Genomic DNA, 86779 nt, shown 5'->3' with positions numbered 1-86779 from the left:
ATCAGGATTATCAATAAATGTGTAAATTCATTCCAGTATTAACAATCAATAGTGTAAACTTTTTTTAGGACGGGTCAATCAAAAAACTGTAACATGATCGCCAAAACTGTAACATGTTGCAACATATAATTTTTATAAACAACTAATTACCTGAGAGTTGATGAAAAATAGACATTTTCAAGTGTATCAGGTGTAACACCTTCTCTTGTTACAGTGCAGCTTATATTGGCTTACCGGTAAACTTTTGCAACTTTACGGCATTATAAACATATGAGCACTTACGCCACCTTTGAAACCGAGCACCGGGTACGGCCGGATGATATAGACATGTTTCAGCATGTACACAATAGCAAGTACTTTGATTATGTTTTGGCAGCGCGCTACGAGCAAATGGAAACCTGCTATGGCATGGCCATGGAGAAGTTTATGGAACGTGGTTACGGCTGGGTAGTGCGTACCGTGAACATGGACTTTAAGCGCCCCTTAAAGATGGGCGACTATTTCATGGTACGCACCGGTATAGAAAGCATTAACGACAAAGGATGCCGCGTAAACTTTGTAATAACCAACAAGGCAACCCAAAAGATATGCTGCGACGGCTACTTCGACTACGTAATGATAGACATAGCCACCGGGCGTGGTATGAAGGTACCGGAAGATGTGATAACGCATTACGCCATTTAGCGTAAGTACTTTAAAGAGTGTTATGCGGCAAGAAAGCCTTTAGTGCAGATGGCGTCTGTCACTAACAACCCCTTGGCACCGTTAATGGCTTCTATAGTGTGGATGTACTTGTAGCTATTGGTCAGCTGGTCATACTCCTGCCCTATCACCTCTATGTTAAGGTCCTCTGCGGCAAAGTCAAGGCTGTCCTGCAGGCAAAGGAAATGCTGGTTGTGCATTGGCAGGAAATCGTTAGTGTAACCTTTATCATGCAGGTCGATAACGCTCATTGTTAACGCGTTGTTTACTTTACGGGCGGTGTTTCTTAGTGAGTTCATTGTTGTGCAGTTTGTTAGAGGTTAATAGACGCAATAATGTTTTACCTAGTTACTGACCACGTAAATAAATCAGCACGTTGGTGTTAACAATTGCTATACCATTGCGCGGCCTTAATTAAACCTGGTTATAATGCACAGAAGCTGCTTAAGCTGCAACGACCTAATTTAAGGCAACCACAACATAAATCATTAGTTAATACATTTTCACAAATGTTAATAACAAATGTGAATTAAGAAAATGTCTCGAATAGTAGTAATTCTGTATACAGCAGTGCCCTAAATATGCAACGCACTATCTATCAACTCGCTGTAGAAGTCTGGCAGGTGCATGCCGGCTGCCCTAACCTGCTGCGGTATCAGGCTTGCGGACGATTGCCCCGGCGTAGTATTAATTTCTATGAAATAAAACTCTTGTGTGTCCTCTAACAGAATAAAGTCTACCCGAACCATACCCCGGCAGTTAAGTCGGAGATATACCTGTGTAACTATCTCGGCTATCTCATGATTCTTTTCAGGTGAAAGATCCGCAGGCGTTATCTCCTGGGTTATGCCAGGGGTGTATTTTGCTTCATAGTCAAAGAATTCTTTGGTGGTTTTAAGTTCCGTTGCGGGAAGTACCGTTACTTTACCTTTAAGCCTTGCGATACCGATACTAAATTCACGCCCTTTGATGAACTCTTCTATCAATATCTGGTTGTCTTCGGCAAAGGCTTTGTCCAACGCAGGCTGGAGGCCCGCAATGTTGTGCACCTTGCTCATGCCCACGCTGCTGCCACCGTTATTGGGTTTAATAAACAGTGGGAACTTGAGATTAGCAGCAATGGTTGCTGTGTCGTGTATATCGCGGCTGTGCAACTGCATCGATTTGGCGGTATGCAGCCCGTGTATACCATTCACAATTGCTTTGGTGTAAGCCTTGTTCATGGTAATTGCCGATGTTGTGGCATCGCAGGTATTATAAGGCACGTCAAGCATATCCAGGTAACCCTGCAGTTTGCCGTCCTCGCCTGGAGTGCCGTGTACTGTTATGAACGCAAAGTCAAACTTTATACGTTCACCATTAAGTGTTATGCTGAAGTCGTTCTTGTCGACATTTACAACAGCATCATCAGCTTCAAACACCCAGCTATCCTTGTTGATAAGTATCGTATAAACTTTGTACTTGTCGCCATTAAGGTTTGCCGCTATGTTGCGGGCACTGTTTATAGATACTTCGTACTCACCAGAGTAACCGCCGGCCAAAAGGGCAACATTTATAGCTTTCATGCAGCCAAATATAAGGCTGACGATGGAAATCAGGTAAAACGAATGCATTTATTTTAAGGCTATTCAAGGTTCTGAAGTGCTTAATCAACGAAGGCTGCAGCTTTACTCCGTAGTGCAAACGCATTGTACATTTCCCACTTTCCGCACCGGTTTTCATTTTTTTCATGTATGTTTGAACTTAAATATCCGCTTACAAGGCATGAGTAAATTCGGTCAGTATATTAAGTCCAGACAATTCAGGAATACCATTTTACTGGTAATATCCACCATTATCGGGATTGTGTTGATTGCATTTTTCAGCCTGGGTTATTATACCCGTCACGGTAGCGGCATACCTGTCCCTCAGCTTAAAGGCTTAAGTGTAGACCGGGCAATGGCCGCCTTGAAAGAACAAGGCTTTAGCTACAAAATAGATTCTGTTTATGTAGCCGATCAGGAACCCGGTACCATTGTAGAGCAAGACCCCGATGCCGGCACCAACGTTAAACAGGGCCGTACCATTTACCTTACTATGATTACGCAGCAGGCGCCGAATGTATCGCTGCCCGATTTAATTACAGAACAAAGTATTTACCGCGAAGCTGTTGCAACGCTCTCTAACTATGGTTTAAAGGTTGGAGATACTATTTACCGTTCTGATATAGCACGCGACCGGGTTTTAGAAGTGCATTTTAACGGTCAGGTGATAAAGCCAGGCACCAAATTACCAAAAGGCTCACGGCTGGACCTTGTTTTAGGCAATGGTGAAGGCGCAAGCGAGGTTGATATACCCGAACTTGTTAATCTCGACTTAGACGCTGCCAAATTCGCTATAAAAGGTGCAGGACTTACTGTGGGAACTATTACTTACGAGGGCAGTATATCCGATTCTACAAACGTTATAGTGGTGTCGCAATCGCCTATGAAAACGGATTCCACCGCGCAAACCAGCATCGGGACAAGAATAAACATGACGGTCTCTCAGGGTCAGAAAACCAATGAGCCAAATTAACGCAGCCCAGTTAAAGCAACGATTGCAGGAAGAACAGTTAAACCTGCTTGATGTACGGGAAAAGATGGAATATTATACCTTCAACATTGGCGGGTTGAATGTACCTGTATCCCAGCTCGAAAAAAGCTTACCAACCCTCCCCTACAACAAAACGGATGAAATAATCGTTATCTGCAGCAAAGGCCTCAGGAGCGAACACGCGTGCTCTATATTGGCCGCTGAGGGCTATCAAAACGTTGTAAACTTAAAAGGCGGATTGATAGCTTTGCAGAAGTTAAACAATCAATAGTTACATCTATCTCCATATATGTCAACCGAACAAAAATCATCAGGCGGAACTGCAAAGAAGTTCGTAATTGCTTTGGTGAGTATTATATTTATTGCGCTTGCAGGTACAGGCATTTTCTACTACCTGCGTTATTTCGGCCCGAACGTAAATGATAATGAGGAGTATCTTTATATAAAAACGGGCTCCAACTTCAATGATGTTTACAAGACTATAACCGAGCAAAGACTTGTGAACGATACCACAACCTTCTTGTGGGCGGCGCACAATATGAAGTATGTTAACCGCGTTAAACCGGGCAAATACCGCCTAAAGCCGGGCATGAGCAATCGTGCATTTATAAACATGCTTAAGGCAGGAAACCAGGAACCGGTAACCCTTGCTTTTCACAACTTGAGGCTTAAAGAGCAGTTTGCCGGGTTTATCTCAAAGAAACTGGAACCCGATTCCGTATCTATCTTACGTTTGCTGGACTCATCAAAATTTGCTGAGGAGCATGGCTTTACAACCGATAACATATATACTGTTTTCATCCCCAACTCGTATCAGTTTTACTGGAATACTACTCCCGAAAAGTTTTTTGACAGGATGTATGCCAACTATCAAAAATTTTGGACACCTGAGAGGAAATCGAAAGCTCAGGCGCTTGATCTTAGCCCTGTGCAAGTATCAGTACTTGCGTCCATTGTAGACGCTGAAGCGCTACATGACGATGAGATGCCATCTATCGCCGGCTTGTATCTTAACAGACTAAATAAAGGCATGAAGCTGCAGGCTGACCCCACTGTTATATTCGCCATGAACGACTTTACTATCAAGCGTGTACTAAACCGTTACCTCACCAAAGACTCGCCTTACAATACTTACATGTATAAAGGTCTCCCTCCCGGTCCGGTAATGATGCCTTCTGTAAACGCTATCAATGCAGTACTAGATTATAAAAAGAGTGATTACTTGTACATGTGTGCAAAGGAAGATTTTTCAGGCTACCATAATTTTGCCACCAATGAGGCTGAACACAAAATAAACGCCCGCAAATTTCAGCAGGCGCTTAACGACAGGAACATTAAACGCTGATGCTTAAGCACACTACACAAGTAAGGGTACGCTACGGCGAAACCGACCAGATGGGTTACATGTACTACGGCAACTACGCTGAGTTTTTTGAGGTTGGCCGTGTGGAAATGCTGCGTAGTCTGGGTATGACCTACAGTTGGATGGAGGCGTCCGGGGTAATGATGCCAGTTTTAGAAATGCATTCCAAATACCTCAAGCCAGCTTTGTATGATGAACTGATAACCGTAAGCGTTACACTAGAGAAAATGCCGGGTGTGAAGATTCACTTTAAATACGAGTTGTTTAACGAGAAAGAACAACTGATACATGTTGGAGACACGCTACTGGCTTTTGTAAACATGAAAACAAATCGCCCCTGCCTGCCGCCACAAGATTTTCTGGATAAAGTAAAGCCATTTTTTAGCTAGATTTAGATTGATGAAATGGGCGCACCGCTTTTTAAGCCGTTTTAAGTTCTATCAGTACTTTACGGATTGGATGAAATCCGTTTACATTCCCGGCTTTCGCCCATTGCCGCTTTATACCGTTGTGGTATTCTTTATAGAGGAAATACAAAAAACATCATTAACCAACCGCGCCGCAGCACTGGCCTACAACTTTATGTTGGCTCTGTTTCCTGCAATCATATTTTTATTTACGCTAATCCCTTATATCCCAGTCCGTAATTTCCAGGACGACCTGCTGAGTGTTTTTGCACAGATAATGCCTACAAACGCTTACCTGGCCTTCCAGAACACAATTGTAGAGATCATTAAAAACCAAAACGGTAAATTACTTTCTTTAGGTTTTGCTACAGCGCTGTACTTCGCTACAAACGGTGTTAGCAACCTTATGCAGGCATTCAATAAATCATCACTGATACTGGAAACGCGCACGTGGTTAAAACGTCGGCTGGTAGCTCTTTTGCTTACCATTGTAATAAGTATATCGCTGCTTGTGGCTATTGTAATAATGATTGCTGGCCAAGCAGTGATAAATTTTGTTAAAGACAAGTTTCACGGGGAGTCAGATCTTTGGTCATATCCAATTGCTCTGTTAAAGTGGATTATTGTACTCGTGATCTTCTTTGTTAGCGTCAGCCTTTTATACAGGTATGGTCCCTCCAACAAACGTAAATGGAATTTCATTAATCCAGGATCCATTTTGGCTACAGCGTTAGCTATACTTACTTCCATTGGATTTACTTACTACACAAACAATTTTTCCTCGTATAACAAGGTATATGGTTCAATCGGAACCCTTATTGTTGTAATGATCTATCTCTATCTAAACTCACTAATTTTATTGATAGGGTTCGAATTAAACGCCAGTGTTGATCTTTCCAAGCGTACCATTCGCATTGTGAAACCTCGATTTAATACCTTCCGTAGCCAAAAAGCTATCGAAAATCAAAAGCAAAACATTGCTAAACAGTAGTTTACACACTATTAAAAAAAAGTTAACATCGAATTTGCCAAATCGCCCGGGATTTGTACTTTTGTCCCCGGAGAGTTGGCAGAGTGGTCGATTGCGGCAGTCTTGAAAACTGTTGACTGTAACAGGTCCTGGGGTTCGAATCCCTAACTCTCCGCATATTATATCTTAAGTAACAAAAACGCCTTAAATGCATAATTTAAGGCGTTTTTTGTTTTGCGACCTATCCAAATTGTACAGAAGTTGAGACTATGTAGTATACATAGCAACTCAGGCCCGGTTTCAGGCGGGCGCAAACTCCATCTCTGATCTGATCACCGCCTTCTACAGCGCCGCAAAGCGGAATACCGCAGCGTGCAACGCTGCGGTTCTGGCAGCTGAAGCTTCTTCAGGTTATAGCTGAGCGCGCCCATAAAGTTTTTGCCAATCTTCTGTATGGCGATCATTTCACCAGGCGAGTGATAATCTCCTGCTGTTGGTGTAGCAGGGGATCCAGCGTTGCGGATATGCCTCGTGGCCATTTCCCCGAGTTCACCCGTTTTGCCAGCTGGTTAATGTTCACGCCGATCTTCCTGAGCTCCAAGTAGACCTGCACGTCGAGTTTCGCCAGCGTGGGCTCGGGGTATTTACCGCTGAGCAGCCGCTGACGGATCAGCAGGTACACTGGCAAGCCGCAGGCTTCTGCTTCCTGGTTGATCTTCTCCTGTTCTTCCCTCGTCAGCCGGATCAAGTTCCTGTAACTGCGTTTGTGCCCCTCCTCTACTTCGGCCTGCTCATCCTGGTTCTCGTAAGCAGCAAAGGTGCTGGGCAACAAGGGCAAACTTGCATGAGCTCTTCGGTAGTGGTCTAGTTTATTTTCTTTATTCAGGAATTGGTTGGCTCTCTGTGCCGGTCTTGAACAAAGTGAAAGGCTGCCCTGACTAAGCACATCAGCAAGCGTTTGGACGCACTCCAAACATGGCTTGCTTTATGGTAAAAAGGATGTTTCATCGAGAAACTTCAAGATGTAGAAAATGAAGAAGTAAAGGAAAATGAGGCAAATGAATATTCGGGAAATATGCTATTACCCAAGTCAGCAATTGAAGGGTTACCAGAAACAATTACTGAGTTAAATATAAAAGGGTTAGCTAGATAACACCCCCCCGCAATTGTAGTAAGCAGATTACAGAAGCTGAATTTGGTATCTTACACTTTAAGAATAGATTTAAAATGACTGTTAATTTAGATGAAGCTGAACTAAATCAGAATGAAATAATTACTAAATTTTTGAATCATGTACGAAAAGTATAAGTATATGCCAGTTTTAAGGTCAAAGGTGAGAAAAAAAGCTACTAGCCAGTTTCAATTTCGGAAATGCAGTTAATGCATTATTGCCGCGGCCATCGGCCTAATCAAATACTCAAAATTTGTGACGGGTTTAGTGTATTTGTTAGTTAAGCCCCACTTACATGTCCTGGTAGATCTTTTCAAGCTTTTTAGTACTCTCGCAAATACTATGGTGCTTGGTAACGTATTCCCTGCCTGCCATGCCTATCTTTCTGCGTAAGTCAACATCGTTAACTAACATTTCTATTTTATCGCAAAAAGCTTCCAGGTTAAGGCAGGAGAAGCCGTTTTCGTTATTATTGATCACATCTGTATTACCATCAACCTTTGAAACCACACAAGGTATCCCCTGCGACATGGCTTCCAACAGTGCAAACGGTAATCCCTCAAAAACCGAAGGCATCACAAAAATGTCGGTTTCCGTCAGGAATTTGGCACTTGTGGCGGCATCCCCCCAGTGCAAAATATTAACTTTCTTTTTTAAATTATTGATGGTCAAAAAGTCGTCTATCTCTTCGGCTAATTCGTCATGAATGCCCGCACCTAACACAGAAAAAGAAAGATCGGGGTATTTTTTTAGCAATATGTTAGCAATCTCTAAAAATAGAAAATGATTTTTTTGATTTGTTAACCTGCCGATCATCCTGATATTAAGTGCCTTTTTATCGCGGTATTCAATGCAATTCTCGGCAGGCGGTATGGCATTTAGTATTGTTTTAACCTGTTTTTTTTTATAGCCAAGTTCATGTATGGCTCTGTTAGCCTCAGAATGTGAAATAGCTAGAAGTTTGCTAGTCCATTTTCGCGCCATTAACTCAAGCGAATAAAAGATAGTACGCTTAAGGCCTGTAAACGGTAAATAAGAAAACGCATGCGGTGTGTAAAGTACTTTGCTTTTTGTGATTCTTGCCGCGGCTCTGCCTAAAAAACCACCTTTAGCGCTATGTGCATGAATAATATCCGGGCGCTCTTTTTTTAATACCGACAAGATCTTGTAAAGGGCGCTCAGGTTATTGATAGGGTTGATATTACGGTGCAGGTCCACATCGTAATAGCTTATCCCTCGTTCCTCGCAGAACCGCCTGAAAAATTCATTTTCGGGAGCTATAACAACAAATTTAAAATTGTTAACGTCGGCATGGGTTAATATATGAGACACATATGTTTTTACACCACCCGTAGATTGTGATATGTGCAGAATCTTTTTCATATTGATTTCGACGTTATTAAATTAACCAACTGCAGGGCGCTTTTTTGCCATGAATACTTTTTTACCCGATCATACCCAAGCAACCGCAAACGGTCCTGCTCTTGCGGGTTATTGATCAGGTAGTTTATTTGCTTTGCGATATTATCTATATTTAGCGGGTCGAAATAAATGCTCGCCTCTCCAAGTACTTCCGGCATGGACGATGTATTTGAGGCCACTACAGGGCACCCAAGCATCATGGCCTCCAACGGTGGGATGCCAAAGCCCTCGTATATAGACGGGAATATAAATAATGCCGCATTGGCGTATAAATACTTCAATTCTTCGTCTGAAACATAACCCAGATAGGTTGCTGCATCATCCGGTGCCACATGCTGTAGGGTGTTCATGGCGCCCCCTGCAATAAGCATGTGGTAGTTTTTAAAATCTATCTGATTTATAGCTTCGCTTAAACGCCTGAAATTTTTATTTGCTGCCAGGTTACTAACCGCCAGGCAATATGGTTTAAGCGCGTTTATCTTTTCAATAAAGGCGCTGCCGGGTTCCGTTGCCCTTAAAATATGTTCGGCAGAGTTTGGTATAACACATATCTTACCGGGGATGATGTGTGCGTGTTCTATCAACTCGTTTTTTGAAAACAAGGATACAGTTACTATATGCCTGGCTATTTTGCCTAAAAACGGTATGGCAAATGAATACCACAACCTAAAACCTTTAGAAAAGAACTGCTTATTTACCAGAAAAGATGCGTCATGAATGATCACAACCTGATCTCGTTTAAAAAGCGTTGATATGGAGCACATGCTCAAAAGCGTGCTTCCGGCAGCTAATAGGGGCAGTTCAAGTTGCTCCCAAAGGTTCCCGGTTAAAAATCCTTTTTTTACCAGCCGGATATGCTTTAACCGAATAGCATTTACAATATTTCCCGAGTAGAAGATCCTAAACTCATAAGCTTTGGGATCCAGCTGGCTACTATCCAACAATTGATCTATTGCCAGTACCATTTCAAAAGCGGTACGCTGAACACCGGATAAAGGACGAGTCAAGAACCTGCCATTAATGGTGATTTTTTTCATAAATAAATTGGTGCTTACGCTTGCAAGAAAGTGGGCGCGATACGCCTATGATAACTTAAACCGGTAGAGATAAAACAGGCACACAATTGCAGGAGGTACCGCATACATACTGAGCTCTGTAAAATTCGCAAAAATCCTGACCACCGTACTAAAGGCAACCAAACCGATGGTTAGTATAATGATAGAATTATACCGGTAAAACATTTCTTTCAAAATTTTTAAAAAGAACCCGCCTAAATAACCCGTAAAAAAGGTAAAGGTAATCACCCCTACCCATCCGAACGAAACATATCCCCATAACGGCACCGGTAGCCTTAAACCGCCCGAGCCAATTTCGTTGATATCTGCGCCGGGATTAACCATGATAAGTGTGTATACAGCCGGGTTCCATGGATAATGGCCGGGTATTAATCCTCCGTAGATCGTGCGCCCGTAAGTTGGCACAGGAGCATCAACGTAATGTGTCAGGAAATCAAGGTGATCGGGAATATCGGGGGTTCCTGCAGTGATGATCTTCCAGATATTGGTATCATCGCTCATTTTATTGATGCCCACCACATAATAGAAAAACGAGCTGAATACAAATATGCCTATCAGTATAGCCATTAGCAATGCAAAGTGCCACCGGCTTTTGAAAGACATTACGATAGCAAAACCCAGCACTACGCCCATAAAGGCACCGCTCCTGATAAGGGACACGGCCATTAAACCAAGCGCAGCTAATATCAGGAACAATATTGTACGCTTGCGGGTTTTATACCACACAACGCAGGCTATGGGCATAATCGTACTGCCAATAGTGAACGCTGATCTAAAGATGATAGACACACGTGAGTAAGGTGCCTGATACGGCCCTCTAAAGAGCTTTGCTGCAATCGGGTTTTCGGCAAACATCGGTACAAAGCCCATGCCCAGGTAGCTGATAATTAAACCGCCCACACAAAGCGCCATTAAGGTTTGCGTAACACTTATAACTCTTGCCTCGTAATCAGGCACGCTCATTACATCGTAAGTAAAATTTGTTTTGAACCCTTTACCGTGCATAAAACCCAGTACGGCACCAAGCAAATAAAAGAAGGCGCCTGTAACGATAATAGATATATACAGATCAACTACATTTTGCGGATATTCATCCTGCACATGCAATATAACGGAGGGAACTACTATAGACACAAAACTGCCACCCACGGCAAGGTGCGGAAGCACATTGTATCTGCTTGGCCATAAAACGTAGCCAAGCATCCCCAGCATCAGCAGTGCTATGCAAATCAATATACCGTCCAATGTCTTTTGAGTTTTGATATTTTAAATTACACGTGTAAGGTTTCAATAATTGCCTGATAACTTTTGGCCATCGCTTTGATATCAAATCTTTTCAATACTTTTTGCCGCGCCTGTAATCGGATTTGATCCAGTTTATCAAAATCGTCAATAGCATATGCCAGTTTAGCTTCCAGACCGGCAATATCTTCAGTTTCAAATAACAAACCATTTAGGTTGTCGTCAATAATTTCGGGAGTGCCGCCGGTGGCAGAAGCTATAACAATTTTTTCGCAGGCCATGGCCTCGTAGATTGTTGTACCTAACGATTCGCTCCGGGTGTTATTGCTGTTATTGACCACAATGTCGCAGCCGTTAAATAGCGCTGCAGTATCCGTAATAAAACCAACAAACTGAATGTTGGCCTGCTGATCAATTGCTTCCTTAACCTCGATAATATACTCCGGAAAATGGGTGGCGTAAAAACCGGCCAGTATAAGTTTTATGTTGGGCCTTGTACTTGCAAGGCGCTTAAATATCTCAATTAAGTGCAACTGTCCTTTGTCCGGGTTGATACTCCCGGCAATGGCTATTACAATGTCTTCCTCGTTAAAGTTCCACTTTTTTCTAAACAGATATCTAGAGGTGTGATCCCGTTTAAACTGGTTTACATCCAATCCGTTATAAAGTACGGCTATCTTGTTTGACCCTGCCCCGTATTTACGTTTCAACGCGTTTGAAACAATAAGGGTTTTATCGTACAGCTTTAAACAGGCGCTGCCGAGGCTAAGCTCCGGTTTCGAAAAAAACGCAAGGTCGTGATCACTCCAAATCCACTTAACGTTACGGCGGGTTAATTTTGACCAGATCACGGCCGGGATAACATAGGCTGATGGCACAAGTGTATTACTATGTACCATTCGGATATCGTTAGCTTTTATATAGCTATATATATATCTGGATACAGCGAAATAATTTTTAACCGCTTTAGTGTAATATTGAAACTTTGATGTAAATGCCCTGTTAAGTTTTTGCAGATTAGCCAACAACTTTATTTTATATGGCTTATCTAGGGCAATCAGTTCGTCAGCAAAACTACCGGGAGATAAAATTAAGTGAATGCTATAGTCGTTAGCAACATGGGCCATTAGCCGCTCAATTACAATTTCTGCCCCCTGTGCTTTTTCACCACCAAACAGGTATAAAATCTCTAACTTTTCGGGTTGGTTATCTGGTTGTAATTGCATTTTCCACTTTGTATAGTGCTTCTCTAAAAAAAACGCCTGCAATAACTTTTTGACGGATGCCGGCAAGGTTGGTGCGCATCACTGCTAATTCGGCATCTGTAACGTTTATATGCTTTAGATCTCTTAAACTGTCTACCAATACTCCTATACCATGCTGGGTTATAAATGATGCAATGGCAGACATCCGTGGTGCAATCACCGGCATCCCGGCTGCGATGTAAAGAGAAAACTTATGCGGGTTATTGTACTTAAGGTAATTTCCTAGGATATCATCGCACTTATCAATATCGGTACCATCCCATATCAGGCCAAAACTGCCCGACAAGCGGTTGGGGATTTCATCCGGACCAAACTGACCAAGCCATCGCAGGTTGCTATTATCATTTAGCAATTCCTTTTTAAAGCCCGGCCCGTAAATGTTAAAACCCACACCATTTAGTTGCTGTAACCCATAAACAAAGGTGCTTTTAATGATATTCCCTGCATATGCTATTCTGCCCTGATCTTCGGGGCGTGTTGCCGGGTTAACCGTAGATAAATAATCAAACAGCTCCAAAGAGATCATTGGTGTGGTTAAGCCGTTTGTTCTTAGCCAGCCCATCATAAACTCGTTATGTACAATAAGCTGATCATACTGGTTTAACCGATCAATATCTTTTTTAATCGCATCTGCATCTTTACCACCGGTACGTAATGATTCCACATCGTGTACAATGCAAAAGAAACGCGCGCCTTTTAACCGGGCTATTTTGATGAAATATTTAAATATGGTGTTAACACTTAGCAGCGGATACTGAATACCTACTAAAGCTTTTGGTTTGATGGAGAAGTAGAACTTCAGCATTTGCCAAAGTAGGGAAATGTAATACGCAAACTTTTTAGTATTGTCGGCTACTGTAAAAGTATAATCAAGGTAACCTGCCTCCCTGAATATTTGGTTACAATCGAGCACCGCTTTTGACGCAGCCGAATGCGCGTCTACGTTATCAAAACGTATGCAAAACTGGTACTTCATGCATATTTTATTTGAGGGTCAAAAAAGATCGATCGCCAGCCTGATCTCAGTATCACGCCGATGAACTTAAGGCGATTTTGTTTACGGATCCTGATGATATTTAAGGATGTGTACGCCAGTTTAATAATGAGCCAAAAAATGAAGTATAAGAACCCTTTACGCTTTTTAATCATAAAAAACTCATTCCTGAAACCATAGCTATGTTTCCAGATATTTGCTGGGGTGTCCTTGTAAAAATCAGGAAAGTAGTTTACCGGTGTTTTATGCAACACAACACTTTCTATACAGTAAAAGCCCAGGTAACCAGCCTTTGTTACACGTTTGGTATATTCCTGGTCGTCTCCCCAGATAAAAAATTCTTTATAAGGAAGGCCTACCTCCTTTACAGCTTTTACGTTAATCAGCAGCGATACAAAAGAACAGGTCTCTATCAATAACAAGCCCTTACTATCGTAAAAATTAAACGGGATAGAAAGGTTAAATGATGGCAGAATCGCCGGCAAGTTCATCAGATGGGGATTACCGTCTGTCCATACGCACTTGCTCCCGATAAAGCCAACTTCTTCGTTTACGGTTTGTAGTTTCTCAACAAGGATTGTTAAGCTATCATGTCCGCAAATGGTATCGTCATCCATTACCCAGATAAAATCGGCACCTGTTTGTACGGCCGCTTTCATACCGGTAAAGAATCCCCCCGAGCCGCCTAAGTTTTCCTGGTGAATCACCGTTAAACCTTCCTGTTTATCCAGCCAGTCAGCGGTACCATCGGTACTACGGTTATCTACTACAATTATATCAACTAATGGGTATGCCTGGGTTTTAACGGCCGCAACTGCCTCCTGTAACAGGCGCAGCCGGTTATTAGTAACAATTATCGCCGTTACTTTCATTATTTCCTAAAAATTTGTGTGTTATTTAAGCCGGAAGGATTAGATCTTTCGGCTTATAGTTATAATAGCTCGGGCGTATTAAAGTGGACTGATACTTTTTTCAATGCTGATCCAATGATCTGGTGCATATCGTAATAGCGGTATTCGGCAAGCCTGCCGCCAAATATCACGTTCTGCTCGTTGGCGGCCAACTGTTGATATTGTTTAAATATCGCATTGTTTTTAGCATCGTTAATAGGATAGTATGGCTCCTTTTCAGCTGTCCATTCCTGCGGGTACTCTTTTGTCACAACCGATTTTGGTTGCGTTCCAAACTCAAAATGTTTGTGTTCGATGGTGCGGGTATACGGTACTTCGCCCTCTGCATAGTTAATTAAGGCGTTGCCCTGTACGTTATCATCATCGTGCGTTTCGTGCTCAAAACGCAAACTGCGGTACTGCAGCTGGCCAAACTGGTAATTATAATACTCATCTATCTTACCGGTAAACACAACGTTTGTAGCTATGTTATCCCAATACTCCCTATCATCAAAATAGTTTGTATTAAGTTTTACTTCAACGCCGGCCAGCAAACCATCAGCAAGCTTGTTGTAGCCACCAATTGGGATGCCCTGGTATTTATCGTAAAAATAGTTGTTATCAAAAGTGAACCTTACTGGTAGCCTTTTAATGATAAAAGCAGGTAGCTCCGTAGCCTTTCTGCCCCATTGCTTTTCTGTATACCCCTTTATCAGTTTATAATAAATGTCAGATCCCACTAGTGAAAGGGCCTGCTCCTCCAGATTGGCAGGCTCGGCTATATTAAGTTCATCAACCTGCGATTTGATTTTATCCTTCGCCTCTTTTGGAGTTTTAGCCCCCCAAAGTTGATAAAAGGTATTCATGTTGAACGGAAGGTTATAATACCTGCCGTCATGCAGTGTAACCGGAGAGTTGACGAAGTGATTAAACGCAACAAATTTGTTTACATAATCCCATATGTACTTATCGTTGGTATGGAAAATATGTGGCCCGTAGGTATGGATATTGATGCCTTCAACCTGATCGTTGTATATATTACCCCCGCTATGATGGCGCTTATCTATCACCAGGCATGTTTTTCCGCGTTGAGTGGCTTCGTAGGCAAACACTGTCCCAAACAAACCGCTTCCAACAATTAAATAGTCGTAAGTTTTCTGAGTATTGGTCATAGTAGTTAGTTTTTAATGCGGCGTTGCCACAAAAATCCATGGATTTAACTGGCAGGGCAGTGTACAGTTGGAGTATGTTAAATTAAAGTTTCTTTTTAAGGTTAGTCCACACGGGTTTTGTAGACCAAAACCTTTCTGCATAATAATCCTGCACTTGTTGGCTTACCGGCGTAGGCTGAATCTTCTTTTTTAAAGCCAGGTATTCCATGTACCCTTTAAGTACGTAGTAACCAGCAGACAAGCCTTCCCTTTTGATGAATTTTAGATTATTAAGTAAGGTCCTGTTAATGTACTTTGATTTACTTCTTTTCGAGAAGTACTTATAAACAATAGCCATTTCGTTACGAGTTCCGAATACCCTGAGGCGTTTGTTTGAGCGGTTGATGCTGCTAACGCGATGCACAACGATGCCCTGCGAGAAAAACTTAACCTGATACCCTGCATTAAGGCAGCGGATAGCATACTCAAACTCGTGGGTGTACACAAACAGCCATTCTGCAAAGCCGCCTATTCTTTCGTAAACCTCTTTCCTTATGATTGCTCCGCAACCTATAAAGCCGGCGATGTCCTCGCCGGCTTTCCAGGCTTCCTCCGGATCCAGAAACTCATCCATCTGCAACCGTTCGTCTACTACTTGCAGGCCGAGGATGCCTACCTGTTGATTTTGGTCCATATAGGCAACCGCCTCGTTTAGCCCCGAATGCACGTGGCTATCATCATCCAACACCAACAGATATTTAAACCGGGCAACTACAAAACCGTCATTCCAACCGGCAATACCGTTGTTTATCGTTCTGGTTATCAGCCTAACCTCAGGGTACTTATTTTGGATCTCTTGTGAAGTACCGTCGGAGGATGCGTTATCTACTACAATTATCTCTGTTTCAAAATTAAAGGTTGAGGCGGCACTTTGCATTAAAGTTATTGTCTTGAGCACTTCGGCACGCCTGTTAAAGGCAAGTATTACTATCGAGACCATATCTTTATTCTAATTCTCTGCCAAAGCTCTTTCCGGTAATTCCGAATAATACATTGCGCAGTACGGTTTTCATAGGGTAAAATAAATTGTAATAATTCATGTACTTTAAAGCCAGGTGATAATACTTGCTCACCAGCGCCGGATTGGGAGCGGGTTTTTTTATTTCAAAACATAAGGACTGGTAGGCCCTGTTTGCGTATAAAACCTCCAGCAGCTTCTGATACTCGGCAAGCAGCGGTTCTTTTAAAAATTGTTCGAACAAGTCTAAAAAAACCAAGTTCTTTTTTTCCAAGGTACCCGGCGAAAAAATCCCGCCGTCATGGATCCGGTAGGCAGCAGTTGGCCTGTCAATATAAATAGCATCACCCTTAAGCATTAAAAACACCGACAGGGACACATCGCCTGTAGGATATTTGGTGGGATCGTACGGTAAAAACGGATACGGATATACGTTCCTGAACAATAAAGAACAGGTAACAATATTAAAAGTGGTTAAGATATCTTCTACACTATAACGGCTTTGCCTTCGGTTGTACTTGGTTGACCAATGTTGCTCAAAGTTGTTTTCACCATCCGTAAGTACTTTAACCTGGGTAAAGCACATTACCGCCTTTTGGTCTTTCTCCAGGACGTCTACCTGTAGCTGTAGTTTTTGATCGTCGATCCAAAAGTCATCAGCTTCCAGGCAGGCTATATATTTGCCCCTAAGCCGGGAATAGCAAAATTCGTAAGCATTGCGGGTGGCACCAACATTTTTTTCATGATAAATGGGCTTAATAATGTCGGGATATTGCGCTTCAAATTTTTGTATGATAGCCCTCGTTCCATCAGTTGAAGCATCTTCACCTATAATGATCTCATAGTCGAAATTCACCTTTTGCATGAGCACACTTTCAAGGCATTGGGTTATAAATCGCTCATGGTTATAAGCTACGATCCATACCGAAACCATCGGCCTTTCGTTACCTGTGTTCATGATTAATATAATCCTCCGTTCAGATCGATACTTGCTCCGTTTAAATAGGGCGTGTTGATAATGTAATTGACAGTAGACAGTAACTCGTCGGGATGCCCTAAGCGGCCTGCTGGGATACGTTGTACAATTGACTCCAACATAGCTACCGGCACCTCATCTATCATACCGATATTGAAGTAGCCCGAAGTGATATTATTGATCGTTATATTTTTGTTCCCATTTTCTACTGCAATAGCTTTAGACATTCCCCATAGCGCAGATTTTGACGCAGCGTAAGCACTGGTGCCCATAACGCCGGCCTGTGCTACTACAGAAGAAAAATTGATGATCCTGCCGTATTTTTGCTCCCTCATTTGAGGTAAAAACTTACTGATCATATTAAATAAGCCGGTTACATTCACATCAATAACTTCCCTCCATTTTTGAAATTCGGTTTTATGGGCAAAAGCGTTATATGATATGCCTGCAGCATTGATCAGCACCACGTGATGTAACCTCAATTTCACTAATTCATAAAAATCGGTTATAGCTTGTTCGCTGGCAATATCAAGCTGATAGTAATGCTCCTGGTTTTCGGCAGGTTGAGTTTTGTTATATAGGCCAATTACTTCTTCGCCATTTTTTAAATAACTCTCAAGTAAAAACTTTCCTATGCCCCTTGAGGCCCCGGTAATTATGATCATAATCTTAAATCCATTTCATTAAGGCTGCACCCCATGTCCAACCAGAGCCCACAGCAGCAAACACGATATTATCACCTCTTTTAATTTTACCTGCGCAGATAGTTTCGTCTAATATGATAGGGATGGTACCGCCTGATGTATTGGCATACTTTTGCAAATTTACCATCACTTTTTCAAACGGCATGTTGAGCCTTCGCGCTGTTTCTTTCAAAATATTAATATTAGGCTGATGCGGGATAAGCAGTGCAACATCATCAATTGTTAAACCGGCGTCATCCAATACCTGGTTGATCGCACTTGGTAAAACCTCAATTGCGGTGTTGAATACCGCTTTACCATCCATTTGAAAGTAACGCTTGTTGTCAGCCAGGCTTTCTGCGCTTATAGGATATTCGCACCCGCCGCCGGGGATGGTAAAGTTGAACTTACCTCTCCCGTCAGAAAAAAGCCTGAAATTTAGCCGACCATTATTGTCTTCGTTTTTTGCAAGTATCACAGCACCTGCGCCATCGCCAAAAAATACACAATCGCGCCTGTCCCAGTCAACTATCTTCGAGAAGGTGTCTGCGCCTATAACTAATATGTGCCGGTAAATATCATTTGAAATAAACTGCGCAGCAGTTGAGTATGCAAACAAAAAACCCGAACAAACAGCGGCAAGGTCAAATGCGACTGCGTTATAGGCTTTGATCTTGTCTTGAACAATGCAGGCCGTAGACGGTGCTAACCTGTCGGGCGTTGATGTTGCAACAATTATCAGGTCTATAGCATTTGCAGATAAACCCGCAGCCTCTAAAGCATGCAGCGCCGCCTGCGCTGCCAGATCACTTGTAAGTTCATCTGTTACTATCCGCCTTTCTTCTACACCAATATGTTTTTTTACCCATTCATCGCTGGTATCTACACGTTTTGCAATGTCATTATTAGTGACAATGGTTGGCGGCACGTATGAGCCCGATCCAATGATCTTTACATTGGTGATATGCTGTTTCATAAGTCAAACTTGCTCTTCGTTGCCTGGTATTCATCATCCGTTTGGCTAAGCAACCACTGATTGTTATGAATGCCGTTTTTAAAAACCGATTTTCTCATCAGGCCTTCTTTAACATAGCCAACTTTTAGCATCATGTTTAGTGCTGCTGCATGATGCTCCAAACACTCGCCGACGATCCGGACCATTCGCAGTTCCTCAAAAACATGTTTAAGTACCTTAAGTGCAACCTGGGTGCCATAGCCCTTTTTTGCCCTGTTTTGGTCTATCTTAATACCGCTCCAAAAACAGGTACCGTTACGATAATCGATTTGAGAGACTGAAGTATATCCAATGATATCGTCACTACCTAATTCGGTTACGGCGTAATAAATGATGGATTGGTTATCATTAAGCATTAAACCTTCTACCCATTTTACATCACGTTCGTAAGATACCGGGCGTATTGAACCGCCAAGCATAGCTTCCATTTGCTCGTCCCGGCGCAGGTTGTTTATAAAAAGGGCGTCATTCAGCCTTAAAGGCCGAAACTTTATATCAAATTTCATGATCTGCTACGTTAATAATGTTAGCACCTTGTTAAGATCAGCTGGTGTGTACCGATGATCTACCGGGATAGGAATAAGGTTTTTGCTGAGCAGAACCTCAGTTGGAAATTGCTCTGCACCTTCGCGGTTAATGCAATCAGCCCAAAAGTTTGGAATGAAAATATCTCTTTCCCAAAAACTCTTCTTTTCCAAATAACTGTCAGGCAAGTACGGGTAAAAGCTTGGTGCCGGAGAAAAAGGGTCCTTTATAGCCAGATTATTGTGCTGCCCAAGCCGCTGATGAAGAAACCTAAAATTACGCTGCCGGCTTTCGCATGCCTTCTTAAAGTTGACATGAGAAAGCAATCGTGCAGACATTGCGGAAATTTTATCGATCCCCTCCCCATTCATCCTTTCGTTTTGGCAAAAAGCATCATACCCTCCCTGTGTGTCTCCGTTAAACCGGGCCACCAAATGGCTCGTCAGGAAATTTACATTTGGACTATGCCTTTCGTATTCTTCGTTAAGATCATACCCATCGGGCACATACAGATCTGACCCGTCAGGCACGCCAAAAAATTTGCGTGTTGAATTAAAAAACCACGAAAGCCCGTTGCATCTCATGAAGTACGATTGTGTACAGTCGACTATCAGTTTATCGCGGTAAAAGTTAGATAACCTCTCTACATAGTCGCGCATGATATCGTAGTAGTTTACGTAAATAACGTACTCGCCATCATTTACATTAGGAAGATTTTCTAACTCAAACGCGCTGTTAATAGTATAGAACTGATAGTTGATGCCAAACGTTTTTAACGGCTCCAAAAGGGCATCACAGGTATAAAACGGTACGAATAATTTTGTAGGCTTTAAGTAAGTAATCATTAAGCTCAACGCTGCCCGACCGCTTTTAAGTTGATAAGGCGTATCATGAAACTTCCTGTTTCCGCCGCTTAGCTCCAAACCAAAGTAGCCTCCAATTTCCATATTATATCAGTTGATAATTATCAATCATCTCGTTTATTCGCTCGGGGCTGTTAAACATCATTACATCCAAAATTGACATGCCGGGCTCAAATGTTTGTCGCCGTTGCGGATAAGCTTCGAGTTCAATTTTTAAAAACTTAAGGTCGATGCCTGCATTTTCAAACTTTTGGCGATCAAAAATTTCCATACCGCCCGGCGGATTTATGTAGGTGTGGGCACCCAGCGCTTTTGAGATATTTAATGCCCATTCACCCGCATCATTCACAATCTCTATTTCTAATTGCATCTCACTAAAAATGCTGTAATTAAAATCTATCCCGATGTACTTGCAAGTATGCTTAAGCACATGAGCGTTTAGCTTGGTGATGCTTTCAGTCTCTATATCAAATGCATCTTTCAGCACGCGGATGGTATGCACAAAGAATGGTGCCTTTTTGTAATGATCTATCTGCCTGAAAATCTTATCACGCCAGTCATCCTGTTTGATCACTACATCTTTGATAAGGGTATCCCTGTTATGTTTTTGAAGCGGTACGGCAATGTATTGCCAACCTTCGCCCGGTTTTAAAATTCGGTTACGTTCTATCCAGCCGTGGCGAATGTACTGTACTTCATCAAAAACTATCCAGCGGTCAGTATTTTTTATCAGGCTGTAATAGCCCAGGTACGGCAACAGGTAAGGTTGCATTATTCCTAATTTCATTGGGCAACTGCTTGAACATCTGTTAATAAACCTTCTACCACTTGGTGCTGCACTTCGTCCGTTAAATCATGATAAAGCGGGAGGCAAAGCACCCTTTTCGCAATTGACTCGGCAACCGGGCAGCTTTGGTATTCTACATAGTTCAGCGTGTTTAATGCCGGGTGAAAATACCTCCTGGGTACAATATCCCGCACTTTCAAATCTGCAATGGCTTTTAGCAATTGATCTTCTGATGCAAATACCACCGGGAAGTAAGCGTAGTTATACCCGTTACCCTCTTCAGTTTCCAGCAGTTGCAAGCCGGTATTTTTTAACAACGAGTAGTAATTAAGCCATTTTTCTTTCCGTTGAGATAAAATGTTGTCTATGTATTTTAGGTTACACAAGCCCATAGCAGAATGGAACTCAGAATTTTTGCCGTTAATGCCCATCGTAAAGTACTGTTCGCCAATATGCCCGAACGACCTGTACAAGGATAGTTTATGTGCAAGTTCGCTGTTATTAGTAACCAGGCAGCCGCCCTCGCCTGTATGGAAAACTTTCGTTGCATGGAAACTGCAGGTACTAACGTCGCCGTAGCTTAGTACAGACTTACCTTTATATGTTGTGCCAAAAGCATGCGCAGCATCATATATCACCTTTAGGTTATAATGTTTGGCTATTTTTTCAATAGCATCGATGTCGCACGGATAACCATATACGTGGGTGGCCAATATGGCCTGCGTTTTAGGGGTAATTGCGGCCTCTATCAAAGTTTCGTCAATACAAAAATCATCTTTCCGTATATCAACAAAAACCGGTTTGCAATTTTCCCATAACAGTGCTGTGGTGGTTGCCACGTATGAGAATGGTGTGGTAATTACTTCGCCATCAATTTCCAGGGCCTTTAAAGCCATTTGTAAAACAATGGTACCGTTAGATGCAAACAACAAATGCTCTACGCCCAGGTAGTTTTTTAGTTTATTCTCAAGTTCCAGTAAAAGCTCTCCGTTGTTCGTGATCCATTTGTTATCCCACGCACGTTTTAATATCGCCGTATATTCCTCAAAGGGTGGTAGGAAGGTTTTTGTGACGTTTATCATAAAGGTATTGCCTAAATTTTAAATAAAGTTGATTGATGGTGCTAAGGGCATCAAGGTGCAGCACGTAACCGGCCGCCAGGTACACAGCATTGAATACAGCAGAAAGAATGATAATATTCCACCAGTTATTTAGCTGGCTAACATAGTTTTGCACAAGCCAGCTTATGCCAACTGCTAATGCTGCAATGGCCAGGTATTGTAAAACTATTTTAAGCTGCGCAACAACGGTAATACTTAGCTCGCGGCTTAAGTACCAGGCGTTAATTACAAGGGCTATAAGATTTGCGGCTATAAAACAAATTAAAAATCCCTTTAACCCAAACAAAAAGCCCAGCAGGTATACCGGTAAAAAAAGGATTTTTTTTACTACCTCAAGCCTAAAAAATGCGATTGAATTACCTACACCCGCTATAACATTGCACATAATGCTGCTTACCGGCCACACAAAGCCGATTATCGACATCAGCCTGAACAAGTCGGCAGCGTACAACCATCTGGGCGTAAACAAGATCAAAAAGATATGCCTGGCCGACAAAAACAGGGTGCCGCTTAAAGCAATAGACACAAACAGAATAATGTGGAGGTACTTTTTATAAAGCACCATCAGGTAAGGCCTATCATCCTGATGCTTTGCAATGTAGGGGAATAACGCCCCCATGATGCTGTTGACAGAGATCTGCCTCACAAAGTTGTCCATGCTTTGCGCCCGGGTATAAAAGCCTAAGGTGCTTATGGTAAAGATCTTCCCGATAATGAAAATATCCAGCCGGGTATAAAAGTTATCCAACAGCCCTGCTGCAAACAGCTTGCTTCCATAACTCCACAATGGTTTTATGGATAAGAAGCTGAACTTAAATTGCGGCCACCAGCGTGCAAACCAAAAGTTAGATAGCATCAGCAGTAGCGCACTCAATATAGATTGGGTAACCAAGCTCCAGATGCCAAACCCGTTGTAGGCCATCAATATACCTGCTATGCCGGATGTCAATGATGCTATTAGCGTAAGGATACTGTTTAGCTTTAGTTGCAGGCGCTTGTACAATAAAGCCGCCGGTACCAGGTTTAAACCGTTTATCAAAAACAAAAACGCCATGGCCCTGAACACCGGCGCTATTAACGGCACTTTGTAAAAAATTGACAGGGGGCCGGCAACCAGGTAGCATAAACCTGTTAAAAATGCAGCTACACCCGTGTTAAGGAAAAAGATAGTAGAGTATTGTTCTTCTGATACTATCTTTGATTGGATAATTGCCCTGTTGAAACCCAGGTCAAGAAAAATATGTGCGAAAACGATAATGGCCATAGCCATACCCATTACGCCAAATTCTGCAGGGGACAATAATCTGGTTAATACGATGGAGATACCGAAACTGATGATCTGTACAGAAAATTTGCCCGCAAAATCCCAGATCACATTTTTAAACATGTATCAGTTTTAACAAAAATTAATATTGATTGTAAGAATCCTGATCAGGCCATAACATTCCGGTACATCTGCTGCACAAACAGCGCCAGCACAGCTAGCATAAAGGCAACTAAAGCACCTGTGGAAACTGCCTTAAATTTCCCCAGCCTATCGTTTGGCAGGGGTAAAACCGGCTCGTCAATAACCTGTATCAATGGTGTTTCGCGCTGCAGTGCAGCCCTCGCTATTTCGAGGTTACGTACTACTTCGCCATAGATTGTGGTTGCAGCCTGTACATCCACCTGCCTGCGTTGCGATGGTGCTCTTAAGGTTTGTGACATAGCCGGATCCGGGTTAGGATTGGCATCATAGGCCGAAGCAGCGCGGCCGATAGACTGGTTTACGATCCGGTGAACGCTATCAACCTGCCTTTGCAGCAAAGCCATATTTTGCTGTGCCTTTTTAGTTTTAGTTTGAATGTAAAAGCTGTTTACATTAGCTACAATAGTTTGTGTAAACGCTTTAGCAAAGCGCTGATCTTTAGCCCGTACCTTAACGCTTACCAAGGTTAATTTTTTGTCGGGCTTATCAACAGACAAGTAATTTTTATTGATATCCGTCACCATCAAATTCATGATGCTGTCATGTAGCATCGAAAACTTTTCTTTTGGTATGTGGAAACTAAGATCTTTTAGTTTGGCATTATCTTTCCAAGCCTCATCCAGTTTGTTCATGTGGATGTAACGGTCTACCAACAGTTCGTTACCATCGGTACCGGCTTTACTAAGCAGGGTTTTCTCTATCATCAACCGCGACTTATATAACTGGGTGATGTTATCGCTTTGGAATAATCCAGAGCTACCGCCAACATCTATCCCTGCCATAGCGGCGAGCGACGAGTACTGGCCTAAACTACTCCCTCCTTTATCGCCTTCTTCCAGTACAAAGGTACACTCCGCAATGTAAACGGCTTTTGTAAGCAGGGAGGTGATCAAGCCGATTGTAGCCCCGATAACAACTGCAACAAACAAAAATTTCCAGCGGCTAACTATGTGCTTGCGGTGCTCACCAAACTTTATTATAAACGTTTTTAGCGAAACCTCATCAGCCGGAGATAGCAATCCTTTATTAACCGTATTGTCAGACATGTGCTAATCTTTAAATAAATTAAGCTGTTATTTTCTGAGGGTTACAATACCTAAAATTACGGTAGTACCTATAGCCGTTAAAATCCCGGCCAGTTCGGCAAAGTTGAAACCTCTTCTTGGCGGCTTTTGCGGTACAATGATCTCGCTGCCCGGTTTTACCTTGGGGTAGTTGTTAAAGAACAAAAACTTGCTGGTTCCTTTAACTGTACCATTTGCATACATAATATATGAGCCGCTCCGCTTGGCATCGCTTGAAAAACCGCCGGCATTTACAATGTAATCCTTAAAGCTTTTTCGCGGCGAGTACACCACGCCACTTGGTACATGTACCTCGCCGCTAACCTGTACTACCTGCAACTGCTGAGGGATGGTGATAATATCGCCGTCCTTCAAGATCAAATCTGTTTCTGATCCGGGTTTGTCGATTATCTTTTTCAGATTGATGCCTATCATACTGTTTCGCACCTGGCCATTCGCAGTTACCGAATCGTTAAAGCTTTGCTGAACCTGGCTCAGCCTGGTCAGCCTGTCTCGTTTAAACTGAGCGGTATCTGCTTTGGTTGCATTTATGCCTAACAGCGCGATGTACTTGCGCTTTAAGGTGCTACCGTCTGCATCGGCAGAATTGGTAAGGCCACCGGCTCGGGTAATCACATCAGATATTCGCTCCCCTTTATGGCTTATTACGTAATTACCCGGGTAAAGTGCTTCGCCGTTAACGGTGATCATACCTTGCCTTTCAAAACCCGGCAATGGGTAAACCGTTACAATATCAAATGGCTTTAATGTAAAATCACTACGGTTGGGGCTTAGTTCATCGCCTATATCCACAGTAAAAACTTTGGCTGTTGAACTGTTTTTTGAAGTTGGGTCGCCATTGTATACCCTGCGGGCAACCTCAACACGCACGCGGCTGGCACCTTCCGCAAAACCGCCGGCTATCAGTACCAGGTTTTGCACCTTCATACTATCGGCATAAGCATAATCGCCGGGGTTACGCACTTGGCCGCTGATACTTACATTATAACGGTCGCGCAGGTCAAATATCGATTGGATGCTCACCACATCTTCGCGCTGAAGGGTAATATCGTTTCTGCCGCTTATAATATCCCTTACATCAAATGATAACAGTTGCGTGGAGTTATCCTCGTTAAGACGCGTAATGCTTCCGCGCTGTGTAAACGCATCTTCCTTTAAACCCGCTGCCTTTTTGATAAGCTGCGATAGGGTCATGTTTTTCTGTAACTCAAATTCGCCCGGGCGTATCACAGCACCATTTATGGTTACCCTATTTTCATAGCGGTCAATGATCCTGTCAACCGTGTAAATATCACCCGGCAGTGGCATGTAGCTTTTGAAGTTTACTTCGGTAACGTCAGACAGCCGCCTTTGCTTATCACTTATTTGCGATACTTTAATATTGCCACGATAGGCCTGGTTGGTAAACCCACCGGCAAACTTGATAACATCCTGCAGCGTTTCGCCGGCAACAACCTCAAATGTGGCGGGTGTTTTTATTTCGCCGCGCATTTCAACAATTGTGCTGTAGGTTGGCACCAGGATGATATCCTGGTCCTGAAGTGAAATGTTATCTCTTTGGCTTCCACCTACTAAAAAATCATAAACATCCAGCCGACGGATGACGCGGTTGTTACGTATGATCTGTATTTTACGGAACGAGCCGTTTATACTTGGCCCCCCTGCGGCATATAAAGCGTTAAAAGCCGTGGCTAATGACGGGAGTGTGTAAGTGCCCGGTTTAGCAACTTCCCCTGCCAAGATCACATTGATACTGCGGATATTACCAAGGGTAACCTTTAAACTTGATCCACTACCAATAGCGTAGTTTTTAGACAAAAGCCTGCTGCGGATAAGTGCCGTTGCCTGCTCAATTGTTTTACCTGCTACGTTTATAATACCACCGCTTGGCAAATTGATATTTCCCTCAGGCGATACATTTAGTTTCCAGTTAACAACGGAATTGCCATATACGCTAATATCCACCTGATCGTCAGGCCCTAATATGTAGTTTACCGGTGTAGCCAGTTTCAAATTCGGCTGGAAGGAACTGTTACTATTTTTAAACAGATCGCTACCGAAAATTCTTAACGATGAGTTACCTGCTGCACGCCCGTTATTATTTGCTTCAACCGTATCTGCCTGGTAATTCAACGAGCGGCCTGCAGGCTGGTTGGCTATTGTGCTTGTGTTTGCTGATGCCGATGCATTGTTTCGGATATTACTTATCCTTGCCCTTAGTTTGGATACCTGGCTGGTTGCAAGCCCCCTGTCTACAGCAGTGCTGATGATCTGCTCGTCGTTTAAACCGGCAGCCTCGCCCTGTTGGATCATCTGCCTTATCTGTGCATCATTTAAATTATCTACATTAATCACAGACAGGTCTCGGGGAATGGTTTGCGCTTGCACAAAAGTAGTGGCCGATAAAACGGCTACCGTAAATAACATCACCAGGATCCTTAATTTGGGTAACTTCATGATAATAAACTGCTGTGGCTGGATGAATGGAGATTTACAGGGCTTGTGTAAAGCCTGTTATATCTTTCGAGTTCTATTAGCTTTCGAGGTTTTCCTCTCGTCAGATAGCATACGCATGCTATTAGCTAATATTTTGCTGGGCAACATTGCTGAGGCTTACAGTTACTCGATCCCCCTGTTTCGGGTTCACGCAGGTTCATGCGGTTTTCCTGACCGTTAAGTTTTTGGTATCACTTACAACCATGTAGCAACGTAGTACTACTGTACGTCAATCATTATTGATCAATACATGGCAAGCCATGTTTCGGCTCATAAAGCCTCATCAGTTGATCTTAATCAGGAATTGTGTTAATCGGGTTTAAACAATAGTGTACCAGCGCGCTTAATAAAGGTGCGGCTTATAGCACCATACGATGATATTTAGGGTTTACCAACGTATGTATATGTCAAAAAAATAGAAGGGTATCGGCTGAGACTAGTAACTGGTTTATTGTAGAGTGTTGAAGGCAATACTTACAGGATCATTATGGTAGAAGATAGTACTTGTTTTCATAGGCATTTTTAACACCGCAAAATTATAAAATCGGAATTTTACTCAGCAAGTATTTTTACTACAATTATTTGCGGATTTTACTCAATTCACTCCTAATTTATTTAATTAACATATAACTAAACAAAAACTCCTGATATTAGTTAGCTAAATCAAGGATATGATCCGGTGTTATATTTTTCCGATCAGTTACAGATTACCAATTTTAATAAAGCCGTTTTAAGCCCTCCCGACCGCGTTACATAACCCATGTTCAAATAGCTTAAATCCAATGAGATCGGAGAGTATCAAGATTATTTTAACTGAAGATTATTTAGTGCGGGAAGGGATCAAATCGCTTTTGTCTCCCGAGAAATCTTTTCATATCAGCGGCGAGGCCACCACCGGCGAAGACGTGTTGAAATTACTGAAGCAAGGCACAGCAGCAGATGTTATTTTAACTGACTTTAGGCTGCCGGATATGGATTGCCTTAAACTTAACGAATTGATCAGAGCGGGTGGATATAATACAAAATTGGTGGTGCTTAGTTCTTTTGCCAGTGATAGCCAGGTGGTGCGAACCTTGCAAGGCGGTATAAGCGGCTTTTTGCTGAAAAGCATTGACATTAGTGAGGTGGTATTTGCCATTAAACATATCTGTATGGACAACGGCCCATATGTTTGCACCAAGTTGATGGCAGGGTTTATCAGCCGGGTATCCATTGTTAATGAGAAGGCTGAGGATAAAAAAACTATTGGCCCCAACTTTACCAACCGTGAAATTGATATATTGACCATGGTTAGCCAGGGCTTAACAAATGACCAAATTGCCGACAAGCTGTTCACCAGCAGGCGCACTATTGAAAACTACCGCCAAAACCTTATTGAAAAAACCGGCTCACGCAATATTGTATCATTGGTAAGGTTTGCCCTTGTGAATGGGTTAATAAGCTAATGTATACTCCTCAAAACTTTCTCAAGACGATATTGCTATTGGTTGCGGAGGTTTGTTCCACCCAGTTAATTAATGGGCAAACCCTATACCCTGCCCCTAAAGGCGAGTTGCTAAACAAAACCTACACGGTTAATGTTAACCGCAAGCCCTTGGCTATATATGATGCCAGAATCGGTTCGGGTGATGATAATAAAAGATTTAAGGCCGTAGACGACCTCTTGCATTCCGACCAATATTACGATACTGCTGCATTTGGCTACTTCGACCTGGCAGGTAAAGCATCGGTTTCCATTTCTGTAAAAAGCCCTATCCGTTCTGTTAAAGTTCTGCCTTCGTCAAATAAAATCAAAGCGGTTATAAAAGGCAACAAGGTTACTTTCAGCGTTGATAAGCCGCAAAACTTGACTGTCGAGATCAACGGCGAGTATGTAAAATCATTACATTTATTTATCAATCCCAAAAATGCAGAGCCGGTAAATAAAAGGGATACAAACCTGATATACTTTGGTCCCGGCATCCACCGTATATCCAACTTAATTATCGGCGATAACAAAACGCTATACGTGGCGGGCGGCGCAATTTTACGGGCGGTAATAGGCAAAAACGAAACCTTTGGCGTAGAGCCGAGCGGGCTTAAAAATTATCTACCCAGGATATTTGTCAACGGAAAACACGTCCGTATATGCGGCCGCGGCATTATTGATGCGTCGCTAAGCCCTATCCATGCGGGTAATATGATCATGTTAAGGGGGCAGGACATTCAACTTGAGGGTGTGATATTAAGAAACTCCTGTGGTTGGACAGTCCCTGTCAGAGAATCGGATAATGTAACAATAGATAATATCAAAATTTTAGGTTACCGGGCTAATAGCGACGGTATAGATATTTGTAATAGCAGGAATGTTACCGTTAAAAATTGCTTTATTCGTACCAACGACGACCTTATTGTAGTGAAGACCTTTAAGGGAGAAGGCCTGGCGGGCAACATTGTTGTAAAAAAATGTGTACTGTGGAACCAGCTTGCACACCCTTTAAGTGTAGGCGCAGAGGTTAGGGAACCAATTAATAACGTACTATTTACAGATTGTGATATTATCCATGATAAGGGCCGGGAATGGTCATTAAGGATATTTCAAAGTGATGCCAGCCTGGTAAGCCATATTACTTTTGATAACATCCGCATCGAGGAGTCGCACAACCTTATCTCCTGCTGGATCGGGAAGAATGCAAATTCTGCCGACAAATTATTAGGAAGCATCCGGGATATTACCTTCAAAAATATTTGTGCATCCGGGTACCCGCTTGCCATTGAATTATCTGCTACAGATGGGGAGCCAAAAATAGCTGACATCAATTTTCTGAACGTCTGGTTAAACGGCAAACCACTTAAAACAGAGCAGATCCGACGCGCGGGCGCTTCGAAAAATGTAATTATCAAATCAACGTTTTATTCTCAATGAAAAAAATTATAGTTACAGGTGGGTTAGGCTACATTGGCTCTCATACGGTTGTAGAACTTATCAACGTGGGATATGAGCCTGTGATCGTAGATGATCAATCTAACTCGTCGCCTAAAATATTAGAGCAGATAAAATTGATAACCGGCAAAAAACCCAACTTTTACCAGGTAGATCTAAGCTCTGCAGAACAGGTTGCCCAACTGTTAGATCAGGAATCAGCTATTGACGGTTTGATCCATTTTGCTGCTTTTAAAGCCGTAAGCGAATCTGTTAAAAGCCCGCTTAAATATTACAAGAACAACTTGTACTCCATCATCAACCTGCTGGATAAATTAGGTAAAGAGACACCATTTGTATTTTCTTCGAGCTGCACGGTTTACGGGGAACCGGATGTGTTACCCGTAAGTGAGGCCGAACCGGTAAAAGCCGCAGAATCTCCATACGGCAACACCAAGCAAATAGCCGAGGAGATATTGCAGGAGGTTGTTGCCGCCGAACCCGGGCGCAAAGTTATTGCCTTAAGATATTTTAACCCGGTGGGTGCACACCCTACCGCTTTAATAGGCGAACTGCCAAAGGGTGTTCCGCAAAATCTGGTACCTTTTATTACACAAACGGCCATAGGTAAGCGCGAAAAACTAACCGTTTTCGGCAACGACTATAACACCAAAGATGGGAGTTGCGTTAGGGATTACATCCATGTTGTAGACTTGGCGAAGGCACACATAGCGGCGTTAGAATACATGGAAGCGCCAGGCTTTGACGGCTATGATGTGTTTAATATCGGAACCGGCAATGGCAACACCGTTTTAGAGGTAATTGAAACATTTGAAAAGGTAACGCAAACAAAGGTGAATTACACCATTGGTGAGCGGCGTGCAGGTGATATAGAAAAGATATGGGGGAATGTAGATAAATCTGCACTGAAGATGAACTGGAAGGCTGAACTCGGCCTTGAAACGATGATGTCCTCTGCCTGGAAATGGGAATGCTACCTTAATGAAAACAACTTTCTGCATTAACAAAACCCCTTTTACTCAATAAAAGTCAAAAAATGACTGCGAAAATTATCTTTAAGAAATGAGCTTCCAAAGTTAAAGCTTCTCATTTACTGTTTAAACCAACTTTGCCGTACGTGCAGCAAGGTCTTCCTAGGAAATGGCAAAGTTGACCTTATTGTTGCCGGCATGATAAGACGCAAAAGTGCCCTAGGCATTTTTTCTGACGAATATGACGTGTCACGTTTAAATATTAGTAGCAAAGCCGCGAAAAAGCGAATATAATCAATTTAATCATGGTATAAATAGCCGCGAAAGTTTGCAAATCAATTATAAAATGGTTCGACTATAGTCCCGCTACCGCTACCTAAAAATCTACTTACGAAAGTACTCGCTAGCCCGATCAGGACTCGAATTGTTATTTAACTTGTTTTACATAAAGCTAAACGCTTCAAATTTTCAATGAAAGAATTTGAAAGGTTCTATCGTTGACGACCATGAATGTTATGAGCAAGTATTGTAAGACAACACGAATCTATAATCGGGGTTCTGCAGTAAGTCATGTTTTCGCTAAGCTCAAAGATGTGAGTAGGTGCGTGGCGCCCCTTATTCGGTATTCTCAATTAGTTCTAGAGATAGCATTTAAGACACATGTTTATCGTTTGCTGAAGCTTTGATTACCAACGTGCCGTTGCATTGTTGCACACAACTAAGAACTCACCACTTTGTAATGAATGATGAGCAATTCCTGCGGGGCTGCCAATTTCTTTTCCAGTATATAGTCTACTCTTCCGGATATACCTACTCATTTATACAAAAAGTTCAAGCTTGCTAAAAAATTATTTTGTAATACCAATTTTCAATCGCTACTGCTGGAATGATCACCACGTTAGCCCGGCTAAACCGGGCTATGTTAATACCTACAAAGTTACCTTCGATGTCATATACGGGTCCGCCGCATTGAGACGGCGTTAAAATTGCGTCTTGTGTAAATACTTTTTTAAAGCCATCTCTTCGCAAGGTTTTGCCCCCGCTAAAATGTTCTGCCGGATGATTTAAAATCTTCTGCGGTGGGTACTGTAGCACCACCATTTTCTCCATCTCCTTATCGTTTCTTTTAATGGTGATCAAAACCGTATCACCAGCCATGTATTTACCAAATGACTTAACAAAGTCAAGCTCATCATTAACCAGATGGTCACCAATTGATTCTATACTGTCCCCAATATTTAAACCGGCAAGTGCTGCCGCACTATTAGGTTGTATAAAGGTAAACTTAAGACCATTGCTATCTAAACCGGTAGCGACACCTATATAGCCATAGCTTGATTTTGGAGGCAGATCTATTATGGCACTTCCCAACACCGCAACGGCAGGGGTTGAGTCTGGCATGGGCGATATTAACAAGCTACCAACTCTATTGATGTGAGTAGCGGAACGCTCAAGTTCGTTGAGCTTTACTCCGCCGGGCAATTTTTCATCTATTGATAACATCACCAAGTCATTGAGCCGATCTCTTCTTAACACTGTTGCCCTAGCAATCTTATGATTCAGAATAATTACAGGGTTCTGCCCCACCATTGAACTTTTGCTTATCAATAAGCCAGCGAAAAGCCTTTTCCCTGTTGAAATTTTACTTAACACTATGGTGCCCAAGATCAACTGTTCCCGGCCTTCAATCAAGCTTTTGATTTGAACGCAGCTTTTCCTTTGGTCATGCCCGATATTTGTGAATTTCTTTAGTACATCACCTTTTAGCGGCGACAGTTCGACGGTTTTAAGCAAGATGTCTTTGTCCGATTCGTTAGTGTCTGGCAGCTTTTGGTAATCAACAGGCTTTGTTAGCGCAGAGTAGTATTTGCGATAAATATCAATTGGCACCTCATAATTAATCTGTTCTGATACTTCAATACCGCTGTGTATTCCTATTACCCGTCCCATCAAATCAAACAGTGGACCACCGGAATCGCCTGGTTCCATTTTGCAGGTAGATTGAATAAAACCATACTTGTTTTTTAAAACGGCAAGCTGTCCAAAACGAACGGTTGGTTGCCGTTGCTCCAGACTCTCGGGGTAAGCTATACTTACACAGGGTGATCCTACGCTCATGGATGATGACCAGCCCATTTCTGCAAAAGGCCAGGGGCCTTTATCGATAATCTTTAACATAGCCGCATCCGGAAGCATTCGCTCTGGCGCTATGGAAATAGTGCCCAAGCCCTTTGCTACACATTCGCGACCATCCGGAAACATAACCTTGTAGCTTCCCCCCGGTTTCACTACATGGGCTGCACTTAATATTGTTCCGTCACTGGACACGACTACTCCGCTGAATTGGGCACTTTGCCTTGCTCCTGTTTGCTCATCAATGGACCACATAAGTACAGATGAAGAAGCCACTTTAGCAACGACAGCCAACAAATTCCTTTGAAGTTTTCCAGGTAAATCGTTTTTGATCGACGTATCTGGCTGCGCAGCTGAATGTGCGATAATACATATCAGCTGTATAATTACCAATAGTGAAGCTTTGTATCGTTTCATTTATTTATTTATAAAAGAAGCCGGACTTGCCGGCTTCAGTAATTAACTATAAAGAACTCGCTATATTTACTATGATAAGGTTTAGGATATAATTAATGCGGCACTGTTATCTTCTTTCGTTGTAAACTTGAAACTCTGCTATTGAAACCTGGTGATCGGCTTTATCAATCCTTATTCGAACCTTGCTGCCTTTCACAGTATTAAAACGATGCACCTTTACCCTACTTTTATTCTGCCCTGTTAATAGTTTCTTCCAAACGCCATTACTTAAGTACTCCAGCGTATAATCAGTAATGTTCGGCTTCTGTTCGGCAATTACAATAGTGTTAAACGGATGTTCAGGCTTTAACGCAACCTCGTACCAAGGCTTTGTCACAGTTGGGTTAGATACCCATGAAGTGCTGAAATCATCATCGTTAGCAAAGTCCATTATAGACGAATCATCGCTCCAACTAGAGTTTGAATACACCCTTTTCGCAAGGTTGTGAGATATAATGGGTGCATCGAGAGCAGGTAGCTTGCCTACCGCTCCCTCGTTTTTCCATAATCTACCAATTTCTTTTAAGGCCGCCAGTGCATTATCATCAAAAAGCCCGTCGCGATTTGGCGCTACGTTCAGTATAAAATTGCAATTTACCTTATTCAAGGGTATCAAAATATCATTTACAATTTTCGAGGGGGCTTTTACCGGATCGGTCGGGTGATTGGTTTCCCAAAACCAATTATACTGCAACGGCAGGCATGCAAGCGCTGGCATGGTATTCTTGTCGGTAGCAACCCGTTGCCCTGCTCCCATCTCATAAGTTTTGATATCAGTGTAGTACATGCCTTCTGCCGGGTACTTTGCACCATTGAGGTCCATCACAAGACAATTCGGCTGCTTGGATTTAATCAATGTGTATATTTCCTGAAACGGCACATCATCGTAAGATATTCTAGACCATGGCGCATCCCAACCGTCTATGATCAAAGCATCAATTTTACCATACTTAGTCATAAGTTCGGTTATTTGTGCTTTCACCATTGCTATGTGCTTAGGTGTAATAGCATTAGGGCGTAATTGATGATGTGTATCTAATATAGAATAGTACAAAAAAACCTTCAACCCATTTGCTCTGAACGCATCAACATACTCCTTAACAACATCTCTTTTTAACGGGCTGTTCATCACATTATAGTTGGTTGTCTTGGTATCCCATATGCAAAAACCACTATGGTGCTTAGTAGTAATGCAGCCATAGCTCATATTGGCAGATTTTGCTGCCTTTGCCCATTGAGCGCAGTTGAGCTTTGTAGGGTTAAACAGAGAAGCCGGAGCTTCCGGGTCTGCCCAGTCCTGGTTCATGTAAGTTGGAATATTGAAGTGGATAAACATTCCAAAACGCAGGTCAACGAATTCTTGCTGCAGTTGAGCAAGCGGCCGCGGCGATGCATTCTCTAAAGTTTGCGATTTAACCTTTGTGAAAAGTACAACAAGAAAAAACAAGCCTATGGCTTTATACTTAGTCATCTTAATATTTGATTATTGTTTTGAAAACAGCTCTTTAAGCTTTGCATTTAATGATTCGCCTCTGACATCGGTAGCGATAATCTTACCGTTTGCATCAACAAGAAAGCAAGCAGGTACCGCTCTTATTCCATATAGGCGGCCTACATTATTGTTCCAGCCTTTTAAATCTGACACGTGTTTCCACGGCATACCGTCATGATCTATCGCAGTTTCCCAGCTTTTTTTATCGCTATCTAACGAAACCGAAAGTATTTCAAACCCTTTGTCTTTGTAAAGCTGGTACTGTTTAGACAAATTCGGATTTTCTGCACGGCATGGGCTACACCAGCTTGCCCAAAAATCAATCAATACCACTTTGCCTTTTAAGGATGCTAGAGACAGGGGTTTACCATTCAGGTCTGTTTGGGTAAACAGCGGAGCCTGATTTCCAATCACTATGGTGCTGGCGGCCTTAATACGCTGAGCCAATTCTATACCCACATCTGTTTGCTTAAACTTTGGATTTATTGCCTTGTAAATCGGTTCTATTTTAGCTAAGTCAACTTTAGTGCCGGCAGCTTCAGAAAGTGCTACCAGCCCGAAATAAGAGTTTGGGTGTTCTTTAGCAAATTGCAGCTGTTTATCAGATCTTGCCGCTATGGCCCTGCGGAAGCGCGCATCAACTGCTTTTATAAAACTTGTATCTTTCTGCTGCTCTGGTGTGCCGCTTGCAAAATCCTGGTTAACGGCTTTGGTAAGAGCCATCATTGATCCACCGATAGTTTTGTTATAAGCGGTAAATTCTTCATAAACTTTAGACCCGTTTACAGCAGCGTTAGTAAGCGAATCTTTAGAGGTCATGGTAATATTTTCTGTCCCGAAGTAGAAATAGATAACATCACCACCACGATAAATTGCAAATTGCTTTCCCCCTCCGCCATGAGCAACGGACATACGTGCAGTAGCAATGTCCTGAATACGTCCGGTAAACTTAAACTTGCCATTAACAAGCTCTGTAGAATCCTCATGGCTTTTACCATTGTCCATGTAATCTAAATAGACCATAGATGGTTTGCTGAGATCACCAATATTTCCCGAGAGGGTGAAGTTTGCAGTCTGCCCACTGCTTACCGCCGGAAGCGCTAATACCAGGCAAGCAAGTCCAGCAAACTTTTTTATTAACTTTTTCATAGATGTTATAGGGCCTTAATAAGCTTTTTAATATATGATTTGTGGAAAAGCCTTTTGTGCTGCCACAAACTGGGCTTCGGTTTTGTTGTTCCATCCAAAGGCTACAGTGGCTTGTTCTTTTAAATTAACGCCGGCAGCACCGCTCCAAAAATGTACAAACTCGCCCCAATTAAGATCGTGGTCAAATTCATTCCCGTCCTTCTTTGGATAGTATTTGGCAAGCAATTCAAAGTATTTGTTCAGTACAGCGGCTTTACCGTGTTGATTGTAAATAGGGTAAAACCAGTTTTTAAACCACTGAGTGTTTGCTCGCGGGAACGTGTCGTATTTACTTTGCATTTCCTGGAACACTTTTGCGGCTTCTGATTCGTAGCCTATGTGCAAGTAAACATCATAGATGAATATTTCCATGAACTTGCTGTCTCCCCATAATGCGTCAGATGGAGACCCTTTTACTCCATGGCTTGCGCCGCATATAATATGGCCTATCTCATGTATTGGCATACCGATTTGCTGCCCTGACGGATTAGTCCAGTCAGCAAGGCCACAATCGATAACATTCCGATAGTCATGACTCTCGTCGAAGTACGATGCCGGGTGCCCACCGCCAAGTTTGCCATTTACCACTTTGTGAAAAATGACATACAGCCTGGTAGAATCACCAAAGTTGCCATATGTACTTTTCACGTAAGCCCACGCATCAGAGATAACCTTGTTTGGCCAGACTACATCTCGCGACATGTTATCATCATAGTAAACAGCAGCGTTGTTATCATAAAATGTACGGGTAACTGTTAAATCATGCTCAAACCAGTGCTCTTTCCATTTAAAAGGTGGTGCACCCACCTTTGTATTGGCGGTTTTTGTTGCTTTACTCGGATTTGCAAAGTGCGTTTCTCTGCATGAGGTTCCCATCAGCGCAGCTAAAGCAATTGCGCCAGTTATTAATTTGATCCTAGAAATCATAGGGATAAGTTAACCTGCTTTAAATAGCTGCAGGCAATTAGTAGATTTTTTTAAAGGGGCATCGTACAATGCCCCTTCAGTAATGAATTATTTACCAGCCGGTATTTTGAACTAACTGCTTATCACTGTCCACATCCTTTTGCGGGATGGGATACAGGTAATGTCTTTTAGTAAATACGCGATTTTCAAAGGTTACCAAGTTATAAAACTCTGGAAGGTTAGCGCTTATATTTAATGCTTTAAACGGCCCGTTATCTGTGGTTTCCGCAATTTTCCAGCGGCGTACATCAAAAAAGCGGCTGTTCTCAAATGCAAGTTCAACCCTGCGTTCTTTCCTGATCGCTTCCCTCATGGCAGTCTGTCCTGCAGGAACAGGCAGGTCTCCTGTACCATATTCCGGCACGCCAGCCCTGTTCCTTATCAGATTAACGTACTTTAAAACATCGGCATTGCCTGGGTCACTTTCGTTTAGCGCTTCGGCATAGTTAAGGTAGATCTCTGCAAGCCTGAGCATCACCCACGATCTTCCGCCTTGCCTCCAGTCACCAGTTACAATATTCTTACGAACAATATAGCCGGTTGGCGAATAGTCGTTCCCACCAGTTTGCTTACCTGAATTACCTGTATTGTAGGTTTGAGTAATTACTTCGCCACTATTGGTATTCAGCCACCTGCTGCCGTTGTAAGTTATCCCTACATAAAAACGGGGTTCCCTGTTTGTCCATTGATTGTAGGTACTGCGGGCCTTGTCATCATAGGGTGCCTGGAAATCAGAAAAACCTGTTTTTACATAGCCTGATTTACTATCGTCTATAGAACGCCCGTTAGCCATAAAGTAAGCATCAACCATGGTTTGGGTTGCTCCCAAACCGCCGCTACCTCTAACCTCATCGGCGTAACCAGAGTGATAAGGCGCCAGTTCATAAGCCCGGTTGGTAACGCCCGCACTAATTCTAGCGTATATAATTTCCTTGTTCCAATCCACCAGCATTACGTCGCGACAAGATAGATACGGACTGAAGTTGCCGCTAGCATCGTTTACGCGGTAAAGATCAAATTGAGATGGAACGAACTGATCAATAAACGCCTTTGCTGCATCAGCGGCTTTCTTCCACTTAGTAGCGTCATACTGATCATTAATTAATTTTTTCCCGTCAGCATTAACCATAGAACTATAGTCGGAGTTACCGTTGAATAACGGGCTGGCTGCATATAACAAAACCTGGGACTTTACAGCCATAGCAAAAGCTTTGTTAATACGACCATAGTTATTATCGTTCGACGCTTTTAAAGGTAAATTGACCATTGCAGCATCCAACTCTGATGTCACGTACTCAACACATTCGTCAAACGAACTCCGTGGCAGCTGCACATCAGCAAACGATGCATCAGGAGCGATGGTCTTGTCGCCGGTGATTACGACTGGTCCATAAATGCGCATCAACCAGAAATAGTAAATAGCTCGCAATGCCCTGGCCTCCGCTTTGTATTGAATTTTTAAAGAGGTAGGTAAATCAGCAACTTTGTCGACATTATCCATAAATATTCCTGCAGAACGAATCCCGCGGTAATAGGTAGTCCAAAAACCGCCTATAAAATCGCTTGATGCATCATAGTTACCATTATTTATATTTTGAGTAGCAACAAACCCCCAGTCGTATTCAGCTTCATCTGAACCACCTGTCCACTCACCTATACTGTTGTCACCACCAGGAAAGCGTTGCGAAGCCTCATCAGGTATTGCGGAGTAAACGTTTGCTAAGAACTTTTCAGCTGTATTCCGGTTTCTGAATGTTTCATCGAGCGTAAGACGGTCGTCAGGTACCTGGTCTAAGAACCCTTTTTTACATGAAAGACTGAACGTGCATATTGCAATGACTGTTATTAAAATTCGTTTCATATTATCTTTTTAATAATGTTGTCCGTTAATTAAACTGAGCACTAATACCGAAAGAGATTGTTTTCACATTGGGATACGCAGTACCATTGCCGGTGTTCAGCTCAGGGTCCCAAAGCTTAAATTTGCTGATGGTGAAAACATTGTAACCCATAACGTAAATGCGGGCACTGCTCATCCCTATTTTGCGGAACGCAGATTTCGGAAGCATGTACCCTATATCAAGCGTTTTTAAACGGATGAACTGTACATCCTTTACCCACCACGAGCTGTGCTGCGTATTGTTGGTGTTGTCGCCATCTCCGTAAGCCAAACGTGGGTAAAACACATCTTGGCTCGGATTTTCTTCAGTCCACCTGTCGGTAATGTTAGAATAGGCATTGCTGATGCCTCCGTTGGTAGCGAAAGGTTGTATAGCGTTACCAGAGATGTATCTGGAAGCATGGCCTGTGCCCTGGAAAAATGCACCAAGATTAAAACCTTTATAAGCAACGTTAAAACCAATGCCGTATATTAAAGATGGTACATCTCCTCTGCTAATCTCTGTACGGTCGTAAGCATTAATGATGCCGTCGCCATTCAGGTCACGATACTTGATATCGCCCGGGCGAATGCTTTGCTTCGAACCTGGTACCGCACTGTTATCAATCTCTTCCTGGCTGGTAAATAATCCTTCAGCTATATAACCAAAGTCAGCAAGTATATTATGGCCTCTCTGGTCATTCCAAGGATACTTTGGTGAAGGTTGATCGTTCTCAACAACGTTATCTCTGTTGTAAGTTATATTCCCACGCAGGTTTACTACAGTGGCACCTATGTTAAGGCGCTGCTCAACAGTGGCATCAAAGCCTTTATTGTCTACAATACCCAGGTTAGCGTACGGCGATGATGTTAAACCGACATAGCCCGGTACTGCTGCCCTTTGCAGGAATATTCCTGTTCGGTGTTCTTTAAACAAGTCGAATGTTAGCGAGAAGGAATCGTTAAAAGCTCTTATGTCAATACCAAGGTCTTGTTTGTGCGACTTAGACCAGGTAACATCTACTCCGTAGTCTGTAATGTTAATACCGCCTATAGAATTGGTATTATTCAGGCCATAAGTGTAACCATCTGCCTGGTCTGATAACAGTGTTAAATAGCCAAATCGGCGACCTAGCCCAATATCGGCACTTCCCACAATCCCGTTACTGTACCTGAACTTTAAAAATGAAATGGTCTTCTTGATAGATTCAAAAAACTTTTCCTCTGACACCAGCCAACCTAAGCCAAATGCGGGAAAATATCCGTACCTGTTCTCCGGAGCAAAGTTCTCAGAACCGTTGTAACCCATGTTAAACTCGGCAAAGTAACGGTCAGCATACGAGTAGGTTGCCCTACCTGCCAAACTCCTTAAACGGTATGGTATCGAAGTAGTAAAATCACCCGCCGGGAATCTTGTCTCATCCTCCTGGTTAAATAAGATCAGCCCGCCGATACGGTGCTTACCGAAGGTGCGGTCATAGTTGAAAGACGACTCGGTATATACCTTATTTCTACCACTACTTGACGCACTAAAGTTTAGATAATTACCATTACCGGTGTAAGTTCTTACCAGGTTTAAGGTACCGTCAACATTGTACGGTGTATTTTGGTCGGGATACCAGGTATCTTCTCTCTTTTGACGTAGAACGCCGTTGACATTGTTCGCATCAAAGGCGAAAAGTGTAGTAAATGTAAGCCCCTTTACAATTGAGTTTAGATCCTGTGTGATTCTTATATTTGAATATAATTGATTTTGAAAATTGGTTCTGTAACCCCTTCTTGTCAGGTCAGCATATGGGTTACGCTGATCACCATTTGGATTTACCCCAGGGACAAACCCGCCGGGGTATTCTATAGGAAATACCACCGGGGAAACAATCATGGCCTGACCAAAAATATCGCCTGAAGAAACAGAAGGATAGTTCCCTTTGCCTACATAACCCTGTACACCTAAAGCAACTTTGGTGCTTTTAGTAACATCCAAATCAACGTTGCTGGTAAAGTTGTAACGTGTGTAGTCGATATTGGAATCGAAGGTGGATAGTTTGTCCGTCTTTAATAGACCACCTTCATTGTAATAACTTGCCGAAACATAATATTTTGCATTGGGTGCACCGCCGTTAATGTTGACGTTGGCACGCCTGTTACGGCTTGTGTTTTTAAATACAGCAGCCAACCAGTCAATGTTGGGGTACAATAATGGATCGACATTATTTTGTGTGTTTCTGATGTATTGCTGTGAGTACTTCGGCACCCCGCCGCGTGTGGTGTTTGCCTCATTAACGGCATTCATGTAAGTTATGCCATCGGCCATTTCGGGCCTGCGGGTAAATGAAGATAAACCCTCATAATAATCAGCATCGATTTTCGGTTTACCAGATTTCCCCCTTTTGGTTTGCACTAGTATAACACCATTGGCACCTCTTACACCGTAAACTGCTGTGGCTGATGCATCTTTTAGGATGGTAAAAGATTGGATGTCCTGCGGATCAAGATTGTCTATCGAACGCGTAACACCATCTACCAATACCAAGGGTCCTGTGCTATTATTAGTAAAGGTTGATATACCGCGTATCCATATGTTGGCGCTGTTAGAACCCGGCTCACCGGAACGTTGTACACCAACTATACCAGACAACCTTCCTGCAAGTAAAGTGGAAAGGTTGGCTACTGGCTGTTTCAATTCGTCTACATCAACGGTAGATTGCGCACCTACAAGGCTAACTTTCCGCTGAGTTCCGTAAGCAACAACTGCCACCTCCTTTAACTCATTTTGCGGCTGCGGCGCAAGCTTAACATCAATAACCTTTTGATCATTAACTGCTATTTCCTGGGTTATGTACCCAATAAACCCAAAAACCAAAACCTCTGTTTCGTCGTTTACCTGAACTTGATATTTTCCCGCAACATCGGTAATGCCGCCCCTTGTGGTGCCCTTCACACGTACAGTTACTCCTGGCAAAGCTTCTCCTTTTTCGTCGACAACTTTACCGGTGACAATTCGCTGGGCTTGCTTCGGCTTGCTTATAACCGGAGCTTTCTGCTGGTATTTTATCAATATCTCATCTTCAAGTACCGAAAATGTAAAAGGTGTTTTATCAAGAGCATAAATTAACACTGTGCCAAGCTCCTTGTCAACTACCTTAACGGACACGCGGGCATTGCTGTTAGCCACCGATCCGTTATAGGTAAATTTTACCCCGGAAGCAGCAGAAATATTTTCAAGCGCTTCACTTAACAGGATATTTTTAAATTCAACGGTAACATGCTTCTTGAGTACATCCTGCCCGTTAGCGTCAGTTGCGGCTACAATAATACCTGAACTACATAAAATGATCAGAACAATGGTGCTTATCTTCATAAAAAGCATGTACTTGCGTCCCATATAGCGGGATACATTATTTTTCATATATTCACTCGATAAAACGTTAAAAATTAGCAAGTACCCTGGGTTGCACGCCATGGAGGTATAGCTGTTTGTTGGATGTTTTTTTGATTCAGTAAGCGCCCCCTCGCACGGGGCGACTACTGATCTTTTGATGAGAGTATATCGTTATTTCAAATTACACCCTCCTCCTTTGATCGTCCATACACTATCTTTTTGAGTCATTTTGGCATTAACCACGAATGCCATTTTCTTCAGGAATTTTTCAGGACTTTCACCTGGTTTTATCCGGCCAAAAAACGTACAATCTTTTACTCCACCTTGCACCTTCACCTGGAGATTATACAATCTGGTGATATCTTCCACTACCTCCTTAGCTGGTACATTTTTGTACTCATAATATCCATTATGCCGGCCTAAAATGGCGCTAACATCAGGTATGGGCAGTACCTTAGCAAGGTTTGTCTTTTTGTTATAAACAATTTGATTGTTCGGTAATAAAGTCACATCTTTCTTGTCGCCGGCAAAGGAAACCTTGCCGGTGAATAACGCAATAACTACATCCTCGTGCTCTGTGAAAGATTTAATGTTAAAGCTTGTTCCTAGTACTCTGGTGCTGGTGTTAGCTGTATGAACAATAAAAGGATGTTCTTTATCTTTAGCTATATCGAAGAACGCTTCACCAGTAAACGTTACTTCTCTGGTGTGTCCGTTGAAAGCCACCGGGTAAATAAGAGAGCTTTTTGCGCTCAGCCAAATTTTTGAGCCATCCGTTAATTCAATAATTTTTCTTTCGCCCGCTTTAGTGGTAACAGTAGCTAACTCAACAGTAGAATCTCCCTTATTAGTACCCCAAAAGATAGCAAGACAAACAATTACTATTACTGATGCAGCTATAGCTAACCTGGACAAGGTAAGTGACTTACTTCGCCTTGTGGCTTTTACTTGCTGCTGTATGTTATTAAAAATTCTTTTTTTTGCTTCATTCTCTTCGGATTCGCTTTGATATGGAGATAAGTGAGCTTGATTGCCTTGTGCCCTATACCAGGATAATAGCTCATCCCTTTCTGAAGGCGTGGCAGTTCCCTCAATATATCCTTTTACTAAATACTCTTTTCTCGACTCTTCCATTCTAACGGCAATTAATATGAAGTACCATAAGCCCGCGCCTACCCTTAGTGGCGGGACATTTATTTTTAATAATAAAGCTACTTTATGGATTAGGCAATATGAGGTATCGCCTTAGTGCTGGTTTAGCAAAATTATCAGGATCATCATCTCTTTAAGATTAAGACGAAGGACCTTGAGTGCTTTTGTCAAATGAGCTTCAACTGTTTTTTTAGCAATGTTCATCTCATCTGCAATTTCCTGCGGCGACAATCCTTTCTGGCGACTGTATTGATAAACCAAACGGCACTTTTCTGGTAGTTGCTCCACAAGGCCGTTAACATACTCCTCCAAAAATTTTGCGTGTAATAAATCCTCCGGGAGATCTGCCGACGGGGAACCGGGCATTTTTTCAAGCAATTTCTCGTGCCGGTTTTTAGTGTATATGCCTTTAAATACGGCAAACTTAATTGAGGTTGCCAGATAAGAATTAAGCGTTTCTATTTTCACATGCCCTCTTCTATTCCACAAGCTAACGAAAACCTCCTGTACTATTTCTTCTGCAGCAAACTTCTCCTTTGTATAGCTATAAGCTAGTGCAACAAGCCTTTTCCAGTACCTGTTATATATATCTGCAAAAGCATTATCATTGCCGTTGGCAAACAGATCAAGTAACTCGCTATCAGTAAGCTTCACATCAGACTTCATCAGGAATGGCAATGTTTTCACTAAAATATTAATATTTTTTTAACATTAGATACTTTTTGTTGCATTAGCCGTCACTTAGACATTTTGTGGGATTGCGGGGATCAAAATCACACAAATGAAAAAAGCCGCTTCATCATTATGAAGCGGCTTATGCAAAATTTAAATTTAATTTAGCATTATCTTTTCCGTTATAATTCTGTCGCCAGTACCTCCTACATACTTGTAGTGAAGATCAAAAGTTTTAGTTGCAGGGTCATACGTGCAACTTCCGTTTGTTTGTATGGAGGGATTTGCCGAACCCGGCGCAGAAATTACAGTAACGGAGTTATCAGGATTAACAATCAACCACATGTAATAGTTGCTACCTCCCAAATCAGCTGCTTCAACACGTATAATATTGCCATTTACAGTTGTTAATGTTTTGTCCCGGTTTGTCCAAGAGCGGTTTATAGATGGATCCGGAAACTCTATCGTTCCGGTTGCTTTTGCTTCGCCCTCATAAGCACTTTTTATTCCAACTATGTAGTACACTGATTTGTAATAGTTTATCTGCTGTCCTTGAGCGTCGGTAATGGATATAGGGAGCATGTACTTAACACCAAGTGTAAGTTTGGATGTGTTTATATTAACAATATAGTCTGCTGTGGTTTGCCTGGCCGGTATCACCACCGTTGAGGTTGGTGCACTGTAAGCATCAGCAGGTAAACTCTCGTAGAGCTCATATTTGAAGTCTGATGAGTTTGGCAAATCGTTACCATCTTTTACCGCAGCTAAGCTATCAGCTACGTAAAGTTTGCGATGCTCAGCATTCAATGAGGTTAACGCTGCTGCATCTATGCTCAAAGTAACAGTAATATCTTTGTTGAGGGGCTTTGTGCCCGACAAGAGAACAGTAGTAGCTAAAGGCTGCGGAGTAGAGCTTATACTTTTAGACACTGCATATTTAAACCCTCCATTATCAAACATTGCAGGGCCGGCATGAGCAGCAATGGGTAATTCCACAGAAGTAGGGGCATTTTTGTAGTTGTAATTCTTGTCGGATTCCTTAGAACATGATAGCGCAAGACAAGCCATTAATGTTACAAGTGACAGATAAAGTTTAGTAGATCTTTTTTTCATTTGATTATAGCTAGTTATTAAATTTTGATTTGGCGCTGATCATTCGGGATTACAATAATCCCGGCTACAAAGAAGAGTATATCAAAAGCCGTAACACCCTTACTGCTTTTAGAACTTTTATAAAAATAGAGTCTCATTACTTGCCCCTGCAAACTCCGGCAGTCTACATTATGGGTATATGCCGAAATATAAGAGGCCCTTTTACTTCAAAAACCTTTACATAATCAACTTATTTCTTATCATATAGCCAAGGTTAATTGAGCACGCCACTTTTGTACTGTTCGCCAACGATGCTAAATGAGTACTTAAAGAACATTTTGCATAATGTTATAAGATTTGCCATCAATTATAAATCGATTGCGTCCCTATTGTCAAGACAAAAATAATTTGCGCACATCTGCTAACCTATTAGTGACTGTAATAATCAACCGCCACAGGTCACCGGAAGTCTTATAAGTAGTTTTTATACAGATGTTTAAAGGTTATAATCTTGCATTCCAGCATCAGAATGAATTAATTTTATCCAAAGGCTCCTTTAGATTTACATAGTTACTTTAGTGGGATAAAGATCGAGAAGAGGCAGGGTGAACTATGACTTAGGCTCTGAGTTAATGGCTCATATGCTGAAGAAGACCCTGCCCCTTTTCATCAACAAAAAACTCAAATAGAAATTCGGGCTGGAGACCCATTATTAAGGAGTCGAGTATGTTGATGATCCCGATCAATAAAACTTCATCATGTAAAATTTAATGCTGATAAGCATACAACTGAGCTGTTAATATTTTAAACTTCAATAACGAAGATATTTGGTCAATAGAGACCTAAACAACCTTTATGTTTTACAAAGCAAGCTGAGTAATTCACATCAGAGGTTCCCGATAATTTAGTAAAAGCCAAATCCCGAAAAACTCTTATGTAAGGTGTGAGTAATTGTTAAGATTTATTTAGCAAGACGTTTTTCGTCGCTATCTACGTAGTAGAAGATTGATCCAAAGAGCAGCATTACACCGCCAAAAAATACTGGTATCTTAACTGACCAGCTGCCGTTTATTGTTGTGACATTTGCTGAACCTCCGCTGTCGTCGGCATTTAAATGGTGTTTGTAAAAAATGTTCCCGAAAATGATTAGAGCTATACCAATCACAATTAAAAAAATGCTGAACTTTTTCATAATGTTATATTAGCCTACTGGGGAAACGCTGCTATACATACGGGCGTTTAGAGAGAGGTACTAATATTACATCAGTTACTTTATAAATGTTTTAACTGAACTGATCTATGTAATTTTCTTGCTTATAACAATTTCCCGCGTTTGACATACCTTCACGACATCAGCAACTGCCCAAAAAGTTTTATCAGCATATAAAAAACGGCGCCCTTACCAGGGGCGCCGTACGATAAACCAACTTCAACCAATCTCAATAACCCGGATTTTGTTTCAATTGCGGGTTTACATTGAGAATATCTTTACCTATAGGGAATATTTCTGTATGCTTATCGCCATCAGGCTGTTTGTCCCACCATGTTCCGGTGCTGAAAACACCCCAGCGGATAAGGTCAGTTCTGCGCCTGTTCTCGCCAATAAATTCCCTGCCCCACTCGTCAAGCATTTCCTGATCTGTTAACTGGCTGCCATCTAACTTGTATAAGCTTGGAGATCCATCCGGGTAATTACGGCGCCTTACCTGATTTAGTTGTGCTGCCGCACCGGATTTGTCGCCTTTGCGGTAAAGGCACTCGGCCAGTGTATAGTAAATTTCAGACAAACGTACTTCAGCATATGCGGAGGTGATCCGATTAGGGTCTGGCGTAGGATAAAGCGGGTATTTAAGTAAGAACACACCCGAATTGTGATCAGCATGGTTCATGTTCGATTCTTTGTCAGATATTTTTGTACCCGGCTTAGCATTCAGAAACATCCCCACCTGATCACGGATAAACAGCGGATAAGGGCCTTTATTGCCTCTTACGGTGTCGGCACGTTCAGAGCCGTTCACTGTACGTTTAAAAGGCAGATATCCATAAAGAAACATGCCCTCGCGCTTGCTATCACCCAGGTTGCGATACTTTTTCAGGCGCAGGTCATCCGGGTACCTCTGAAATTTAACGAATGGCTTTCCTAATTGGAAGCTGTACTCCACGCTATCAACATCACGTCCGGGTTGAAGCGCAAAACGTGGGTTAGCTTGCCCGAAGTCTGTAAAACCACAATATAACGGAGCGGCATCATACGTCATAGCGTTAAAGAACATGCCGCCATCATATTGCCAGTGTGTACGCGCCAGGGTGCCTGGAAAGCCATAGATCACTTCTGAACTTGTAGAGGTGTTAGTATAATCAAATGGCGCATCCCAGCGTGTATCAAGCGCGTAGCTGCCATATTTACCACCAATAATGTCCCTGCATACTGCTTCGCATTCGGTGAACTTCTCTACGCCGGTATAAACCTTAGCGTTCAAATAGAGCCTGGCAAGCAATGCAGCAGCGCCAGCTTTTGTCCAACGGCCGATACCTTTAGCGCCTAGCTGGTCGCGGGTAGGTAAACCCGGAATAGCCTCCGTCAGTTCCTTTTCAATAAAGGCGAATGTTTCTTGCGGAGTAGACTGTGGGTTACCTTGAGTTGAATTTTTTACATCGGTTACAATTTCGATATTGCGATAGAAATCAAATGCTCTTAGGTAGAACCAGGCCCTTAGCGTACGCAACTCCGACTTAAAGTCTGCCAGTTCCTCTGGTGTTACGCTTAGCTTAGCCGGATCCTGAATACCTTCCATATCCTGTAATGAGTTGGTAGAAAGTACAATACCCTGGTAGAGGTTTGTCCATACACCGCTGGTAAAAAAGTCGTTTGTGGTCCAGGTGTGGTAATGCATGCGCTGGTAATAACCGCCATCCTGCCAGTCCCCCTGGCGGTTGTACGTTCCGTACTCATCGGTACAATCCTCGTTTGCGGCGTAGTAATCATTACCTTGTATGCTCCAGTAACCATGTTCGAACGGACGAAGAAAATCTCTAATCACATCGTCTCGCCTGGTTAAAAACCCAGATGCATCCACCCGGTCGTATACATGTTCGTCCAGCTTGGTGCAGCTGCCGGCTAAAACTGCCGTCAGGAACAAACTGCTTATATATAGTTGATATTTTTTCATGCTGTTAAATGTTAAAATGTGGCCTGCAGACCAAGAATCAATTGTAACGTTGATGGATAATAGTTTAACGACGTATTTACGCCCGGCGTCAGTCCGTTACTGTTTATCAGGTCAGGATCACCTCCGGTATAAGAAGTAAACGTGTGCAGGTTTCTGCCAGCAGCGTAAAACCGTACAGATTTTAAGTACTTGGTATTTAAAGGCTGTGTATAACCCATTGCTACGTTATCAATTTTCACGAAAGAGCCCGATTCCAGGAAATAATCAGACGCGATGGTAGTTGTAGCTGAATTTTTTAGCTTGGAGTACTTGCTATTGCTGTCGTAAGCAGATTTAAGCACATTAGCGTCAGCCTGGGTTGACGGCGTGCCCAAATAGAATGCCGGTGTGTTAAACACTTTGTATCCAAAAGCACCGCGCAGGAATATGTTTAAATCAAAGCGTTTGTACCGGAAGTTATTGCTTAAAGAAGCGATGAACTTGGGCAGACCGTTACCAACATATTGCTTGTCATCTCTGGAAGCCTGGTTGGCCGGAACTATGCTGCCGTCTTTTCTGTAAACCAGCAGCGCTCCGGAGTCATCTACACCGGCAGACTTTAACATGTAAAACTCACCGATGCTGTGCCCTTCTTCGATACGCTGAATTTCGCCAGGTGACCCCGGTGCAGACAAACCTGCAACATCCTGGAAAGTTGCTCCCTTGTATAAAGTGTTTGAAAAAGAAATAAACTTGTTGCGGTTGTATGAAAAAGCAGTGCTGATGTTATAACTAAAATCGCGCTGTTTGACCACTGCTGCACTCAAAGTAGCCTCAATACCGGTGTTTTTCATGGTACCAACGTTTGTAAACGTTTGCGATTGAGGGTTAGGCGGAAGCGGCACGTTATAATAGCCTAGTAGATCTTTGTTCTTGCGTACGTAGAAATCTAACGAACCGCTAATCCGGCTATCAAATAAGGAGAAGTCTACACCAGCGTTGAAATTGATAGAACGCTCCCAGCTTAGGTCGGGATTTACGTTAGATGAAGGGCCATACACCTGGTATTGTACACCGTTAAATGGAAAATAACCAGCGCCACCATACAGTAGCAATGACAGGTAGTTGCCAAAATCCTGGTTACCGGTTATACCGTAGTCTGCCCTAACTTTTAAATCGCTGATCCATGGGGCCGAAGTTTTAAGGAAATCCTCTTCAGATACCCTCCAGGCAACTGATACAGCCGGGAAATTCCCCCACTTGTTATTGGCCCCAAACTTAGAGGATCCTTCGTGACGCAAGCTTCCGGTCAGGATGTACTTGTTATCAAAATCATAATTGAGTCTTCCAAAGAAAGCAATAAGGGTAGAACCATTTTGGGTTGATCCGACAGCGGATTGCCCCTGCCCTGCTGCACCGCCATTATACAAGCCGGAACCCAAGTTGTTCCACTGATAGATGTCAAATGGGAAGTCGTAGTTCTGAGCATAGAATTGCTTGTAATTGTACAGGGAATAAGAGTAACCACCAAGTAATTTAAAGTGATTACGGTTCACATCCAGCGAGTAATTACCTATCCATTCTAAATTTTTCTGATCGTTTTCCTGCTGTTCCTGCGATGCAAAATTGGTTTGAGTGGTTTTGTTAGCATGTACGATGCTGGAAAGAGTAGACGGTGTGAAGTTCATGTTCCGACCAGAACGGCTTATTTCAGAGATCGTAACAGTAGTGCTCAGGTTCTTCAGAATATTAGCCCTTAATGAGGCGTTGACATCAATCTCTTTAATTTCCGCGTCAGACTTGATCAGCTTGCCGTTTTCTACGGGATTGTTGGAGAAGAAACCAGTATTGATGTAGTTATAACCACCCGTTTCATCGAAAATAGGGTAAGTCGGGTTTAGTGTCAAAGCATTATTAAAGTTACCCTGATCTGAATTGCTGGTATTCATGTACCGTGGTGCAATGCTAAGCGTACCTACAAAGATATTGTCGTCTGTAGTGTGGCTTATGTTTATCCTTGCACCGTATTCCTTTTTGCGTGCCCTAAGGTCAATACCATCTGCATTGCGGTAATCTGCCGATGCAAAGTAGTTGGTTTTAGCAGTGCCGCCAGAAAGTTGCATGGTGTGCTTTTGGCTGAAAGCCGGCGAATTGGTTACCGCACCAAGCCAATTGGTACGTGCACCATAATCCTGTCCTTGCTTGTTCTGAACACGATTTTGTAAAAATTCCTCTGGTGACAGGTTTTCAAGGCGGTTAGTTACATAATCAAAACTCGCATAGCCGTCATAAAACATACGGGACTGTGAAGTTCCTTTTTTTGTGGTAATAATGATAACACCGTTGCTTCCGCGCGTACCGTAAATAGCTGACGCTGCACCACCTTTTAACACATCAATACTTTCTATGTCATTTTGATTGATGTTATCAATGTTACCGCCGGGAATGCCGTTTACCACGTAAAGCGGACTAAGTCCTCCGTTACGTGATGATACGCCTCGCAACTGTATGCTTGGTGATGAATTTGGGTCGCCGCTTGAAGTGTTGGTAATGTTAAGACCAGCCACTTTGCCCTGTAAAGACATTAAAGGGTTATTGGCAGATACAGGCAGCAGGTCTCTGCCCGATACATGCGTAATGGCGCTTGACACCTCACGCTTATCCAGCGTGCCGTAACCAACGCTTACCACTACCACTTCGTTTAGTGTATTGGCAGCCTGTGAAAGGCCAACGCTTAGCGTTGCTGATTCTGTTAAGGGTACCTCACGGGTGGCATACCCTATAAAAGTGAAAGTAAGGCTCTTTGCCGTTGGAGGGACATTTAAGCTATAAGCACCATTCACATCTGATGTGGTGCCGATTGATGAGCCTGTTACAACGATACTTACACCCGGCATTGGCGTGCCATCGGCAGCATCGGTAACCTTGCCGGTGATGGTTCTGTTTTGAGCCATTACAATGCTGCTAAGCATCATAAAAAGCATAAACGTACTTATACGAAGTAGAAATTTCTTTTGCATAAAATGGTTTTATTGGTTTATAAATTGGGGACTAGCCGATTGCATACGACCCGGCGAAACACGGCGCTTTAAGGCGGCGCCTTTCCACAGTTGGCGTTTTTCATTTAAAGATTTTTGAGGTAGATAACACCAGATCGCTCCGGCGCAGTTGGTTTACAGTGCAAGTAAGCTCGCCTGCGTGGCAATTACAAGACACCAAGAGGCCATCAGAGGAAAATCTAAAACAATAAAAAATTAACTGTTTATTAAACAGTTGTTTACAAAGAAAAATAAGGAGAAAAATCCAGAGGCATGCAGGCTAATCAGCAGCAAGTTTAATACCCATAATGCGTTGTTCAAACTCGTCTGCGGGTATTAAGGCCTTTGAGCGAAGGCGAAACCGGTAGGTATAAACCGTACTAACGGTATATTCCAGTATTGCAGCAATCATTTCGTTATTGCTGATCCCTAAACGCATTAACGCGAATATGCGCAGTTGGGTAGTAAGGGTTCCGGCTGTTTTTGGTTTAAGCTGGTCCTCTTCGGGCAGCATAGCGTTGAAAGCCTCTACAAAGTCCGGGAAGAGTTTTAAAAAGATCTGGTCAAACGTATGGAACAGCTCCCGGCGTTCTGCATGGATGTCTACCTTGTCTAATTGCCGTAGTGCTTCGTCAACGCTGCCCGATTTCACCTTTCGTTGTAAATTGTTCTTCAGCTTGTCCAACTTTACAATATGCCTGGAGAGCTCGCCGAAAAAGAACCCAATGTATTCTTCTTTTATCCGGCCTTCCTCCCAAAGCTTGGTATTTTGTTGAGCCAAAAGCCGGTTGTTCTCACGGATAACCAATTCGCCGGCGCGTACTTTCTTCAGCTGTACAAAAACAATAAATCCAACTAAACTGATAATTATAGTGATGACGATTACCGACGATAGAACTATTAAGAAGCGTTGCCTTTCACGCTGCGCCATCATGTCGCGTTCGGCAGATACAACCGATAGCAAACGGGCAACCTGGTAACGCTGCATACGGGCACCAAACTTATTGGCTTGCTCCATTGCCAGTTGCAAAAATGTATAAGCGTCATTTACCTTACCCTGCTCCAACAATGTGTTGCCAAGGTCCAGCATGGCCTGCGCCCGGTAAGTTGAAGTCCGTATATCATTGATAGCTGCAACAGCCAGAAGGCTTACCTTTTCGTCTCCCTTACGATAACGGCTTAGCCCCGTAACTACCATTGCTTTCTCATGCTCTGATAGCTTACGATTCATCAGTTCGATGTAATAACGCGATGGATGTGGCCCTTCCCCGGGATCTTGTTGCGCTTTTAATATAAGTTGCTCAAACGAGCCTTTATCTGTTAATGCAATAGCCGAATCGAGGTAGCGAAACTTTTTACCGCGATCTTCGGGGGCGTAAAAGCGATCTGCGTTGTACTTAGAAAGGTCTGACCAGGCCCAGGAGTAAAGGATATAATAGGATTTTTTAAGCTCCCGGTCCAGTACCGCCGGGTTAATCTCGCGGAGGCAATCAAAAGTTTCCTTGAACATGCCAGAGCTGATAAGTGTCCGGCCCAGGCGCAGGCGGTTCTCTGCGAGGCGTCTGCTATCGTTTAATTGGCGGCTTATTGATACGAGTTGCTGCGCGTAATAGAAAGTGGAGTCGAAGCGATAATCTTTAAAAGCTTCAAATAAGCCTAGTACAGCGTTGTACCTGTCTTCTAGTCCACTTGATTTATGGCTGTTGAGCTTTAACCTGAGTGCGGCTATTTCCTTATCCTTTTGCCCGTCGTATGTTTTTATTTTGGCAACCTCTGATCTGAGTACCTTAAGCAAACTGTCCCGGCTTGTGGCTGATGCATTAACGCTTAAAAGGGCTACTCCAATCAAGGTAAACAACAATAACTTTCTCATGAATTAAGCTTCGTAGGTAGACGATGCAAAGCTACGTCAATATGAATTGGTTTGCCGTCACTGCGTAAATTTTATAAAATTATAGCACGGCTATTCCGTCGCCGCGGCAAACAAGTGGCATATTATTGAACAAAAACAAGTGTAATTTACTGCCATGTTGTTAGCGGTCGGTCTTGTTATCGCCACCCTAAATTTCACATTGCAGCCGATCGGCAATCAGGGGTAATGCTAAACTTCTGAATCATAACCGGCGTTACAGGCGCATCATGCTTATTTCCTTTTAAGGCAAAGATGCCGATATAACGGGGTACAAAATCAAGTGTTTTACTAGCTACTTCCTTGAAAGGTCCATTGGTTCGGTCGCTGCCAGAAAACAAGAACCGATACAGCTTTTCATGCGCAACTATACGAATTGCAGTGTGCTTCAAATTGTTCAAAACATTATTGGCTTTACTGCTGTCCGGATAAACCACCACGTGGTGGGCAAATTCTTCGGGCTTGCTGCCAGACGATGATAAAGATATTGCCTGAATTATAATTTCGCTAGGCCTTTTGTAGCCTCCAAACAAATCGTTAAATGCTAATGATATTCTAACGCTTGATGCTCCGGATAATGTATCTTCCATTAAAAGCAAACCGGCTTGCTGCCACTCTGCCTGTGGTATAAAGTTTTCTATTTGCAGTTCTGCAATATATGAGGGCGAATTAATTTCCCGGTATAATAAATTGTCAACATGCGGCTTGGTAGCGCTATCCGGCCAATTATCGCCCTGCAGCGTGAATAATGTAAGCATGTTAGGATTTACTCCCCGTTTGTCCCAGTATTCATTATTGTTATTGAGTAACCGCCATCCGCGTTGTTTTAGTGCACTGCTGCTTACATTAGAAAAAGAGTCGGTAAACGGACGTTGAGTGCATCGCGACGCTGCAAAAAAATAAACTGCTAAAAGAATAACAACCAGCCCTGCTGCGTAAACCAATTTTAAAAAAGGTGTTTTGCTTTCACCCGATGATGAGCTAATTGTAGAAGTCTCCCTGTATTTGTACCAGTAGGGGTGATGACTTTCATTACTTTTTCTTGCAATTTCGTTCGTGTACGGGGCAGAGAGTACAAAGCGCGCTATTGTGTCGAGCGTTGCAATTGAGGGGTTTTCTTTCCTATCTGTTTCCTTGCTGAAGATTGCGATAGAATAATTTTTTAAACTGCGCCACCCTATTGCCAGCCCGGTAACATCAAGCATACGGGTAGCTAACAGCTTACTTTCCGCCTCGCTTAAAGGCCCACTCATTGGATGCCCAAAGCATTTCGCATACGCGTCACGGAATAGCGAAGAAAATATCAGCTCGTCTTGTTCTTTCATCCTTTAATTTCCGTTTAAAGTTACAATTCCTTAGAATTTCCGTGCTGCTACCGCTACTAAATACCAGTCGACGCGATGTTTGTCTCATCAAAAATCGACATGAAAATAAAACTTTACTTTCTAATCTACAGCCTGGCGTTAATCCCGCTCTTAAACAATGCACAATCATTGCAGCTTCACTATGATTTAAGACATGAGTTTAACGCGAAATTAAACCCGAAAAATTATCCAACATTATATTTTGAGTACTACAGGCAACTTGATTCGGGTAAAACTTTCATCAAACCTGGTTCATTTCTACTAAAAACGCAGGCAGACTTTGCTGGTGATCAAACCAATATCGGAAAGTATTTTATGCAGGTATCCCAGGAAGTGAGGTTTTGGCATCCTAAAATATTTATGACCTTGCAATATGCCGGCGGATTAGGTGTAACAACGCCGAAGGAATATAGCTACTACATAATAAACACTTATGAAATAGGTGCCAGCTACCATTTTAAGATTGCCAATGCATTCATAAGCAGCGTGCTGTTTTATAAATATGTCCCGTATGCTAAAGCAAGCCACGATTTCCTGTATACAATGTATTTCTACAAAGGCTTATGGAATTACAGAGCAGAGGTATCTGGCGACTTTTCTATCTGGACTGAGAACAAGAACCGTGGCGACGATTTCTCGAAAACACTTAAAGGCAAACGCTTTTACTTTTTTGCAGAGCCACAATTCTGGGTAAAAGTTGCATCGTCAATTTCTGTCGGCACCAAAATCAACTGCTACTATCATGTAAATTTCAATAATGATGTTTTTGAAGTATACCCAACAGCAGCTGTACGTATCAAGTTAAATTAATAGCAGCACGCTTAATTTCATAAATATTAAGCGTGCTGCTATTGTCCAAAGCTTGCCTGGCAAATTCAGGTTAAACTAACAGCTATGAACATTCTTTATGGTAATACGATTAGAAGCCACTGTCATCTAAAGCAAAGGTATTCTTACGATATTTCCATTTTCCTCGTGTAAAATCCGGGAACTTTTGCGGCATGTTACCATCTGCAATAGACTTTTCAGATAAAGGCGTTATCACACTCATGGTTAATGAATCATAAACATCTATAGGCGTTTGTTTCTTCTGTTTTACTGCCTCTACAAAGCCGTTAAATACAAACCAATCCATACCTCCGTGCCCTGCTCCCTCGGCGTACTTCTCGTACTTTTTCCATAGCGGGTGGTCATATTTCTCAAACCATTCGCTGGCTTTGTCCCACTGGTCGTTGTTTTTTGATTTACCTTCTATGTAAACAGCGTTGGCCACATCCATCCATATCCCCTCTGTTCCCTGCACTCTGAAACCTAAAGAATATGGGCGCGGTAAATGCGTATCGTGACTAAGCGTTACTGTTTCGCCGTTAGCACAGCTGATAGTAGTTGTGATTACATCGCCATTTTTAAATTTGATCTTTGAATTTTTACTACCAGGGGCAACCTTATCCAGGTAAGCATTTAGCCCGCGCGATTTAGTTGAGAATGATACCAGGTTTACAAAGCTGTTACCCCGGTTTATGTCGATATAATTCATAACAGGGCCTGCGCCATGAGTTGGATAAATATCGCCATCGCGGTCAATATTCCATTGTGTACGCCACTGCGATTCGCCCATGGTGGCCGGGCCAAACTCCCCTCCTTTTCCGTAGAAACTTTTTCCATCGTTAAAGAAAATACCGCGCAGGTCGTGCTGGTAGCCGCCTTCAAGATGTATCAATTCTCCAAAAAGCTTCTGCCTGCTCATGTTTAAAGCGGCCATTACATCGCGGCGGTAACAAACATTCTCCAGCGTCATGTACGGCATCTTTGTTTCGTCGTATGCCTTTAATATATCCCAATGATCCTGCTCTGTAATACCCGCGATAACTTCACAGCCAACGTATTTACCGGCGCGCATGGCATCAATAGCCTGATCTTTATGAAACTGCCATGGGGTAGCAATTATAACACCGTCTATATCTTTCCTGTCCAGCAGCTTTTTATAAGCATCCAATCCTCCCGTGTATTCAGCAGGCAACTTCTTTTGTGCTTTAACAAATTGCTCCCTGCAATATTTCAGCGAACTTTCCTGTATGTCACAAATGGCTACAATATCTACATCATCGCGCAGCAAACCCTCGCCTATATGGTTACGACCACGGAGACCAACTCCTATATAACCCAACCGTACTTTGTCTGCATTTTTTGCGAATAACGATCCGGAAGGTAAGATGGTTAATCCCGCTATTGCCATGGCTGAATTAGCTACAAATTGTCTGCGATCCATAGTGTGTATTGTTTGTTGTGATGTAAATATTATGTGTTTGTAGATAACAAGTTGTTGTTCATTTCCTTTGCTATTATTTCCTGCATAGCAGCCGAACGCTCATCAAGTAATTTCAAGAGTTGCAGCTGCGCCCTTGCCCTTTGCAGGTTATGCCCTGCAAACCTGGTCTTAAAGTAAATATCTCCGTTAAGATGATCTGTTAAAAACCTTACGGCCTGCATGTAAGGCAAAAGAAGAACGCCTTTTACAAGAGAGTTAACTTCGGCAACCGTTAAGAACTTAGCCGCCGATGTAAGATAGCCCTTTGTATAGGCAACAAACAGGGGCATGTTGAGCTGAATCTTGTTCAGGTCAGCCTCATCTTCTGCCGCAGTATTTATAATGGTACGAATAGCATCGCCAAAGTCGTAGGCCACATAGCCGTCCATAACAGTTTCTAAATCAATCACGCATTGCGCCTCATCATTGTTGTTAAGCAGCACATTATTAAACTTAGTATCATTATGGATTACCCGCTTTGGCAATACTGTAGCCTTATCTGGTGCCTGGAAGTACTGCATTGCCTCAGCATAATCATTAATAACGTCCAGCTCAGCGGCGACGCTTTTCAAACGGCTAAACGCATCTGCTGCGACAGCCGTTTGTAATTGTTGTAAACGTTTTTGAATATTGTGAAAATCAGGAATCACTTCAAACATCTCCCCTGCCGGAATATCTGAAAGCATCTCCTGGAACCTGCCAAAGGCCTTACCGCCTTCAAATGCCTGTTTGGGCGTTTTCACAATATCATAGGTTTTGGTGTTTTTTAAGAAATACAGCATCCGCCAGTAATTGCCCTCGTCATCCTTATGAAAGAACCGTTCATCTTTCGCTGGCACAAGTGTCATTACCTCTTTAAGAGGGTCACCATCTCCGCGTTCAATCATTTTGCGTTTAAGATGCGCAGTTACCTTGCTCATATTTTGCATCAGTTCCTCCACATTGCCGAAGATGCTATGATTTATCCGTTGCAGCAGGTAATCTTGTCCGTCTGTATCGGTGTTTATGAGGCGGTACGTGTCATTAATATGCCCGGAACCGTATGGGCGGCACGATTGTATATCTGCAGAGCACTCAAACTGTTTCACCACCTCTAAAATGTTACTGGTACTTTGCATTTATAATAATAATTGATCTGCGAGCGTAAGCGCACCTAAGCTCCAGCGGTTTGCTGCCGCTATGCTATGGCAAGATAATAATTTGCAGGTAATTGGCACGAGTTGCCGGTAGAACAAGTTTGAAGAGCAGAATCATTAATATACAGAAATATTTGTACAAATACAAATATTGGTGAAAATAGCTGTTTTTATTGATGTAAAAAAGTGTGGTTATTGCTGGTAAATAGCCTGTTACACAACTGTTCAATATTTGGTGATACAAAATTTACTGAACAGATGAACACCTTTAGAGCGGATAATGACTGCAGATTTTGAGACCTTGTGACAGCCAATTTAAAAAAGTTATATTAGTGGAAACGGTTTAGGTACTTTTAACGTTAAAGTGATTACTTATGGTAAAATTATTTGTCGGCGGGTTTCCGCTGGATATTGAAGAACTTGAACTGGCTAAGATAGTTGCGGTATATGGTGATATAAGTACCCTCAAGATCGTTCGGGATAAAAAAACAAGGGTATGCAAAGGTTACGCCTTTATTGAGATGGTAGACCGTGCAGGTGCGGAAGCTGCCATGGAAGCGCTGGACGGTACTTCATTCGCAGGTAAAGTGCTATCTGTTAAGATAACAGAAGAACCTGCTGTAACACGCCCTAAGCCTGGTAATTTCCGTCCGTCTCCTAATCGTCCTCCCCGCCCTACCGGCAGCGATGACCGTCAGAAACGCCCAAGAAGGACCATTAACTAGTTAACTGCTGTAATAGAATACTTCACACCCGGCCTGGTCTCAAATGAAGTTACATAGCCAAAGTCCGTCTTTTCCACTTTACTAGCAGCTCCTTTTACAGCGATTCTTCCGGAGGTACGTAGCTTGCAGGTGCCTCCTTTTAAAGATAATACAGTTGCAGATTGTAGCTTCTTTCTAACCCAACTCATATCTACCTGGAAGTTTCCACGGGCTTTTAAACCTCTAACGGTTCCGGTTTCCCAGGCATCAGGCAGTGCTGGCAACATGTAAATGTCGCCTAACTGGCTTTGCAGCAGCATCTCGGTCATACCAGCGGTACCGCCAAAGTTGCCATCTATCTGAAACGGAGGGTGCGAGTCAAACATGTTCGGGTAAACGCCTCCGCCATGATGAATGTCTGTTTGCGCAGCCGAATTGGACTTCAACAATTCGCGTATAAGCTGGTAAGCGTGGTTGCCGTCTAATAACCTCGCCCAAAAGTTCAGTTTCCAGGCAAGGCTCCATCCGGTGCCATCATCACCCCGTATCTCCAAAGTTTTTAAAGCAGCTTTAGCAAACTCTGGCGTGGCTATCGGAGAAATCTGTTTACCAGGGTACAGCCCAAACAGATGCGAAACATGCCTGTGGTGCGGGTCTACGTCTTTGAAGTCTTTATACCATTCCTGCAGATTACCTGCTTTGCCAATATGCAGCGGGTATAGTTTGCTTCTCTTCTCTATTAACAGTTTCCTGAACCCGGCATCGTTTCCTAATTGTTCTGATGCATCTATCAGGTTCGTAAACAGGTCATAGATGATGGACATGTCCATGGTAGTAGCAACGGACACTTCACCCTGGCGGCCTTCATCGTCTATATAATCGTTTTCTGGTGATACAGATGGTGCTGTAACCAAATACCCATCTTTATCTTCCACAAGCCAATCAAAACAAAACAATGCGGCTTCCTTCATTATAGGATAGGCTTGTTTTTGTAAAAAGTCGCGATCCCGGGTAAACTGGTAATGTTCCCAAAGATGCTGGCACAGCCAATTTCCACCCATAGCCCAGTTGGCCCATTTAGGATCACCATTGCCTATGTCGCCCACTGGGTTTGATTGCGCCCAGATATCGGAATTGTGGTGTGCTACCCAACCGTTTGCATTGTAAAACTGCTTTGCCGTGGCTTTGCCTGTAACTGACAGTTCCTTGATCAGCCCGAACAATGGCTGGTGCATTTCTGACAAATTGGTGCTCTCAGCAGGCCAGTAGTTCATCTGCGTATTGATATTGATGGTGTAGTTAGAACTCCATGGCGGACGCATTTCGTTATTCCATATGCCCTGCAGGTTGGCAGCTGTTCCGCCCGGCCGGGAGCTGGAAATAAGCAAGTAACGCCCATACTGAAAATATAATGTCTCATAATCCGGATCGTAAGCGCCTGCGGTGTAGCCGTTGATGCGTTCATCTGTAGGCAATACGGCATTGGGCGTTGGCTTACCCGGGGCAATGTTTAACGATACGCGGTTAAAATAATCCTGATAATCTGAGATGTGTGCCTTTCGCAGACTTTCATAACCCTTAGCTGCTGCTTTGTTAAGATACTCCCTTGCTGTGCGGTGTTCATCTTTATTAGGGGTGTGGTCAAAACCACTAAAGCTGGTAGCTGCAGATAATAGCAACGTTACCTTCGTAGCGTTTTTCACTACTATCCCGTTGTTGGTAGTTTCAACAGTTCCGCCATTATTTATAGCTTTTATTAACAACTCGTAGCGCATACCGGCGCTCTTAGCTGTGTCCTGATAAACTATATGGTCCCGCTTAGGGTTGTAATAACTAGGGTCGGCGTGAACGGGTGCTTTACCACTCAGCCGCAACTCACCAGAGCCTTCTTTTACCAAAGTAAAATGCACCAGACTTCTAGAATTTACTGTGAAGTTTAATTTGCCCGGCTTGTCTGCTGTTAATCTGAGTACCATCACCTGATCAGGTGCTGAGGAGAACGCCTCACGATGAAAGCTCACCCCATCAGCTGTAAAATTGGTGTTGGCTATAGCTGTTGTAATGTCCAGATCACGATAGTATTTAGTTGCGTTTGTATCTTTTAGTTGCTGCTTTATAAAAATGTCCGCTAACGGCAGGTAAGATTCGGTAAACAGTCCTTGCATCTTTTTGGTTAGTCGGCTAGCCTCCTTATAGTCGTGCTTGTTTAACAATGCATCCCTAACCTGCGCCAGATACTTTGGTGATTCGGGGTTCACATTACTCTTAATTGGCCCGCCGGTCCAAAAGGTGCTTTCGTTTAATTGGAGGTGCTCGTTCGCAACCCCGCCAAACACCATCGCTCCTAACCTGCCGTTCCCAAGCGGCAGGGCTTCCGTCCAAACTTTAGCGGGTTGTTTGTACCACAACTTCATTGGGCGCTGGGCAGCGACTATCAACGGCAAAAAGCCGAAAGTGATACATAGGAGACGTTTCATAAGGAATACTTGTCTGGTTTACAATTAAATCAATAATACGCAATTATATCTTTCAGGCAAATATTAGTTATCATATCTCGAAATAGATTAACTATCCTTCATATCTTCTTTACTGTCAATTAACATCGTTAATGTTTATTGCAGCTATGAAAAAACTGCTACTTATTTTCTGTCTGTCGCTGGTTACAGTTACTATTAAAGCGCAGCAAACACCAGCCATCAGAATGCCGTCAATTAGCTCCGGCCATGTTTCTTCACAACCGTTTTTATTTTCTATAAATACCCTTACTCCTGAAATGACCAAATGGAGCATGCAATATTCCGGAAGTTATGGTGAACGTGCTGTTACACCGTTCGGGTTCAACGGTGTAGACCAACAGCTAGCGGTGAAAGGTTACCTGGGAAACAGGTTTACGCTGTTTGCAAATGCATCGCTCGGCTTTGCTCGTACGGGCGGTGTAAACAGCTACCAGCAGGTAGAGGTACTGCGCGACTTTGTAGGTGGCCGTAAAGCTTTTGGAACGCGCCTGGGACTGGGCCTGGGCGCCAGCCGTGACTGGTCAAACGTAAAATCGCTATTTAGCAGACTGACAGTGTCATTTAATGCAGCAGCGTGGAAAGTTGGCGGTAATATGCGTTTTGAAAAAGCCTTTGATAAGAACAGAGATAATATAGATCTTATTAGCAGCGTTGGTTTTCACCACCGGATAAAGGGTGCTTTTTTTGGAGGTATTGAAGCTGTTGGGCAAGACCTTGAAGGCTTTTGGGACCCGGAAGAGGCTGAGGGCGGAGCAAAGTTACTGATTGGCCCATCGCTTAACGTTGCGCCTGTGGGTTCCAAGCTTAACTTTTCGGTATGCGGCGGGCCTATTTTCTACGCAACACGCAGCAATGTCGCGCCATCAGCGGCTATCAGAGATCTGCCATCATCAAACGGCTATACTGTACGTGTGCAGGCATCGTTTGCACTCGGCAGATAAGAATTACTTAGCTTCTTCAGCTTCTTTCTTAAGAATGGCGGCTTCGGCTTTTTCAACTACTATGCTCTGCCGCAGCAGTCCAAAAAGACTCATATAAACATTGGCTATCCAAACCAGTGCAAAACCTGCTATGAGATACCCCTTCCAGTCTGGCAGAAGTAAATGAAACTTAGTTATAAAAAGAAAGAAAAGAGTAACATAGTGGCTAAAGCAATATTCGCAGGTAAATAGATAAAAAAACTTGCGAGCAAGCAGGCTGCGCTTGTCTTTTGTTTGTTTAACGCAGTAGTCGCGTGGTTCGCGAAATACTTCCTCGTGGGTTACTGTCCACGCAACGCAGGCGATAGGTATAGCGAGCAAAAAAAGCCAGGTAATTTGAGTGGTAAGTTCCATTACACTTAAACCTGCAATTACATTACCTGTTTGCTGTTAAGTAACATTTAACTTTTAAGGTATGTATCAAATTTAAGCTATCCAAATAAGTCAACTCTTACTTTAACTTACTCCCTGTTTACAAATTTGTGGAAGGTGCTTTGCTCTCCATCAGCTTTCTTGTCCTGGTATAAAAAGTCGAGTTTGTTGTCGTCAAAGTTCTCGAAGAAGTCGTCCCAGCTAATTTCTTCAAACTTGTCGTCATTATCGCTATTCTTTGGAAAGTGTATGCGCAGCACGCCGTCCGCATCATCTTTACCTGTATCCTTTATTTTAGCTGGCACGCCACCGCGTGATTCAGCCCATTTCTGAATTTTCTTTTGATCGGTTGTTCTTACTGACTCGCTCATAGCTACTATAATTAGATTAATAATGTAGAATAACAACGCTACCGCAATCGATGTTTGAAAATTTATTAACTTTTAGTTTATTTGTTGATTTTCGCAACTACTTTTACTATTGATAAGCATAGTAGTTATGCAGATAAGATGTTTATCTGCTAACTTGCATCATTATACCTAATCATTATGGAACATAAAGCTAGATCACTCCGGCCTTTCATTGGATCAAAAGACTTTAATACGTCAAGGAGCTTTTACCGCGACCTCGGTTTTGAGGAATTTGTCATTTCCCCCAACATGTCAGTATTTAAAAGCGGGGCAATGGCCTTTTACTTGCAAGATTACTATCTAAAGGACTGGATTGATAATACAATGATCTTTTTGGAGGTAGATGATGTAAGCCGCTTTTGGGACGAATTGGTTGTTCTTGACCTACCTTCAAAGTATCCCGAGGTAAAGCTTACTCCTATGAGGATACTGGATTGGGGCCGCGAGTGTTTTGTGCATGACCCTGCAGGAGTGCTGTGGCATTTTGGCGAGTTTAACAGCTAGTACATAGCGGCCGGCTACTACAAATACTTTATCAACTCCGAATTTTACAAAAAAGGCGCTTCCAAATGGAAGCGCCCGATTATAGATAGGTAGTGTAGAGTTTGGTTATTGTTTTGGCGGTACCAACTGCATAAACGTTACTATGCTGCTGGCTTCGTAAGATTGTATGTCTCCGGTTGGGCAATGGATAGCGTAGTTACGAAAAGTTAAATTGCGTTCGGTATCCCTGTTTTTCCATCCTGTGTTCACGTTGGTTTGTATCCAATCCATATACTGCGATTGGCCACCATCATTTATCAGCTGCATAATATATTGAGCGAAGATTGTTTTCAGCACTCCTTGCTCATTAAAGTCACCCTCAGCAGGCAACAGGCCGTACGTGCCCATTTTGTTCCTGGTGTAGTCGGCAACAAGCTTTGCATCGTTCAAATAACTTTGGTCATTTGTTTCTTTAAAGAGCGTAACAGCAGCGCCTATAGCAGTACCCTGATTATAGGTATAGTCTTCGTAACCTGCCGGGTTGTTGCCGATTTTATGGTCGGCTATACGGCCGCTGGCATCCATTAGGTTAGCTTTAGCCCATGCGTACACAGATTTTGCTTTAGTTAAATAAGTTGCATCGCCGGTAAGCTTGTACAAGCGCACTGCCGCTATTACGGTTGGATAGTTGATACAAGCGTTTTTGCCGCTATGCTTAAAATCCCAAAACATGCCGCCATCAACCGTATCGAACGAGCCATTCCATACTCGTTCAAAACCAGACTTTGCCTTTTGCAGGTACACGTCGTTACCGGTAAGCTGTTTGGCACGGGCCAGCGCCATTACCCACCACATCATGTCGTCGTAAATGAACCAGGTAGTGGTATTATCCCAGTTATAACCGTCGTATTGGTTGTAGTTACCCTGGTATATGTCGTTGATCATGGTCAGTTGCGCTGGATCTTTGGTGCGCTCGTATACGTTCATGGCCATGTCCCAGTAAATGGCCTGTGTCCAGATAGCTGCCACCCCGTCCCGCCTGGTACTGCCATAATAGAGCTTTTTTGATGCATCGTAGAAGTAACGGTTAAATGCGGTATAAGCGGCGGTTGCATCAGCGGCAGTGAAGCTGGTTGGTGTTATAACAGGTGGTGGAGTAACCGGCTTATCCCCTCCTGGTTTAGTGCCGTCGTTTCCCTTGCTGCACCCTAGTGCTGTAATAAACATGCTTATTGCAAAAATATAAAGTACTTTTCTCATAGGTAGATGAATTTATTTATCGTTTGTGAGTGAATAAGGTGCGTCGGTCGGCCTGGTACCGCGTTGTTTGTTGGGCTGAGACGACATACCAAAGTTGAGTACAGCACCTTTCAGCAATGCGGGGTGCCTTAACCAATTATAGGTGTACGGTTTACCATTCACATTAAGGCTGTTTACATACCGGTTTCCAACACTGTTTTGAGGCGCGTTAATGTTGATAGTTTTGCCGTTCTCCAGTGTGAGGATTACTTTTCTGAACAACGGCGCACCAATAACGTATTGGTCGCTGGCAGGAGTTACGGGGTAAAAACCCATTGCCGAAAACACATACCAGGCAGAGGTCTGGCCGTTATCTTCGTCGCCGCAGTAACCGTCAGGAGTCGGTTTATACATCTTATCAATTACATCACGGACGTGCTGTTGTGTCTTCCAGGGTTGGCCTGCGTAATTGTATAGATAGGTCATGTGCTGTATTGGTTGATTGCCATGCGCGTACTGGCCCATACCTGCAATCTGCATCTCCCTTATTTCGTGAATCACTGAGTGATAATAGCTATCATCGAATACGGGCGGCAGTGTAAATACCGAATCTAGCTTAGTTACAAATTTTTGGTTACCACCCATCAGGTTGATAAGACCTTGTACGTCATGAAAAACGCTCCAGGTGTAATGCCAGCTGTTTCCTTCGGTAAAGGCATCGCCCCACTTAAAAGGATTAAACGGTGTAGCAAAACTACCGTCCTTGTTCTTGCCACGCATGAGCCCGGTCTGCGGGTCAAAAAGATTCTTGTAATTTAAGGCTCGCTTACGGTATATCTCGGTCTCAGATGCAGGCCGACCAAGTGCTTTACCCAATTTGTAGATCGCGAAGTCGTCATAAGCATATTCGAGCGTACGGGCTGCGTTCTCATTGATATTAACATCGTATGGCACATAACCAAGCGAGTTATAGAACTCCACTCCCCTGCGGCCTGTAGCGTCGGGACCTGTGTTATTGGCACCGTGCAGTAGCGCTTGGTATAAGGTGTTAATATCATATCCCCTTCCGCCTTTCAGGTAAGCCTCTGCTACAACAGAAGCAGAGTTGTTGCCTACCATTATATCTGCATAACCAGGACTGCTCCACTCTGGTAGCCAGCCGCCTTCTTTATAATCGTTAATAAGGCCCTCCTGCATTTCTTTGCTCATGGATGGGTAAACCAGATTTAGGAAAGGGTATAACGCCCTGAACGTATCCCAAAATCCGGTACCTGCAAACATATACCCGGGTGTAACCTTGCCGGTGTAAGGGCTGTAGTGTACAATTTGATTTTTAGCATCAAACTCGTACAACCTATTCGGGAAAAACAGCATGCGGTACAGGCAGGAGTAAAAAGTTCTAATCTGGTCGGTAGTGCCGCCGTCCACCTTCAAGCGGCCGAGCGTTTTGTTCCAAGTATTCTTTGCTTTTTGTTGGGTAGATGCGAAACTTTCTGTTCCGATCTCGCGCTTGAGGTTAAGTTCGGCTTGTTCTATACTGATGAACGATGATGCCACACGCAGATGAACCTTCTCGCCCTTAGTGGTTTTAAAGTTAAGGACAGCGCCGGCATGATCGCCCGTATACTCCAGCTTGCCTTCATCAACATCTTTGTTATGCCAGGCCGATGCCGTGAACGGCTTATCAAGGTAGATGACAAAGTAGTTCTTAAAGTTCGCGGGTACCGCGCCGCTATTGCGTGTGCTGTATCCTACTATCTTGTTTTCGCCAGGAATAACTTTGACGTAAGAACCTTCGTCAAAAGCATCGATCACAATGTGTGAGCTATCACTCTTCGGGAACGTGAACCGGAAACTTGCCGCACGCTCCGTAGGTGTAATTTCTGTAGTGACGTCGTAGTCTGCCAGGTACACACTGTAGTAATAAGGCCTGGATACCTCTGCCTTATGCGAAAACCAGCTGGCACGTTCAGCATCTTCCAGCTTGATCTTGCCAACTTCAGGGAAGATAGAGAACTGTCCGTAATCGTTCATCCATGGTGAAGGCTGATGGGTTTGCTTAAAGCCAACTATTTTGTCGGCGTTGTACGTGTATTGCCAGCCACTCCCCATCTTGCCTGTCTGCGGTGTCCAGGTGTTCATGCCCCAGGGCAAGGCAATTGCCGGGTACGTATTTCCATTGGATAATGAGGGCTTAGAATCAGTACCCATCAACGGATTTACCAGATCGGCAAGGCTAGCAGTGTTGGTTTGTGCCGATGACAACAATGGCAGCAAGGCGAGTACAATTAACAGTGTTCTTTTCATTTATATAGATGTAGACGGTTATAGTATTTACGACCAAACTAGCCATACACAGGTAAGCCGTGTATGGTAGCAGTGGCCGCACTTAAACCAACCTCAAAAGTTTACCAACTTAATTCGACCTTTATTCCTTCAGGATCATTCGCAAAGCCCAGGAACACGGTTTTGGATGATGCATCCCAGGATGTTTTTACATCTGCTACCGGCTGCCCTTTACTGTCTGTCACCTTGGTAACTTTAGGTTTGCCGGGTAGTAATACACGCATGCTGTTCAGGGTTTTTATCGGGCTTTTCACCACAAACGAGTACCTGGTACCTTGTACCTTCTCTTCGTAAGCGCGTGCCGCGGCAGCCAGCACCTGCGGTTTTGTTTTGTTCACAATTCGGTTCACGTTATACAGCAGCGATTGCTCCCCGGGGTTTATCACCTTTTCGGCTAACACCGGCAACTGTGGATCGAACAGATCTATTACCGGTCCTTTAATGGTGTAAGGCTTACTGTTGGCGTTCTCATCCATTACAGATACTACGTCGTAAGGCCCTCTTTCCAGGTAAAGACTGTTCTTAAACAACAGCTTTCCGGCTTTAGCGTCCTGTTCATAACCGGCTTTCACTACATCGATAAATTTCGGTTCAGCATTGGCATCCAGCACAAACTCTTTAGGATTTTGCCTGATGATGTATATCGTGCCTTTACCATAGCTATACTTTTGCTTTGCTGATGCAGCATTGATGTTCATTAGCTTAAATAAGTGTTGAGAGGGCGCGGTAAACTTGTTGCCTTTGGTATCCCACCAATCCATCACCGTTTGGTAAGGATCGTCATCACGGCCACAGTAGATAAGCACCCCTCCTGCTTTCACCCATTTGGCCAGAGCAGTGTGCACATCCGCAGAAATAGGTTTCATGTTCGAATAGCTTACTACTAATACTTTAATATCTTTTAAAGAGGCAGCATATTGAAGGTTTTCCATATGTACGGTTTGCACTGGCACGCCGCGCTTAAGCAAGGGCAGTGTTTGCCCATAAAAGTTGGAGAACTGGGGGTCGTCATAACCGTTGTGCGTGGGAAAGCGCTGAAACATGAGCGAATTGCTCATCAGTACGCCTATGCCATTCACCCCGGTGACGCTGTTGTTTGATTTTGGCATGCTGTTAAGCGCATTTACCATTATCTGCATTTGAGTGGAGTAGTATTGCGGTATTAATACCTTTTCGTTGCTGTTAGCAACTTTATACAGATGGGTGTAAATACGTTCCGGCCATGGCATTACCTCGTAGTCTGCAACCATCGGGTATAGCAGTTTGGCAGTAAATGTTGCCTGGTAATTCTTCTTATAGTCGGCCCAATCGCGCGGCCAATCTTCAATAGGATCGGTCAGGAAGTACATCTTACGACCGGTAGGAGCCGTCATAGACACCATTGAACCATATTCCAGGAAAGCGTTCTCGAACACGCGCTCTTTCTTTTGTCCGTCGTAAAACGTCGGTTCGCGGGAGGTGCCTGTCCAAACCTGTGCTATGTAGCCATCTATACCCGGCAGCGACGCAAGGCTCGCCTCGGGGCTTACAATTTGCCACGACGAATAGTTCACCAGCGAATGAGTGGCGATGTAAACTTTTATGCTTTTGCCTTTGCTCTTCCCGTAGGCCTTAGCGTAATTAGATGTTTCTTTTATCGCCTCGTAATATAAATGGTACTTGAGTTTGCTAGATAAATATGTGTTTTCTGCAGATTCGTGCTGAGGTTTCCATGGAAAGCCGTAGTACTTTTGCCACTCTTCTTTAAACGGCGCGCTATACCCGGCTCTAGCCCAAAACTCGGGTTCCTCTAAAAAGATGTCAGTTATACCCGCGTCTATAACCCTTTTTATTACCGCGGTTTTCATGTATTCGACAAAGGATTTCACCGGCACTACATAGGGCATATCTTTCCCATGAAAAATAGTATCGCCTTTAACTGTAACCTGGCCTACGCCTAAGTGGTTTATACCATCCCATTTCCCTAGAAAATAGTCTTTGTATTCGCCCCACGCAATGCCGGTCATAAATTGTGTTTGATAACCGTGGTCGCGCCAGGATTGTACACGTTGCTCGAAGGTCATCCCGGGCCTATCGTTCACGCCATAAACAATGGCGATGTCCGATCGTACGTCTATTTGGGGAATCCATGGGCTGCTGGTTTGGAACGCAGTCTTTTGAGGTAGCGCGGCAGTTTTTGATTGTGCATAAACGCCAGCAGATAATGCTATTACGCTAATGCCTAGGAGAATGTTTTTCATAGGTGTAGTTTAAGCCAGTTCTCCGGAGGTGCTTACGCATCCTCCGGGAAAAGGCAGATCAGATATATCTTAAGGAACACTTATCGTTTTCACATCTGTGTAGTTGTAGTACTTCAGGCCGTAATCCGTCCTGGCGCCTACGCGCAGGAAATAGTCGCGCTTGGTTGGCAGTGGCCCTCCCTTTGTGGTTAGGGAGATAGTTTGCCCCAGTTGCGCGTTTGCAGATGATCCATTGAAATCTATCTGCGGAGAATAACGATTGTCATAATTGTTATTACCCACAAATTTGTTAGAATTCAAGAACAGATGCACATCAGTTATATTCTGCTGAAAAGCAGGATCATTAGTACCTCTTGTAATTTTAAAGTTTACAGTTACCGCTCCATCGTTGTTAAGCACGGGCTCTCCTATCCACTCAATACGTAAAAATGGGTCAACAGAAAAATTAACGGTTGTGGTGCCTTTTATCTCAACGGTCTGGCTTTTATCAACCACCGTAGCGCCACTCCCATCGGTTTGCACCAATGGCACAAATGCACCTTCGGCACTTATTTTATTAGTACCGGAGAATAGCTTTGTATAGTTAAACGTACCATCCTGCATCGATGAAATATAGAAAGGCGTTGGGTTATCACTCCAGCTGGTCTCCAGTAATTTGATACGGGTGCCGCCGCCACCATTTTCGGTTTGCAGGGTTTTGCCAGTGCCAGCATCTATTACGCTTCCGGTAAGTGTTTCGTTAGGCGAATCGTAGTTATCGAGCTTTTTGCATGAGCCCGCTGAAAGAGCAATGGCGCATACCGCTATAGCATATAATATATTCTTCATGTTTTTACGCAATTAATAACCTGGGTTTTGTATTAACTTCTGACTTTTCTGGATCTCGCCGCCGGGTATCTCCTCGTAGTACCAACGTACATCAAAGGTGTACCGGACGTTGCGCTCATCGGTGCGCGCATCAAAAAAGTACTTTTTGTCGGCTGCTGAGTAGAATGGCATCAACACACGATATATAGTCGAGTTTTGTTCTTTATCGGCAGTTCTCCACCTGCGCATATCCCACCATATCTTATTTTCAAAACCAAGTTCCTTTCTTCTTTCTTTACGGATAATATCTGTTGTTAACTGGCCGGGACCTGTCAGTAAGGTAGCTCCCGCCCTTTCACGAATTTGGTTGATATCCAAATAGGCATCCTGTTGGTAATCTTTATCATTTTGCCCTAAGCTGTTTAGTTCAAACGCTGCTTCGGCACGGTTTAGCAATACTTCAGCATACCGCATTTCAATCCAGGTTTGGTCAGAACGGTTTTCCAGCACTTCTGATGTTGGCTTATCTGGCACAAGCCATTTACGGATAGAGAATCCTGAAATAGCACATGTACCATCACCGGTGAACACGCCGCTTAAACCAGCAGGATTAAGTGTGCTACCATCAGGTAACTTATATGGAGTTTGGTTGGCATTGGATGATTGTACAATATTACTTGTTGGGTAATTAGACGTAGAACCAGGAGGAAGCAGCGGACTGATACCTCCATTTGATGGACCTGTGTAAATACCGCGGCGAATTTCTATACTCTGTCCCTTGAACTGATCACCAGGAAGTATCACGGTTGCACGAAGCCTTGGTTCGGCATTGGCAAACAGGTCCATGGTATTGGAATATAAATCATATTTGCCGGCTGTTGTAGTTTTGATTGTACCATCAGGGTTTCTGGGCAATCCGTCAAACAACTCTACGTAATTTAGCGTAGGGTTCACTTCCGAAGAATAACCGTTTGCACCCATTAACTGTCGAGGAACATTGTAAGCATCGTACCCGTGAACAGACTCCGGATAGTGGTATTCTTTTACAAACACATTCTCCGGGCTTGTCTCATCAAAAAACATGTTTACGTAGTTTTGATACTGAGCTTCCTTGTCGCCAGCCGCCCAGGCTTTTTTATACAGGCTGTACTTCGGCGCCACTAATAAAGCGGCGTCGTAAGCGGCTTTGAAATAGGTAACGGCTTTGTTGGCAGGTATACCACATACCCTGTTGCCCGCTGCATCAACCAACGTTGTTGTGTTGTATTTAGCTATGGAACCGGCGTAAAGCATTGCCCGCGATTTAAAGGCTGCCGCTGCATACTTGTTGGCACGGCCAGACTGATTAGACTCGGACATGTTGGTGTATGCGTAGTCAAGGTCGGCTGCTATAAAATCGTAAACAGCTTCTTCTGACGCGCGTGCTATATTAAGATCCTCAACATTGGTGGTCGGATATTCCAGCACCTTATCTACCAGCGGGACACCACCATAGCGCTTCACCAACGCGAAGTAGGTAAGTGCGCGTATAAAACGTGCTTCGCCTAACCAGGCGTTTACCTGAGCCTCGCTGTAGGTGCTTTTATACTTAGGCATATTTTCTAAAAAGTAGTTGGCATCTCTTATGAGCTTATAACAATCGCTCCACGGCGATTCGCCAACGTTCTCCTGCATGGCGCCGTTCTGATCGCGGCTTAATGCTTCGCCGGTTACGGCCGGGAACGGACTAATGATCCAGAAAAAATTTAGACCGCGCTGCGGTGAATAACGGAAATCTTCTATCGGTAACTGGCTGTAAATACGTGCCATGTAGGCCTGTATGCCACCGGTGCTAGTAAATACGTCCTTATCTTGTATGATATTGATAGGAGGTACATCCAGCTTTTTGCATGCTGTTGTAAAGCACACCAAAAAGCATATGATTATGTATATGGTCTTTTTCATGTTGTTGATGTTATAGCTTAACATTTACGCCAAGTGAATAAGTCTTGTTAAGTGGGTAGAGGTACCCATAAGTGCTGGAAGGATGTTCAGGGTCCAGGTAGTTAACGCCAGTGAAGGTCAGTAGGTTATACCCATTAACAAATATCCTTGCCCCTTTAATGCCTATCTTTTTTGCAAACCCTGAGCTGATGCTGTACCCCAGTTCGGCAGACTTAAGCCTAATGTATTTGGCATCCTGGATATTGAACATGGAATTTACATCTGCAGTGGTACCTGTAAGCGCGTAGTTGCCGGGTATCCAAACTGTATTAGGATTGTAAGGATCAGCATTTGCATCTGCCGGATGATATCTGTCCAGGAACATGCCTAATGCGCTGCCACCACCCCAAAGCGGTATGTTCAACTGCTCTTGGTAAGATACGCTAACGCCGCTTGCACCTTGCCACACGGTATTAAAGTCGAACCCTTTGTAAGCGCCACCAAGTGTTAAACCAAAGTTGGTTAACGGGGCGCTGTTGTAAGCTATCGGGTGCACGTCGTCGTTGTTGATCTGCCCGTCGCCGTTCCAATCCTCGTATATATAATCACCCACTACTGCATTACGAGATACAAACTGCCCGCTGTTCAGGATATCTTGGTAGCTGGTGTACCTGCCACCTTCCCCGTAACCCCAGTAAATGTTGTTCCAGCGATTGTTTTGATTGTTATGCCAGTTTAGTTGAGAGTTACCAAAGCGAGACTGCACAACCGTGCGGTTTTGGGTCCGAGCCCATGATACGTTACCTCTTACGAAATAGCTAAACGCACCCAGATGATTGCGATGGCTAAGCTCTAATTCGAACCCCTGTGTGCGATCGCTATTTAAGTTTTCCTGCGGAAGATCTGCGCCAACAACGCTTGGCAAATTCAATATTTGTGTAGCAAGCAAACCGGTACGGTCACGGCGAAAAACGTTAACCGTAGCACCTAATAGGCCGTTCCAGGCTTCAAGGTCCATGCCTATATTATATGTCTCAGCGTTAAACCAGGTAAGGTTAGGATTAGCTATACCCAAATTCTCTGTACCATTAACAAAGGTACCGTCGAACACTGAACCCGGAGGCAGCTGGTTGTTAGATCCATTTGCCGGATAACGGTAACCGGTAAGGAACTGGTAGGCAAGTGCCGAGTCGTCACCTACTTTGCCGTAAGACGCCCTTAATTTCAGATCGTTGATGAATGATAGCGCTGTTGAATTTTTCCAGAATCCTTCCTGCGATATTCTCCAGCCTAATGAACCAGCCGGGAAAAATCCCCAACGTTTCAAAGGCGAGAACCTTGAGGAGCCATCGTTACGAAAACTAAATTCTGCCAGGTACTTACTTTTGTAATTGTAGTTGATACGACCTACAACAGATTTATTGGTGTAGTTATATATATCGCCAGAGTTTGCAGAACCCAGCTGGTTTTGGGCACTGCCTGAAAATAGTTGATCTACAGCTAAAGAGAGTTCACGCTGTGCGTAGAAGTTATCCTGCTGGCGGTTGTTCTCTTCATATAACAATAAGCCTGTAAAGCTGTGATCACCAAAGCTACGGTCATAATTAAGCGACAATTGCATGAGCGTTCCCGGGCGCTCGAAAAACTCTCTGCGGAAAGTGGCAGGTGTTTGGTTTGGCACGGCCTGATAGCTGTCGCTGTTCGCGTCGTAGTTATACTGGTTGTAAGATTTTTGGTAGATGCGGTTGCTGGAGCTATAATAGTCGTAACTAAACAAACCCTTAGCGCTAAGGCCTGGCACAAAAGGCACCACGTACGTAGCCGAAAGCTGCGATTGGAACCATTTGTTATTATAAACCCGGTATCCATTAACATCGGCATCGGCAAGTGCAACCGGGTTGGAGCCGTCAACCTGACCCACATTAAGGTAATCCGGGTTGTTATTTGCGTAGATGGATTGGGTAGGTACTTGTCTCCAGAAAGAACGAATAATCCACCAGGCATCCTGGTAAGGCTGATTTTTCTGGTCCATAGTACCATTCAGGTTCACATCTACAGTAAGATTTTTATTTACCTTGGCAGATAGGTTTGAGCGCAGATTGTAACGCTTATAGTTTAGGTCACCACTGCGAAGAAAACCATCCTGATTCGTGATACCCGCACTGATGAAATAGTTGGTGTTTTCGCTTCCGCCAATAGCATTTAAATTGTGCTGTGACTGGGGTACTTTGTTCTTAATTACGGGCGTATACCAGTCTGTAGTTACCCGCTGGCCACTCGTGTATGCGTCAAAGTCGGCTTGGGAGTATTTTACCTGGCCCCCGTTAACATTATGCAGCAATTGCTCGTTCACCAGCCTCATGTAATCTATTGCTTCAACGGGCTTTGGTAAACCTGATGGTACCTGGAAACCGTAAGTACCGGAGTAGTTAAGCTCCATAGAGCCTTTTTTGCCTTTTTTGGTAGTAACCAAAACTACGCCGTTTGCTGCTCGCACCCCGTAAATAGCAGCAGCAGCGTCTTTCAGTACTGATACACTTTCTATATCATTTGGATCGAGCCTGGTGATGTTATCCCGTGGCACACCGTCTATGATCACCAGCGGATCGCCAAAACCACGAATACTGAACGAGTTGTCGAAAGAGCCCGGTTCAGCTGAGTTTTGCGTAACGCGTAAGCCGGCTACTTTACCGGTTAACGAGTTCAGCACGTTCTCGTTCTTAGTAGTTACGATTTCGCTACTGTTTACGGTGGCAACAGAACCTGTTACTGTAACTTTCTTTTGTGTACCATAACCTACTACCACAACTTCATTGAGTGTAGAGGAAGCTTGCGTTAGTGTGATGTTAACTGCAGGCTGATTGGTGATGGCGACTTCCTGCGCTGCGTATCCTAAAAAAGAGAATTGCAATGTTTGGCCAGAACTTACCGCAATGGTGTACTTGCCATTTACATCTGTTACAGTAGCGGTGGTCGTCCCTTTAACTTTAACGGTAACTCCGGGCAGCGGACCGGCATTGTCCGACACTTTGCCGGTGATAGTGTTTGTTTGTGCGAAGGATGTACTCCATAAAAGTACCAGCAAGACGGACATGATGCAACATTGTACCGTCCTCCCCATCTTCACACCATAGCGTATACCACGGGGGTATACACCATAATTGGTAAAATTTTCATCCATAGGTTGTTGGTTATAATTGGTTTTTGATGCCGGTTTGCAAAGAAGTAATTGGTAAGTCCTCCCTTAATCGGCAAGCAAGTATAGATGGGGATGTATTAAAATGGGGGTTAAAAAAGGGGTTAACCCGCTTAAAACTTTATTAACCGAGCATAATTAACCTACTTATTAAGAAGTTTTATTGGAAATGCTACCGGCAGATCTTCTCAAAAGGAACCTGATATTCACTATCAAGCGATTTTTGATACTCTGCTGCAAATTCGTCATAAACCCTGCGAGCGGTATCAATACCTTTAATCCGGCGAAGAGACTTGAGTTTGTATTTTAATGCAACGTCATTAAACGGATCTATCGTCAAGGCAATGCGGGAGAGCTCCAGCGCGCGCTTGTGGTCGCCAGCTTCATATATTCGCTTTACTTCGGGTAGCAGCACTTGTAACAACAATTCTTCAAATTCGAGTTTGACATCATCCAGCCACGTCTCGGGCAGCTCCTTCAAAAGGCCTCCACGGCTAAACAAGTCGAAGTACCCGTTAACAAACGCCTCTGTAGTAAGGTCGTGCTGATGCACTTGATTAATTGCAGAACTGATTACAAAGTAATCGCAATAAAAACCTTCATTGATCTGGAAACGATAAGTATCATTTATAAATGTAAGCTCAATACCGTCAAAATCGGCAAGGATGTTCCTCAGGTGATTTAGCGTTACGCCCCGGATGTTCTTGGTTTTTGTGACCTCTTTTTCAGGCCAAAGTGTAGATGATATTTTTTTTGATATCACCCCCTCCCCTTCCCGGCTATTCAGTAATATCAATATAAATAACTGTTTTATCTTCGGGCTAAAAAGGTAAGTTATATCCTTTCCAGTTTTGTTAAATGCATTAAACTCACCGAGTAAATACACGGCGTTTGGTTTCTTTTCGGCCTTTTTCCTAATAGATGGATCAAATATCAATTGCTCCTCAGCATCAGCAACAGCAGGTTTTGATTTCTTCTTCCAAAGCAAATAAGCCACACCACCTACAGCTGCCGCCGCGGCTGCTACATACCACCAGTATTTACCTGTGTTGGCTTCTTCGGGTTTTTGCGCCTCCAGATAAGCCTGTGTACTTACAGGCGGACCGGAAAGCGTAAGGATACGTATGGTTGATTGCGTTGGCGATGTAAACTCCTGGGCAGTACAAATAAAAACATCCTGCCTGGCATCGTAAAAAAGGTTGAAATCACTTTCTATACGCTCTGATGTGACAGGAATAGTTCCGCTAACAATCTCGTATGATCCATCCTTAATCGAAAATTTATACAGCCTTAGATTAGTCTTCGGTCTCTCGTGCGGATAACACAACGCATAAAAATATTTTCTGTCCCTGGAAATAACGAGGTTATTAGCGGATACAAAAGGCTCTTCTGTAGGAGTTATTTGCCATAACTTTTTTATCGTATGAGTAGTTAAATTGAGCCTGTATAAATCATAGTAATGAGCACCACCAACAATTTGGTTACCAGACTGATTACCATAACCGCCAAACACATAAACCTCATTATTATCATCAGCCTGGCTGCTGCCTGAGAAAAAACGGGGCGTTATAGTATCGCCTTTAAATTCAAGCTTTTGCCACTTGTCCAAAGTCTCATCATACTTGAAGATATCTTTATGGTATTGGAATGAACCATAGCCGCCAAAAAGATAAAGGTCCTTCTGATCATGGTCGAAAAAAGAATTATGATGATGTCTTTGGTCGCGGATGGAGCCTTTACCTAAAAGCTGCCAGGTAAGTGTGCTCAGGTCAAGAGCGGCAATGCTTTGATTACTATCCGCAGGCAAAGCTTCGTAGGCATATACCTTATGTTGATTTGCGTTTACAACACTTTTGCCCAGCACCAGCTTTATTGGCAAAATGTTTTTGTAGGGTTTTTCTGAAACAATACCATCTTGCACATTATATTGCAGTAGTCGATCTTTCTCGAACACAAACAGGTTTTGCTTCTCCGCATCAAAATTCAGCCCTGCAACATCATTAAACGTGCGCTGAAATTTAGGTGTCCAGAAATAAGATTCATTGATGAGCCACGAAGGGTGATCTACATAGCCGATAGCGTCACCTTCCTTGTCGTGCACGGCGCTGCCTTTCCATTCGTTTAATGGAAAAAAGTATTTCTCATCCTCATTGCCAATTTCAAGGTCCTTCAGCGCCATTTTAGGCACATCAGAGTAATGCGGATTGCGGCCAAACGTGATCGTGGGTGTTATCTCCTGTTCAAAACCAAAATCTTTTGCTTTATACCATTTGCCATTAACTAGAAAGGCGACAGTATTGGCCGTTAAGTTTATGTCCACCTTCACAGGTATCCAGTGCCGTTTCTTCAATTGAGAAAGCTGCAGGGGTATCTCTATCTTATTGCTCTTACTATCAATGTTAAAATTAAGTGTTGGCGAGCCATTATGATTGTAGATATAGGTCAGGCTATACGAGTTATTATGCGTGTCGGTAATGTTAAAAACGTAGCCCAGGTGGTCGTTATCCCATAACGACAAATCAAAACTGATAATGAAGCGGTCTTTAAAGGTGGGTGGCTTGTTGGCAAACACTACGTAAGACGTGCGCTTGCTCATCAAGCTATCGTTGGAGTTAAACTGCAGGCTCTGCGCCTTGCAATTCCACACACTAACCACCAACAGCAACAGAGTACAAATAGCATTATGTACCGGCGTAAACGGCGATATAAATCTACCAGTTACTTTCATCAGAATACCAAGAGGACGGCGTATTGACTTAAACAAGACGACAAATTTAGCGTTTTTACAACACTAACAAAGGCAATCCAACGCATAGAAAACATCATTTCTTTAGCAATTACACTATTCCTTTTTTGGAAAAGGAGCATTCAATTTATAAGGTTGGAACAATAGCCGACGCTGTACGTTAAACAGTTATGAAGATTCTACTTACCGGTGCTACCGGTTACATAGGCAAACGATTATTACCGGTACTGCTTGAAGCAGGGCACAATGTAGTTTGCGCCGTACGTGACAAGGCACGGTTAGATATAAAAAAATACAAACCCGAACTTGTAACGATAGTTGAAGCAGACCTGCAAAAAGGGGAGACACTGGATCAACTCCCTAAAGATATAGATGCAGCATATTACCTGGTTCACTCCATGAGCATGAGTGGTGGCGATTTCAGTGAGGAAGAAAAGCTTTCTGCCGAGAACTTTGTTGCCTACGCCGATAGTACCACTGCTAAGCAGATCATATACATGGGTGGTATTGTTAATGAAGACAAATTAAGCAAGCACCTCGCGTCCCGCAAGGCGGTTGAAGAAGAACTGCGTAAGAGCAAAGTACCGGTAACTGCATTGAGGGCAGGCATTATAGTTGGATCAGGAAGCGCTTCTTTCGAGATCATCCGCGATTTGGTGGAAAAACTACCGGTGATGATCGCGCCCAAATGGCTTGAAACAAAGTGTCAGCCGGTCGCTATCCGCAATGTAGTACAGTTTTTATCCGGCGTATTGCATGACGAATATACTTACAATAAACATTTTGACATTTACGGCCCGGATACACTGACTTACAAGCAAATGTTAATCCAGTTTGGAGAAGTAAGGAAGCTAAAACGCAGAATTATAACGGTGCCTTTCTTTTCGCCAAAGCTCTCTTCCTACTGGCTGTACTTTGTAACTTCTACCTCCTACCCACTTGCAAAGAACCTGGTGGATAGTATGAAGATTGATGTAATAGCAAAAGAAAATGAATTGCCGCAAAGGCTGGGTATTAAGTTGATCCCCTACAAAGAGGCAATTGCTATAGCATTCGAGAAAATTGAGCAGAACCTGGTTCTCTCCAGTTGGAACGATGCAGGCGATAACAAGATTTTTGCAAGAGGACTATCTAAACATATCGAAATACCAAAATATGGCGTGTTTAAAAACGCCCAGACCAAAAAGGCTAGCGATCCACAAAAATCACTGGAAAGGATATTTTCCATTGGTGGCCGTAACGGTTGGTACTATGCCAACTGGCTTTGGGGCTTTAGAGGTTTTTTTGACAGGCTTTTTGGCGGTGTAGGGCTGCGCAGAGGCAGAAAAAACGCAGCAGAAGTTTCTCCTGGTGATGCATTGGATTTTTGGCGCGTGATTTTAGCCAGCAAGGAAGAGAAAAGATTATTACTTTATGCTGAAATGAAGCTGCCCGGCGAGGCTTGGCTGGAGTTCAAAATGGATAAAGACAATTGCATTAGTCAGACCGCAACATTCAGGCCGCTTGGGCTCGCCGGGCGTTTATACTGGTATGCTATGTTGCCATTCCACTTTTTTATTTTTAAGGGAATGCTGGACAAAATAGCTGAAAAAAGTAGTAAAGATTAAGGAAAATCCACACCGTCCAGAGTGATGCTTTGCTCATTCAAGTCGGTCATTGCGGCGTAAGCATCAGCCCGTGCAAGCAAAAAGTTTCTCAGGCGGGGCAACTGATCTGTATTAATAAGGTCTACACCACAGCTTAATAGCTCTTTCCAGACGTTTTCGTTTTCGGGCGAAGCCCATAATCTTACCTTTTTCCCATATTTATGCGCCATTTTTACATAAGCAGATAAATGCTGGCGCTGCTTTAGAGGTAAACTTCCCTTGCCGTTCCACTTAAGCATTTTAGAGTACTTGCAGCTTGCTGTTTGGTAAATATTAGTGGCGAGAGTGTCTTTGTAGGTTTTTGTAAGGTCTTCATCAATAAAAGCCAGGCGGCTTTTTTGTTCCTTAATAATCTTAAATGGCTTGTTACCCGTAATTACTACTGTTACCGGGCGTTGCACAATCTTCCCGTTTTCGTAACCTGAAATTATCGAGCTGTATTTGTTTAAAAGTACGTTCAACGCCTGGTAGGTTTTCTCAGCATTCGATTTTATATCAATCATCAGCGTAACCGGTGCTAATGGCCGTGCGGCAAGGTTACTACTGCCATTTACACTCGCCAGCAAAGGTTTCAGATATAAATCTTCAAGCGTGCCTTTGTTATCCACCATTGGTAGTATATGGGCCACCACCAGCTTACCATTGCGTAAAAAGATATCTGCTTCCAGGTTGGTAAAGCCGTTGTCAAGCGCATCATACAAGGGCCGCTTGTGAAAGTAGTCGTTGTGTGCAAAAGCATTGAGCATTGTTGTTCTCTGCGCGCAAACAGATGTGCTTACAAAAGCTGCTAACGCAAAAACAAATATCTTAATGTAGTTTCCAGCGCATGATTGTCTTCCGGCCATGTAGTCGATAATTGATTTTGTAATTTACACAACTATGACAATAGCAAAGAATTTAATTTAAAATTACCATTTAAACTTTCGAGTTAAAAGGTCAGTGTATCAATAGGTTTTGAAAAGCGCTACTATCTCCCTTAAAAACGTTAAAATCCACTGCATGATTAATGCCGGTGACTCGCCCTTTATCTGAGTGCTGCCAAAAACGCCACTTAGTGTTGTTGCTTAACTTCAATTTAGGCTGATAATAGTGCGCTATCCACAAGGGGTAATCATCAAAATACCCGTCGAGGTAGTCTTCGTAGAATTGAATATTTGCGTAGATAATAGGCCGTACGCCTGTTTTGTTCTCAACATGCTTTACAAAAGTGGTAAGCTCTTTACGCATTTTTTCCGGAGTGGTACCATCCAGTACTTCAATATCAACTACCGGGGGTAGGTCTCCTTTTTCCATCTTTACGTTCTGCAGAAAAAAACGCGCTTGCCACAGCCCATTTTTACGCGGACGAAAAAAGTGGTAAGCACCGCAAGCTATACCCACTTTTGGCGCTTCGCGCCAATTGCGTTTAAAGTAGGAGTCTACAATTAGTAATCCCTCCGTGGCTTTTACAAAAGCAAAATTAATGCGAACACTGTCCTCCTCCATGGCTCTTACCTTAGTCCAATCTATTTTGCCCTGAGCGTAAGAAACATCTATACCATGGATCTTATATCCTGACGGTATCCGTATCTTGAAACTTTTGTAAGTACGATAGTGCTCATCCTCACCTATGTCCCGTACCCAACGCCATGCTCCGGTAAAGCCGTTAAGAATATAGCCGTAATAAAAAGGAGAGAGTAGTATCAATAACAGTCCGGCAAGCGCCACCTTCCACCACTTGTTAGAAACAGGCGCGGCTTTTTTCTTGCGTGTTGCAGGTTTTCGGGGGGAACGCTTGGGAGACGGCTTGGTTTGTTTAGCAGTAGGCACGGCACAAAGATAAATGATGTATACTTAACGGGTGAGGTAAAGCGCCTTTTATCTTTACAAACCACTGATATGAACGCAGAAGCAAACCAAAGGCTATTTTATAAGTTTGTTCTTTATATACACCTCATTTATCACACCGATGAAACAGAAATTTCACTACGCTACCGTTACAGAGGCAACAGAAAAACTACAGGAACAAGGCTTTGATTTAAACTTTAGTTTGGAAGGCAATCACTTAAAAGCTGATAATGAAGCTTATCCTGCCGAAGATTTTGAGATTGTTGATTTATACCGTTACGAAGGTGTTACTGACCCCGCAGATGAGGCTACCGTTTACGCCTTGGCCTCGGCAGCCGGGCAGAAAGGAATTCTGGTTACCGGATACGGCTACTCAGCTGATGCACAGGCCGAAGACGTTTTGAAACAATTGCATTACAAGTATCAGCAAAAAAACGAAGAACAATAATAATGGAACTAGGCATAAGCACCTTTGGCGAAGTACAGCCCGACGGAAAACCAGGTAACGCAGTGAATGCCCATTTGCGTGCTCAGCAGCTATTGGAAGAAGTGAAGCTGGCTGATGAGGTGGGCCTTGACGTTTTCTGCTTTGGTGAACATCACAGACCCGATTTTGTGATATCAGCACCGGAGGTGTTTATGGCAGCAGCGGCATCTATTACCAAAAACATCCGCTTATCAAGTTCTGTAACGGTGCTGAGTTCGGCAGACCCTGTGCGTACCTTTCAAAATTTTGCAACGGTAGATTTACTATCCGGGGGTCGTGCCGAGATACTTGCCGGACGGGGATCATTTATAGAATCGTTCCCGCTCTTTGGCTATGATCTTAATGATTATGATGAGTTGTTTAGTGAGAAGCTTGCGCTTTTGCTGCGGATAAACCGCGAAGAAATAGTGAACTGGAAAGGTGAGTTTAGGGCACCTATAGCTAACCGGGGCGTTTACCCGCGCCCTTTGCAGGAACAATTACCGGTTTGGCTGGGCGTGGGCGGCACACCTGCATCCGCAAAGCGCGCAGGAACCCTTAACTTACCCATGATGATAGCTATATTGGGGAGTGCACCCAGACATTTTGTATCGTTTGTAGAACTATATCGTGAAGCTGCCGCAAAAGCAGGTCATGATGTTAGCCAATTGCAATTAGGTATAAGTTCGCAGTTTTACATAGCGGAAGACGAGCGAACAGCAGTGAAGGACTTTTACCCATCTTACGAAGCCTTAATGAACCGTGTTGGCCGCGAACGGGGTTGGTCTCCAATGAGCAGGGAACAATTTGAGTACCTGCGGGCAGATGGACCATTGGTAGTTGGTGATCCGCAGATGGCAATAGATAAAATACTTGAGCAACACAGTCCATTTAATAACACACGCTTTTTAGCCCAACTGGTAACAGGCCATACCTCCCACACTGGTATATTAAAGGCCATAGAGTTGTTCGGCACCAAGGTGGCACCGGCGGTTAGAAAAGAGCTTGGGCAGTAATCAAGCTGGTACACTGATATACTGACGTAATTACTTTGCCTTTTCAATCTTGCACCTCTGGGTCTTGAGGAGTTCTATCGTTTCGTTCATCTCGAAATCCGATTTAATCCGGGTCTCTTCTGTACGATAGTACTTTTTGAGCTGCTTGCGGTGATAAGCCTGAAAAAACCTGCGAATGTCATCATCGTTTTGCAATATCAGAGCTGGCACAGTTAGTGGCGTGCGGTCCTCGTTCATAGCTACCATAGTGAAGTAGCTGGTATTGGTGTGTTTGATCTCATTAGTCTTAACATTTTCCGATATCACTCTTATGCCTACTACCAGCGATGTTTTGCCAACATAGTTGACAGAAGCCATAAGAGAGACCAGTTCGCCAACTTCAACAGGGGCTAAGAAGTCGATGTCATCAACAGAAGCGGTTACGCAATAGCCACCAGCGTGCTTTGCGGCGCAAACGTATGCAACCTTATCCATCAAACCCATAATTATTCCACCATGTATTTTGCCGCCAAAGTTAGCGTACGATGGAATCATCAATTCAGTAAGGGTCACCTGCGATTCAGCTACGGTTTTGTAAGTATCCATAAGTAGTGATGAATTTGCATAATAAAATTCATACAACAAATCCTATTTAATATTATTGCAGTTCTGTTTACCTACATACTATCTATGAATATTTACAATTATTTTGCTAATCGTGCAAAACGGACGCTCCACGTGCTTGTTTTTGCACTTGCCGCTACTGCAACTTCGGTCTCTGCACAAGACCGGGCGCCTGCTTACCCGTTAATTACGCACACGCCTTACTTAAGTGTATGGTCACCAACCGACAAGTTAAACGAGTCTGCTACCATGCACTGGACTGGTAGTCCGCAATCGTTAATAGGCGTATTGAAGGCTGACGGCCAGTATTACCGCTTTATGGGGAAGGCTGCTGCGCGTTATAAAACTATTTTGCCCGCTGCCGATGAGCAGCCATACTCCTGCAAGTACGTTTTCGAAAAACCTGCTGATGACTGGGAGAAACCGGGCTTTAATGACAACAGCTGGAAAACCGGCAGTGCACCTTTCAGCGATGCTGTACGTACCATTGGCACCCACTGGACCAGCAAAGAACTTTACGTACGCAGGACTTTTAAACTGAGCGAATTACCTGTACTGCCGTTGATGTTACGCCTTTATCACGATGATGATGCCGAGGTATTTATCAACGGTAAGAAGGTTAGCAGCCAATCAGGCGCTAACGGCGACCTGCAGATGTTCCCGCTGAAAGACAACGGAAATCTTAAAGTAGGTGAAAACGTGCTTGCCATCCATTGCACGAACACCGGCGGACTTGCAGCACTGGATGCAGGTTTATCCGTCCAGCTAGAAGATAAAACCAACGAGAACATTAAAGTTGCAAATCAAACCAACGTACAAGTAACTGCAACACAAACCATCTACAACTTCAATTGCGGCCCGGTGAAGCTTAAAGTAACGTTCAGCTCACCATTGATATTGACGGACATCAAGACTTTGGTAACTCCCGTGTCTTACATAAGCTACGAGGTTCAATCGTCAGATAGCAAAACACACGCTGTAGATATCTACCAGGGAGTATCTACCGACCTCGCGGTGAACAAACCTACGCAGCAGGTAAAAGCCACGGCCTATACTTCAAACGGCATCCAGATAATGAAAGCCGGTACTACCGAGCAGCCGGTGCTTGAAAAGAAGGGCGACGATGTACGCATCGACTGGGGCTACGTATATGTGGCCTCTCCTACTTACAATGCCAAGCAGTACATCAGCACACAGGATAACGCTTTGGACAGCTACGCGCTGTCTCCGGGTGCACTGTCTACCCTTACCGGCAAACAGCTGATGTTGAACACCATGCTACCGTTCGGTCGTGTGGGAAGCGCTGTAACCGAGAAATACATCGCCATTGGTTATGACGAGGACTATTCGGTGCAGTACTTTAAAACCAACCTGCGCCCGTTGTGGAAGGAAGTCAAAGGCACCACTATAGAAGGCGTATTAAACTCTTCGTTAAAGAACTATGCTGCCGTTATTGCCAAATGCAAAGCTACAGATACAAAGATTTACAACGACGCGCTGAAAGCCGGCGGCGAGAAGTATGCCAAGCTTTGCGTACTGGGCTATCGCCAGAGCATTGCTGCGCACCAGCTGGTTAAAAGCCCTAAAGGCGAACTGCTGTTCCTGTCTAAAGAGAACTTCAGCAACGGCTCTATTAATACGGTAGACGTTACCTACCCATCGGCACCGCTGTACCTTACTTATAACCCTGAGCTGCTTATGGGCATGCTCAACGGTATCTTCTACTATAGCGAAAGCGGCAAGTGGACCAAACCTTTCGCGGCGCACGACCTGGGCACCTACCCCATTGCCAACGGCCAAACCTACGGCGAAGACATGCCGGTAGAAGAGTGCGGTAACATGGTTATCCTCACCGCGGCTATTGTTGCTGCCGAGAACAACCCTGCTTACGCTAAAAAGCACTGGGCTACCCTTACCAAGTGGACCCACTTCCTGGCCGAAGCTGGTTTTGACCCGAGCAATCAGCTGTGTACTGATGACTTTGCCGGTCACCTGGCACGTAATGCAAACTTGTCTGTAAAAGCTATTGTTGCTATTGGCGCCTATGCTAAGATGGCCGCCATGATGGGCGATGCACCCGCTGCTAAGAAGTACCGCGAGATGGCCTCTGTAATGGCCTCTAAATGGATGGAGAAGGACGATGCAGGCGACCACTATGGCCTAGTGTTTGAGAACCCTAAGACCTGGAGCCAGAAGTATAATATGGTTTGGGATAAGGTACTCGGCCTTAAGCTGTTCCCTGCCGGGGTGTACGAAAAGGAGATGAAGTACTACCTGTCGCACCAGGAAGAATACGGTTTGCCGCTGGATAGCCGCAAAACCTACACCAAGAGCGACTGGATCATCTGGACCGCATCTATGGCCAACTCCCGCAAGGATTTTGAAGGACTGGTTAACCCCGTATACAAGTACGTGCAGGAAACCAGCAGCCGCGTTCCGCTGAGCGACTGGCACGAAACCACCAACGGTAAAATGGTAGGCTTCCAGGCGCGCAGCGTTGTGGGCGGCTACTACATGAAAGTGTTTAAAGATAAGCTTGCTGCCAAACGCAGTAAGTAAACCATACCCTAAAGCTGTAACAGGTGTATCACGACAACGTGTTACACCTGTTACACTTTTTTACCCCAAAAAAAGGTTATTTAGCTGTTTATCAATAACTTAACAAAAACCCGTGTTACAGTTTTTTCAACCCTGTTACAGTTTTTCGGCTGACCCGTCCTAAAAAAAGTTTACACTATTGATTGTTAATACTGGAATGAATTTACACATTTATTGATAATCCTGA

Annotated in this window: 67 protein-coding genes and 1 tRNA gene; 18 read left to right on the top strand and 50 right to left on the bottom strand. The window is 43.4% G+C overall.

Annotated features, from left to right (window positions below):
• The first annotated feature begins 270 nt into the window (after positions 1-270).
• On the top strand, positions 271-684 hold the full coding sequence (locus tag AC59GT_RS20250; RefSeq protein WP_497239347.1) for an acyl-CoA thioesterase: 414 nt from the start codon (positions 271-273) through the stop codon (positions 682-684).
• Positions 685-704: 20 nt separating this feature from the next.
• Here the strand turns inward: AC59GT_RS20250 and AC59GT_RS20245 are convergent, their stop codons facing one another.
• Both AC59GT_RS20245 and AC59GT_RS20240 read right to left on the bottom strand, forming a co-directional pair.
• Positions 705-1001 carry a hypothetical protein gene (locus AC59GT_RS20245; RefSeq protein WP_117381072.1) on the bottom strand — a complete coding sequence of 99 codons (297 nt, stop codon included), beginning with the start codon at positions 999-1001 and terminating at the stop codon, positions 705-707.
• Between the two features lie 276 nt (positions 1002-1277).
• Complete coding sequence (locus AC59GT_RS20240) at positions 1278-2267, bottom strand: D-alanine--D-alanine ligase (RefSeq protein ID WP_497239346.1); 990 nt, start codon at positions 2265-2267, stop codon at positions 1278-1280.
• A 199-nt stretch (positions 2268-2466) separates the two neighbouring features.
• On the opposite strand from AC59GT_RS20240, the gene AC59GT_RS20235 reads away from it, so the two are divergent.
• The 6 genes from AC59GT_RS20235 to AC59GT_RS20210 all read left to right on the top strand — a co-directional run bounded on the left by AC59GT_RS20235 (position 2467) and on the right by AC59GT_RS20210 (position 6191).
• The gene (locus AC59GT_RS20235; RefSeq protein ID WP_497239345.1) at positions 2467-3258 is read left to right on the top strand and encodes a PASTA domain-containing protein; all 792 of its coding nucleotides are present in this window, start codon (positions 2467-2469) and stop codon (positions 3256-3258) included.
• Complete coding sequence (locus tag AC59GT_RS20230; protein ID WP_497239344.1) at positions 3245-3547, top strand: rhodanese-like domain-containing protein; 303 nt, start codon at positions 3245-3247, stop codon at positions 3545-3547. The genes AC59GT_RS20235 and AC59GT_RS20230 overlap by 14 nt, the downstream gene beginning before the upstream one ends.
• Before the next feature lie 18 nt (positions 3548-3565).
• Positions 3566-4621: an endolytic transglycosylase MltG gene (mltG, locus tag AC59GT_RS20225; RefSeq protein WP_497239343.1), complete on the top strand. Its 1056-nt coding sequence runs from the start codon at positions 3566-3568 to the stop codon at positions 4619-4621.
• Positions 4621-5028, top strand: a complete 408-nt coding sequence (locus AC59GT_RS20220) for an acyl-CoA thioesterase (protein ID WP_497239342.1) — start codon at positions 4621-4623, stop codon at positions 5026-5028. Before mltG ends, AC59GT_RS20220 begins: the two co-directional genes overlap by 1 nt.
• A gap of 10 nt (positions 5029-5038) precedes the next feature.
• Positions 5039-6037: a YihY/virulence factor BrkB family protein gene (locus AC59GT_RS20215; RefSeq protein WP_497239341.1), complete on the top strand. Its 999-nt coding sequence runs from the start codon at positions 5039-5041 to the stop codon at positions 6035-6037.
• Between the two features lie 69 nt (positions 6038-6106).
• Positions 6107-6191: transfer RNA gene (locus AC59GT_RS20210), tRNA-Ser, on the top strand.
• A gap of 285 nt (positions 6192-6476) precedes the next feature.
• On the opposite strand, the gene AC59GT_RS20205 is transcribed toward AC59GT_RS20210, so the two are convergent.
• From AC59GT_RS20205 to AC59GT_RS20115, 19 genes are all read right to left on the bottom strand, one after another.
• Positions 6477-6989 carry a MobC family plasmid mobilization relaxosome protein gene (locus AC59GT_RS20205; protein WP_497239340.1) on the bottom strand — a complete coding sequence of 171 codons (513 nt, stop codon included), beginning with the start codon at positions 6987-6989 and terminating at the stop codon, positions 6477-6479.
• Positions 6990-7478: 489 nt separating this feature from the next.
• Complete coding sequence (locus tag AC59GT_RS20200; RefSeq protein WP_497239339.1) at positions 7479-8570, bottom strand: glycosyltransferase family 4 protein; 1092 nt, start codon at positions 8568-8570, stop codon at positions 7479-7481.
• Positions 8567-9646 (bottom strand): glycosyltransferase family 4 protein, encoded by a 1080-nt coding sequence (locus tag AC59GT_RS20195; protein WP_497239338.1) that lies wholly within the window; start codon positions 9644-9646, stop codon positions 8567-8569. The genes AC59GT_RS20200 and AC59GT_RS20195 overlap by 4 nt, the downstream gene beginning before the upstream one ends.
• Positions 9647-9691: 45 nt before the next feature.
• Positions 9692-10930: a hypothetical protein gene (locus AC59GT_RS20190; RefSeq protein WP_497239337.1), complete on the bottom strand. Its 1239-nt coding sequence runs from the start codon at positions 10928-10930 to the stop codon at positions 9692-9694.
• A gap of 26 nt (positions 10931-10956) precedes the next feature.
• Positions 10957-12153: a glycosyltransferase family 4 protein gene (locus AC59GT_RS20185; protein WP_497239336.1), complete on the bottom strand. Its 1197-nt coding sequence runs from the start codon at positions 12151-12153 to the stop codon at positions 10957-10959.
• Positions 12134-13168: a glycosyltransferase gene (locus tag AC59GT_RS20180; protein WP_497239335.1), complete on the bottom strand. Its 1035-nt coding sequence runs from the start codon at positions 13166-13168 to the stop codon at positions 12134-12136. Before AC59GT_RS20180 ends, AC59GT_RS20185 begins: the two co-directional genes overlap by 20 nt.
• Positions 13165-14058, bottom strand: coding sequence for a glycosyltransferase family 2 protein (locus AC59GT_RS20175; protein WP_497239334.1), 894 nt, complete (start codon positions 14056-14058; stop codon positions 13165-13167). The genes AC59GT_RS20180 and AC59GT_RS20175 overlap by 4 nt, the downstream gene beginning before the upstream one ends.
• A gap of 59 nt (positions 14059-14117) precedes the next feature.
• Entirely contained in the window at positions 14118-15248 is a 1131-nt protein-coding gene (gene glf, locus AC59GT_RS20170; RefSeq protein ID WP_497239333.1) for a UDP-galactopyranose mutase, read from the bottom strand.
• An 82-nt stretch (positions 15249-15330) separates the two neighbouring features.
• Positions 15331-16227, bottom strand: coding sequence for a glycosyltransferase family 2 protein (locus tag AC59GT_RS20165; RefSeq protein WP_497239332.1), 897 nt, complete (start codon positions 16225-16227; stop codon positions 15331-15333).
• A gap of 4 nt (positions 16228-16231) precedes the next feature.
• Positions 16232-17203 (bottom strand): glycosyltransferase, encoded by a 972-nt coding sequence (locus AC59GT_RS20160; RefSeq protein ID WP_497239331.1) that lies wholly within the window; start codon positions 17201-17203, stop codon positions 16232-16234.
• Positions 17204-17205: 2 nt separating this feature from the next.
• A complete protein-coding gene (locus AC59GT_RS20155) occupies positions 17206-17886 on the bottom strand; it encodes an SDR family NAD(P)-dependent oxidoreductase (RefSeq protein ID WP_497239330.1) in 681 nt (226 codons plus the stop codon).
• A gap of 4 nt (positions 17887-17890) precedes the next feature.
• The gene (locus AC59GT_RS20150) at positions 17891-18880 is read right to left on the bottom strand and encodes a beta-ketoacyl-ACP synthase III (protein WP_497239329.1); all 990 of its coding nucleotides are present in this window, start codon (positions 18878-18880) and stop codon (positions 17891-17893) included.
• Positions 18877-19425, bottom strand: coding sequence for a GNAT family N-acetyltransferase (locus tag AC59GT_RS20145; RefSeq protein WP_497239328.1), 549 nt, complete (start codon positions 19423-19425; stop codon positions 18877-18879). Before AC59GT_RS20145 ends, AC59GT_RS20150 begins: the two co-directional genes overlap by 4 nt.
• 6 nt (positions 19426-19431) lie before the next feature.
• Entirely contained in the window at positions 19432-20391 is a 960-nt protein-coding gene (locus tag AC59GT_RS20140; RefSeq protein WP_497239327.1) for a hypothetical protein, read from the bottom strand.
• A gap of 1 nt (position 20392) precedes the next feature.
• Positions 20393-21094: a WbqC family protein gene (locus tag AC59GT_RS20135; protein WP_497239326.1), complete on the bottom strand. Its 702-nt coding sequence runs from the start codon at positions 21092-21094 to the stop codon at positions 20393-20395.
• Entirely contained in the window at positions 21091-22176 is a 1086-nt protein-coding gene (locus AC59GT_RS20130) for a DegT/DnrJ/EryC1/StrS family aminotransferase (protein ID WP_497239325.1), read from the bottom strand. The genes AC59GT_RS20135 and AC59GT_RS20130 overlap by 4 nt, the downstream gene beginning before the upstream one ends.
• Positions 22139-23602 carry a lipopolysaccharide biosynthesis protein gene (locus AC59GT_RS20125; protein WP_497239324.1) on the bottom strand — a complete coding sequence of 488 codons (1464 nt, stop codon included), beginning with the start codon at positions 23600-23602 and terminating at the stop codon, positions 22139-22141. The genes AC59GT_RS20130 and AC59GT_RS20125 overlap by 38 nt, the downstream gene beginning before the upstream one ends.
• A 44-nt stretch (positions 23603-23646) precedes the next feature.
• Positions 23647-24729: a lipopolysaccharide biosynthesis protein gene (locus tag AC59GT_RS20120; RefSeq protein WP_497239323.1), complete on the bottom strand. Its 1083-nt coding sequence runs from the start codon at positions 24727-24729 to the stop codon at positions 23647-23649.
• Between the two features lie 27 nt (positions 24730-24756).
• The gene (locus tag AC59GT_RS20115; protein WP_497239322.1) at positions 24757-27225 is read right to left on the bottom strand and encodes an SLBB domain-containing protein; all 2469 of its coding nucleotides are present in this window, start codon (positions 27223-27225) and stop codon (positions 24757-24759) included.
• 821 nt (positions 27226-28046) lie between these two features.
• Here AC59GT_RS20115 and AC59GT_RS20110 point away from each other — a divergent pair.
• Genes AC59GT_RS20110 through galE form a run of 3 tightly spaced genes read left to right on the top strand, consistent with a single transcriptional unit; the run spans position 28047 to position 31191 of the window.
• The gene (locus AC59GT_RS20110; protein WP_497239321.1) at positions 28047-28709 is read left to right on the top strand and encodes a response regulator; all 663 of its coding nucleotides are present in this window, start codon (positions 28047-28049) and stop codon (positions 28707-28709) included.
• Positions 28709-30169, top strand: coding sequence for a glycosyl hydrolase family 28 protein (locus tag AC59GT_RS20105; protein WP_497239320.1), 1461 nt, complete (start codon positions 28709-28711; stop codon positions 30167-30169). Before AC59GT_RS20110 ends, AC59GT_RS20105 begins: the two co-directional genes overlap by 1 nt.
• Positions 30166-31191, top strand: coding sequence for a UDP-glucose 4-epimerase GalE (galE, locus tag AC59GT_RS20100; RefSeq protein ID WP_497239319.1), 1026 nt, complete (start codon positions 30166-30168; stop codon positions 31189-31191). The genes AC59GT_RS20105 and galE overlap by 4 nt, the downstream gene beginning before the upstream one ends.
• 807 nt (positions 31192-31998) lie before the next feature.
• Here galE and AC59GT_RS20095 read toward each other — a convergent pair.
• From AC59GT_RS20095 to AC59GT_RS20030, 14 genes are all read right to left on the bottom strand, one after another.
• The gene (locus tag AC59GT_RS20095; RefSeq protein WP_497239318.1) at positions 31999-33708 is read right to left on the bottom strand and encodes a trypsin-like peptidase domain-containing protein; all 1710 of its coding nucleotides are present in this window, start codon (positions 33706-33708) and stop codon (positions 31999-32001) included.
• A 106-nt stretch (positions 33709-33814) separates the two neighbouring features.
• Entirely contained in the window at positions 33815-35218 is a 1404-nt protein-coding gene (locus AC59GT_RS20090) for an alpha-L-fucosidase (RefSeq protein WP_497239317.1), read from the bottom strand.
• Between the two features lie 12 nt (positions 35219-35230).
• Positions 35231-36388 (bottom strand): redoxin domain-containing protein, encoded by a 1158-nt coding sequence (locus AC59GT_RS20085; protein WP_497239316.1) that lies wholly within the window; start codon positions 36386-36388, stop codon positions 35231-35233.
• Between the two features lie 27 nt (positions 36389-36415).
• Positions 36416-37354, bottom strand: a complete 939-nt coding sequence (locus AC59GT_RS20080) for a hypothetical protein (RefSeq protein ID WP_497239315.1) — start codon at positions 37352-37354, stop codon at positions 36416-36418.
• Between the two features lie 91 nt (positions 37355-37445).
• Positions 37446-39254: a RagB/SusD family nutrient uptake outer membrane protein gene (locus tag AC59GT_RS20075; protein ID WP_497239314.1), complete on the bottom strand. Its 1809-nt coding sequence runs from the start codon at positions 39252-39254 to the stop codon at positions 37446-37448.
• A 25-nt stretch (positions 39255-39279) separates the two neighbouring features.
• Positions 39280-42681, bottom strand: a complete 3402-nt coding sequence (locus AC59GT_RS20070; RefSeq protein ID WP_497239313.1) for a SusC/RagA family TonB-linked outer membrane protein — start codon at positions 42679-42681, stop codon at positions 39280-39282.
• 144 nt (positions 42682-42825) lie between these two features.
• The gene (locus AC59GT_RS20065) at positions 42826-43788 is read right to left on the bottom strand and encodes a FecR family protein (RefSeq protein ID WP_497239312.1); all 963 of its coding nucleotides are present in this window, start codon (positions 43786-43788) and stop codon (positions 42826-42828) included.
• Positions 43789-43899: 111 nt separating this feature from the next.
• Positions 43900-44493: an RNA polymerase sigma-70 factor gene (locus AC59GT_RS20060; protein WP_497239311.1), complete on the bottom strand. Its 594-nt coding sequence runs from the start codon at positions 44491-44493 to the stop codon at positions 43900-43902.
• Between the two features lie 144 nt (positions 44494-44637).
• Positions 44638-45591: a BT_3987 domain-containing protein gene (locus tag AC59GT_RS20055; RefSeq protein ID WP_497239310.1), complete on the bottom strand. Its 954-nt coding sequence runs from the start codon at positions 45589-45591 to the stop codon at positions 44638-44640.
• A gap of 940 nt (positions 45592-46531) precedes the next feature.
• The gene (locus AC59GT_RS20050) at positions 46532-46762 is read right to left on the bottom strand and encodes a hypothetical protein (protein ID WP_497239309.1); all 231 of its coding nucleotides are present in this window, start codon (positions 46760-46762) and stop codon (positions 46532-46534) included.
• Between the two features lie 247 nt (positions 46763-47009).
• The gene (locus AC59GT_RS20045) at positions 47010-48740 is read right to left on the bottom strand and encodes a RagB/SusD family nutrient uptake outer membrane protein (protein WP_117381036.1); all 1731 of its coding nucleotides are present in this window, start codon (positions 48738-48740) and stop codon (positions 47010-47012) included.
• Between the two features lie 11 nt (positions 48741-48751).
• Complete coding sequence (locus tag AC59GT_RS20040; RefSeq protein ID WP_497239308.1) at positions 48752-51739, bottom strand: SusC/RagA family TonB-linked outer membrane protein; 2988 nt, start codon at positions 51737-51739, stop codon at positions 48752-48754.
• Between the two features lie 298 nt (positions 51740-52037).
• On the bottom strand, positions 52038-53630 hold the full coding sequence (locus tag AC59GT_RS20035) for a SusR-related protein (protein ID WP_497239307.1): 1593 nt from the start codon (positions 53628-53630) through the stop codon (positions 52038-52040).
• A 194-nt stretch (positions 53631-53824) separates the two neighbouring features.
• A complete protein-coding gene (locus tag AC59GT_RS20030; protein ID WP_497239306.1) occupies positions 53825-54991 on the bottom strand; it encodes a hypothetical protein in 1167 nt (388 codons plus the stop codon).
• 99 nt (positions 54992-55090) lie between these two features.
• On the opposite strand from AC59GT_RS20030, the gene AC59GT_RS20025 reads away from it, so the two are divergent.
• Entirely contained in the window at positions 55091-55840 is a 750-nt protein-coding gene (locus tag AC59GT_RS20025; RefSeq protein ID WP_497239305.1) for a DUF5020 family protein, read from the top strand.
• Positions 55841-55949: 109 nt separating this feature from the next.
• Here the strand turns inward: AC59GT_RS20025 and AC59GT_RS20020 are convergent, their stop codons facing one another.
• Complete coding sequence (locus AC59GT_RS20020; RefSeq protein WP_497239304.1) at positions 55950-57299, bottom strand: Gfo/Idh/MocA family protein; 1350 nt, start codon at positions 57297-57299, stop codon at positions 55950-55952.
• Positions 57300-57328: 29 nt separating this feature from the next.
• Positions 57329-58456, bottom strand: coding sequence for a phosphotransferase enzyme family protein (locus AC59GT_RS20015; protein ID WP_497239303.1), 1128 nt, complete (start codon positions 58454-58456; stop codon positions 57329-57331).
• A gap of 392 nt (positions 58457-58848) precedes the next feature.
• Between AC59GT_RS20015 and AC59GT_RS20010 the strand changes: the two genes are divergently transcribed.
• Entirely contained in the window at positions 58849-59199 is a 351-nt protein-coding gene (locus AC59GT_RS20010; RefSeq protein ID WP_497239302.1) for an RNA recognition motif domain-containing protein, read from the top strand.
• On the opposite strand, the gene AC59GT_RS20005 is transcribed toward AC59GT_RS20010, so the two are convergent.
• Positions 59196-61655 (bottom strand): glycoside hydrolase family 95 protein, encoded by a 2460-nt coding sequence (locus AC59GT_RS20005; RefSeq protein WP_497239301.1) that lies wholly within the window; start codon positions 61653-61655, stop codon positions 59196-59198. The two genes, AC59GT_RS20010 and AC59GT_RS20005, sit on opposite strands and share 4 nt — an antisense overlap.
• A 146-nt stretch (positions 61656-61801) precedes the next feature.
• Here AC59GT_RS20005 and AC59GT_RS20000 point away from each other — a divergent pair, with 146 nt between their 5' ends.
• Positions 61802-62635, top strand: a complete 834-nt coding sequence (locus tag AC59GT_RS20000) for a hypothetical protein (protein WP_497239300.1) — start codon at positions 61802-61804, stop codon at positions 62633-62635.
• Between the two features lie 3 nt (positions 62636-62638).
• Here AC59GT_RS20000 and AC59GT_RS19995 read toward each other — a convergent pair whose 3' ends face one another.
• Together AC59GT_RS19995 and AC59GT_RS19990 are read right to left on the bottom strand one after the other, a co-directional pair.
• Positions 62639-63028 carry a hypothetical protein gene (locus AC59GT_RS19995; RefSeq protein ID WP_497239299.1) on the bottom strand — a complete coding sequence of 130 codons (390 nt, stop codon included), beginning with the start codon at positions 63026-63028 and terminating at the stop codon, positions 62639-62641.
• Between the two features lie 107 nt (positions 63029-63135).
• Positions 63136-63417, bottom strand: a complete 282-nt coding sequence (locus tag AC59GT_RS19990) for a hypothetical protein (protein ID WP_497239298.1) — start codon at positions 63415-63417, stop codon at positions 63136-63138.
• Between the two features lie 177 nt (positions 63418-63594).
• Between AC59GT_RS19990 and AC59GT_RS19985 the strand changes: the two genes are divergently transcribed.
• Positions 63595-63960 (top strand): VOC family protein, encoded by a 366-nt coding sequence (locus tag AC59GT_RS19985; protein ID WP_497239297.1) that lies wholly within the window; start codon positions 63595-63597, stop codon positions 63958-63960.
• Positions 63961-64065: 105 nt separating this feature from the next.
• On the opposite strand, the gene AC59GT_RS19980 is transcribed toward AC59GT_RS19985, so the two are convergent.
• The 7 genes from AC59GT_RS19980 to AC59GT_RS19950 all read right to left on the bottom strand — a co-directional run bounded on the left by AC59GT_RS19980 (position 64066) and on the right by AC59GT_RS19950 (position 78418).
• Complete coding sequence (locus tag AC59GT_RS19980; protein ID WP_497239296.1) at positions 64066-65199, bottom strand: glycoside hydrolase family 76 protein; 1134 nt, start codon at positions 65197-65199, stop codon at positions 64066-64068.
• A gap of 12 nt (positions 65200-65211) precedes the next feature.
• A complete protein-coding gene (locus AC59GT_RS19975; protein ID WP_497239295.1) occupies positions 65212-67485 on the bottom strand; it encodes a GH92 family glycosyl hydrolase in 2274 nt (757 codons plus the stop codon).
• A gap of 101 nt (positions 67486-67586) precedes the next feature.
• Positions 67587-69764: a hypothetical protein gene (locus tag AC59GT_RS19970; RefSeq protein ID WP_497239294.1), complete on the bottom strand. Its 2178-nt coding sequence runs from the start codon at positions 69762-69764 to the stop codon at positions 67587-67589.
• A gap of 69 nt (positions 69765-69833) precedes the next feature.
• Positions 69834-70592 (bottom strand): DUF3823 domain-containing protein, encoded by a 759-nt coding sequence (locus AC59GT_RS19965; RefSeq protein ID WP_497239293.1) that lies wholly within the window; start codon positions 70590-70592, stop codon positions 69834-69836.
• A gap of 12 nt (positions 70593-70604) precedes the next feature.
• On the bottom strand, positions 70605-72515 hold the full coding sequence (locus AC59GT_RS19960) for a RagB/SusD family nutrient uptake outer membrane protein (RefSeq protein WP_497239292.1): 1911 nt from the start codon (positions 72513-72515) through the stop codon (positions 70605-70607).
• Positions 72516-72525: 10 nt separating this feature from the next.
• Positions 72526-75675, bottom strand: coding sequence for a SusC/RagA family TonB-linked outer membrane protein (locus AC59GT_RS19955; RefSeq protein WP_497239291.1), 3150 nt, complete (start codon positions 75673-75675; stop codon positions 72526-72528).
• Positions 75676-75862: 187 nt separating this feature from the next.
• Positions 75863-78418: a Kelch repeat-containing protein gene (locus AC59GT_RS19950; RefSeq protein ID WP_497239290.1), complete on the bottom strand. Its 2556-nt coding sequence runs from the start codon at positions 78416-78418 to the stop codon at positions 75863-75865.
• Between the two features lie 188 nt (positions 78419-78606).
• On the opposite strand from AC59GT_RS19950, the gene AC59GT_RS19945 reads away from it, so the two are divergent.
• Positions 78607-80043, top strand: coding sequence for an SDR family oxidoreductase (locus AC59GT_RS19945; protein WP_497239289.1), 1437 nt, complete (start codon positions 78607-78609; stop codon positions 80041-80043).
• Here AC59GT_RS19945 and AC59GT_RS19940 read toward each other — a convergent pair.
• Both AC59GT_RS19940 and AC59GT_RS19935 read right to left on the bottom strand, forming a co-directional pair.
• The gene (locus tag AC59GT_RS19940) at positions 80040-80927 is read right to left on the bottom strand and encodes a phosphatidylinositol-specific phospholipase C/glycerophosphodiester phosphodiesterase family protein (RefSeq protein WP_497239288.1); all 888 of its coding nucleotides are present in this window, start codon (positions 80925-80927) and stop codon (positions 80040-80042) included. The two genes, AC59GT_RS19945 and AC59GT_RS19940, sit on opposite strands and share 4 nt — an antisense overlap.
• 91 nt (positions 80928-81018) lie before the next feature.
• Positions 81019-81891 carry a glycoside hydrolase family 25 protein gene (locus tag AC59GT_RS19935; protein WP_497239287.1) on the bottom strand — a complete coding sequence of 291 codons (873 nt, stop codon included), beginning with the start codon at positions 81889-81891 and terminating at the stop codon, positions 81019-81021.
• Between the two features lie 139 nt (positions 81892-82030).
• Between AC59GT_RS19935 and AC59GT_RS19930 the strand changes: the two genes are divergently transcribed.
• Positions 82031-82357 (top strand): hypothetical protein, encoded by a 327-nt coding sequence (locus tag AC59GT_RS19930; RefSeq protein ID WP_497239286.1) that lies wholly within the window; start codon positions 82031-82033, stop codon positions 82355-82357.
• 2 nt (positions 82358-82359) lie between these two features.
• Positions 82360-83391 (top strand): Atu2307/SP_0267 family LLM class monooxygenase, encoded by a 1032-nt coding sequence (locus AC59GT_RS19925; protein WP_497239285.1) that lies wholly within the window; start codon positions 82360-82362, stop codon positions 83389-83391.
• 30 nt (positions 83392-83421) lie between these two features.
• Here AC59GT_RS19925 and AC59GT_RS19920 read toward each other — a convergent pair whose 3' ends face one another.
• On the bottom strand, positions 83422-83976 hold the full coding sequence (locus AC59GT_RS19920) for an acyl-CoA thioesterase (RefSeq protein WP_497239284.1): 555 nt from the start codon (positions 83974-83976) through the stop codon (positions 83422-83424).
• A gap of 84 nt (positions 83977-84060) precedes the next feature.
• Here AC59GT_RS19920 and AC59GT_RS19915 point away from each other — a divergent pair, with 84 nt between their 5' ends.
• Complete coding sequence (locus AC59GT_RS19915) at positions 84061-86553, top strand: glutaminase family protein (protein WP_497239283.1); 2493 nt, start codon at positions 84061-84063, stop codon at positions 86551-86553.
• Positions 86554-86779 lie beyond the last annotated feature (226 nt).

Source organism: Mucilaginibacter sp. 320_HR (assembly GCF_059691875.1).
Note: the sequence above shows the minus strand (reverse complement) of the source record. Positions and strands in the feature narration are given on the sequence as shown.

What these genes read in the sequence shown, in the direction of transcription:
- AC59GT_RS20200 (WP_497239339.1), bottom strand. Translation starts at nt 8,570, where the DNA reads ATGAAAAAGATTCTGCACATATCACAATCTACGGGTGGTGTAAAAACA.
- AC59GT_RS19915 (WP_497239283.1), top strand. Translation starts at nt 84,061, where the DNA reads ATGAATATTTACAATTATTTTGCTAATCGTGCAAAACGGACGCTCCAC.
- AC59GT_RS20125 (WP_497239324.1), bottom strand. Translation starts at nt 23,602, where the DNA reads ATGTTTAAAAATGTGATCTGGGATTTTGCGGGCAAATTTTCTGTACAG.
- AC59GT_RS20155 (WP_497239330.1), bottom strand. Translation starts at nt 17,886, where the DNA reads ATGATCATAATTACCGGGGCCTCAAGGGGCATAGGAAAGTTTTTACTT.
- AC59GT_RS20175 (WP_497239334.1), bottom strand. Translation starts at nt 14,058, where the DNA reads ATGAAAGTAACGGCGATAATTGTTACTAATAACCGGCTGCGCCTGTTA.
- AC59GT_RS20045 (WP_117381036.1), bottom strand. Translation starts at nt 48,740, where the DNA reads ATGAAAAAATATCAACTATATATAAGCAGTTTGTTCCTGACGGCAGTT.
- AC59GT_RS19945 (WP_497239289.1), top strand. Translation starts at nt 78,607, where the DNA reads ATGAAGATTCTACTTACCGGTGCTACCGGTTACATAGGCAAACGATTA.
- AC59GT_RS20015 (WP_497239303.1), bottom strand. Translation starts at nt 58,456, where the DNA reads ATGCAAAGTACCAGTAACATTTTAGAGGTGGTGAAACAGTTTGAGTGC.
- AC59GT_RS20250 (WP_497239347.1), top strand. Translation starts at nt 271, where the DNA reads ATGAGCACTTACGCCACCTTTGAAACCGAGCACCGGGTACGGCCGGAT.
- AC59GT_RS20095 (WP_497239318.1), bottom strand. Translation starts at nt 33,708, where the DNA reads ATGAAACGATACAAAGCTTCACTATTGGTAATTATACAGCTGATATGT.
- AC59GT_RS20005 (WP_497239301.1), bottom strand. Translation starts at nt 61,655, where the DNA reads ATGAAACGTCTCCTATGTATCACTTTCGGCTTTTTGCCGTTGATAGTC.
- AC59GT_RS20010 (WP_497239302.1), top strand. Translation starts at nt 58,849, where the DNA reads ATGGTAAAATTATTTGTCGGCGGGTTTCCGCTGGATATTGAAGAACTT.
- AC59GT_RS19985 (WP_497239297.1), top strand. Translation starts at nt 63,595, where the DNA reads ATGGAACATAAAGCTAGATCACTCCGGCCTTTCATTGGATCAAAAGAC.
- glf (WP_497239333.1), bottom strand. Translation starts at nt 15,248, where the DNA reads ATGACCAATACTCAGAAAACTTACGACTATTTAATTGTTGGAAGCGGT.
- AC59GT_RS19950 (WP_497239290.1), bottom strand. Translation starts at nt 78,418, where the DNA reads ATGAAAGTAACTGGTAGATTTATATCGCCGTTTACGCCGGTACATAAT.
- AC59GT_RS20000 (WP_497239300.1), top strand. Translation starts at nt 61,802, where the DNA reads ATGAAAAAACTGCTACTTATTTTCTGTCTGTCGCTGGTTACAGTTACT.
- AC59GT_RS20055 (WP_497239310.1), bottom strand. Translation starts at nt 45,591, where the DNA reads ATGAAAAAAAGATCTACTAAACTTTATCTGTCACTTGTAACATTAATG.
- AC59GT_RS20080 (WP_497239315.1), bottom strand. Translation starts at nt 37,354, where the DNA reads ATGATTTCTAGGATCAAATTAATAACTGGCGCAATTGCTTTAGCTGCG.
- galE (WP_497239319.1), top strand. Translation starts at nt 30,166, where the DNA reads ATGAAAAAAATTATAGTTACAGGTGGGTTAGGCTACATTGGCTCTCAT.
- AC59GT_RS20020 (WP_497239304.1), bottom strand. Translation starts at nt 57,299, where the DNA reads ATGGATCGCAGACAATTTGTAGCTAATTCAGCCATGGCAATAGCGGGA.
- AC59GT_RS19920 (WP_497239284.1), bottom strand. Translation starts at nt 83,976, where the DNA reads ATGGATACTTACAAAACCGTAGCTGAATCGCAGGTGACCCTTACTGAA.
- AC59GT_RS19955 (WP_497239291.1), bottom strand. Translation starts at nt 75,675, where the DNA reads ATGGATGAAAATTTTACCAATTATGGTGTATACCCCCGTGGTATACGC.
- AC59GT_RS19980 (WP_497239296.1), bottom strand. Translation starts at nt 65,199, where the DNA reads ATGAGAAAAGTACTTTATATTTTTGCAATAAGCATGTTTATTACAGCA.
- AC59GT_RS20140 (WP_497239327.1), bottom strand. Translation starts at nt 20,391, where the DNA reads ATGGAAATTGGAGGCTACTTTGGTTTGGAGCTAAGCGGCGGAAACAGG.
- AC59GT_RS19925 (WP_497239285.1), top strand. Translation starts at nt 82,360, where the DNA reads ATGGAACTAGGCATAAGCACCTTTGGCGAAGTACAGCCCGACGGAAAA.
- AC59GT_RS20075 (WP_497239314.1), bottom strand. Translation starts at nt 39,254, where the DNA reads ATGAAACGAATTTTAATAACAGTCATTGCAATATGCACGTTCAGTCTT.
- AC59GT_RS20110 (WP_497239321.1), top strand. Translation starts at nt 28,047, where the DNA reads ATGAGATCGGAGAGTATCAAGATTATTTTAACTGAAGATTATTTAGTG.
- AC59GT_RS20065 (WP_497239312.1), bottom strand. Translation starts at nt 43,788, where the DNA reads ATGGAAGAGTCGAGAAAAGAGTATTTAGTAAAAGGATATATTGAGGGA.
- AC59GT_RS20130 (WP_497239325.1), bottom strand. Translation starts at nt 22,176, where the DNA reads ATGATAAACGTCACAAAAACCTTCCTACCACCCTTTGAGGAATATACG.
- AC59GT_RS20050 (WP_497239309.1), bottom strand. Translation starts at nt 46,762, where the DNA reads ATGAAAAAGTTCAGCATTTTTTTAATTGTGATTGGTATAGCTCTAATC.
- AC59GT_RS20235 (WP_497239345.1), top strand. Translation starts at nt 2,467, where the DNA reads ATGAGTAAATTCGGTCAGTATATTAAGTCCAGACAATTCAGGAATACC.
- AC59GT_RS20120 (WP_497239323.1), bottom strand. Translation starts at nt 24,729, where the DNA reads ATGTCTGACAATACGGTTAATAAAGGATTGCTATCTCCGGCTGATGAG.
- AC59GT_RS19965 (WP_497239293.1), bottom strand. Translation starts at nt 70,592, where the DNA reads ATGAAGAATATATTATATGCTATAGCGGTATGCGCCATTGCTCTTTCA.
- AC59GT_RS19930 (WP_497239286.1), top strand. Translation starts at nt 82,031, where the DNA reads ATGAAACAGAAATTTCACTACGCTACCGTTACAGAGGCAACAGAAAAA.
- AC59GT_RS19975 (WP_497239295.1), bottom strand. Translation starts at nt 67,485, where the DNA reads ATGAAAAGAACACTGTTAATTGTACTCGCCTTGCTGCCATTGTTGTCA.
- AC59GT_RS20165 (WP_497239332.1), bottom strand. Translation starts at nt 16,227, where the DNA reads ATGGTCTCGATAGTAATACTTGCCTTTAACAGGCGTGCCGAAGTGCTC.
- AC59GT_RS20195 (WP_497239338.1), bottom strand. Translation starts at nt 9,646, where the DNA reads ATGAAAAAAATCACCATTAATGGCAGGTTCTTGACTCGTCCTTTATCC.
- AC59GT_RS20150 (WP_497239329.1), bottom strand. Translation starts at nt 18,880, where the DNA reads ATGAAACAGCATATCACCAATGTAAAGATCATTGGATCGGGCTCATAC.
- AC59GT_RS19960 (WP_497239292.1), bottom strand. Translation starts at nt 72,515, where the DNA reads ATGAAAAAGACCATATACATAATCATATGCTTTTTGGTGTGCTTTACA.
- AC59GT_RS20240 (WP_497239346.1), bottom strand. Translation starts at nt 2,267, where the DNA reads ATGAAAGCTATAAATGTTGCCCTTTTGGCCGGCGGTTACTCTGGTGAG.
- AC59GT_RS20135 (WP_497239326.1), bottom strand. Translation starts at nt 21,094, where the DNA reads ATGAAATTAGGAATAATGCAACCTTACCTGTTGCCGTACCTGGGCTAT.
- AC59GT_RS19995 (WP_497239299.1), bottom strand. Translation starts at nt 63,028, where the DNA reads ATGGAACTTACCACTCAAATTACCTGGCTTTTTTTGCTCGCTATACCT.
- AC59GT_RS20185 (WP_497239336.1), bottom strand. Translation starts at nt 12,153, where the DNA reads ATGCAATTACAACCAGATAACCAACCCGAAAAGTTAGAGATTTTATAC.
- AC59GT_RS20085 (WP_497239316.1), bottom strand. Translation starts at nt 36,388, where the DNA reads ATGAAAAAGTTAATAAAAAAGTTTGCTGGACTTGCTTGCCTGGTATTA.
- AC59GT_RS20025 (WP_497239305.1), top strand. Translation starts at nt 55,091, where the DNA reads ATGAAAATAAAACTTTACTTTCTAATCTACAGCCTGGCGTTAATCCCG.
- AC59GT_RS19990 (WP_497239298.1), bottom strand. Translation starts at nt 63,417, where the DNA reads ATGAGCGAGTCAGTAAGAACAACCGATCAAAAGAAAATTCAGAAATGG.
- AC59GT_RS20230 (WP_497239344.1), top strand. Translation starts at nt 3,245, where the DNA reads ATGAGCCAAATTAACGCAGCCCAGTTAAAGCAACGATTGCAGGAAGAA.
- AC59GT_RS20040 (WP_497239308.1), bottom strand. Translation starts at nt 51,739, where the DNA reads ATGCAAAAGAAATTTCTACTTCGTATAAGTACGTTTATGCTTTTTATG.
- AC59GT_RS20160 (WP_497239331.1), bottom strand. Translation starts at nt 17,203, where the DNA reads ATGAACACAGGTAACGAAAGGCCGATGGTTTCGGTATGGATCGTAGCT.
- AC59GT_RS19940 (WP_497239288.1), bottom strand. Translation starts at nt 80,927, where the DNA reads ATGGCCGGAAGACAATCATGCGCTGGAAACTACATTAAGATATTTGTT.
- AC59GT_RS20215 (WP_497239341.1), top strand. Translation starts at nt 5,039, where the DNA reads ATGAAATGGGCGCACCGCTTTTTAAGCCGTTTTAAGTTCTATCAGTAC.
- AC59GT_RS20030 (WP_497239306.1), bottom strand. Translation starts at nt 54,991, where the DNA reads ATGAAAGAACAAGACGAGCTGATATTTTCTTCGCTATTCCGTGACGCG.
- AC59GT_RS20220 (WP_497239342.1), top strand. Translation starts at nt 4,621, where the DNA reads ATGCTTAAGCACACTACACAAGTAAGGGTACGCTACGGCGAAACCGAC.
- AC59GT_RS20090 (WP_497239317.1), bottom strand. Translation starts at nt 35,218, where the DNA reads ATGACTAAGTATAAAGCCATAGGCTTGTTTTTTCTTGTTGTACTTTTC.
- mltG (WP_497239343.1), top strand. Translation starts at nt 3,566, where the DNA reads ATGTCAACCGAACAAAAATCATCAGGCGGAACTGCAAAGAAGTTCGTA.
- AC59GT_RS20180 (WP_497239335.1), bottom strand. Translation starts at nt 13,168, where the DNA reads ATGAAGTACCAGTTTTGCATACGTTTTGATAACGTAGACGCGCATTCG.
- AC59GT_RS20245 (WP_117381072.1), bottom strand. Translation starts at nt 1,001, where the DNA reads ATGAACTCACTAAGAAACACCGCCCGTAAAGTAAACAACGCGTTAACA.
- AC59GT_RS20105 (WP_497239320.1), top strand. Translation starts at nt 28,709, where the DNA reads ATGTATACTCCTCAAAACTTTCTCAAGACGATATTGCTATTGGTTGCG.
- AC59GT_RS20035 (WP_497239307.1), bottom strand. Translation starts at nt 53,630, where the DNA reads ATGAGAAAGTTATTGTTGTTTACCTTGATTGGAGTAGCCCTTTTAAGC.
- AC59GT_RS20070 (WP_497239313.1), bottom strand. Translation starts at nt 42,681, where the DNA reads ATGAAAAATAATGTATCCCGCTATATGGGACGCAAGTACATGCTTTTT.
- AC59GT_RS20115 (WP_497239322.1), bottom strand. Translation starts at nt 27,225, where the DNA reads ATGAAGTTACCCAAATTAAGGATCCTGGTGATGTTATTTACGGTAGCC.
- AC59GT_RS19970 (WP_497239294.1), bottom strand. Translation starts at nt 69,764, where the DNA reads ATGAAAAACATTCTCCTAGGCATTAGCGTAATAGCATTATCTGCTGGC.
- AC59GT_RS20145 (WP_497239328.1), bottom strand. Translation starts at nt 19,425, where the DNA reads ATGAAATTTGATATAAAGTTTCGGCCTTTAAGGCTGAATGACGCCCTT.